The sequence below is a fragment of the Streptomyces sp. NPDC050535 genome (assembly GCF_044457665.1).
GTDB lineage: Bacteria > Actinomycetota > Actinomycetes > Streptomycetales > Streptomycetaceae > Streptomyces.
The window spans coordinates 1-83,791 of record NZ_JBITHE010000028.1 but is presented as its reverse complement, the minus strand read 5'-3'; the positions used below and the strand labels follow the sequence as shown (position 1 = coordinate 83,791).

The following is an 83,791-nucleotide window of genomic DNA, read 5'->3' as shown; positions in this document are numbered from 1 at the left end:
AAGCGCTCACTCGTCTCCAAGATGCCCGGCGACTGGTGGCAGCAACGCGCCACCCTGCGCGCCTACCTCGCCTTCATGTGGGCCCACCCCGGCAAACAACTCCTCTTCATGGGCCAGGAGTTCGCCCAGGGCGATGAATGGAACGAAGCCCATGGACCCGACTGGTGGCTCCTCGACCCCGCCTACGGCGCCGAGTCCGACCACCGCGGTGTCCAGGACCTCGTCCGCGACCTGAACACCGTCTACCGCGACGAGGCCGCGCTCTGGGAACGCGACACCGACCCGTCCGGCTTCTCCTGGATCACCGGCGACTCCGCCGACGACAACGTCTTCGCCTTCCTGCGCCACGCCGCGGACGGCACGCCCCTCCTCGCCGTCACCCACTTCTCCCCCGCCGTCCGCCACGACTACCGCATCGGCGTCCCCGAGGACATCCCCGCCTGGCAGGAGGTCCTCAACACCGACACCCTCCGCTACGGCGGGAGCGACGTCACCAACCCCGACCCCCTCAAGCCCGAACCCCACCCCGTCCACGGACACCCGGCAGGCATCCGCCTCACCCTCCCCCCACTGGCCACCATCTGGCTCCGCCCCGCCTAGGACATGCCCCTACACCCAGGGCGGCGGACCCTCGGGAATGAGCTGGTGGACGTCGAGGAGGACCGCGGACCGGACGCCCAGGGCCGGTCCGCCCATGCCGGCCGCCCAGGTCAGGAACGGCCGCGGTTCGAAGGCACCGGCGCCGAGGCCCTTGGTGTATTCGGCGTGTGCCTCGAGCGAGGCGATCCCTCGCTCGAGGGGGTCGCCGGTGACGTCCACGGCATGGGTGGGCTGCTGGGGGCCGGCGAAGCACACCATCCGAATCCCGTTCCAGGGTTCGAGCCCCTCGTCGGCCAGTTCCGGGAAGATCCAGCGGTTTCCCGCGTCCCGTGCCGCGTCCAGGGTGGCGAGGCCCACCGCGCGGTGGTCCGCCTGGTTCGTGAGACCGCCGATCATGCGCACGGTGAACGCGCCCGACACCACGATCTCGGGCCGGAGGCGGCGCATCGCCCGCACGATGTCACGGCGCAGCGCGAGCCCGTACTCGACGACGCCGTCGCGGTGATCGAGGAACTCGACGGTGTCGACGCCGACTTGACGGGCCCCGGCCCGCTCCTCGGCCTCCCGCAGGGGCGCCGCCCGGTCCGGGTGAATGGCGTCGATGCCGGCTTCGCCGCGGGTCGCCAGCAGGTATGTGACGTCCTTGCCCTGCGCGGTCCAGCGGGCGACGGCGCACGCGGTGCCGTACTCGATGTCGTCCGGGTGGGCGGCCACGGCCAGACATCGCTGCCAGTCCTCCGGGAGCGCGGGAAGTGCGGGGCCGTCCGCAGCGCCTGGTTTGTCCTGTGTGGGATTCATGCACCGAATGATGGCGTGGGACACACCGTCGCGGACAGAGGCGCGAGCAGGCAGGTCCCGCACGCCGGTGCGCGCCGGGCCGGACGCCACCCGGTCGGCCCCCGGGGAGTGTCCTCACGGACTCCGCCGTCGCTTTCGCGCCAGTGGCCACCCCCCTGGTCCAAGCCGTCCGCGTCGTGATGAAGTTGGTCCGCTCACACCGCAAAGGAGATCTCTCGTGACCGGCGCCTCTCTTCCCTGGACCCATTCACCAGTCAAGGTCGGGCTCGTCGGCGCCGGGCCCTGGGCGCGCGGCGTGCACGCGCGCGTGCTTGCCGCCGGGCCCGAGACCGAGCTGACCGCGGTGTGGGCGCGCCGGGCGGAGGCGGCCCACGAGACAGCCGCACCCTACGGAGCCGAGGTCGCCGCGAGCTTCGAGGAACTGCTCGACACCTGCGAGGCGGTCGCCTTCGCGGTTCCGCCCTTCGTGCAGGCGGAGCTCGCCTGCCGTGCCGCGGCGGCGGGCAAGGCGCTGCTCCTGGAGAAGCCGCTCGCGATGGACCTGCCTTCGGCGCAGCGCCTCGTGGATGCCGTCGACTCGGCAGGCGTCGTCTCCCAGGTCGTCCTGACGAGCCGTTACAACCCGTCCACCCGGCGGTTCCTGGCGGCGGCGCAGAGCGTCGACGCGGTGGGAGCACGGGCATGCATGGTGACCGGCGCCTTCCTGGGCGGCGAGTTCGCGACACCTTGGCGCCTCGAACACGGGGCCCTGCTGGACCTCGGACCGCACGTTCTGGACCTGCTGGACGCGGCCATGGGGCCCATTGTGCGGGTGCGCGGCACCGGAGACCCACGGCGTTGGATCGAGCTCACCTGCGAACACGCGAGCGGAGCGGTGAGCCAGGCCTCACTTTCGGGGTCGGTCAACGTCGAGGAGGGCATCACCCGGATCGAGCTTTTCGGGCCGCATCCCGCGCTCGTGTACGACGGCGCAGACATCGACCACGAAGAGAGCCTGCCCGTGCTGCGCCGGGAGTTCGCCACCGCCGTACGCACCGGAAAGTCCGGTGAGCTCGACGTCCACCGCGGGCTGCACCTCCAGACCCTGATGGCCCAGGCTCTGGAGGCATAGGGCGGAGCACCCGGGCTCACGGGGCGACGCCGTTCAGGCGAATGAGCGGGCGGGGGCGAGTGGGCGCCCAGCCGCCTGTCGACAACACACCTGTGAGACTGCCCCGGATCGCTCCCATGCTCGCCACGCCAGGTGTCCTGCCCGCCGCCGCGCAGGACGCACGGTGGGCCTACGAGACCAAGCACGACGGCCAGCGTGCCGTGATCTATCTGCCCGGGGACGGCAGCCTCGTACTGCGTGCGCGGTCCGGGGAGGACATCACGGCCGCGTACCCGGAATTCGGTGCGCTGGGGGGCGTCCTCGGCGCGACCCCAGCGGTCCTGGACGGTGAGGTACTGGTCCTGGACCAGCAGGGGCGCGGTGACTTCCAGCTCCTCCAGTCCCGTATGGGGCTGGCCAGGTCGCCCGCCAAGGCCGTTCAGCGCGCCGCTCAGACGCCCGCGCACCTTGTCCTGTTCGACGTCATGCGTCTGCGGGAGGACATGACCTCACTCCCCTATGTGCGGCGGCGGCTGGAGTTGGAAGGGCTCGCCCTCGGCGGACCGTTCTGGTCGACGCCGGCCGCGCTCGTCGGCCACGGGGAGCTGGCGTTGCGGGCGACACGGGAGAGCGGCCTGGAGGGGCTGGTGTGCAAGCGGCTGGACTCCTTGTACGAGCCCGGCGTGCGCTCACGCGCCTGGATCAAGATCCGCAACGTACGGGCCGTGGATGTCGTCGTCGGCGGCTGGGTCCCCGGCAGGGGGCGGCTGTCGGGGCTGCCCGGCGCCGTCCTCGTGGGCATGCGGGACGCCGGGCGGCTGCGCTACGCCGGGAGCGTGGGGACCGGCTGGAGCGAGACCGAGCGGTCGGAGCTCGCCCAGCTCCTGCGGGCCGCCGAGACGGACACCTGCCCCTTCGACCGCGTACCCCCGGTGGCCGGAGCGCACTGGGTGGCGCCTCGACTCGTCGGCGAGGTGCGCTACAGCACTTTCACGAAAGCCGGCTTGCTGCGCCAGCCGTCCTGGCTCCGTCTGCGCACCGACCTGGCTCCCGAGGACTCGTCGGCCGATTTTCCCTAGAGGCGGCACTCAGGGGTCAGGTCTGAGCCGAACCGTCCGAGCCGGTGCCCCCGCTGTCGCGACCGGAGCCGCTGCCCCAGCGCTGTCGGCTCTGGTCATCGGCGGGCCTGCTCCCCGAGGAGTGCATCTGGGTCGGCTTCAGCCGCTCGCTCTCGTCCGCGGCGTGCGGTACCTCGTCGGGTTCCCGCCTCTCCCGCATTTCGTGAGTCGGACCGGAGGCGGGAAGGGTGGGCTGTTCGTCCGGGGTGGGGCGCGGCGGCTCGTCGCCTCGCACTTTGATGCCCAGCCGGACGGCCCAGATCAGGCCGGCGACGATGATGAGGCCGCCGATGAAAGCAGCGCCCGCCTTCAGCGCCCCGCTCGCTGCAATTACTTCATAGCTCGCCGTGTTCATTTTGCTCGGGTACCCCCAAAGGCAGGGAAAAACCCGCTGAGTACTCCGTTCGGCGACGGCTGATTTCTTATATTCCGCCGAACGCTCTTATTCGCCCAATCCGCTGTCTTTACCAGGGCCGGTGCGCGACCGCTCCGAACATCGTCACCGACATGTGCAGCGCCGCCTGCTCGGCGGCCTCCGTGATGTCCGCGTACAGAAGGTCGCGCTGTTTTTCGGTGATGAGTTCGCGGCTTACGGCGGAATCGCCCAGCATGCGGATCAGCGGCCAGGCCACGGAGGTGTGGTCCTGGAGAAGCGCCTGTGATCCGCGGTCGTCGATCACCAGCCCGGCCGCCGTCAGCCTGCCGACCAGCTTGCGCCCGGAGTAGGGGTCGGCCGCCGCGTCCAGCGCGCCCGAGGTGAGCGCCGCGATGGTGTCGGGGTCGCCGGGGTGCAGGATCGTGGTCGCCCAGTCGGTGTCGAGGAGAGCGACGCGGCCGCCGGGGCGCAGTACCCGCGCGATCTCGGCGACCGCCTTCTCGGGCTCCAGGAGGTGCTGGAGGACCCGCTCGCACCACACGATGTCGACCGAGGAGTCGGGCAGGTGCAGGGTGAGCGCGTCGCCGTCCACGAAACGGGCCTGGCTGCCGGCCTCGACCGCGCGCTGCTCGGCCACCATGCGGATCCCGGCGTTCGGCTCGATGCCCAGGACCTCACCGTGCGGGGCGACGGCGGCCGCCAGTGCCTGGGTCTGCGAGCCGGTGCCCGAGCCGATGTCGATCGCCCGCTCGCCGGGGCGCGCGTCGAGCGCGGTGTGCGCCCAGGCGCGCAACCGCCCCACGCCGTCGTTGGTGTCCTGGGCGTCCAGGGCCGCCACCAGCCGGGCAACGCTCTCGGCGGTGATGTTCCGCGCGTGAAAATCCGAGGTAGGTCGTGTGTCCCCCATGGCGGTCACTCTATGACCAACTCGGGGGGCTCCGCCGTCAGATCGTGTAACGCCTCAGAGCCGGTGTCGCGGTGGCCAGGACGAGCGTGGCGGCGATCACCAGCAGCCCGCCGCCGACGACCGCGGCGCGGGCCCCGAAGACCGAGCCGGCGGTTCCGTGCAGGACGTCGGCGAGACGGGGGCCGCCCGCGACGACGACCGTGAACACGCCCTGCATACGGCCGCGCATCTCGTCCGTCGCGGCGGAGAGCAGGATCGCGCCGCGGAAGACCATGGAGACCATGTCGGCGACCCCGGCCGCGGCGAGGAAGACCACCGCCACCCACAGGCTGGTGCTCAGCCCGAACCCGGTGATGGCCGCACCCCAGGCCACCACCGCGGCGATCACCATCAGGCCGTGCCTGCGAATCCGGGAGAACGTGCCCGACGACAGGCCGCCGAGCACCGCGCCGATGGGGATCGCCGCGAAGAGCAGACCGAGCGCGAGCCCTTCGCCGTAGGGCGCGTACGTCTGTGCCGCGAGTTGCGGGAACAGGGCGCGGGGCATGCCGAAGACCATGGCGATGATGTCGGCGAGGAAGGACAGCAGCAGCACCTTGTGCCCCGCGATGTAGCGGAATCCGGCGGCGACCTCGCGCCATCCGGCTCGCCTGGACGCCGTCGCCGACAGCGGCGGCAGCGCGGGAAGCCGTACGACCGCCCACACGGTGACGCACAGCGCGACGGCGTCGAGCAGATAGAGCTCGGCCAGGCCGATGACGGGGATGAGCGCGCCGGCCAGCAGCGGTCCGGCGACCAGACCCGTCTGCATGACGGTGGAGCCGAGCGCGTTGGCCGCGGGCAGTTCGTCCTTGGGGACCAGCCGGGCGATGGAGGCCTGGCGGGCCGGGGAGTTCAGGCCGAAGAACGCCTGCTGGAGGGCGAGCAGCACCATCAGGACGAGGACCGAGCCGAGTCCGGTGGCGGCCTGTATCCAGAAGAGGACCGACGTGACGGCCATGCCGGTGTTGGTGACGAGGAGCAGCTTGCGCCGGTCCACGCTGTCGGCGATCGCACCGCCCCACAGGGCGAAGACCACCAGGGGCAGCAGACCGGCGATGCTCGCGTAGCCCACCCATGCCGAGGAGCCGGTGATGTCGTAGATCTGCTTGGGCACGGCGACCGCGGTGAGCTGGCTGCCGACGGCCGTGACGATGGTCGAGGACCACAGGCGGCGGAACGCCGGGCGCCGCAGCGGCCGGGTGTCCATCGCCCAGCGGCGCCATCCGCGTCTGTCCGCCGGCACCGGTCCCGGTGTCCCGTCGTCCGCCGCGGAATCGCTGTCCGTATCGTGCTTGCTCGTGTCCACGCTCGTCCTGGTTGCTCGCTACATCTTTTTCCTTGCAGGGATCACTATGGCCGAGCGCGAGGCGCGGGTGTCGGTGGGGTTCGTCCTCGGCCGCCCGCGCCGGGACGTGACGGTCAGGCTTCCGCGATCAGCATCGTGCCCATGGCGATCATCGTGATGGCGACCAGGCCGTCCAGTACCCGCCAGGACGACGGCCGGGCCAGGAAGCGGCTGAGCAGCCGGGCCCCGAACCCCAGCGCGGCGAACCAGCACAGGCTCGCCACGACCGCCCCCAGTCCGAAGGTCCAGCGCGCCGGCCCTCGATCCGCGGCGAGGGAGCCGAGCAGGAACACGGTGTCGAGGTAGACGTGCGGGTTGAGCCAGGTCAGCGCCAGGCAGGTGAGCAGCACGCGGCGCCGCGAGTCCGCCGGCCGGGCCGCCGCCGCCAGGGCGGAGGGGCGCAGGACCCGTCGCGCGGCGAGGAAGCCGTAACCGAGCAGGAACACCCCGCCGATCAGACCGACCGCGGTGAGCGCCGGGGGCCAGGCCACGACCACCGCGCCGACCCCGCCGACACCCAGGGCGATGAGCGCCGCGTCGGACAGCGCGCAGATACCCACCACGGCGAGTACGGCGTCGCGGCGGATGCCCTGGCGCAGGACGAAGGCGTTCTGCGCGCCGATGGCGACGATGAGGGAGAGGCCGGCGCCGAATCCGGCCGCCGCGGTGGTCAGGGCGTCTGTCATGGGACAAACGCTAGAAAGCCCGCCGCCAAGAGTACAGCTAAAGATTCTTACGTATCATTAGCACCCGTGATGACAGAACTCCCCTTCGACCAGGTGCGCACGCTCCTCGCGGTCGTCGACGAGGGCACCTTCGACGCGGCGGCCGGCACGCTCCATGTGACGCCGTCGGCGGTCAGCCAGCGCGTCAAGGCGTTGGAGCATCGCACCGGCCGGGTGCTGCTGACACGGACGAAGCCGGTGCGTCCGACCGAGTCCGGGGAGGTCGTGGTGCGCTTCGCGCGCCAGCTGGCCCGGCTGGAGCGCGACACGCATGCCGAGCTGGGCATGACCGGCTCCGGCGGGCCGACCCGGCTGTCGATCGCGGTGAACGCGGACTCGCTGGCGACCTGGTTCCTGCCTGCGCTCACCCGCGTGCCGCGGGAGCTGGGGATCTGCTTCGAGCTGCGCCGGGAGGACGAGGATCACACGGCCGCGCTGCTGCGCGAAGGGGTGGTGATGGCGGCGGTGACGTCGTCGCCCGACCCGGTGCCGGGCTGTTCCGTCCGCGCCCTCGGCCGCATGCGGTACCTGCCGACGGCGAACCCCGAGTTCGCCGAGCGATGGTTCGGCGCTGGGACGGTCGCGGCCCTGCGCGACCTGATCGCCGACGCCCCGGTGGTGGTCTTCGACCGGAACGACGACCTCCAGGACGACTTCGTCCGCGGCCTGCGGGGCGGGTCCGACGCGAGCGCGCTGCGGAACCACGTGCCCACCTCGGAGGGGTTCGTCGCTGCCGTCGCCGCCGGAGTGGGCTGGGGCATGGTGCCCGAGGTGCAGGCCGAACCACTGCTGCGCGCCGGGGAGTTGGTCAACCTCGCGCCGGACCGGGGCGTCGACGTTCCGCTGTTCTGGCAGCAGTGGAAACTCGACTTCCCCGCGCTCGCCGCGGTGGCGACGACGGTGGCGGACGTCGCCGCCGAGACGCTCACGCCCGGAACTCTCCGCGCCGGACCCGATTTCTGAATCACTCGCCGACGAGCGGCTCCTGAATTCGTCTGTAGCCGGTATCTTCGCGCTGGGCACAACAGACCTCGGCCGCCGGAAGCGACCGGCGCGACCCGTGCTCCGGTGGGCGTCGAGGTGCGGTCAGGGGCCTGTCGGGCGCATTCTTGCTGTGATACCTCCCTGACGGCGGGCGGACGAGGGCAGACCGATGAATGGGAGCGCCGAGCGTGAGGTCCAGGCGCTGGATAGCCTGCCCGCCCTGCTGAGCGGGGCCGTGGCGGACGCGGTGCGGGCGGCCCGCGGCTTCGCGGGAGGCGTCTATCTGCGTTCGAGCACGCCCGGCCTGCTGCGGATGGCCGTGCTCGCGGGCCTCCCGGGTCAGCTGTTCCGCCCCTGGTGGCGGATGCATGTGGACCGGCCGTTCCCCGTCGCCGACGTCCATCGGCTCGGCGAGGAGGTCCTGCTCGCCGATGCCACGGAGACGATGCGCCGCTACCCGCAGCTCGCGGCCGGGCTGCCCTTCCCGTTCGGTTCCCTGTACGTCCCTGTAGTGGGCGCCTCGACGTCCTTCGGGGTCCTGACGGTCCTGCGCCCGTCGGCCTCGGACGCCACCGAGGTGCTGCCGGACCGCGACCGGATGACGGCGGTGGCCGAGGAGCTGGGTGCCGCGCTGGCGGCGCTGGACAAGGACGGGCCCGGGGTCGTCGTGTGGGACGACGAGCCGCTGTGTGTGCAGGCGCCCGCCGACGGTCCTGCCGCACGGTGCATCGGAGGGTTCACCTGGGACTCCCCCGTCGGCACGGTCACCGTGGACGACGCGCTGTGGGAGCTTCTCGGCACCACGCCCGGCGGCTTCGCCGGCACACCGGAGGCACTGGCCGACAGGTTGTCGCACGAGGATCCGCGGCTGTTGCTGACCGCGCTGCGGGAAACGGCCGCCGGCCGGCCGCCCTCGCAGCCACTGCCGGTGCGCACCCGGGACGGCGGGCTGCGTCTGCTGGCACTGTGGACGTCGAGTGCGGTACCCGGACGTCCGTACCGGGTGAGCGGCGTGCTCGTCGACCCGGGCCCGGGACCGTCCGCGGACCGGGCGGCGGACCTCCTCCCGGAAGGGGTGTTCGCGCTCGACCGGCTCGGACTGATCACCTACGCCAACCCGCGCGCCGCCGAACTGCTCGGCCGGCCCCGGACGGAGTTGCTGGGGCGGCCGCTGTGGGAGGCGGTTCCCTGGCTGGACCGGCCGTCGTACCTGGACCATGTGCGCGGCGCCCTGCTGTCGCCGGATCCGGTGCACTTCCAGGTCAGACGCCCGCACGGGAACGACCCCGGGCAGACACCGGGGCGGCACGGCGGTGAGTGGCTCACGCTGTCGGTCTACGCGGGACCGGGCAGTCTGACGTGCAAACTGATGCCGATGGGCCGGGTGGCGGACGCCGCGGAGGCGGACCCGTTCGAGGCGACGGACACGGCGGCCGAGGTCGACGAGTCGGCGGACGGCACCCCCACGACGGCGGCGCTGTACCGGCCCATCGTCCTGGCCATCGCGCTCACCGAGGCGGTGACCGCACGCCAGGTGTCCGAAGTGGTGATGCGCGAGCTGCTGCCCGCGTTCGGCGGACGCCGGCTCGCCATCTATCTGCTCCAGGACCGGCGCCTCTACCTGGCCTGGGAGACGGGCTTCCCCGAGGGCTTCCTCGCCCCCTTCGACGGCGTCGCCCTCGACGCCCGGCTGCCCGGTGTCGAGACGCTCACCAGTGGCCGCCCGCTCTTCTACGAGTCGATGCAGCAGCTCGCCGCGGCCTATCCCGGCATCGCGCTGGACGCCGACGAGGGAGCCCGGGCCTTCCTCCCGCTGATCGCCTCGGGGCGACCGGTCGGCTCCTGCATCCTCGGCTTCGACCGCTCCCGCACCTTCAGCACCGAGGAACGTACGGTACTGACGGCGCTCGCCGGACTGATCGCCCAGGCCCTGGAGCGGGCCCGGCGCTACGACAACGAGGCCGCCCTGGCACGCGGACTCCAGGAAGCCCTGCTGCCGCACCGCCTCTCCGCACACCCCCTGGTGACCACGGCCGGGCGCTACCTGCCCGGCACCCTGGGCATGGACGTGGGCGGCGACTGGTACGACGTCGTGGAGGCGGGCGACGGACTGGCCCTGGTCATCGGCGACGTCCAGGGGCACGGCGTCCAGGCCGCCGCCACCATGGGCCAACTACGCAGTGCGGTAAGGGCGTTCGCGCTCAGCGACCGGTCCCCGGACGAGGTGATGAGCGGCACCAACCGACTGCTCATCGACCTCGACCCGGGCCAGTTCGCGAGCTGCTGCTATGTCCGCCTGGACCCGGTCACGGGTGTCGCGCGGGCCGCCCGGGCGGGACATCCGCAACCCCTGCTGCGCCACCCCGACGGCCGTACGGAGGTCCTGGACCTGCCCGGCGGGGTGGTGCTCGGCGTGGACCCGCAGGCCCAGTACCCGGTGACCGATCTGCTGCTGGAACCCAGCGCCGTGCTGGCCCTGTACACGGACGGCCTGGTCGAACGGCCCGGCACCGACATAGACGAAGGTGTCGAAAGTCTCCGGGCGACCCTGGCCCGGGCGTCCGTGCGGCGCGGCCGGGCGGGTGGGCCCTCCGTGTCCGCCGCGGCCGACCTGCTCACCGCGGAGGCCCGGCAGGCCACCGAGCGACCCGACGACATCGCCCTCCTGCTCACCACACTCCGGGCCGCGGGCGAGGGTGACAGGTAGACCGGGCCGCTCCCGTCAGTGCGCCGCGTCGAGCCGAGCCCGCTGATCCGCCGACAGCCCCAGGTCCACGGCTGCCAGGTTCTCCTCCAGCTGCGCCACGGTGGACGCCCCGGCCAGCGGGATCACCGGCAGCGGCCCGCCGATCTGCCAGGCCAGCACCACTTGGTTCACACTCGCTCCGGTCTCCTTCGCCACCTCCTGGAGCGCGGCGAGCCTGGCCGGCGTTCCCGGGTGGTCGTAGTCCGGCGGCAGCGGCTTGTCCTGTCGTACGTAGCCGCCGGCCAGCAGCGGCGAGTAGGCGACCAGGGTGAGGGCGGGTTCGGCCCGCAGGTAGCTGAACAGTTCGCCGCCCGCCCCGCCGAGGCTGCCCTCGGGGAAGAGCGCGTCGGGGATGTCGGTGCGGGGTCGCAGGTGGCTGTGCTGGTACTGGAGGACCTCGTACCCGGGGAGTCCCGCCGCCGCGGCGAGGGACCGGGCCCGTTCCACCCGCCAGAGGGCGTGGTTGCTTACCCCGAGCAGGCCGACGCTCCCCTCCGCTACGAGCTCGCCGAACCCCTCCACGGTCTCCCGCGGGTCGACCTTCCGGTCCTCGATGTGGGCGTACAGCAGATCGAGCTTGTCGACGCCGAGGCGTTCCCGGCTCTGCTCGGAGGCCTCGCGGATGACCTTCGCGGAGAGGCCCTCCGGGTTGTCGGTGTATCCGGTGCCGGGGGTCAGGGGGCGGGCGCCGAGCTTGGTGGCGATGACGATCTCGTCGCCGACGCCGCGGCTGCGGCGCCACCGGCCGAGCAGCGACTCGCTGTGCCCGCCCTGGCTGCCGTCGGTCCAGAACGCGTAGTTGTCGGACGTGTCGATGAAGTTGCCGCCCGCCTCGACATAGCGGTCCAGGACGGCGAAGGAGTTCTTCTCGTCCGTCCGCGAGCCGAACAGCATGGCGCCGAGCGCGAGCACGCTCACCTCGCGGCGGGTCTTCGGGTCGGTTCCGATCGTGCGGTACTTCATGGGTCGCCTCCCGTTCGGATCCGGAAGTCTCCGGGTCCGAACGGGAGTCTGGATGTTGAAGAGCACTTCAAGTCAAGGACGTCGGTGCCCCGGGCCGGGGCCGAGGGCACGACGTCTCACCGTGCGGAGCCCTTGAAAGGGCCCTCCAGGGCCGCCCACTGCAACAGCATGATGGTCTTCGCGTCGGCGATCTCGCCGGTGCGGATCATCTCCAGGGCCCGCCGGAAGGGCAGTTCGACGATCTCGATGTCCTCGCCCTCCTCGTCCAGCCCGCCGCCCTCGTGCGTACGGGTCGAGGGGCCGTAGGAGGCGGCGTAGAAACTGACCCGCTCGGTGACCGAGCCCGGGCTCATATAGACGTCGAAGACGTGGTGGACCTCGCCGACGGTGTGCCCGGTCTCCTCGACGACCTCGCGCCGTACGGCGACCTCGGGGTGCTCGTCGTCCTCGTCGAGCAGTCCGCCCGGGGTCTCGACCAGCATCCCGTCGGGGTGGCCGTTGACGTACACGGGGTAGCGGAACTGCCTGGTCAGCAGCACGGTTTCGCGCTCGGTGTCGTACAGCAGGAGAGTGGCTCCGTTGCCGCGGTCGTGCGTCTCGCGCTCCTGGGTGCTCCAGGTTCCGTCGGCGTGCTGGAAGTCGAAGGTCGTGGTGCGCGCCACGTACCAGTGGCTGGACAGGAGTGTCACGTCCCGGATCTTGATCCGGGGATTTCCGGTCAGGTCGCGGCCTGCTCGGTCGAGTCCGGTGCGGCCCCGGCGGTCGGGAGTGTCGATGCCGGCGGTCATCGGACGCGGTCCGGGCAGGAGCGGGAAAGGTTGTTCACGCCCACTGTCTACCATTACGACCTCAACACCGGACCCACAGCCGGGGATCCCCCGTCTAGGCTCACGGCATGGAACAGACGGAGATCATCCTGCGAGCCATCGGCGTCCTCACCGAGACCAACGCCATGGTCCGCAGGATTGCCCAATCCGATGACAACGCCGCTGACGACGCCGAGGTCGAGTCGACCGAGACCCAGCTCGGCGCGCTCGTGACGGAAGTCTTCCCCAGGGTCGAAGTGCCCTCCGACGCCGGACCGGCCGAGGCCGGTCAGGCCGTCGCGGACGCCTACCTGCCCGCCACCATCTCGCTGGTGGGCGCCTTCGCGTTCCTCTTCTCCGAACTCGCCGACGTCCACGACTCCGGACGCACCGACGTCAAGACCGCCGACCTGCTCCAGGATCTCGCCCTGCGCATGTCCAGGGCCGACAACGCGTAGGAGTCATTCGCCGGTGGTCAACCGGACCGTGTTCGACAGCTCGCCGTAGCTGAAGGCGCGGACTCGGTAGGACGCCCGCTTCTCCGTGGGCAGGGTGATCAGTCCCGTCGAGTTGATGTCGGGATCGAGGACCACGAGGGGCTCGTACCCGGGATTTCCCCGCATACGGGCCTCGAGCAGGAAGCCCGCTTCGTTGGAGGCGTGGTCCGTCCAGGTGAAGAGAATGCCGTTCGCATGCTTGACCACGGCCTTGAATCCGGTGGGCGCGCCGGCACCGGAGCTGTCGAGGGGGCGGCCCGGGACGACCCGTCCCGGGTCCTTGCGGGCGGGGAGCCAGTCATGGTCGGCGTCCTCGTCCGCTTTCGTCATCTCGCCTTCCGGCAGGGAGACGGTGAGCGGGGCCGAGGCAGGGCCGTCGAAGGCGCGCAGGCGGTAGAAGAAGGTCGTGCCCGGCATGAGATCGGGGTGCCGGTAGGTCCGCACGCCGGGCGGCAGGTACTGGAGAACGGTCCAGGGGCCCGACCGCTCGGTGGCGAACTCCAGCGCGTGGCCGGACGGTTCCGGGTTGTCCTCCTGCCAGTCGAGGTCGATGTCCGTGGGAGTGGTGAGGGAAGCGCGCAGTCCGGGCTCGTCGCCTGCCCGCTGCGGCACGGAGCAGGCCGACAGTGCCAGCAGGAGCACCGCCGGCACTGCGACCTGTACGGGTATCCGCATGCGGGGCCCGCTACTTGCGCCAGAACTTGATGTTGCTCCATACGACGGTCGCCGGTCCCGCGCCGCTGCTGGTGCGGTAGGCGCCGAACTTGTCGTAGAAGCTTCCGGAGGGGCTGGCATAGGTGTGCTTGAGCGAGCCGTTGATGTAGGTGCGGTGCGAAGTGCCCACCTGGTGGACCGTGTTGACACGGACGGTCGCTCCGACGGTGCCCGCGTTGGAGAGCGTGGTGCCTCCGTGGACCGCGTAGAGCCTGCCGCCGCGCTCGACCGCGAGCATGAAGTACGGGCCGGCCGCCGACTCGTTGAACGTCTGCTTGAGGCTGATCCTGGTGCCGCTGAGACCGGCGACCCTGAAGTAGCCCTCGAACTGCCGGGTTCCGCCGGTGTACGTGGCGTACCGTCGCTCGGCCCGCTGGTCCCCGCTCGCGGTGGAGCAGGTGAGCGTGAACGTCAGGCCGTCGACCTGACCGCACCCCCGCTCCTGGACCGTGTAGGTGGGCGAGACCGATGTCCAGCCGCCGGGTTCCACTTCCGCGAAGGCTCCGGGCGCGGCCAGCAGCGACGAGGCGCACACCGCGCCGGCCACACCGAGTGTTCGAAGACGTGTGAGCATCCGGGCTCCTTGAGTGGGGGGTGCCGACGTTCACGTAGGTGAACATCGGTCCTGTCTTTGAACGGTTGACCAGGAAAGTAGGACTAGACCAACCATTCGTCAAGGGGCCCGGTCGGGGCGATCCGGATTACCGCTTCTGCTCGACGCGCACCCAGTCGATCTCGGCCCGCACTCCCCCGGCCGCGACCTTGTCCACGCTCGACTGCGGCAGACCCCAGTAGGGCGTGGTGACCTGGTTCCAGCCCGCCGGGTAGGCGCCACCGAGGGCGAGGTTGAGGATGACGTACTGGTTGTGGTCGAAGACCCACTGGCCACGGGTCGATTCCAGCTTGTTGCGTGTCGTCTCCTGGACGAGCACGTCGTCGACGTAGAAGCGCATGCCCGTCGGCGTCCACTCCACCGCGTAGTTGTGCCACTGGTCGGCGCGGCCCCCGTTGGGATAGGTCTGGCGGGCGCCGATGTTGCCGTCGGCCGAGTAGCCCGGTCCGTGCAGAGCGGTGCTGGTCCAGTCCGCGTAGCCGATGTTCTCCAGGATGTCGGTCTCCCCGGACGCGGGCCACGAAACGTTCGGGTCGTCGACGTTGCTGCCGAGCAGCCAGAAGGCGGGCCAGAAGCCGTCGCCGACCGGCAGCTTGATGCGGGCGCTGACCTTGCCGTAGGTGAAGTCGAACTTGGTGTTGGTGTCGATGCGGCCGGAGGTGAAGTCGAAGGTTCCGGCCGGTGTCGGGGTGCAGTCGTTGCAGTACCTGGACTTCAGCAGGAGGCTGCCGTTCTGGGTGGCGATGTTGTCGGTGGAGTCGACGTAGGCCTGGGACTCCCCGTTGACCGGGCCCATCTCGTAACCGGTGCGCACGACCCGCCACTTGGAGCGGTCCAGGCTCGCCGCCGTGAAGTCGTCGAAGAACGTCGTCCGGTAGGTGCCCGGCTGCTCCCCGGGCAGGGCGGGGTAGGCGGCCGAGGCGCTGCCTCCGGTGCCCCAGACCTGGAACTCGTACAGGGAGTAGCCGAACTGGGCGGTCGCGGGAGCCGGGTTGTAGAAGGAGCGGCGCTCCTTGCCGAGCATCCGCACGTAGCGTCCGGTCGCGGGCGTCGGCAGCGTGACCGTGTCGCGGCGGCCCACCGCGTCCGCCGGGGACTTGACGTCGGCGCGGCGGGCGGCGACCTCGGCGGCGGACGGCTGGTGGACGGTGCGCCAGTTCACGTTGTCGTCGGAGACCTGGAGCTGGTAGTCGACCGCGTAGGCCGCCTCCCAGTACAGGTCGACGCTGCTGATGGTCGAGGTGGCGCCCAGGTCGACGGAGACCCAGCGGTTGGCGTTCCAGTCGCTGGACCAGCGGGTCTGGTCGGCCTTGAGGTCGGCGGGCCAGCCGCCGTCGGTGACGAAGGCGGGTGAGTTGCCCGCGTGCTGGTAGAGGTTGGAGTAGGCGGGGTGGTTGAGGGCGAGGTTCGTACGCGTCGTGGAGGCCGGGGCGGGGACGCCGCCGTAGACCTTGAAGGCGAACAGCGAGTACCCGTAGGGCGTGGCGCGTTCGACGCCGCGCAGCCGCACGTAGCGGCCGGTGGCCTCCTGCGGGTAGGTGTGCGCCGTGACCGATCCTCCGGTGCCGGCGGTCTCCGTGTAGAAGGGCGTCCAGTCGGTGCCGTTCTTGGACACCTCCAGGACGTATCTCCTGCCGTAGGCCGCCTCCCAGTCCAGGACGACGCGGTCGATACGGAGGGTGGCGCCGAGGTCGACGCGGATCCACGCGTCGTCCGCGAACGGGCTGGACCAGCGGGTGCCCGCGTTGCCGTCGAAGGCGAGGCCCGGGGCGGTGCCGGCGTTCTCGCTTCCCGAGGCGGTGACCGAGGCGGGGTTCAGCGTGTAGGCGGCAGCGGCCTGGTCGGCGTCCCAGGCCGCGACGGCCGCGACGGATTCGGCCGCCGGGCCGGCGAAGGCCTGGCCGGCTGCCAGCAGGGACAGTGCGGACAGCGTGGCCAGTGCGGTCATGAACGTGCGGGGGGTACTGGATGGCATGCGGCTCTCCTAAGGGAGTTGGGGGTGCCAGTGCTCCGTGCGGGCGTGCGGTGGTGCGTGAGGCCGACGTCCTGTGGTGCCGGGGAACTCGGACGCGGACGTGCTCGGGTGCTGCCGGTGGTTCGCCCGGCAGTGCGTGGGTTGCTCGGCGGGGTTCTAGGCCGCCGGCGCCGACCGGCGCGTGATCATTTCCGTGGGAAGGACGACGGGAGTGGTCGAGATCTCCTCGCCGGCCAGGCGGGTGAGGAGCAGGCGTGCGGCCGTCTCCCCCATCTCCCGCATGGGCTGACGGACCGTGCTGAGCGAGGGCTCGGTGTGCGGAGCCATCGGGATGTCGTCGAAGCCGATCACGGCGACGTCCTTCGGCACGCGGAACCCGGCGTCCCGCAGGGCTCCCATGACGCCCACCGCCGCGAGGTCGTTGTGCGCGAAGACCGCGTCGAACTCCCGCCCCTCGGCGATCAGTCGGCGTACGACCCGACGTCCGTCGGTCTCGGTGAAGTCGCCCTCGACGACCAGGTCGACCCCGACGCCGTGCTCGGCGCAGGCGGCGCGGAACCCCGCGAGGCGGTCGCGGACGCAGCCGAACCGCGCGGGGCCGGTGAGCACCAGCGGCTTGCGTCGGCCGGCCGCCAGGAGGTGGCGGGCCGCCGACGCCCCGCCCTCGAAGTTGGTGGCCGTGACCGACGGGAACTCGGGGTGGTGCCCACGGTCGTCGATGAGGACGACCGGCAGGCCCTCGCGGTGCAGCGCCGTCAGCATGTCGAGGGTGTTCTCCGGCTCCACCACGAGCAGCCCGTCGAAAGCGCGTGCCGACACCTGACTGGTGAAACGGGTGACGGACTCGGTACCCCGGTTGCAGGTGAACAGCAGCAGGCCGAAGTCGGCGGCTTCCACGGTGTCGACCACACCCTGGAGTACCTCGCCCATCCACGGCCAGGTCAGCGAGGGCACCAGCATCCCGACGGTCCTGCTGCTGCCCCGGGCCAGGCCGACCGCGCCCGAACTGGGCACGTAGTTCATGCGGTTGATGACCTCGCGGACCCGGGCGGCCGTAGACGCGTCGACCTCGCCCCGGGTGTTCAGCACCCGGGAGACGGTCGTCTTGCTCACGCCGGCCGCTTGGGCCACATCCGCGATGGTCACAGCCATGACTGCCTCCCGGAACACGGGGATCGCGCCTTCGCGCCCAGTGCCGACACCGGTACCGGAACCGGTTCCGGCACTGGGCGGCGAGTCAACCGGACTGTCATGTTGCCGTCAATACTTCACGCCAAAACTACTTCGGATCGACCCGGGCGCCGCCGTTGCCTACGGGACTTGAACGGGAAAGAGGCCGTGGTGGGGCCATACCTGACACGATCATCGTGCGTTCCGCCTCACGCGCTGTGCCGTCCGCGCGAGCGCAAGTGCGTCGGCCTGGCGTGGAGTTGTGCACCGGTACCGCCTTCACCAAGGCCGCGTGCACCGAGCCCGCCCGCACCGGGCACCTGGTCACCCAGGCGCCCGGCCTCTATGTCGCGACACTCAGGCGTGCGGGACCACCGCCACCGGGCACGGCGCGTGGTGCATCACCGCGTGGGCCACCGAACCGATCCGTGAGCCCACCGCCGAGGGCTCGGCGCGGCGCTGGACGACCATCAGCTGGGCCCGCGCGGCCAGCGAGAGCAAGACTTGTCCGGCGCTGCCCATCTCGACGTACTCGGTGACGGGCACGTCGGGGAACCGTTCACGCCACGGGTCGACCGCTTCGGCGAGAGCCTTCTTCTCCAACGGCTCCAGGCCCCCGGCCTCGTCGAGCAGCTTCAGCGAGCCGGGGCTGTAGGCGAACACCGGCGGCAGGCTCCACGCACGGACGACGCGCACGGAGGCGCCACGGGCGGCGGCCGTCTCGAACGCGAACCGGAGGCCGGCGGCGCTGTCGTCCGGAGCGCCCCGCTGGCCCACGACGATCTCGCGGCCGGCCGCCTCTGACTCGGCACGGTCGTCGGCACGCACCAGCACGACCGGACTGGCGGCCTCGGCGATCACCTGCTGGCCCACCGAACCGAGCAGGAAGCCCACGATCGCTCCGTGTCCGCGCGAACCGAGGACCAGCGTCTCGGCCTCCGCCGCCGCGGCGACCAGCGAGTCGACGGGGCCGCCGTCCAGGACCTCGGCCGAGACCGACAGGTCCGCGTGCTGTTCGGTGGCCGTCCGCGCGGCCGCCCGCGCCAGGGCCTCTGCCCAGCTCGCCTGTTCCGCGGGATCCGGGCCACCGACCGCCTCGTGCGACGGGCCGTTCCAGGCGTACACCACCCGCAGGGGCAGTCCGCGCCGGACGGCTTCCCAGGCCGCCCACTCCACCGCGGCCCGGCTCTCGTCCGATCCGTCCACGCCCACGGTGATCGGGTGCGTCATACGTCCGCCTCTCTGTCGCCGGCTCACAGGCCCCACCGGCCTCTCCGTTATCACTGGACTCCGGAGCGGCATCCTCCGACGTAGGAGCCGGTCCACTCCTCCCCGCACCTTAACGGCCCGGCGATTCGCCGCCGTAGAGCGCTCTCTACGCATGGCGTGCAGGTCGGCGGGGTGCGCGTGAGCCGCCGGGTCGCGCCTGGGGCGGAGCCCGTCGTCCGCGCACCTTTTGAAGGCGATCTCCGCGCGGCGCGAGAGGCCGTGATGCCCCAAACAGGCATGAAATGCCGAACAATACCGCCCAGTTGACGGTTCATTAAGCAACAACATCCGGGACTCCGGTCACAACTCTTGACGCCTGGTTCACACGGATGAAGCATGCATCGGCAAGAGAGCGCTCCCCGCACCTTCCATCGTTCACTTCCTGAACCAGGAGAGTTGCCCCCCATGCCCTCTGCCTTCACAGATTCCTCGGACTCCGGTCAGTCCCCCGCTCGCAGGTCCGTTCTCGGAGCGATGGCCGCGGCCGCTGCCGCGCCCGCGCTGCTCGGCCTGTCCGCCTCGACGGCGGGCGCCGCACCCGCCAAGCCGCTGGCCCTGCCGGGCGGCGGTGACCTCGGCCCGAACGTCATCGTCTTCGACCCCTCGACCCCGGGTATCCAGGCCAAGCTGGACGAGGTCTTCAGAGCTCAGGAGTCGGCCCAGTTCGGCACGGGCCGCTACCAGTTCCTCTTCAAGCCGGGTACCTACAACGGGCTCAACGCCCAACTCGGCTTCTACACCTCGATCTCGGGCCTCGGCCTGTCCCCGGACGACACGACGATCAACGGCGACATCACCGTCGACGCGGGCTGGTTCGCGGGCAACGCCACCCAGAACTTCTGGCGTTCGGCCGAGAATCTCGCGGTCGTCCCCGTCAACGGCACCAACCGGTGGGCCGTCGCCCAGGCCGCCCCCTTCCGCCGGATGCACGTCAGGGGCGGTCTCAACCTCTCCCCCAACGGGTACGGCTGGGCCAGCGGCGGCTACATCGCCGACAGCCGGATCGACGGCACGGTCGGACCGTACTCGCAGCAGCAGTGGTACACCCGCGACAGCTTTGTGGGCGGCTGGCTCAACGCGGTCTGGAACATGGTGTTCTCGGGCGTGGAGGGCGCCCCCGCGCAGACCTTCCCGAACCCGCCGTACACCACGCTCGCCACCACGCCGATCTCCCGCGAGAAGCCTTTCCTGTACCTCAACGGCAGCGAGTACCGCGTCTTCCTGCCGGAGAAGCGCGTCAACGCGCGCGGTACCACCTGGGGCAACGGCACCCCGAGGGGTACGTCACTGCCCCTGACCCAGTTCTACGTGGCCAGGCCCGGGGTCACCGCCGCCACCCTCAACGAAGCACTCACCCAGGGCCTCCATCTCATCCTGACGCCGGGGATCTACCACCTCGACCGGCCGATCCAGGTCAATCGCGCCAACACCGTGGTGCTCGGCCTCGGTTACGCCACCCTGATCCCGGACAACGGCGTCACCGCGCTCAAGGTCGCCGACGTCGACGGAGTGCGCCTCGCGGGCTTCCTCATCGACGCGGGCCCCGTCAACTCGGCCACCCTGCTGGAGGTCGGGCCCACCGGGGCCTCGGCGAACCACTCCGTCAACCCGACCACCGTGCAGGACGTCTTCGTCCGGATCGGCGGCGCGGGCGCCGGCAAGGCCACCACCAGCATCGTGATCAACAGCCGCAACACGATCATCGACCACACCTGGGTCTGGCGCGCCGACCACGGTGCCGGAGTCGGCTGGGAGACCAACCGGGCCGACTACGGCGTCCGCGTCAACGGCAACGACGTACTGGCGACCGGGCTGTTCGTCGAGCACTTCAACAAGTACGACGTCCAGTGGTACGGCCAGGGCGGCCGCACGATCTTCTTCCAGAACGAGAAGGCGTACGACGCGCCGAACCAGGCCGCCATCCAGAACGGCTCCATCAAGGGGTTCGCGGCCTACAAGGTCGCCGACTCCGTGACCACGCACGAGGGTTGGGGCCTGGGCAGCTACTGCTATTACAACGTGAATCCGTCGATCCTCCAGCACCACGGATTCGCGGCGCCGAACACAGCGGGCGTGAAGTTCCACAACCTGCTCGTCGTCTCGCTGGGCGGCCAGGGGCAGTACGAGCGTGTCATCAACGACACCGGTTCGCCGACCTCGGGAACCACCACCGTGCCGTCCACGGTGGTCTCCTACCCCTGACCGCGCCGTCCGCGGAGCCTGGCCTCACCTCAGCACGAGGTCAGGCTCCCGATGTCGACCGCGTCGGCCATCGCCGCCATCCCCTTGTCATTGGGGTGCAGGTGATCGCCGTTGTCGAAGAACGGGGAGATCCTCTCGTGGTCGTAGGGGCTGCGCAGGATCCTGTCGAAGTCGGTGACGGCGTCCAACTCGCCGCTCTCCCTGACGAACTGGTTGACCTCAAGTCGTACCGACTCCGCCGCCGCGTCCCATTCGGACCAGCCCTTGAAGGGGGCGATGGTGGAGCCGACGACGCACTTGCCCGCCGCGTGGGCCTGATCGATGATCTTCCGATAGCCGTCGATCATGTCCTGGGCCGTGACGCCCGAATGGGCCTTGATGTCGTTGACCCCCTCGAACAGGAAGACCGTGCGCACGCCGGGCTGGGAGAGCACATCGCGTTGCAGCCGGTTCAGCGCGCTCTGCCCGGCGCCGTCCGCCAGCACCTTGTTGCCTGAGATCCCCTCGTTGGCGACACCCTTGACCGGGGTGTTCGCCACTTGGAGCCGACGGGAGAGGTAGTCGGGCCAGCGCCGGTTCAGGTCGGTGCTGGACTGCCATCCGTCGGTGATGGAGTCGCCGAGGGCCACCAGCGCGCCGATGGACGTGGAGGTCTCCACGTCGACGGCGTCCAGCCAGTACCAGGACCCCATCGGGTCGGTCCAAGCGGCCGCGCCCTCCTCGGCGGCGTGGTTGCCCGCGGTGGCGTAGTTGGTCCGCATGGCCATGCCGTGGCCGGTCGTCGGTCCCTTCGCACCCGTCACGTACAGGCTGATGACCAGATTCGCCTGGGCGGCCAGCTTCCCGGGCAGCGGATCGCTGAGCACGGTCTCCCCGGCCGGGACAGTGACTGACCCCGAGCCGCCGAAGGACAGTTTCCGGTTGGAGCCGCGGACCAGCTCCGCACCCTGCCTCTGGAGCCCCGCGTACGCGGTCTCGAAGGTCACCGGGTTATCGCCGAACGCGTTGGACAGCCGTATGCGCATGTTCGAGCCGCCGACGCTGGTGCGCACGATCAGCCGGTAGCTGCGGTCGGCGGGCCCTTCGCCCTGCCGGTCGGCGCTCGCGCCCCAGGTGACCACGGGGTGCTTGCCCTTCGCGGCGGCCGGAGTCGCCGTCGACGCCCGCGGCGGAGACAGCCGCTCCGCCGCGGATGAGGAGGTCAGGGGGCCACAGACCGCCACGACCAGCGCGAAGGCGGCGCCCGCCAGCAGGCGCCGGCGGAAGGCGGCCCTCATCCCAGGTTCCGCAGCGTGACGGACTCACCGGACTTGAGGCTGATCCTCCGTGAGGCGCCACCCGCGACGACGGTCGTGGCACGGCCGCCGACGCTCCTCAGCTTCAGCCGCGTGACCTTGCCGTTCTTCCAGCTGAGGTCGGCCACGAAGCCGCCGCGGACACCCACGCCGGACACGGAGCCGGATGCCGCCCAGGCCGCGGGCAGCGCGGGCAGCAGCTCGATGTGTCCCGGGCGCGAGTAGAGCAGCATCTCGATGACCGCGGCGGCGGTACCGAAATTGGCCTCGATCTGGAAGATGCCCCGGCCCTTCTCGACCTCGTAGATGTCGAAGAGGTTCATCGAACTGCCGTTGCCGCCGTCCACCGACGGCTTCAGGTTGGTGACGATCAGCTGGTACGCCTTGTCCGCGTTCTTCAGCCGCGCCCAGCACAGGCTGCGCCAGGCGTTCGCCCAGCCGAAGCTGTTCATGCCGCGCGCGGTGAGCAGGGCGGTGGCGCCGTCGAGGATGTCCTTCGGCGTGGAGTCGTCGGGGCGGATCCGGTCGCCGGGGAACAGGTTGATGAGCGGGGAAAGGTGCCGGTGGGTGGTCTCGCCGAGGTTGTCGGGCGACATCCACTCCTCCAGCCAGCCGGTCGTGGGGCTGACCACGGGCAGGTAGAGGCGCTCGCGCAGACCGTCGATGGTCTTCCGGTAGGCGGCGTCCTTCCCGAGCGACTTGGAAGCGGTGTGGAAGTTTCCGAAGAGGCCCCACACCAGTTCCTGGGCGTAGGTGAGGCCCTTGGCGTCCTGCGGGCCGTGCTCGGGCGACCAGTCGCTGTCGTCGATCAGAACTTCGCGCTCGGCCCCGGAGGCGTCGGTGACGGTCGTGGTGACGAGGCGGGCCTCCCAGAACTCCACGGCTCCCTTGATCAGGGGGTAGATCTTCTCGAGGTGGGCGCGGTCCTGGGTGTACTCGTAGTGCTCGAACAGACTCTGGCACAGCCAGGCGTTGCCGGCCGGGTGCCACCACCAGCCGCTTCCGCCATAGGGGTTGGTGGAGAAGGCCACGCTCCAGCCGGCGACCTTGCCGCTGGAGTTGCGGAACCTGTTGGCCGAGTCGTTGAACAGCCGCTGCGTGACGTCGGTCCAGTCGGGCAACTGCGTGACGCAGTAGTCCGTGTAGGCGTCGAAACAGTCGGAGAGGCCCGCCCGGTCGGCCATCCAGTAGTTCATCTGGATGTTGATGTCGGTGTGGTAGTCGCCCATCCAGTCCGGGTCGTTGCCGTCCAGCCACGGGCCCTGGAGACCCATCGGCAGGCTGCCGCGCGATCCGGAGATCATCAGGTAGCGGCTGAACTGGAGGTAGGCGGCCTCGAGTTCCGGGTCGGGAACGTCGTCCCGGTAGCGTGCCTGCACCCGCTCCCAGGTGTCCAAGTCACGCTGCGCGTCGGACGAGGCGCCGAGGTTGATGTCCAGTTGCCCGAACAGGGGACGGAAGTCGGCGACATGCGTGTGCAGCAGCGTGCTCGCCGAGTGACGGGCCGCGTTCAGCGCCTTGGTCCTGGCCAGGCGCTGCGGGTCCACGGATGGGTCGCGGTACTTCGCGGCGGCGTCGGGCGCGTAGTTGGTGCCGCCGCTGAACACGACGGTGAGGTCCCTGCAGCCGCTGAAGGAGATCGACGTACCGTCCACGCGGACCCGGCCGGTTCCGCTGTAGGCGGTGATGGCGGCGCCGTACTTCAGGCCGTTGGCGAACGCGGCGCCGAACGACGCGTACCGTCCCGCACTGTTGGCGGTGGTGGTCTCGCCGTGGGTACCGGCGAGGGACACCGTGCCGGTGTAGGAGCCGCCGCCCTGCTGGTCGAAGTGCAGGACGATGGCGTCGTCGGGACGGCTGGCGAAGATCTGGCGGCGGTAGGTGACGCCGGAGATCTCGTACGACGTGCTGATCAGGCCCTGGGCCAGGTCGAGCGTACGACGGTAGTCGTTGACGTTGCCCAGGTCGTGGTCGGGGATCGCGACGGTGAGCTTGGCCAGCAGGGTCAGGGAGCCGAAGTCGTCGCGGCCGTAAGGGAGTTGGCCGTCACTCTCCGGCTTGTCGTTGAGACCGCCGGTCCACAGAGTGGCGTCGCTGATCATCAGCAGTTCGGCGGCCGGGTCGTTGCTCGCGAGCGCGCCGAGGCGCCCGTTCCCGACCGGCAGCCCCTGCTCGATCATCGAGTCGGGGGAGCCGGGGGCCTGCCACCACAGCTGGTTCTTCACGGCGGCGGTCCCGGACAGCATGGGCGACTCGGTGGGACGCAGGGGTGCCGCCGAGGCGGTGAAGGCGGGCAGGCCGCCCAGTGCGGTGCCCGCGCCGGCAGCGGCGGCGATGGCGAGGAAGCCCCTACGGCTGGGCTGGTTGTCGCGAGGTTCGGTGTGCTGGATGTCCACGGTTGTGCACTCCATATCCGGGGGAACGGCTCGTGCGGGAACGGCTGTGGAGAAAGGACGGCTACGGAACGGCTCGTGTGCCTGTGGGAGAGAACGGACCGTAGGCGCGGGGCCGGTTCCCGCGGGGCCCGGGTCGTCTCACCGGGCCCCGCGGGAAGCAGATCAGCGGGGCTGCGTTATTCAGAGGGACTTCGGTACGACGATCCTGTCGATGTCCGGCGCGTATCCGCTGCCGCTGTCGAAGGTGATGGTGTTCGCGCCCGCCTTCAGCGCCAGTTGGACACTCACGGTCTCGGCCGTGCTCCAGTCGCCCGTGGAGGGGAACTTCTGGCCGCTGCCGTTACCGGTGTTGGAGAAGACGTTCACCGAGCGGGCGTCGCCGCTGACGTAGGCGACCTTGACGGTGTAGATCCCGTCCTTCTGCACGGTGACGTTGTTGAACCGCACCTTGCCGCCGCTGTAGAGGTTGCCGACCTTTTTCCCGCCGGAGCAGGCGTCGCATCCGGCGACGGAGGCGTTGCCCGACAGGGTGTTGGCAGCGTCCTCCGCCTCGTAGCTCGTGGTCGCCAGAGTGCCGCCGGCGGGCTTGACGGTGAACAGCCGCGAGCCGTGCGCGGGCAGCGTCGCGGTGATCTTGTTCTTGTGGGTGCCGAGGTTCGACTTGTTCCACAGGTCGCGTACGGAGGCGTTGCCGGTGAACCCGAAGGACGCCCAGTTGGCGGTGACGGAGGCCGGCGAGTCACCGAGGTTGAACAGGGCGACGGTGTGGCTTCCGTCGGCGTTCCTGGTGCCCCATACCTGCTGGTCGTTGACCGAGGTGACCGGCCGTGCGACGGGCGAGGCGCTCTGGTCGACCGCGATGACTTCCTTGTTGGTCAGCAGGGAGACGCCGTAGCTGTCCAGCTTGGTGAGGTCGTCGCCGGTGTAGAGGGGCGACTTGCTGATGGCCCACAGGGTCATGTAGCTCTGCCGCTCGGCCTTGGTGAGGCCGTCCATCTCGCCGTTGCCGACGTCGAGGGCGTCGAGGTCGTTCCAGCCGCCGGGGCCCGCCTTGTTGCTCCACGCGGGGGCGTCGTCCCATCGGTCGTCGACCGAGTTCTCCCAGGTGACCAGGGTGTTGCAGTAGCACTCGATGTCGGTGTCGATGCGCCAGCCGTTGGAGTACTTCTTCCAGTCGGCGGCGTGGTTGATGTCGAGCGACCAGGAGAGCTCGAGGTGGATCGGGCGGCCGGCGGTGGCGATGGCCTTCTGCCAGGCCGCGATGTCGGCGACGTTGTCGTAGTTGTCACCGGACTTGAAGGAGCCGGGGCCCACGCCGTCCACTTTGAGGAAGTCGTAGCCCCAGTCGGCGAACTGCCGCGCCTGGGAGTCGATGTACTTCTGCGCGCAGGGGTCAGAGAAGTCGATCTTGTACGCGCTGTCCCAGCCGTTGGTGGTGCGCAGGTCGCCGTAGACGATGTCGGCCGTGGTGCAGCCCTCGGCGTTCCAGATCGGCGTCTTGCCGTCGTTGTACGCGCCCTTCTCCAGACCGACCGGCAGGTAGATGCCGGCCTTGAGGCCCAGGGAGTGGATGCGGTCGGCGACCGACTTCATGCCGCTGGGGAAGCGGACCGGGTCGGACTTCTGCCGCCCGTACTGGTCGAACCCGGACTTCCAATCCTTGTCCATCCACCAGCCGGCGTCGATGTTGACGTACTCGTAGCCGTACGCCTTCAGCTTCGAGGAGAGGGCCTTCGCCTGCTTGAGGACGTTCGCCTCGGTGAGATAGCTGTAGTCGCCGTCCGGGTTGAGGCCCGGGTACTTGGACGACTGCATGCTCCAACTCGACCAGCCCATGTAGGGCTTGGCGGCCAGGGCGGTGCTGGTGGCGGCCGGGGTCGCGGAGGGTGTGTCCGCCCGGGCCGCCGGGACTGCCGTCGCGACACCCGCGGTGAGGGCGACGACGAGCGCGGCTCTTGTGGCGCGGCGGCCGGAGCGCGAGAGGGCTCCGGGCATGGCGGAGTACGAGGATGACCGCATGGGTCGGACCTCCAGGTAAGGGGATGGTGTCAGCGGGACGGTTGGGACACGGGGCGGCTCAAGCCCCTGCGTTCCGGCGGTTCAGCCCTTGCCGGAGCCGATGGTGAGTCCGCTGATGAACTGGCGCTGGAGCGCGAAGTACACCAGCAGCGTGGGGATCGCGGTCATCAGCGCACCGGCCGCGATCAGGTTGGGGTTGGTGAAGTACGCGCCCTGGAGGTTGGCCAGGGCGGAGGTGATGGGGCGCTTGTCGCCGGTCTCGATGAGGGCGAGCGGCCAGAAGAAGTCGTTGTAGATCCAGATCGACTCGAGCGTCGCGAGGGCCGCGAAGGCCGGCCGGCACAGCGGCAGGATGATCTGGAAGAACTGCCGCCAGACGGGGGCGCCGTCCACGAGCGCCGCCTCGGAGATCTCCTTCGGGATCGTCTTCATGTAGTTGCTGAGCACGAAGGTGCAGAACCCGCACTGGTAGGCGATGTGGATGAAGACGATGCCCCAGACCGAGTTGTAGAGGAGCAGCGAGTCGGTCATCCAGTAGGGCAGCGGGATCAGCAGATACAGCTTGTAGAGCGGGGTGATGAGGACCTGGGCCGGCAGCAGGTTGCCCGCGGTGAACAGCATCAGCAGGACGATGTTCCAGCGGAAGTCGAAGCGGGAGACGAAGAAGGCGACCGCCGCCGAGAACAGCAGGGTGCCGAGCACCGCCGGAACGGTGATGAGGACCGAGTTCCAGAAGAAGTGCGGCATCCCGGACTGTTCCCAGGCGTCCGTGAAGTTGCCCAGGCTCAGGCTGTGCGGCCAGGAGAGATAGCCGTTCTTCGCGGTGTCCGAGTACGGGCGCAGCGAGGTGTAGACCGCCCACAGGAGCGGGACGAGCCAGAGCACGGCGATGGTGCCGAGCATCAGGTGGCGGCCGGTCTGGCGGCGGGGTTCGGAGGGGCCGTCGCCCGGGTGCGGTTCGCGTCGGGGCGACGGTCGGGAGGCCGGACGCCGCACGGTCGTGGTCACTGGTCCTCCTTGCGGATGGTCTGGACGAGGAAGGTCCCGATGGCCGCCAGGGAGACCAGGAGCAGGATGACGGCGAGGGCGGACCCGTAACCGATGTGGCTGGACTCGCCGATGATGTTGTCGGTGATGAGGAGGGAGAGCAGTTCCATGCCGGGCTTGCTGCCGACGCCGCCGCCGAGGACGTACACGATGTCGAAGGCCCGCAGGGACTCCATGACCGTGACGACCAGGATGATGATGTTGACCGGCTTGAGGGCCGGGAAGACCACCCGCAGGAAGGTCTGGCGGCCGTTGGCGCCGTCGAGCGCGGCGGCCTCCTTGAGCGCCGGGTCGAAGCCCTTCAGACCGGCCAGGTAGAGGATCATGATGTAGCCGGTGTGCCGCCAGGCCGAGGCGACCAGAACGGCCCACAGGTTGAGGTCGGGGTTGCCGAGCCAGTCGATGTGCTCGCCGGATCCGACGGAGGTCAGGATGCCGTTGAGGAGCCCCGTGTCGGGGTTGTAGATGATCTCCCAGATGAAGCCGACGACGGCGAGCGAGAGCACCATCGGCAGGAAGATCGCGGTCTGGTAGATCCTGGTGAAGCGGATCTTCCGGTCCAGTTGGTAGGCCAGGAAGATGCCGAACGGTGTGGGCAGCAGGGCTGTGAACAGCAGCCAGATCACGTTGTGCCGCACCGCGGGCCAGAACGGCGGGTAGTTGGTGAGGATCTCCTGGTAGTTCTCCAGGCCGATCCAGTGGATGTCGGCCGGTTCGATGCCGTCCCAGGTGGTGAAGGACAGCGCCAGCGAGGCCAGTGCGGGCAGCCAGACGAAGAAGAGGAGAGCGGCGAGGGGGATGCCGATGATGACGGTCAGGAAGATCCGGTCACCGCGCCCCAGACTGCGGGCACGCTTGCGGACGGTGCGGGGTGAGGGGAGGGACGACACGGTGCTGGAGGCCTTTCCGGTCCTGGTCAGGCCGTGAAGTAGCGCGAGCGCTGCGACTCGATCTTCTTCAGGGTCGCGGCGCCGTCGTCGGGGTGGCTGAGCCACTCGGTCAGGCCGGGCAGTACGACGGTGGAGATGAAGCCGGGGTCGCTGTCGCGGTCCGCGAACTGGCTGATGTTCTTGGCGGAGCCGATGAGGTCGGCGGACTTCTTCTGCAGGTCGTTGTACGAGCTGGTGGACGTCTTCTCGTTGACGCCGAGGTTGCTCGGGTCGACGCCTCCGTACAGCTCCTCGGCCTGCGCGCCGCCGAGGAACTCCAGGAGCTTCGTGGCGCCGTCCTCGTTCTTCGGGCTGCGGCTGAGCATGAACCCGTCGGTGGGGGCCTCGACGGCGTCCTGTCCGTAGGCGGAGTCGATCTCGGGGAAGGGGAAGAAGTCGAGGTCGCCGCGGACCGCCTCGTCGGTGATCTGCTGGCCGAGGAAGAGGCCGGTCACCGACATGCCGGACTTCTTGTCCAGCAGGGACTGCGCGGCGTCCTGCCAGGAACGGCCGCCGCCGCTCGCCTGGTAGAAGGGGGTCAGCTCACGCCAGGTGTCGAGAACGGCGACGGCGCGCTTGTCGGTCCAGGCGGTCTCACCGCGCAGCAGCAACATGTGGAAGTCGTAGCCGTTGGCCCGGAGGTCGATGTAGTCGAAGGCGCCGAGGATGCTCCAGGTGTCGCCGCCGCCGTACCCGGAGGTGACCGGGGAGAGGCCGTCCGCCTTCATCTTCTTGGCGAGCGCGACGAACTCGCTCCACTTCTGCGGGACTTCGTAGCCGCGCTCCTCGAACACGCTCTTGCGGTAGAAGACCGCCCATGGGTAGTTGTAGAGCGGCACGAAGTAGTACTTGCCGTCCTCGCCCTTCGAGAGCTGCTTGGCGGCGTCGCTGAAGCCGCCGCCTATCTTGTCCCACACGTCGTCGATCGGGGTGGCCAGGTTCTTCTTGGCGAAGTACTGCATGCGGTAGCCGGCGAACCAGGTGAAGACGTCGTCCGGGGTGCCCTGGAGATACGTGGTGATGCTCTTCTGGAAGGTGTCGTGGTCGACGGTGTTCGTCTTGACCTTCAGCCCGCTGTCCTTGGTGAAGCCGTCGGTGACGGTGGCGTAGGCCTTCTTCGGGGTGGCGTCGGCGCCGTTGGACCCGAAGGTGACCGTCTTCGGGTCGGCTCCCGGTCCCCCACCGCACGCGGTCAGAACGGGCGCGGCCAGGGCGGCGGCCCCGAGCCCCATCAGACCGCCGGTCACTCTGCGGCGGCTGGGTCCGCGCGCAGCCAAGGGATTGCGGCTCTGCTGCGTCATCGTTGCTCCTCGTGCGTATCAGTGCGTGTCAGTGCATGCCCGTACGTATCAGTGCGAATCCGCGTGCGGCAGTGCGTGTCACCGCTGGTGGGTCTCGGTGCCGGCGCGCGGGACGGCCGTCACGTGTCGGCTCGGATGAAGGACTGGATCGCGGTGGCCGCGGCCCCGCGCGCCCACTCCTCGAAGGGCAGCGGACGGGTCTGTACGTCGCACCGCGCGGCCGATCCGAAGGCGGCCGCCGCGAAGGCGTCGCGGATCTGTTCGGCGAACAGGTCGTACGCCGCCAGCCCTTCGCCGGAGATGATCACCCGCTCGGGGCCGAGCAGGTTGGCCACGGTCGCGATGCCGCGGCCGATCGCCTCTCCGGCCCGCGCGTAGACCTCCCGCGCGCCGGGGTTCCCGTCGTGGGCCAGGTCCAGGGCCTGAGCGGCGTCGGCGACCTGGACGCCGGTCACCTCCCGCACTTGGGCGACGATCGCGGAGTCCGAGGCGATCGCCTCCACACAGCCCCGGTTGCCGCAGTGGCAGAGCGGGCCGGCCGGGTCGATGGCCACGTGCCCGATCTCCCCGGCCACGCCGTGGGCCCCGGACACGACCTGTCCGTGCACCACGAGACCGCAGCCGATACCGGCTCCGACGGTCACCAGCGCGAAGTCGGACAGGCCGACCCCGGCGCCGAACCACTGCTCGGCGACGGTCAGGGCCCGGACGTCGTTGTCGACGGTGACCGGCAGCCCGGTCGTCATCCGGGCCAGATCGGCGAGCGGGACATCGCGCCAGTCCAGGAAGGGTGAGTAGCGCACCACTCCCGCCGCTCGGTCCACATCACCGGAGACCGCGATCCCGAGGCCCTGTACCTGGACCCCGAAGCCGTCTGCCTCCGTCAGCAGTTCCTGCACCAGCCCCGCGACGGAGGCGAGCACCGCCCTGGGATCGCGGGCGGTGAGCGGCACGTGCCGGGCGATCCGGATGCGGCAGCACAGGTCCGTGAGCACGGCGATGAGTTCGTCGCCCGTCACCTTGATCCCGATGAACAGCGCCCTGCCTCCGTCGACGAGTACCGGGTTGGCCGGCCTGCCGAGGGAGGACTGCCGCGCGTCCTCGTCCACCTGCTCCTGGAGGTAGCCGGCCTCGATCAGGGGCCGGACGGCCTTGGTGACCGCCGCCGCGGACAACTGGGTCCGCCCCGCTATCTCCGACCGCGTGAGCGGGCCGTGGGACAGCACGGTGGTGAAGATCTGGGAGACGGCCGGCGTGTGACCCGGGAACGCCTCTGTTCGACTGGTCGAGCGCATGGCCGGAACCTAAGTCCCTTATTTTCTGCTGTCAATAAAAGAAGCAGGATTATCTTGTGAGCCGTCTTTGACAGACCCGTCACCTACAAAAGACAGATCTGGACAAGGTGTTGACACATGATCGAAGGTCAAGGTTGGCTTTCGACCATCTCGTGGCACCACTGGAACGTGAGGACCCCTGTCGATGATCTCCTTCGCCCCGGACACCGGGGTCTGGCTGCTGGCCACACCGAACACGTCGTACGCGCTGAGAGCCGACGAGACCGGGGCCCCCTGCCATCTCGCCTGGGGTCCACGGCTGACACTCGCGGAGGCCGGGGCGCTCGTCGCGCCGCGGGCTCCGGAGACCAGCAGTTTCGAGGGCGTGCCTCCGGTCGGTGAGGAGCTTCCCGTCGACGGCGGGACTCGCTACGGACCGCCCTCGCTCCAGGTCCGGTTCGCGGACGGATCGCGCGCCTTCGAGTGGCGGTCGACCGGCCATCGGGTCACCGACGACGAGCTGGCACTGGCCTTCCGCGACCGCCACTACCCGCTGCATGTGACGCTGCACTACCGCGTGCGGGCCGACACGGACGTGATCGAACGCTGGACCGTCGTCCGCAACGCCGGTAGCGAGCCCGTCACCCTGCCGCGCACCGACTCGGCCGCCTGGACGCTGCCCCCGCTGCGCGACTACCGGCTCAGCCACGTCACCGGCCAGTGGTCCGCCGAGAGCCAGTTGCGCCGCGACCAACTGCCCTACGGCGAAACGGTGTTGACCAGTCGTCGCGGGATCACCAGCCACCACGCCAACCCCTGGCTGATGCTCGACGCGGGCGAGGCCACCGAGGAGCACGGCCGGGTGTGGAGCGCCGCCCTCGCCTGGAGCGGGAGCTGGCGGATCACCGCGCAGCGCACCCCCGACGGCCGGGCCGGATTCACCGGAGGCGTCGGCCACGACGGTACGAGTGTGCCGCTCGCGCCGGGCGAGGAGTTCACCACTCCCCCGTTCGCCGGCCTGTTCACCGACGGCGGCTTCGGCGCTGCCAGCCGAGCCTGGCACGCGTACACCCTGGCCCATGTGCTGCCGCGGGCGGACGAGATCGCGCCGCTGCTCTACAACTCCTGGGAGGCGACGGGCTTCGACGTCGACGAGGTCAGCCAGAAGGCGCTCGCCGAGCGGGCGGCGGAGCTCGGGGTCGAGCTGTACGTCGTCGACGACGGCTGGTTCGGGGCGCGCCGCAGCGACCGCGCGGGCCTCGGCGACTGGACGCCCTCACCCGACCGCTTCCCCGACGGGCTTTCCCCGCTGGTCGACAAGGTGCACCGGCTGGGAATGAGCTTCGGCCTGTGGGTGGAGCCGGAGATGGTCAACCCGGACAGCGATCTCTACCGCGAACACCCGGACTGGGTCCTGCACTTCCCCGACCGGCCCCGCTCCGAGCTGCGCAACCAGCTGGTCCTCAACTTCGCCCGCCGCGATGTCGCGGACTGGGCGTACGGCTGGCTGACCCGGCTGGTGGGCGATCACGGCATCGACTTCCTCAAGTGGGACATGAACCGGGCGTTCAGCGAGGCCGGCTGGCCCGGACAGCCCGACGGCGCCGACCGCCTCGGACCGCAGTACGTGCGCAATCTGTACGGCGTCATCGACCGCCTCCGCGCGGACCACCCGGAGCTGCGGATCGAGGCGTGCAGCGGTGGCGGCGGCCGGGTCGACCTGGGCATCCTCGCCCGTACGGACCAGGCGTGGGCGTCGGACAACACCGACGCGGCGGACCGGATGGGCATCCAGCACGGCTACGGCCAGGTCTATCCCGCGCGCACGATGGGCTCGTGGGTGACGGACGTGCCGAACCAGCTCACCGGCCGCACGGTTCCGCTGCGCTTCCGTTTCCATGTGGCGATGGCCGGAGCCCTGGGCATCGGGGGCGATCTCACCCGCTGGTCCGAGGAGGAACTCCGGGAGGGCGCGGCCCTGGTGGCCGAGTACAAGCAGGTGCGCCATCTCGTGCAGCACGGCAGGCTCGACCGTCCGGCGCCGCCGGCCGAGGACGCCGTGTCGGTGGTGCAGTACACCGCGGCGGACGCCTCGGAGACCCTGCTTCTCGCGTACCGGCGGGTCTCCCGGCACGGCGCCCCGCAACTGCCGGTCCGGCTGCGCGGCCTGACCCCCGGGGCCCGCTACCGCGACGCCCGCACGGGTGCCGTGCACCACGCCGCCGTGCTCGGCGAGTACGGGCTGCACATCCCGCTGCCGCCGGGCGACTGGTCCAGCGCCGCGCTGCACCTGGTACGGGAGCCGGAGGCCTGACGCCCGTCAACGACCCTGGACGCGCTCGGAGTCGAGCGCGTCCACAGCGCCCTGCGGGCTCCCGATCGTGGTGTGGTCCACCGCGACGGAGTTGACCGGCCTGTCACGCTCCCGCTCGCGCGCGGGCGCTGCAGTACGTCGTCGCGCCCGTCGGCCTTGGACGTGGCCGGCGCTTGCGGGAGGGGCAGCCGCCCGAGCGGGTCACGGGTGCCCGAGGAGGACTAGTGAGCCGGGCGCCGCCTCAGTACCGCTGGGCCTTCGCGAGCCGAGGGGTCAGCTTGGGCTTCAAGGGCTTCGTGCTGATGGCGACCGGCTCGGCCCGCTCGCCGGGGTCGAGGTCCTCCGCCCCCACGAACCGGGTCTCCACGACCTTGCCGTCGGAGTCCTCGAAGTCGACCTGCACGGCGTACGAGGCCTGTTGGCCGGTCTTGTTGGTGATGGCGACGAGCACGGCGAGCAGACCGCCGGTCTGGGCCGTGGGCAGGCCGGTGACGGCGACGTCGGACGTCGCGTTGCCGCTGCCCTTCACGTCCTTCAGCTCCTCCTTGGCCGCCGCGGCGGCCCGAGCCGTACCGGCGTCGACCGAGGCCTTGAACCCGGAGGCCGCGGCGGACACGGAGGAGGCAGCGGCCGACGCGGAGGCGCGGGCCGAGTCGACGGCCGAGGCGGCCTCCGAGGCCAGGGCGGACGGCGCGGTCCCCGTGAAGGAGGACTCGTTCGGCGCGGTGGGGCGCGGGCTGGCGGACGCACCGCTGTCGCTGTCGCTGTCGCTGCCCGTGCCGCACGAGACGAGTGCGGCACTGCACGCGAGCGTGGCCAGGAGGGCGCCGGCGATCCTGCGTGACCGGCTCGACCGGCCGGTGCCGGAGGGAATGGGTCTGGTCATGGGGCTCGTCCTCTTCCTGCCGTACGGGACCCCTTCATGCTCCGCGCCGACGCCGGGCGGCGCGAACGGCGTGAGCCCATCGGAGTACCCCCGCCTCTTCGGCCCTCGGCGGAACGGCCGAGTTGGACCAGACCAATTTTGCGCGAAGCGTTGACATGTACGCATCCCGGCGCAATCGTGAGAGCGCTCTCACGATGACCGGAGGAGCCCCTTCCGAAGGAGGAAGAGCGTGTTCAGAAGACTCAGGTGGCGGTCCTTGGCGGTGGCCACGGCCACCCTCGCCGCGGCCCTGTTGACGTTCGGGGCCCCGTCCGGGGCCGAGGCCGCCGTCCCGGCGACCATCCCGCTGAAGTTCACGAACAACTCGGGCCGCAGCGGCCCGGTCTACATCTACAACCTCGGAACGCTGCTGACGACCGGACAGCAGGGCTGGGCCGACGCGAACGGCACCTTCCACGCCTGGCCGGCCGGTGGCAATCCGCCGACCCCCGCACCGGACGCCTCGATCGCCGGACCCGCCAGCGGTCAGTCGGTGACGATCCGGCTCCCCAAGTTCTCCGGCCGGGTCTACTTCTCCTACGGGCAGAAGCTCGACTTCCGGGTGACGACCGGCGGCCTGGTGCAGCCGGCCGTGCAGAACCCGAGCGACCCCAATCGCAACATCCTCTTCAACTGGTCCGAGTACACGCTCAACGACGCCGGCCTGTGGCTCAACAGCACCCAGGTGGACATGTTCTCGGCCCCCTACGCCGTCGGAGTCCAGCTCGCCGACGGGACGGTGAAGACCACCGGCCACCTCAAGTCGGGCGGGTACAACGCGGTCATCAACGGACTGCGCGGTCAGTCCGGCGGCTGGGCGAACCTGCTCCAGACGCGGTCGGACGGCACGGTCCTGCGAGCGCTCGCCCCCGGCCACGCCGTCGGGTCGGGCGTACTGTCCGCCACCGTCATGGACGACTACATCAACCGCGTGTGGGCGAGATACAGTTCCGCGACACTGACGGTGACACCCTTCGTCGACCAGCCCGGCACCAAGTACTTCGGCCGGGTCTCGGGGAACGTCATGAACTTCACCAACAGCGCCGGAGCGGTCGTCACCAGCTTCCAGAAGCCGGACGCCGACAGCGTCTTCGGCTGCCACAAACTCCTCGACGCCCCCAACGACCTGGTGCGCGGCCCGATTTCCCGCACCCTGTGCGCGGGCTACAACCGCTCCACCCTGCTGGTCAACGCCAACCAGCCGGACACCAGCTCGGCGAACTTCTACAAGGACGCGGTGACCAACCACTACGCCCGCCTGATCCACTCGCAGATGGCGGACGGCAAGGCGTACGCGTTCGCCTTCGACGACGTCGGTGCCCACGAGTCGCTGGTGCACGACGGCAATCCGCAGCAGGCCTACATCACGCTGGATCCGCTCAGCTGACAGGGCTTCACTTCCGGGGGGGGGGGGGGGGGGGGGGGCGCCCCCCCCCCCCCCCCCCCCCCCCCCCCCCCCCCCCCCCCCCCCCCCCACACCCACCCCCCCCCCCCCCCCCCCCCCCCCCACCACCCCCCCCCCCCCCCCCCCCCCGCCCGCCCGCGCCCCCCCCCCCCCCCCCCCCCCCCCCCCCCCCCCCAAGCCCCGGGACCTGCACCGCGAAGCCCTTCACGGCTGCCGGGTCCCCTTCTCACACCGCTCCGCCTCCGCGACTTTGTCCGCCACCTACGCCACGTCCAGTCCCTCACCCTGCCTCCGGACCACACCCCGGGCCCAGATCCTCCGCACTCCACATCATGAGTTCCCCTCCCGCGCCGCCACTCCAGACCTAAATGACCTGCCAAGTGGCCGTGCCGGAAGGGCCGGCCGAAGAGGGATCTCCATGCGGCTGGGCAGGTTGGTCACTCATCGTCGGGGTGGTCTGCTTCCTCGATCAGCCGGGCTGCGAGATTGTCGGCCCATTCCACGGCCCAGGCCCGCAGAGCGGTGATCGCGTCGTCGTCGAAGCCGTAGGCAGCGAAGGCGTCGTCGTCGGTCCACTCGGCGCCCGCAAGACTCGCCTGAAGATCCTCTCGCTCGAAGCGCCTACGGGCGTGCCGGCGGCCGAATTCCTCGAGGTCGGTGGTGGTCCAGCGCCGTGAGGCCGCGAACACGTCGATCAGGTCCCGGGGCGCGCCGCGGTCGGCCAGCGCGCGGACCTTCGTGCCGATCACGTCCTCTTCGGCGAGGACCGGCCCGTACGCGGTATGGGCGATCGGCCCCCAGAAGATCTCCTTGAGGATGTCGACCTCGCACTCCTGCCCGGTCACCGGATCGGACACGGTGAAGCGGGCGGACAGTGGTGCGGTCTCCAGCGACCGCACCCGCCAGCCCCGCTCCACCAGCCCGTCACGGATCGCCGCCGCGATCTCAGCCATGGGCGCCGGATTCTCCGTCGCGACATCCAGATCCTGACTGGGCCGACTCACCAGCCGGTGCGCCTTGACGGCGTAGCCGCCGGTGAGGACCAGGGGATAGGGGGAGCCGAGCGCGATCACGTCGGCCAGCAGCCGCGCATGCAGCTGAGGCATGTCCTTCACGCGGCCGACCGGCCCCGGGCAGCCAGCGCGGGAAAGGCGTCCTCCCACACGGTGCGCACGGTGCGCCCTACCAGAGAGCGCAGCGTCGGCCACAGCTGCAGCAGAAGATCCTGGTTGAGGTAGCGGGGCAGGTCCTCGCGCAGGCCTTCGTGGAGAACCGTGCGGTAGAGCCCCATGCGCTGGCGCGGTTGGTCGAGGTCGTAGGAGGTCATGCCCGACCACGCCACGTGTATTGGCAGCTCGACCACTCCCTGGGCCGGCCCCTGCAAATCCTCCAGAACTGCGGGAAGGCGTCGCCGGAACTTCTCCCGGTAGAGCGCAAGATCCTCTGCCAGGTCCGACCCGGACAAAGGGGACTGTCGACTGGCTGCCATGCCCTTATTATGGCGGGCCCGCGTCGCGTCACCGGAGCAGAGCTTAGGGGGACGAGGCAGCGGATCAAGTTTCGTTCGCTCCTCGGAGTCGCCGTACGGGATGTCATCAACAGCACGCTCGCAAGTTGCCCTGCTCCACTCGCAAATGGTCGTTGTGACCGAGCGCCAGAGTGGGCGGCGCTCGCTAACCGGTGGGTCCATTCCCACTGGACATATGTTGCTCAGCAGGGCCTGACGCCCGTTCCGGTCGGGCCGGGTACCGCGGTCAGGACACTGGAATTCTGGGCTCGGCGAGCAGGCCACGGACCCCGCATGAGTTTGTCGCGGACCGGGCGACGACATCGATGCCCTGGCAGCGGGGTCGTCGAGCACGCCAACCTGATGGCGCCCGGATCGACGACCGCCTCACTCACGGACGGCAGCAGGCCGAGATCGTCCCGCTGGCCACTCCCACCCACGAACTGGACGGCAGCGCAGCGTGGCCGACGGCCGGCGACTGGGAGAGAATCACCACCGACCTGTTGCAACTCGTCCGCCAGGGGGAGTGCGATGCCCTCAGCCTCGGTTTGCCCGAGATTCCACGTGCCCTCATCTGCACCGACCCCGCAGCCAGGTGAGCGCCTTTGACGCCACGGCCGACAAGTTCACGTCTACGGACCCGCGGAGCATGCCACTGTCCTGGCCGAGGTCGCCACTTTCCTTCGGCCCGTCCGGTGACGTTATTGGCAGCTCTCAGAGTCCGATCGCGCCACCGGGCGGATCACGCCGTGCCTCCGACATAGGTGTTCAACAGCAGGTCGTCGTCGAGCGACGACACCACCGCAAGTACTAGGCCGTGTTGCGAAAGTGGATCAAGGGGCTCGTTCGGTGTCTGGTACGGGTCGTGTGATGCTGGCGCAATGACTGATCAACGCGAGGTTGTCATCGTCCGCTGGCCAGGTCAGGGCCCTTCCGTGGATCGGTTGGCCGAGTTGCTGGCGGCCTACCATCTGCGGACGGAGGCAGAGAAGGGCGAGGCCGTTGTCGATGTGGACGGGTTGCCGGACCGCTACCGGGCAGAAATCTTGGACCCGCGGGCCGCGTTCGCCGACGATGTCGTGCTGATGGCTCTGAGCGGCGACACAGCCGTGGGCTGCCTGGTGGTGACCGCCCCCGTCGGCGGCCGGTCAGAGGTCAAGAGGCTCTGGACAGACCCGGCATTCCGGAGCCGGGGCATCGCGTCCGCCCTGGTCGGCGCCGCGCTTGCGCATTCCGCGGAAAGCGGCGTCAGCATGGTACGGCTGTCGGTATGGAAGTGGCGGGCAGATGCCATCGCCCTGTACGAACGGCTCGGTTTCACCGTCGCCGAGTCGTGGGAGGAACGGGATCAGCTGGTGTGCATGGAGCGTGCCGTGTGAGGGGTCACAGCCACTCGTTGATGGCTGCGACCAGCACGGTTGCCTCGTATCGGACGGCGAGCTTGTCGTATCTCGTAGCCACAGCCCGGTGACGCTTGAGGCGATTGATGCCGCACTCCACCGCGTGGCGCTCTTTGTAGTCGGCCTTGTCGAACTTCGGCGGCCGACCGCCGCGCGAGCCGCGCTTCTTACGGTTGCGGACCTGGTCGGCCTTCTCCGGAATCGTGCAGCGGATGCCACGCTGGCGCAGGTAGGCGCGGTTCACGCGTGGCCCGTACGCCTTGTCAGCGCGGACCTTGTCCGGCCGGGTGCGCGGCCGGCCCAGGCCGAGGCGAGGCACCCGGATGGCCTCCAGAACCGGCTGGAACTGCGGGCTGTCGTGCCGCTGGCCCGCCGTGACCAGCAGCGACAACGGCTTCTGTCCCTGCTCAACCGCCAAATGCAGCTTCGTGGTCAGCCCGCCGCGCGAGCGCCCCAGGCCATGGTCGTCGGGCTCGGTCTCGACGCCACCAGGAGGCTCCTTCTGCGCGGCCCCTTTTTACGGGCCCCGGCAGCATGCTGGTGGGCCCGCGCGATCGTGGAGTCCACGCTGACCTCCCAGGTGATCAGGCCCTTCGCGTCGGCCGCGGCCTGCAGCTGTACAAAGATCTGCTTCCAGGTGCCGTCCCGCTGCCAGCGCCGGAACAGGTCGTAGGCCCGGTCCCACGGCCCGTACCGCTCCGGCACGTCGCGCCACGGCGCACCGGCCCTGGTCCGCCACCGTATGCCGTCGATCAGCTGCCGCCGCGTCCACGTCTGCGGACGGCCTGGCTTCTTGCCCGTCGGCAACAACGGCTCCAGCCGGGCCCACTGGCCGTTCGTCAGATCTCCACGCCGCACGAAACGTGATCATCCACGGCCTTGATCCATTTTCGCAACACGGCCTAGAACCATTGCTCAGCCAGGAGCTCTCCCATCGAGTTCTGCAGCTGTTCCACTTTGCTTCTCACGCGATCCCAGAGGGGCAGCTGCGGTGGTGTGGGGGCGTATCCGGCTAGCAGGTAGGGGCGTATGTCGGGTGGCGGATGCGCCGGTGTGACTCTGCGCGCCATCGTCTCGTGGGGGTGAAGGTGCCGTGGGGCCGGAACCGTAGCGCGGGGTCTGGTGTCATTGTCTTCACTTCGAGGGGCATATGCAGGGGGTGGAAAGTCTGTCATGAACGTGAAGGCTGCAATGAGGCGGTATTCATGGCCCGGCGCAGTTGGGCTCCTTTCCGGTAGTTCCTTGGCCGTTGGTAACGCGGCCACCGGTATTGGCGGCGGGTGGGGCGCGGCCATGATTTCAGGCGGGGCGGTGATGTCTGCTGTCGCGGCGTTTGCCACGCTAAAGGTCCAGGGGGATAGTGAACAGTCCCGGAAAGAGCGGGAGCGTGCCGCAGTCCTGGAGGCAGCTATCGGCCCTGTCGCTGAATACATGGGACGCCTGTCAGTCAGCCCGAGTGAGCATCGTGAGCTGCTGGGATCCATCAATGACCGACTGGTCGAGACCGCGTCGGAACTTGCTCATCCGCGGTCGCGTACAAGCTTTTACGCACTGCGCGGGACGGAGCTGGTGCGTCGTGCCTCGTCGGACGCAAACGGTCATACGGCGCAGACGCTGAGCAGTGGCGAAGAGAAGGGCGATTTCCTGCTGAGCCTTGCCCGGGGCAGTAGGGACCGATATATCGATGACCTGGCCAAGGACCCGGACGCCTACCGGATTTCTCTGGCCGATGGCTATCGGACGGCCCGTATTCTGCGCGCGCGGGCCGGTGAAATAACCCAAGGTCTGCTCATTGTGGAAGCACCGAGCTGTGGCGACCTGCCGGACGCGGATCTTCCGGTCCTGCTTGCGATCGCACACCTGCTCGGTGTGTGTCAGGTGATTCACCCACACGATGACGCCGCCGCGGACGGCGCATTCCTCCCACGCCCTGCGCCGTCGGGTGATTCTTCGTCAAGTGCAACAGGGGCGCAGGGTGGGTAGTAATCTCTACAAGAGGTTAACCCTTGACAGCGCATGAAAAATGGGGGCGGGTATGGCTGACCGGCAAAGTGTGATCGCGGAACTCGGGCCTCGCTGGATGGCGGGGAGTGAATCAAGCGAATCGTATTTCACCAAAGTTCGCCATGCTGCCGTGTCCCAGCCGCCGAATCGCTTGCGGCGATCCATCGAATTCTTGGCCAACGTTTTTACCGAACGTAAGAATTCCAAGAGTTGAGAACCACGTCGGACTGTTCGGACGCGGGCGGCCAGTCTCGAATCTTTCTCTGAGAGCCTCCGTCTTCCCGGCACGGCTCGACGGCCGGGGCTGCAGGCAGACCTGAGCGCAGCTGCGGTGGGTTCACCCGCTTTACGGGGATTGCGCTCGGCTGACGTGACACGGCACGGGGGGAGCGCTCGTGACGCTGACAAGATCCGGGGTCGGCGAACAGTTACCAGAGGTCAGCCAGCCTCGGAGGAACAAATCGGCACGACTGCCTGATCGCGGCTGTCCTTGGAGTGCACTGCAGAACAGTTCGAGCCTTGTCGAGGAGATGAGAGCCGGCAGCCCTGACGGTGACACTGGACTGGCACCTGGCGCTCGTCGTCGGGTGCCGACAGCCGAGAACCTCACATGCCGTTCGAGGAGTCCTACTAGTGCCGCATCAAGCAACGTTGTCCTCGTCGTGACGTGTTGCCTGGTTGCTGTACCGGGCGGCGTCGGGCGGCCAGAATGTTCGCGTGGCTGAACGGGTGCAGGTCCGGGAAATCGAGGACGACGAGGGCAGGCGGCTGCTGCGGATCGTCCGCAGAGGCACCGGCTCGGTGGTGACCTGGCGGCTGGCCCAGATGGTGCTGTTATCCGCGCAACGGGAGCCGGTGGCGAAGATTGTGGAGGTGACATTCACCAGCCCGGACCGGGTCCGAGACGTGATCCACAACTTCAACGCCGACGGCTTCGGCTCGCTCTATCCGAAGTACAGGGGTGGCCGGCCAAGGACCTTCACCCTTCCGGAACGCCGGGAGATCAAGCCTGAAGTCGTCTTCTGCATGGACGAGTTCGGCCCGCTCAACCTCCAGCCCCACCCGGGCCGGCAGTGGGCCGAACGTGGTGGCAGGCACAAGGATCCCGAGCGCGAACCCAGGCCCAGGCGACGTGCGGCCTACACCCGCCCGCACGGGGTCCGCCACCTGTTCGCCGCCTACGACCTGGGCAAGGACCAGCTCTATGGGCACGTCAAGAAGACCAAGAACAGGTCGAAGTTCCTGGAGTTCTGCCGTTATCTGCGCTCACTGCACCTGCTTTAGAAGCGCATCGCAATCATCTGCGACAACTACTCCCCGCACCTGACTACAAAACGGTGCCAGCGGGGCGGGACATGGGCGGCGACCAACAACGTGGAGATCGCCTACACCCCGACCAACAGCTCCTGGCGCAACCCCATCGAGGCTCAGTTCACCGCCCTGCGCTACTTCACCCTCGACGGCACCGACCACGCCAGCCACAAAGAGCAGGGCAGCATGATCCGCCGCTACATCATCTGGCGGAACGAGCACGCCACTGACCAACGCCTCCTCGCCCTCGTGAGCAAGGCAAACGCCGCCTGACCCACGCCCTCGGACGGCCTCACCACAGGTGCAGGAAGGTGCGGACGTCGTCATAGCCGTCGAGAGCCCGACCATCCACATCCGACGGGTCCGCCTCGGCACGCGCCGAGAGCGACTGCGCAAGCGCGAGAGCCTCATCGCTGAGACGTCCGAAGCGTCGAGCGGTGTGTCCGAGGCACAGGCCCGCCAGCCCGAGCAAGGGGCTACCCGACGCAGCCCGGGTTCCGACCTCCATGCACCAGCGCTCGACGAAGTCCCGATCATCGTCGTTCAACGCGCTCCCGACCAGAACGCTCGCCGCCTCGCCCTCTGCCGAGCGGTCCCGCAGGGCCTTCTCCAACGCCTCGACCACCACCTCGTGAGACAGCGCGGGAGGGTTCTCAAAGCTCAGATGAGAGTGCATCCGGCGAGACTACGTGCCCTGCTCGATCCTCATGGGAGCGGCAAAACCGAGGCGAACGTTGCCTGATGCGGCACTAAAGCGTGTTGCAGAACGTGGTGTCCGGGCAGGTCAGAGCCGCCTTTGTCGCAGGTCTGCTCATGCGGCGAGGGCGAGGTTGTGCATGTGGGCGACGGCTTGGACGGCGTGGTGGAGGCCGGTGCCGCGCTGTCGGCAGTCGCGGAGAATCTTGTAGTGCTTCATGCGGGCGAAGGCGTGCTCGACGCGGGCCCGGACTTTGCGGTGCTCGGCGTTGTCCTCTTCCTCACCCGGTAACAGGGCCCGCCCGGGGCGTTTGCGGTGCGGGACGACGAGGCCGGTGTTGATGTAGGCGCCGTCGGCGAGGACAGTCACGCCTGCACTGACGTCGGCCAGTCCGGAATCCCGCCATGCTTTCGCGTCCGCGGTGTTGCCAGGGACCGGCCGGGCCGCAGCGACCACGAGTTTTGTGTCGGCGTCGATGATGACCTGCACATTTGCCGAGAACCGGTAGTTGCGTGAAGAGGCGCTGACCTTCCGGTGGCGGACCGGGATCAGCGTGCCGTCCACGATCCATAGCCGCTCGACCGCGTCGGTCGGCCGGGCGACCGGCTCGATCGCCAGGAGCGGCCGCAGCCGCTGGATGACCCGGCACACGGTTGCCGGCGAGATGCCGAAGAGCGGAGCGAGCTGCCGCATAGTGAGGTTCGTGCGGTAGTACACGGCTACCAGGAGGACCCGGTCCGCCAGCGGTAGGCACCATGGCCGGCCACCGCCAGGACCGTTCCCGCCCCGCTCCCGCACGACCTTCAGCAGCCGTTCGAACTGCCGCATCCGCAAACCCGTGAACGTCTCCACCCACAACAGCTCAGCCCTCAACACCCCACGCATACAGGAGAAATGCCCGCCTCGCAGGCTTCTGCAACACGCTTTAGACGGGTCAGCGGCTGCGACGAAGGCGGAGTGCGCGGCCCGGGCGAGGTCGCCGCGGGCACGAACTGGTTCCACTGCTGCTTCGTGAACGGATACGACTGGGTTCATGGTCCCCAACGTCATCGGCGTGTCCCAGTACGCCGACGGGGGCCGGATGACGACCAAGTCCTGCACGTCGGCCGGCGCCTACGTGCACCGCATGAGCGACCTGTGCGGCCCGTGCCGCCAGCGGCCGGGCGACCGGACCGGTGGCACGCCTGCCCCTGCACCGCCGGCCACCGGCCCTTCCTCGGCCGGCACCGCGAACGACTCGGCCACAACCACCACACCCCCCGGGCCGGTCCGGCAGCCGGACCGGCTCCCCGACCTCGCCGAGATGCACCGGCGGGAACGCGCCCGCCATGACACACCGCCATGACGCCCCGCCGTGGGGCCGGTGGAGTGACCGCCGTCCGGGACGGCCGCGTAACGGGCAGAGATCAGCGCATCCGACCAAGGGCACTCGGCAGAAGCATGGGTGTGCGTCTGACCGAGAGTGAGAAGAGGTTTGCATGCTGGGACTGCGGCCCACTGTGGCCGATCCGGTCGGGCCGATCGGGCCGGCCGACGGGCTGTCCACCGCCCGCGACGTCGTCGGCGCCGTCGAGGCCGAACTCGGGCGTGTTCTCGACGAAGGGCTGCGCCGGGCCCGTGGCACCGACCCGGTGTTCGCCCACGATGTCGCCGAACGTGTCACCACGTTCGTCCGCCGGGGCGGGAAGAGGCTGCGCACGGCGTTCGCGTGGTGCGGCTGGCGGGCCGCCGGCGGATCGGGCGACCCCACAGCCGTCCTGCGCCTCGGTGCGGCCCTCGAACTCGTCCAGGCCTGCGCCCTCATCCACGACGACGTGATGGACGGATCGGCACTGCGTCGCGGCGCTCCGGCGGTCCACGTGGACTTCGCCCGTACGCACCGGACCGCCCGCATGAAGGGCTCGCCCGAGGCGTTCGCGACCTCCGCCGCGATACTCGCCGGCGACCTGGCACTGGCCTGGGCGGACGACATGCTGACCGAGACGGCCCTCGGCTCACCGCACGGCCTCCGGCTGCACCGCGAGTGGCAGGCCATGCGCGGCGAAATGGTCGCCGGACAGTACCGGGACATCCACGCGCAGGCCACCGGAGCGTCCGGACTCGACGAGGCACTGACCATCGCCACCCTCAAGAGCGCCCTCTACACGGTCGAGCGGCCACTGGCTCTCGGCGCGTCCCTGGCCGGCGCCGACGCGCCCGCCCTGGACGCGCTGCGCTCCGCGGGCCGGTGCGCCGGACTGGCCTTCCAGCTCAGCGACGACCTCCTCGGCGCCTTCGGCGACCCGGCTCTCACCGGCAAACCGGCCGACGAGGACCTGCGGACACGCAAACTCACCTACCTGCTCGCCGCCGGTCTCGAGCTCGCCGAGGCCGCCGGTGACGAGGAATCCGCCGACGCGCTCGCCCCGGGTGCGCCCTCCCCGCCGGACGACGCCGTGGAGCGGATGCGGACGGCGCTGGAGCGGACAGGGGCGCGGACCGTCGTGGAGTCGAAGATCGCGGAGCTGGGGGCAGCGGGTCTGCGCCACTTCGACCGGACCGGCGCGCAGCCGTGCGTACGGCGGGAGTTCGCCGCACTGGTCGAACGGGCGACAGCCGTGCCCCCCAAACGCACCGAGGAGGCCGCGTGAGGACCGTAGCGGGGCGCACGGATCATGTCGTCGTGGTGGGAGCGGGACTGTCCGGTCTCGCCTGCGCCCTGCATCTCCTGGGCGCCGGCCGCCGGGTGACGGTCCTCGAACGGGACACCGGTCCGGGCGGCCGGGCCGGCCGCGCACGCCTCGGCGGCTACGAGGTGGACACCGGTCCCACGGTCCTGACCATGCCCCACCTGGCCGACGAGGCCTTCGCCGCGGTCGGCGACAGCCTCGACCGGCACGTCGAACTGACGGCCCTCCACCCCGCCTACCGGGCCTGCTTCGCGGACGGGACCTCCCTCGACGTGCACACCGACGGCGAGGCGATGGAGGCGGAGGTACGGCGATTCGCCGGACCGGCGGAAGCCGCGGGCTACCGTGAGCTGCGCAGCTGGCTCGAGCGGCTGTACCGGGCCCAGATGGGGCGCTTCATCGATACGAACTTCGACTCGCCCCTCCAGCTCCTGCACCCCGACCTGGCCCGGCTGGCGGCCCTCGGCGGCTTCGGGCGCCTGGACCGGCGCATCGCCCGGTTCCTGGCCGACCCCCGTCTGCGCCGGGTCTTCACCTTCCAGGCCCTGTACGCCGGAGTCGCCCCGGCAAGGGCACTGGCGGCCTACGCGGTGATCGCCTACATGGACACCGTGGCCGGCGTCTGGTTCCCCAAGGGCGGCATGCACGCGCTTCCCCGCGGGATGGCGAACGCGGCGGCCGAAGCGGGGGCCGAGTTCCGCTGGTCGGCCGAGGCGACCTCGCTGGAGCGCTCGGGCGGCCGGGTCCGCGCCGTACGGCTGGCGTCGGGCGAGCGGATCGCCTGCGACGCGGTGGTGCTGTCCTGCGAACTGCCCGCCGCGCACCGCCTCCTCGGACGCGCGCCCAGGCGCCCGGTGGGACTGCGCCACTCACCGTCCGCCGTGGTCCTGCACGCGGGTACCGACCGCACCTGGCCCGGACTCGCCCACCACACCCTCTCGTTCGGCGGGGCCTGGGAACAGACCTTCGACGAACTGACCCGCACGGGGCGGCTGATGAGCGACCCTTCACTGCTGATCACCCGGCCGACGACACACGATCCCGCGCTGGCACCGCCGGGCAGGCACCTCCACTACGTGCTGGCCCCCTGCCCGAACACCACCGTCGGCCCCTCCGCCGCCGCATGGCGTGACCTGGGGCCGCGCTACCGCGACAGCCTGGTCGCCGAGCTGGAGCGCCGGGGCCTGGACGGATTCGCGGACAGCGTCCAGGAGGAGATGCTGGTGACACCGCTGGACTGGACCGCCCAGGGGCACGCGGCCGGCAGCCCCTTCTCCGTGTCCCACACCTTCGCCCAGACCGGCCCGTTCCGCCCACGCAACCTGGTGCGCGGCCTCGACAACGTCGTACTGGCCGGCTGCGGCACCACCCCCGGCGTCGGAGTTCCGACCGTACTCATCAGCGGCAAACTCGCCGCCGCGCGCATCACCGGAACCCTCCCACGCCGTTCTGCCCGCACCCGCCCGCCACTGCCCGGCGCACGTGTCGCCGCCACCTCGACCACGGAAGGCGCCCATGACCCGTCGTGAACTGGACGCCGCCGGGATCACCGATCCCGCCCTGCGCACCGCCTACACCCAATGCCGACGCCTCAACGCCCGCCACGGCAGGACCTACTTCCTCGCCACCCGGCTGCTCCCGGTGGAACACCGGTCCGCCGTGCACGCCCTCTACGGCTTCGCACGCTGGGCGGACGACATCATGGACGACCTCGACCGGCACCCCACGGCCGAGGAGCGCGACCGGCTGCTGCTCCGCCTGGAAAACGATCTCGCCCACGGCCTGCGTACCGGAGAAGGGGACGCGCCCGTGGTCCGGGCCGTGGCCGACACCGCGGACCGGTACGGCATCGAGCCCGCCCTGTTCGCGGACTTCCTGGCGTCGATGCGCAGCGACCTGCACGTCACGGACTACCCCACCTACGCCGACCTGCGCTCCTACATGCACGGCTCGGCCGCGGTCATCGGCCTGCAGATGCTGCCCGTACTCGGCACGGTCACACCCCGCGAGGAGGCGGCGCCGCACGCCGCGGCCCTCGGAGTGGCGTTCCAGCTCACCAACTTCCTGCGGGACGTCGGCGAGGACCTGGACCGCGGCCGCGTCTACCTGCCCGCGGACCTGCTCGCCGAGCACGGCGTGGACCGGCCGCTGCTGGAGTGGAGCAGGCGAACCGGACGGGGAGATCCGCGGATCCGCGCGGCGCTCGTCGCCGCCGAGGCCATGACGAGAGAGGTGTACCGGGCCGCGGAGCCGGGCATCGCCATGCTCGACCCGCGGACACGCCCCTGCATCCGGACCGCGTTCACTCTGTACCGCGGGATTCTCGACGCGATCGCGGACCAGGGCCACACGGTGCTCCACCGGCGTGCGGTGGTGTCCCGCGGGAGACGCGCGGCCACCGCCGCCGGCGCAGTCGTACAGATCGCGGGCACGCGGTGGCGCGCCCGCTCCGCGCGTGCGGCGCCGCGGGCGAGTGGCGCGCCGATCCCGACGAAAGGACCCGTGCCGTGAGGGACCGAGCGGACCGCGCCGGCTGGACACCGCCGTTGCGGCGGCGCCGCCGGTGGGACTGGGCGACACAGACACCGACCTGGCGGGAGGCCCGCCCGGCGCTGATCGCGGGCGCGCTGAAACGGGCCTCGGCACGTCCGTCCGGCAACTGGTTCGTCGTCGGTGCCTCCCGCGACGTCCGCGCCGGCAGCCGCCCGTACGGCAGGACGGTCGGCGGTGTCGAGGTGGTGCTGTGGCGCTCGGACACCGGCCGGCTGCACGCCGGGCCGGGCGCCTGCCCGCACCTGGGCGCACCCCTGCGCGACAGCCGGGTGGTGTGCGGCACGCTGGTGTGCCACTGGCACGGACTGGCCCTGGACGGCGGGTCGTTCGCCGGCTGGGACCCCTACCCCGCCCACGACGACGGGGTGTTGCTGTGGGTACGGCTGGACGCGGTCGGCGGCGAGGAGCCGTCCGAGCTGCCCGTCGTGCCGGTTCGGCCGGCGACGGGCAGCGGGGTGGACGCCGTGTTCACGGCGGTCGGACGGTGCGAACCGCAGGACGTGGTCGCCAACCGGCTCGACCCCTGGCACGGCTCGTGGTTCCACCCGTACTCCTTCGTCGACCTGACAGTGGCCCGGCCGCCGAAGGACGACGACGACGACGCCTTCGTCGTCGACGTCTCCTTCCGCGTGACCGGCCCTCTGGTGGTGCCCGTGCGGGCGGAGTTCACCGCACCCGGGCCCCGTACGGTCGTCATGCGCATCACCGAGGGTGAGGGGTCCACCTCCGTCGTGGAGACCCACGCCACGCCGCTCACCCGCGAGGGGGACGGCCGGCCGCGGACCGCTGTGATCGAGGCCGTGGTCGCCGCCTCGGACCGGCGCGGCTTCGCCCTCGCGCGGGCCGCCGCGCCCGTGCTGCGACCCCTGATGCGCCGCACGGCCGGCCGGCTGTGGCGCGACGACCTGGCGTACGCGGAGCGGCGCTGGACGCTGCGCAGCACAGGACGCTTCCCGGAGTGAACCCCGCGCGCCGGGGCGCACCGGCCGTGGAACGGCCTGGGATACGGGTATTCAGCGTCTCCCGGCCGCGCCCAGCGCACGCAGCACGGGTGAACGGCCGGCCCGGGGAACCGTCCACAGCACCTGTCCCCGTACGCCCCAGCCGGCGAGCAGAGCTCCCGCTGCCAGGAACCCGGTGGTGGCGGCGCGCTCCATCAGCGCCACCGGCAGGTCGCAGCGGATCGCGTCACCGGCCAGCGTCACCCGGGGGTCCGGGGTCCGCACGGGGGGCCGCCTGGCGTACGAGCCGACCGGGAAGAACGGGCAGTCCGAGCGCCACTCGTGCCGGGCGTCCACGATCTGGGCCCGCCGTGTCTCCGGGTAGACCCGGCGCAGGCTGTCGATGAGCCCGTTCTGCACGGCCTCCGGTCCGCTGCCCTCGGCCACGGCGTAGGCGTGCAGTTCCACCACGGAGCCGCCGGTCCGGGCGGACCAGCGGGCGGCCTCACCCTCGTAGCGTTCCAGGACACTGATGTTGTCGAGGCCGTCGTAGCCGCTGGTGCCGAGGAACCCGGGCCGGTCGGCGCGCACCGGCCGGTCCAGCCAGAGCCGCGAGACGAGGAAGGACGGCGCGGTGACCAGAGCGGCGACATCGTCGCGCCAGGCGGGGGTGCCAAGACCGGACGACGCGGCGACGACCGCGCGCAGTGCGCCGGGGTCCAGTGCGAGCACGGCGGCCTCGTGCCGGCCCGCGCCGCTGTCGGTCCCCACCTCCACTCCTCCGTCGTCGCACGGGTGGACGCCGTGCACGGGCGTGCCGGTGCGGACGTCCACTCCAAGGCTCCGGAGGTAGTCGCCGAGGGGCTCCCACAGGGCCTGGGGGAAGGGCTCGTCCGGCACGTCGAAGAGCAGGCCCTCCGAGGATCCGAGGAAGTAGATGTGGAACATCAGCAGCAGTTCCGCGGCGGACAGTTCGCGCGGGTCGGCGAAGAAGCTGCGTGAGAACACCTCGAAGGCCAGATGGTGCGCGGCCTCCGGAAAGCGGACGCCCTCCAGGAAGGCCGTCGCACTGATGTTGTCGAAGCGTTCGTAGACCTCGGGTACGCGTACGTCGAGGAGCGGCAGCGCGGCCCGGGCGTCCATCGTCGCGAGGTCACGCCAGCCGAAGGTGGGGCTCAGGGCGACGAAGCCCATCGCGCTGAACGGCGGTGTCCGCGGAACGCGGGCGAAGCTGTCGGTCAGCCCGCCGCTGTGCTGTAGCGGGTAGTCGGGGAGCGGCCGGAGACGATCGAGGCCGGGATCGGTCCGCCGCAACAGGCCGCGCAGGTTGTAGTACTGGCGGAAGAAGGCGTGGAATCCGCGGCTCATGGTCGCCTCGGAACCGTCGGCGAGGCGGGTACGCCAACCCGCGAGCCGGCCGCCGAGTGATTCCCCCTGCTCGTAGAGGGTGACGCGGGCGCCGCGTTCGGCCAGCAGGGTGGCCGCGGCGAGGCCGGCGATCCCTCCCCCCACCACGGCGACGCTCGGTGCGTCCGCACGGTCGAAGCGGTCCCGGCCGGGCGCGGGCATCACGATCTCCGCCTTGCGGTCGCGGCCCCGGCGGGCCGCTCGCTGAGGGGCGCTCACCGGGCGGACCGCCCTGCCCCGGCGGACCCGTTGCGGGCCAGGAAGGTGTGCAGGATGCCGGTCTGCCATCCGGCGACGGGAGCCGTGCGCACGCCCGTGAATCCGGCGCGGGTCAGACGGGCGGTGAAGCCGGGGACGGTGTCGAAGCCGAGGACGCTCCGCCACAGGTGGTGGTAGAGCTCACGGTCCCCGCCGAGGGTCCCCGCCGGGATGATCATCCCCCGGCACACGGCCGTCCACAGGAGCCGGTGGACGGCCGAGCCGCTGAGGCTGTACTCGTGGACGGCGAGCCGGCCGCCCGGCCGGAGCAGGGACCGGACGGCTCCCAGGACGTCGTCCGGGTCGGTGACGTTGCGGAACAGGTAGGCGGCGAACACCGCATCGTAGGGTCCCTCTTCGGCGGTGGCGACCTCCTCGGCGGTCAGGTGCTGGAAGCGCACCTGTCGCGGCCACGGTTTGGCCAGTGCGCGCCGCAGCATTCCCGACGAGGCGTCGACGGCCGTGATCCGGGCGCGGGGCGCGGCCCGCAGCAGGGCCCGGGTGGAGGCCCCCGTGCCGCAACCGAGATCGAGGATGTGCAGACCGGCCCCGGCACGGGGCAGCCGGAGCCGTCGGGCCGAACGCAGCAGGTCCGTGCGGTAGCCGGGGTTGAGGGCGGTGAGCCGGTCGTAGGAGTGCGACGCGTGATCGAAGGCGCGTGCCAGGTCGTGGTCGCGCAGCAGTGTCATCGGGGGCTCTCTCCCATGCGTGGGGCGGGGTGGGGGCGTCGGGGCAGGAAGGGGAGTTCGGCGGCGGTCCTGAGCATCGGACCGGTGGGGGTGCGCAGGCCGATGCCCCACTCCTCGCGGGGTGAGGTGTCGCCGTCGAGGAAGCGCAGCAGGCGCTCCGCCGGAACACTTCGGAACAGGCCGGTGAAGAAGCCGGGACCGTCGATCCGGCCGGTGTCCAGTGCCCGCAGCAGCACCGCGTCCATGGCCCGCGCCCGCCGCCCGTGCGGGGCGGGCACGTTCACGCGGCCCTCGCGCAGGGCGCCGGCGATGGCCCGGCTCTGCCGCTGGACGGCGGAGAAGGTGTAGCCGGTCGCCGGGCGGGTGGCGCCGCCCGCCGTCCCGATACGGAAGACGCCGGGCCCGGTCCGGCGGGCGAAACGCGCGTCGGTCATGGGGATGACGCCCTGTTCCGCCGATTCGACGGTGAACGCCCCGAGGCCGAGAACGTCGCGACTGTAGTGGGCCAGCGCCGCCTCGTACTCCGCCGTGGTCAGCAGGGCCCGGGAGAACTCGGTGTACTCGACGAGCGCCCGGTCGGGGGCCAGGGGCAGCACGTAGCCGAAGGCCAGTCCGTGGCGCGGCTGCGGCACCCGGAAATCCATCAGGTCGGCGATCGCGGGATCGAACCGGTCCGCGTCCGTGCGGACGAACCAGCCGCGGAAGTGCTGCATCAGCTGTGTCCGGGCCGGTGGCAGCGAGCGCAGCGGGCGGGAGTCGAACACCTGGCGGGCGCGGAGCGTCAGCGGCCGGCCGTCGAGGGTCGTGCAGTGGACCTCCGCGCCGTCGGCCGTGCCACGCACCGTGTCCGCGGTCGCGCGCAGGACGTGGAAGCCGGGCGCACGGTCCAGCCGGGAGTGCACCAGCCGCTCGAAATCCGTGGACCGCAGCATGCGGTAGCGCAGCGGTGAGGGGTCCACGGTGATCGCACGACCGTCGCCGTCGTGAACGCGCAGCCGGGACCAGGAAGCGGTGACCGCTTCGTCGAAGTCGCCGGTGTCCCGCTCCCAGTAACACCAGGTCCGCTCGGGCGGCAGCAGCGGACCGTCCGGCGCCGCCACCAGGGTCACGGTGGGAGAACCCGCCGCCGTCAGCCGGTAGGCGAGGCTGAGCCCGGACGCGCCGCCACCGACGATGACCACGTCGGACGTTGCGCCGGACACGCCGGAACGCCGGCTCACCCGGCACGCCGTTCGACGACGGGCGTCCCGTCGGGTGCCGTGCGCAGCAGTTCGGCGTCCGCCGCCATCGCGTCGGCGACGGCTGCGACGATCCGGCGCGGATCGCTTCCCGCCGGCAGCGGCGGGGCCGTGCCCGCGACGGACCGGCCGGCGAAGCCGGTCTCCAGGTGGCCGGGCCGGATGTCCAGGACCCGGATGCCCGCGGTCCGTGCCTCGCGGCGCACGGCACCGAGCCAGGCGCTCAGCGCCGCCTTGGAGGCGCTGTAGTCGGCCATCCCCGCCTGGGGCCGCTCCGCGACGACACCGGTGAAGGCCGCGATCACCGAACCGGGAGGCATGATGCCCAGCCCGGCGCGGAAGAACGCGGCGGGCGCGAGGTGGTTGACCGCCATCAGATGCTCCGCCACCTCGTCCTCGACCACATCCGCCGCTCCGAAGGCCACCGACCCGAAGGCCGTCACGACGGCATCCAGTCCGCCCAGCGCCGCGGCGGCGTCGTGCACCGCGCGGGCACACGACTGCGGTGCGTACGCGTCGAACAGGACGGTCGGAGCGCCCGGATACGGCCGGGCGGCCCGGGCCAGGCGATCCGGGTCACGGCCGGCGAGGGCCGTGTGCGCCCCGCGGCCGGCCAGTTCGGCGGTGAGGGCACCGCCGAGGACGCCGGTGGCGCCGGCGACCAGCACGCGCGCGCCGTTGATGTCCACGTCTCACTCCCGATCGCAGGGGCGGCCCGACGGCTCCGCCCTCCGTACCCTCTGTTCCGCCGGCCGGCCCCCGGTGGATGCGCCGGACGCGGAACCTTCGCAAACGTCGTGGCATGAGGTCCCGGTGCTGCGGGCGGCCCCGGCCGCGGTCAACCGCGCGCCAGGTCGCTCAGTACCTCCCGCGCGGCCCGCGTGCCCGACGCCAGAGCACCCTGCACGGACCCGGTCGCCCGATGGTCCCCGCAGACATACCTGCCGGGGGCGTGCCGCGTGGTCCGGCTCAGCGGCCAGGGCGGCTCCATCGCGGGCAGCGCCCCCTCGACGGTGTAGACGGCCACCCGCCGCCAGCCGCCGGTCCCGGTGCCGTACAGCTCGGCCAGCCGCCGCAGCACGGCCTCCTCCCTACCGGGCCGGTCGGCGCCGAGTACGGAGGAGGAGATCAGCGCGTGGCCGGGCGGGGCGTAGCTGGGCGCGACCTCCGTGAGGACACAGGTGTTGAGCACGGTGCCGGTGCTGTCCACCACCAGGGTCGGCTCGGCCAGCGGTGGGCTTTCGGCGGCGTGGTAGTACGTCGTGACCGTACGGCCGTCCGCAACGGCCAGGCCCGGCAGCAGCCGGCCCGCCGAGGCGGCGTCCGTGGCGACCACGACGGACGGAGCCGGCAGCTCACGGCCGTCCGCCAGCAGTACGCCCGACGCGGTGACGGCGTCGACCGGCGTCTCCAGCCGCAGGACGCCGTCGGGCAGCCCGTCGGCCAACTGGGCGGGTACGGCGCCGATGCCGTCGTAGGGCAGGCAGAGCGTTCCTCTGACCATGCTCCGCCAGACCAGATGGAAGAAGCGGGCGGAGGTCGCGAGTCGGTCCTCCAGGAACACTCCGGACAGGAACGGACGCAGAATCTCGGTGACCGCCCCCGCCGACAGCCCGGCGCGGGACAGGGCGTCGGCCGTGGAGCGGTCCGGCCCTCGTTTGAGGGCCCCGGCGGGCAGGAGCGCGTCCCGTGCGGTGAGTGCCGCCATCGCGGCCAGATCACGGGCAGGCAGCACCCGCCCGGGCAACAGTTCCCCCGCCGCCTTCGGCTGCCGGGTCGGATCGGCCAGGCGGACGGGACCGGTCGAGGTGTGGGCGATGAGGCCCGGAGTGAACGGCTTCAGCCGCAGACTCCGCAGATCCAGACGCCGCTTCACCTGCGGATAGGAGGTGTTGAACACCTGGAATCCGCGGTCCAGCACAAACCCGTCGACCCGGTCCGTGCGCATCCGGCCGCCCACGCCGTCCGACGCCTCCAGCAGCACCACCCGCCGTCCCGCGCGGCACAGATCCAGGGCGCAGGCCAGGCCGGCCAGCCCCGCCCCGACGACGACGGTCTCCGGACTCCCGCGGTGCTGACTGGTCATGTCCCTCTTCCTCCCACACCGACACCCCTACGCCGAGGACCGGGATCCCGCCCTCCGGCGCGCCCGTCGGCCGTTCCCTCAGAGCCGGCCGAGCCGCGACACGGAACACGTCGTTCACCGCGCGTCCTTCGTGCGGCGACAGGACCGGGTTCCCCTGCCACCGCCACCCGAACACGTCACGTCCGGCGAGGCCAGCCGCCACTGCGGCCAGGTACCCGATGGACGCACCACATCACCTGAGCACGACGGACTCCAGCGCGGTGACCGCCTGGGCAAGACCGAGCGGATACGGCGAACCCGGCACGGTCTGCCCGGCCCAGCCGGGCCCCAGCGTCATGACGACCGGCTTCCTGCGTGCGCCCCGCACACCCCATTCGATCGCGGCCACGTACTGGGCCAGCGGCCTGCTCGCGGTGGTACGCGACTGCGCCCACAGCCCCACCGCGACCGGCCCCGTCCTGCGCACCGCGGCCACCAGCGACTCGACGGGCAGCGCAGCGCCGAACATGCGTACGGGGAGACGTCGTTCGGCCAGCGCGGCGGCCAACACCTCCAGAGGCAGCGTGTGGTTCTCCGCGGGCACACAGGCGAGCACCGTGGTCGCGCCGGGCCGGCCGGCGGCAACGGGCGGGGTATGGCGCCGCAGCACCCCGGACACATGCCAGGAAAGGAAATGCTCGACCTCGACGTACCGCTCACCCGAGCTCTCCCACTTGCGGCCGACCGCCTGCAGAGTCGGCACGATCACCTCCGACCACGCCACGACCAGGCCGTGGTCGTCGATCGCGGCTCCCAGCAACTCGTCGAGAGCGGAGGCGTCAAGGCGCAGAGCGGCACGGGCGATCCCCTTGCACTCCTGACGTACGTCGCCCAGACGCAGGCCGGAACCTGCCCCGCCCCGGATCGCCGGCAGCGGGGACGCGGTGGAGCCCATCGGGGACAGGGACGCCTCCGGATCCACCTCGTCGAGCGCCAGGCGGGCGGCCTCGGCGGGCGCGAGCCCGGTCGCCGTCAACGCGCACATCCGCTCCAGCCGTGCCACGTCCACGGCGGTCCAGCGCCGATGCCGGCCACCGGTATGCGCGGCGGGGCCCAGACCGTAACGGCTGTCCCACGAACGGACCGTGGTGGGCGCCACCCCCAGACGCCTCGCCACCTCACCGGTGGTCAGGCCGCCTCCACGCGACACACCTCTGGGATCAACGTCGTCTCCGCCCGGGTCCACCCGCCCACTGTACGACGCACAACCGACGCATGTTGTCCGGCGTCGGCTCAGCTCACAAGAGTGGCACCCGAACGCCCGGCCAGGACGGCGCACTTGCGTGCCGGACCGGTTCGCCCCACGCCCTTCCGGCCCCGCGCTCGACGTACGGCAGGAGGACCAACCCCATGACCACGGACACGCGATCCACCGGTTCCCGGTCCCCGGACGCCGCGGAGGAAGAGCCCTACGAGGACGAACTCGCCCAAGGCCTCCGCGCATCGGACGAGGTCGCGTTCGCAGCCGTCTACCGGCGCTGGGGCTCCCTCGTCCACACCATGGCCACACGCTCTCTCGGCGACGCCCATGAGGCCGAGGACGTGACTCAGCAGGTGTTCCTCGGCGCCTGGCGCGGCCGGGACGGCTACCGTCCCGAGCGGGGACCACTCGGCGCCTGGCTGGTCGGCATCACCCGCCGGAAGATCATCGACGCGCTGGCAGCCAGAACAAGGCGTCTCACACTGATCGACTCGATGACAGCCGACGCCGACGCACAGCGCCACGAGGCAGGCGCACCGGACGACATCCTGGACCGGGTGCTCCTGGCCGATGCCCTCTCCCGGCTGCCGCGCCCGCAGCGCGAGGTGCTGTGCATGGCGTTCTACGAGGACCTGACCCAGACCCAGATCGCCCACCGCACCGACCTGCCCCTCGGCACCGTGAAGAGCCACACCCGGCGCGGACTGCATCGGCTGCGTGAAGGGATCGAACAAGGCCGGACCGGCGGGAACACCGCGTAGGCTCACCGAAATTCCGCCCGCCACACGCATCCGTCACGCCGTCCGCACACGAAACGGCTACGACGCTCCGCAACCGGCGCGACCGGCACGGACACAGGAACGGGAGGGCATCGGTGCCACACGTCGAACCCGCACGCCTGGCGGAACTGGCCCTCGGAAACAACACCTCGGACATCGAACCCAGCACCCTGCGGCACATCGCCGCATGCGACTGCTGCCGGCAGGAACTGAGCCGGATGACACGCGTCGTGATCGCCGCACGCAGTGTGGAAGAGGCAGACCTCCCGACCGCCCCTCCCGACCGGGTCTGGCAACACCTCGCCCAGAACCTGTCCGAACCGCAAGAGAAGACGGACGCGCCACCCTGGGCGAAACCGGCTCCCGTCCCCTCCGCGCCCTCGGCCGGGAGCCGGCTTCGCCCCCACAACTCCGCCGACACCCGCATCCGGACGATCCGCCTCACGCTCGGGCTGCTCTCCGGGATCATCGTCCTCTGGTGGTGGAGCCGTTCAACCAGAACGGCGGCACGACCCGAGACGTCCTGACCACGACCGGCCGTTACAGCCGCCGGGGCCGCTGCCGTCCAGGACGAACAGCGGAGTCAGAAACCGACGCTGTCGGGGATCTTGAAGAGTACGAGTTCAGGGACCCAGATGGCGGCCGGGCCCCGCTTGCCCGGCGTTGAGCCGTTTCGCCAAGCCAACACCCTGACATCTGTCAGGAACGCGACGTCCCAGGCACGGCCTACCGTTCGAGGCGCCGACTCGGAGGGCCTCTTGGCCGCTACGGCAGCCCGGGCAGGAACGACATGATCGCTCCGGCCGGGTGACAGCAGTGGAATGTGACGACATGACGAAGGTCCCGGCAGACGAGCATGACGGCAATCGGCCGATCTGCGGGCGCTCCCGGCCCTTCGACCAAGGAGAAGACATGCGCAGTATCCGCCGGATCTTCAGCGTGGGAACGGCCGCGCTCGTGCTCGGGGCAGGGCTTGTGGCCGGTTCTTCCGGTGCGGCTCAAGCGGCGGCGTCGGACTGCACGGGAGGTGCGAAGGGTTTCACCGACATCCCGGACAGTCTCAGCGGTCGCGCTGTGGCGGGGGCGGGGGCAGTGACGGTCGACTTTCCCGCCAACGTGCCGTACGCCGTCGCCTCGTACGCGATGCAGACCGGCAACGTCGGCGGCAGAGAGATGGGCTGGGGCGTCCTGAGCACCAGCTCCAGCCTGTGGGGCGCCGGCGCCGTAGGCAGGGTCTGGATGGATGTCACCAACGACGGCACGAACTCGTGGATCCAGTGCGGCCCGTTCGACGCGAGGGGCGGCGCAAGGATCACGACCGCGGCCTACCCGACCAGCAGCTCGGCAAGCCGGGCCTTCCGTGTCTGCGCACAGGTGGTCACCCCTTCCCCCATCGGCGCCATCAACTGCACCCCCTGGTGGTAGCCCCCGACTCTTGCGAACAGGACCTGTCCGCAAGCCTGCTTGGCCGCCGCTTCCTTCTGTTCTGGCGCGGCTCGACGGCGTGGTTCAACCTGAGACAGTGCCTGGTTGCCGCAGGGCTGGGTGTCGCCTGGCTGGTACAGCGCCTCGACGAAGCTGAAGCCGTCGGGATCCCGGATCCACTCCACGGCGCCCTCATCTTCGGCCTGAATCCCGACACCGCTTAGCGCTACGTCGACGCCTTCTACGGCCGTGCTGATTTTTCCGCCCCTGAGTAGAGGCCGCACCGAGGTGAGAAACTGCGTCACATCCTCCTTCCGCTGGCCAGCGCGCCACGAGGCTCGACGGTGCTCCGCCGCCACCCTCACCTACGAGCAGGTCGCGTAGAACGCATGCCCCTCCGGCCCGGGCCGGGCGCGAGGCAGCACGTCCTGCCATCAGAGGGCCGGGAATCCGGGCCCCGCACGGCCGGTACTCCGTCGGCGGCATGATGCCGCCGGGTCTGCGGCGGTTGCGTGGGAGGGTTGCCGTGCGCGGCACACGTACGGGCACGGCATCGAGGCCGTCTCCGCTTCCTGTCGCGGGGGTGAGGACGGCGAAGGGCTGGCGGCCGGATCCAGTCCGGCCGCCAGCCCTTCGCCTGTGTGCCTAGCGCGGCAGCACCAGCGGGTCCGTCAGGTTCCCGCGGCTGACGTATCCCGCCAGCATGCGGCGCTCACCGGGGCGCTGCCCATGTTGCCGCCGAGGGACACGCGGCCGGCCTCTACGTCCGTACAGCAGCGCTCGCCAGCCCGCGCCCTTGAAGGGCACGCTCGCTCTCTTCTGCCCGCAGTTGGACAGCGTCACCCGCTGCGCCAGGACTCCAGCCGCTGCGCGACGGTGCGTAGGTCGGCTTCCTGAGCGCGGACCGCCTGGGCGAGCTCGTACAGATCATCGTCCTTGGCCTGGAGCGGTTGGCCGGAGAGGTGCATGTACTGGCTGGTGCAGGCCCATCCGATGACGAGGTTGTAATCGGTGAAGGGGCGCAGCAGCAGTGCGGTGTGCAGGAAGGTCGCGGCCCGGGAGGCGGGTTCCTCGTAGTACAGGACGCCGCGCTCGCGCTCGAATGTGTGCCGGTCGGCCATGAACCCCAGCGCGCCCCAGTCCGCGATGGGCACGTTCAGCGGGGAGATCGCCGACTGGATCTGCAGGACCCAGCCGACATCGACGCGGATGATCGAGCTCACCGCTGTCCCACAGGGAAGCGAGCCTCGATGCCAGGCAGTACCCGGGTCGCTTCCGCAACGGCACCTTCTACGAAGGCGAGTCGGTCAGCCTCTTCCACCGTCACATCATGCACGTGCTGCTTCAGACTCCGGCCCGTCAGAGCCGCCCGATCACGCAGCCGCGCCATCTCTTCTTCGCTGAATTCCACATTGAGTGCAGGCATAGACTCAAGGTACCTCGTCAGGTACCAAATGAGGTACCCGTTGCCCCCACCCCCGCCTCGTACCGCGCGGACGCCAGCCGGGCCGAGACGACGCCGCGACCAGAAGGGCAGAGGGGCGACCGACCGCTCCCCAAGATCTGTGACAGAGCCCCGCTGACACCTCACAGCCAAGTGCGTCGTGTTGTCGTTACGGGTATGTCGGTTCGTCTGCGTGGAGGGCTCCTGCCCACGCAAGACCTTCGCTGAGAAAACCGCTCCGTGCTGCCGGCATCCGCAACGGTGCCACCCGCCTGGCGGTGGAACTCGCCGCATGGGGCGTCCCTCTGGCGCCGCCAGAGCGCCACGGCGAAGCCGCCGTTGGTGAGCAAGAAGTATGTGCGGAGAATGCTGCAGCAGATGGAGAGTGGGGAGCCGGTACGGCTCACCGTCGGCATGATGACGATGAAGGGGCTCGCCTGACTCGCTTTCGTCGCCGAGGAGTTCGGGTACGCGTACGCGGACCTGAAGGTGACCGGCGACAACAAGCTCATGCTGAGCGTGGTCCCCGACCCCAGCACTCGGGCCCGGGAGCGCGCCGCGCAGAACTGGGCGCGCTACCCGGACGCGACCGACGGGGTATCGCTGCCGCCTGTCGTGCACGAGACGGTCGAACTTCTCAGGGCCCGCACGGTGTTCGACCTCGGCCGTCAGTTCACCGACAAGCAGCGGGTGGCGATCGCGAGGTTCGTCATCACCATGAGCGTCGCGGTCGGTGGCCACAGGTTCGCGGACGGTACCGCTGACGTCGTCATCGCCGTGAGCGTGTGGGCCGGGCTCATGGCCCTGCTGCCCGTCGGGGTCCTCGTCAGTCGGCATTACGACGCCCAGGCTGCCGCCCAGTTGGAGGCTGCCGGGTTCACGGCAGTGACCGACCCGAGCGGGCGGCTGCGGTACGTGCCGCCAGGCAGGCAGCATCCCGGACACGGCAATCCGTTCGTTGGAGGGGCGTAAGAGCCTACGGCAACCACTCTGGCCTCGGGCCCGGATCTGTCCACTGCCGCGCTGTACAGAGCTTCCTAGCTCAGCCCCCCGGCAGAGCTGACTGGCCTGCTGTAGGACCTCGCGTTCAAAAGCATCCTCTGACGTGCAGCGGCGTCACGAGACGGGGATCGAAGTGCTGGGACGCAGACACGGCCCCGGTCAGAAGCGGCCCATTGAACCGGAGCTAGGCGGCCTTCGGCCACCGCTCGGAAGAGGAACGCGGCCGGGACGACTGTCCCCGCGCGCGGCGCAACGGCTGCTCTGTATGAAGCCACCGCAGGTATATCTGCTGGGCCTGGTCGTCGTAGTCCGTTCCGGGGTGCTCCCTGCGGGGGAACATCTCCTCGAGGCGGGTCTTGGACTTGGGCTTCAGGAAGGCTTTGTGCCAGGCGCCGAACCAGGGATCCAGTTTCTCCACCTTGATGTCGCAGGCTTCGAGGAAGGCGAAGTACTGCATGAGGTCGGTCGGCAGAGCCCGGCCGTTGATGATGCTGTGGATGGTGCTCCGCGGGAGCCGTCCCGTCCCGGCCCTGGCCTCCATCGTGCGCAGGGTGGGGCGTGCGGCATACCGGTAGGCGTCCCGCAGAGCCCCCGAGAGGTCGGCGGCATCGCGGACGAACTCGGGCCGGGGCCTCACACTCGAGCGCTTGGCGGCGCGTGCCGCCCTCTTTTTGCTGGCGTCGGCCAGGAACCACAACTCGTCCGCGCTGGAGGGTTCGACACCGCACACGGTGAGGAAGTCCTGGACGAGGGAGAGATGGGGAGGGGTGTCTCCGGCGGTGGCCCGTTTGTACGCTGCCGGCGACCAGTTCCCGCGCACAGCCATCTGCGCGTAGGTGAGGCCACTGCGTTCGCGGACCTCGCGCAGATACACGGCGAGGTCCCATACCGCGCCCAGACAGAGGAAGCGCGGCAGCAGTTCCCGCTGCGGGCGCCCACGGCGCGCCATGATTACTGCACCTCGCTTCCGTCGCCCGGGCCCGCCCACTGCCGCGCCCTGTTCTTCAGCTGGGCAACGCCTTCCGCGCGCGCGTTCCTCATGCTGCCGGTGAACAGCACGCCGCCCGCGACGGTGCCGACACCGCCCAGCAGCCACAGGATCTGGGGGACGGTCATGGGGGAGAGGAGGATGAGAAGGACGGCAGCGGCGAGGAACGCCACGATGACCACGGCTTCCGCCATGCCGAAGCGCGGGGGAGGGGAGTATGGGGACGAGGGCAGTGCCTCGGAGGTGCGGCTCAAGAGGGTCTCCTGGTCCGCCCGGCGGCGCCAGATGGTCACCGCCGGGCTGCTACTGGCTCCAACTAGCCGATCTCGCGAGGCGATTGGCGTCACCTCAAGCGCGACATCGGGTCCGAAATCACCAGGATCCCAGCCTCGTCACCCTCCGTACATGTCTCCTCATATTGGTTCAGAAACCGTCTGAGTAGCCCGCCTGGTTCCGTAAGCCTCTGCACGCCTCTTGCCAGTGCGTTTGCCGCGCACTGCGAAATTGGCTCCAGTTCTGTCCCCCGTAGCGGGCTTGAGAAAGTGCTGGTGAGCGCCGAAAGTTGTCCCATCTTGATGTGCGGGACTCGACCGGTTGGTGGTCGAGGCCCTACCCGGTATCGGGCCCTGAACTGCTACTGGCTCCAACCACGGCATTCCCAGGGGGCACACTGCTGGCCACGTTGGCGCGTGAACCAGCGCCGAAGCCGATGCGCCGCCATCGCGGGCGTCGGCTTCCGCCGTACCCGGGCCCCAGCCTCGCCGCGCACCGGACTCCACCCAAGCGTCTATGCCACTCGGGCCGCCCCGGATGCGGATATCGGCGTTTTTCAGCCGCCCCCTGTTGTGGTGGCTGGTTTGGGTGCATGGTGTGGGTGCGGGTACCGAGCCACCCCCGGGTGAGGTTTCCCCACTTGGCCGGGTCCTGCCGTCGCTGACGGCGGGACCCGCCGCGCCTCCCGGCTCTCCACGGGAGGCATGCGGCTGCCCGCACCCCGCCCGCCCCCCATCCCGCACGGCTGCTCCGAGCGCGCCCGGCCACCCGCCCCGGGAAGCCGGGCTGCCGCGGACGGGGCTGACAGCGCGACCTCGATACTCCACTCCGCCTCTTGCGATCATCGTAAGAATTTACGACAATCGGAAAATGGATCTCGTCAATGAACTCGCCGCTCTGCTCTGCCCGTTGCCCGAGCCGGGGAGCGTGACCCCGGAGGACTGCTTCCCCGACGCCTTCGAGGAGGCCGAACGGGAGCGCTCGCAGTACGCCGACAATCTGGAGGCCGCCGCCTTCGCAACCGAAGGCGATCCCCTGATCCTGGCCCTGGAACAGGCTCAGGCGCAGAAGGAAGAGGCCGACCGCCGCATCCGCCTGATCCTCGCCTACGCCCGGGAGTTCCAGCCAGGGCGCCGCTACCCCCTGCGGGAACTCGGCCAGGCCTCCGGCTATACGACCTCGGGCACGTACACCGCCTACGGCACTGCGGAGATCGACCTGGTGCAGAGCCGGATCCACCGCTCCCCCCGGCGTCCCGCCCCTGGCAAGACGCCGGCGTGAGCAACACCGGGACCGCCCCCGGCCGGCCACGCGCAGTAGCCCGTGGGGCGGCGGCGCGCCGTCTGCCGAAGTTCCTTCTCCGGCGACGCAGAGACCACGTTCCAGCCCGGTCCTGTACCGAGCACTGAACAGGAACGCCGGAGATAACCGCCCGGTGCTCACCCGCGGGCTTGTTCAGAGCGCCCGAGCTCGCCTGTCACCTGAGTGTGGACAGCCCGGCCCGCGTCTCCAGGGCTATCGGCGCCGCCGAACCGGCGCCCCTGACGCCGGTCATCACCGAGCACGGCAGCTTCAAGACCCGCGGACTGCGAGGGGCGGGGGTGCGGTCGCGGTGCCCCCGCGGGAGGGCGGCACCTGGTCACCGGCGGCCAGCCACCCGACGAGGATCTGGCGCCGCAGATCGTTCCCCCACCAGCAAGGGATGCGCCCGAGCAGTGCCCGACTGTCGGTAGCGTGAGGACCGTGATGGTGGGAACGGAGGAGACCCGGCTGGTGGTGCTGCGCGGCAACAGCGCGTCGGGCAAGTCGTCGGTCGCGGCCGGTCTGCGAGAACGGTTCGGGCGTGGTCTGGCGCTGGTGGGCCAGGACAATCTCCGCCGGATCGTGCTGCGCGAGCGCGACCGGCCCGGCGCGGCGAACATCGGCCTGATCGACGTGACAGCCCGCTACGCCCTGGACGCCGGGTTCCACGTCGTGATCGAAGGCATCCTCTACGCCGACCACTACGGCGACATGCTCGCCAGACTGCGCGCCGATCACCGCGGCCCGAGCCACGGCTACTACCTGGACGTGCCGTTCGCCGAGACTCTCGCCCGGCACGCCACCAAGCCGATCGCCGATGACGTCAACGAGACACAACTACGTGAGTGGTACCGGCCCTTCGATCTGCTGCCCGGCGGCGGTGAGAGGGTCATCGGCGCCTGCAGCGCCCTGACCGAGACCATCGAGCACATCTTCCTCGACACGGGCCTGGCCCGTCTGCCTGCAGTGGATCGGTGACCGGCACTACGTTCCGGCTGCGACGCACCGTTGATGAGGGGTGCCCGGCGGCAGCATCGGCTTCGAGGTGATGGGTGCCGCCGGGCACCATCAGCCTGGCACAGCGCACTGACACCGCCGAGAGCACGATGATGGCGACCGCAGACAACCTCGCACTCCCGAGTCCCGGTCGATGCCGCCCACGCGCGACGGCCGGATGGGGGCGCAGAGCGCTGGACGGTGAGTACGTGGCTTCAGATTTTCCAGGAGCGCAGCGTTTCGGCGACGGTGTACACGCTCACGCGGGTGTCGCGGACCTTGCGGACGAGGTCGGACAGGGCTCCGTAGGGCGGATCGACCCCTTCGCCGGACTGGTCCATGTACTGGGCGGCGACGAAAGCAGCGAAAAGACCATTGCGGTGCGGTAGTGGCTCGAGACGCACGATCGAGTGCAAGAGCGCAGCCGCGCGCCAGGCCACATCGGGGTCGGCGGATTCCAGTGTCGGCATCCGGGTCTTGTGCCGTGCGACGGCCGCCACCAGTGCGGAGTAGTCGGTGACTGCGACTTCTCGTTTTGATGTCACCGAGGGTTCTCATCGAGGTGTCATGTATCTCTGCTGGTCAGGGCATGGAAGTGGCGACGTCGAGTGAGAAGCCTTGGTGACATCATGTGAGAATTCCCAGCGCGCTGAAATGAGAAGTCCATAGGAGTTGGCTATCTGACCTGCTGTTTTGTGATTCGTCCTTGAGCGAGTGCCGTGCGTGGTGGCCGCGAAACCTGATCATCGAGGGCCGTCGCAAGGGCGAATAAAACCGAACTCTGTGATTGGGTTTTACAGGTCACTTTCTGTCGACCGGTCGACATCGCTGTACTGCCGAGGGTCGGGACCGAGCGGCAGTACGCGAGACATGGAATGTCCGGCGATTGAGAGCCCCAGTGTGCGTGGGGAAGACCGGTGCTGACAACACCGCGCTGTCAGCGCGCAGGAGGCACCCCGTGTGCACGGGGAAGGCAGGTAGAGGCAGCGCTCGGTGGGGATGCGCGAGGAGACACCCCCGTGCGCACGGGGAAGACCGGCGTATCGACGGAGCTGCGGCCGCCTGATGGGAGACACCCCCGTGCGCACGGGGAAGACGGGCCGCCCATCTACGACCGGCACTCTCTGACGGAGACACCCCCGTGCGCACGGGGAAGACGATCCCATGAGGTCCCCATAGACCACGTCACCGGAGACACCCCCGTGCGCACGGGGAAGACAGATGCTGGGCAAACAGCTGGGCAATGACGTCGGAGACACCCCCGTGCGCACGGGGAAGACCCTTACTCACCTGCAGCTTTGAAGATCATTAGAGTCTTTTTTGTTTACTTTACATGATCTGGCTCTGCTGAGAGCCGCTGCCTGGCGGCGCTCGTTTTTTTGGTGCTTCGGGCCTGAATCGCCTGACTGGCAGGTGGATTTGAGCACGCCATTCGAGCGGTGTTCATTCCTATTTGCGGGGCTTCTTCCGTCGGGCGCGGGTTGAGCGGCGGGGTTGCTGGCGTGCTCTGGTCGGCGGTTTGTGGGGGACAGAGGATGAGGGCTGGAGGCGGACGGATACGAGTCCTGCGGCCAGGAGGCCGTTGTCGCTGGTGTTGTGGATGTGGCGGCCCAGTTCGACGGGTTCACCTGCATGGGGAGGAATGTCCGTGGGCGGTCAGGCGTGCTCGCCTCCGAATCGACAGACCCCTACGTGGGAGGGTGGCCGCGGAATCCGGACCGCAGACCGCATCCTCCGCTGCCGGGGACGCCCGTACTGAGAGGTGATCCGCATGCGGCAGGATTGGTGTCAACATCCCGGCATTCAGGGCGGGTTGGCGCGTGGGAGGAGCAGTTGGTGGGAGTGCGGGAGGATGCCCGGTCTGGTGGGATCGATCTGACGCCTTGGGGCAAGTTCGACCGCGGACTGAGGGCGGTGTATCCGCTGCTGTTCCATCTGCTGGATGTCGCGGCGCTCGCGGGTGTGGTCTGGGATCGGTATCTGACGCGCGGCCAGCGCCGGCTGATCGCCGCCGGACTGGGGCTCTCTCTTGCCGAGGCGCGCTGCCTGGTGATGTTCATTGCCGGCCTGCATGACCTGGGCAAGCTGTCCGCGTTCCAGGAGCAGGAGGCGCATCCCTGGGCCCGGGTCAGCGACACCCTGCGCGCGGACACCCATAACTGGCGGCGCATGCCGCACGAGCGGGCATCCATGCACAGTGCTCTGCACCTGCTGGCTGAGGCAGGCTATCCGACGGACACTTCCGACAGCGCCGGGGTGCTGGTCGCGCAGATCCTGGGTGGCCACCACGGCCGGTTCCTGCAGGTCGACATCGATGGCGCGGCCAAGGCATCCCGGGTCAACCTCACGCTGGGCGGGCCGGCCTGGCAGGATCTGCGCCGCCGCTACTTCGCTCTGCTGCGCCATCTGACCGGAGCCGTCGCGGTGCCGGCGGACGTGTCGGTGCCGGCGGCCGTGCTGATCACCGGAGTCGGTGTTATTGCGGACCGGCTGGCCAGCCAGCGCCACTGCTGGCTGCCCAAGGCCCAGGCGCCTGCCTTCGGCGCCGCCGAGCACTACGCACAGGCCGTCCGGGACGCCCCCGCCTTGTTCGAGCAGTCCGGTCTGCCCCGTATCACCCTGCCGTATGCCCCCTTCAGGCGCGCGCACGGCGGCCTGGAGGCCCCGAACGCTCTGCAATCCTCGGTGATGGAGCAACTCGCCCTGGCAGTGGGGGAGAAGGGCCCCGGGATCGTGGTGGTCACCGATGCCACCGGCGGCGGCAAGAGCGTCACTGCCCTGGAAGCCGCACGGATCTTCAACGCATCCGGTGACACGGCGGGCATTCTGTGGCTGCTGCCGACCACGGCCACCACCGACGCCGCCTACGACGTCCTCGAGGCTTACGTGGCCGCCCACAGGCCCGAGCATGCCCCGGTCTCCGTGGTCCACAGTCACAGCTACCTCAACACCGCCTACACCGACCACCGCCTTGCCGCTCACGAGCCGTCGACCAGCGACGCCTTCTGGCCCGACGAAGGCGACGACGGCCTGCCGACGGGGGAGCGGCCGGAGGAGAGGGTGACGGTGCCCGACGGCTGGCTGCGCGGTTGGGACAGAGCCCTGCTGGCCCAGTTCACCGTCGCCACCCACGACCAGGCCCTCATGGCCGTGCTGCCCGTCCGTTTCAGCGCGCTGCGCATGCTGGCCCTGTCCGGACGGACCGTCATTGTCGACGAAGTCCATGCCTTGCCCCCGTTCATGGGGCTGATGCTGGGACGGCTGCTGCACTGGCTAGGCGCCTTGGGCTGCCCTGTGGTGCTGCTGTCGGCGACCCTGCCCAGGCACACGAGCAGCGAACTCATCCGGAGCTACCTCGACGGCGCCGGCCACCCGTACCCCGCAACAGCCCATCTGGACTGCCATCCCCCGTATCCCGGCTGGCTCTACGCCGCGGCCTCAGACGCCTCCCTCACCCGCATCGCCCCTGCCGCGGCCGCCGCCCACGCAGACCGGCACCGCCGCCACGCCGAGATCCGCCTTCACCCGGTGCGCCACCCGTCCTGCACCGACCCCGAAGACGCTCCAGTCCGGGAGACCCGCCTGCAGCGCATTGCCCAAGAGATCGCACCTGTCGCCGAATCCGGCGGCTGCGCGGCCGTCTACTGCGCCACTGTGGCCGACGCCCAGGCCACTCACGAACACCTGTCCGCCGCCCTGGACTGGCCGGACGGCGGACCCGACGGCCAACTGCTCCTGCTGCACGCCCGCTTCCCCGGCCACGAGGGCGAAGCCCTCACCCGCCACGTCCGCACCGCCCTCTCCCGCAGCGGCCGGCGCCCGAAACGTCTGGTGATCGTCACCACCAGCCTGCTGGACATGAGCCTCGACATCGACGTCGACGTCATGGTCAGCGACCTGGCCGCCGTGCACACCCTCCTGCAACGCCTGGGCCGCCTATGGCGCTTCGACCACATCGTGCGGCCCGCCTGGATACGCCGTCATGGCCGCCCCCGCCTGAGTGTCCTTCAGCCCACCGACCACCAAGGCCGCACCCTCCTGCCGCCCGCCTGGCGCGTCCTGGACTCCCCGTTCCTGCCCCTCGCCACCGCCGACCGCCTCGCACACCGGCACGACGGGCCGCTCACCCTGCCCGACGACGTGCAGCACCTCGTGCAGAGCGTGCACGGCGACGCCGAAGACCTCGCCGCCACCCACCCCGCCCTGCACCGCAATCACACCCTCCACCGGGCCCGCCAGCGCACCGAAGAACACCACAGCGCGCTGCACCTCGTGCCCACCTGGCACGACACACTCTCGCTGTCCGACCTGCACCGCCAGAACCTGCACGCCAGCCAGGCCGCCACCCGGCTGGGCGTCATGCCCCGCCGCCTCCTGCCCGTCTACCGGACCTCCAGCGGCCGCCTCACCCTGGACGCGGCCGGCACCCAGCCGCTGCCCCAGCAACGCAAACCGACCACCGCGCAGACCCGCACGATCCTCCAGCACACCCTGCCGGTGCCCGCCGCCTGGGTCGCCGATCGCAGCCGGCGCACCCAGGTCCCCGCCTCCTGGCGTACGCACGCGCTCCTCGCCGACCTCGTCCTGCTGCCGCAGGACGCCCAAGACCCCGCACAGCCGGTGCGTTTCGGGCACCACAGCCTGCGCCTCGACGCCACCTTGGGGCTGGTCCACACCCAGGCCTGAGCCGCCGCCCTTTCCTGAGCCCTCCAACGCGCTGGGGCTGCTGACCGCGAACTGCGCCGGGCTGTGCGAGGACCGGGAGAGCGCCGCCCGCCCCGGCGTTGACCGCTGCGCGGTTTCTGCCTGCCACGCCGACAGCCGCCCGGGCAGGCCCGGACACCCTGGAAACAGCGGCGCATTGCACCCCCGTGCCCCTGAGGCGGTACAGGCGCGCCGTCGGGCGGCAGCGAAAAAATGGGGGATGCCGGGCGGAGCCGTGAATAGAACCACCCCGGTTCCGAGAAATGACTCTTGGTCAAAAAAAGTAAACCGACCGGTAATTGCGAAGTTAACCATGTGGTTCGGGAGCTGCCGCGCTGTGGCTAATATAGAACCGCGAAGTCGGACTACTGTTCGAGTCCGGTGCCTCGCGCCTGCTGTGCTGCGGACACCGCACCCCTGGTGACCGCGTGCGGCACCCTGCTGCCCGTCGGCGTTGGCCTGACCTGGCCCACGACCGCGCGGCGCGCCTCCATTTCCTGGTCCTCCGCATACATCTGCGGCATCGCGACCTGGGCGGGCCCTGAATTGGCAGGCAGTCCCCTTTCCAGAAAACGCCTCATACTTCACACCCGGCAATGGAGCCCGTGTGCCTGCCCCGCATTACGCGACCGACCGAGAGCCCTGCATTCCCGTCCTGTTCCTGAACGAGCGTCAGGAATACCTGGGATGGCGGGATGTGCTGCTGCACGCCCACCTCATCCAGGACCTGGCGCTGCCCCTGCCGCCGGCGGCATCCGCCGCCCTGCGTCTGCTCGTTGCGATGGCTGCACGGGTGAGTGGCCTGGACGCGCAGGCAGATGGACGCATGACCGCACGGCAATGGGCACAACGCCGCCGTGACCTGCTCAAGAACCCCGAGGGATTCGACCCGGGCACCGTCCACGACTACTTCGACCGCTACATCTGGGACCTGTTCCACCCGCAGCGGCCGTTCCTGCAGGACCCGCGGCTGGCCGCACAGTGCGAAAAACGGGCCGGCATCAACAAGCTGGTCTTCGGCCGCCCCGAGGGCAACAACCTTTCCTGGCTCAGCCCGCACACCGACACCCACCCCCAGCCCGTGCCCAGCGACCAGGCCCTGTGGCACCTGCTCATCCACCACTACTACGGCGCGGCCGGCCAATGCTCCGTGCGCACCGTGAGCGGCCGCTCCCTCGGACGGGCCAAGGCCGGACCGCTGCGCTCCACGCTCTCCTTCCACCCCCTGGGCCGCACCCTGTACGAAACGCTCCTGGCCGGCATGCCCAAGCCGTCCCGGCCGTGGCCGGACGCAGAGGACCGCTGCCCATGGGAGGAGCCACTCCCCGCCCCGGACCCGGACGACAGCCCGGACCCGGACGACGGCCCGGACCCCGATGCCGCACCGCCACCGGTGTCCTCCCCGGGCCGACTTCTGACCGGCCGCTCCCGGCACGCCGCCCTCCTCATCCCCTCCGCCGACGGCCGGCAGGTGACCGACGCCTACCTGACCTGGGCCACCCAGAAAAAGCTCCCCGCCCTCGACCCGTACCTCATCCACCACGTCCATCCCGACCAGCACGTCACCAAGCGCCACAAGCCGCGTCCTGCCGATGCCGACCGGGCGCTGTGGCGAGACCTGGACGCCCTGCTGCTGGCGGGCGATGAGGACGACCGCAAAGGAAAGACAGGCAAAGGCGGCAAGAACTACACCGTCCAGCGTCCCGACGCCTTCACCACCCTCAACGACCTGCCCCCGGACCTGCGGGCCGACCTGCGGGTGAGGGTCTACGGCTTCGACCAGGACGACAAGACCGTCAACCGCACCTGGTACACGGCCCTGACCCCGCCGATCTGGCTCTGGACGCAGGAGCACGACCCGGCCGCGGCCGAGCGCATCGCCGAATGCCGCAAGGCCGCCGAGGAGATCGGCGAGCACCTCGACACCGCCTCCAAAGCCGCCTGGAGCCACGTCACTTCCCCGGTCGGCGACAGAACCGGGCGGCCGCCGAAGCGCCTGCCGCCGTGGACCCGCAGCGCCCGCACTCTGTACTGGCCCCGCGCCGAGAACACCTTCTGGGCCCTTCTCGACGACTCCACCCACCCTCCACACGCGGCGTTCGCCGCCGACGCCATCCACGCGCTCCGCACCGCTACCCGCCCGGCCATCGCTCAGCACTTCCGCGCCGCCGAAGCCATCGCCCTAGCCGTAGACCAACTGCGCCGCCACCGTCACTGACCCCCGGCTTCGACCCGCCGCCACCCACCAAGGCCACCGCACCCATGCCCTTCACCACCGCGCAACGCCGCGCCCACTACGACGACTTCGTCCATCAGGTCATCACCCTGTGCGCGGTCAACAGCATCCGCGCCGACCTCAGATCAGGACTCGGACGCCCGGTGGCCGAGTGCTCCCGGATGCCCGAGCACCTCACACGGCACATCGCCGGCTTCGGAGCACGCCGCGCCCACTACACCGTGGCCGGCCTCATCGCCCGCGACCGCGACCTACCGCACGAAAGCAGCCCCTACCAGCCAGAGCTGGTCACCCCCGGCACCGACCACACCGCCCGCCCTGCACCCGCACCGGACCTCAACGACGCCGCACCCGCGCCGGGCCCGGCCCCCGCACCACCGCCCGGCACTACCGCCCGGCCCTGGCGCAGCCGCCCCGACCTCGGCACCCACCTCGCCATCGCCGTGGCCCGGTACGGCTTCAAGGAAGCCACCATGACCAACCGCATCAAAACCCTCACCCAACTCGACACCGAGTTGCTGCACCCCCGGCTGTGGTCGCTCACCAGCCACCTCCACAGCCGCGGCATCGCCCGCATCGACTTCGCTGTCCTCCTCGAAGACCTGGCCTGGTGGGACCACGACCAGCTGGAGACGGCCGCCCGCTGGCGCGAGAACTACTTCCTCACCCTGCACACCCTGTCCGCCAAGGAGCACTGACATGGCCGCCCACGCACCCGCCCGCTACGTCGACTTCCACGCGCTGCACCCCCTGCCCGCCTCCCTGGTGAACCGTGGAGAGGACGACCTGCCCAAAACACTGCAACTGGGCGGCGCAGTACGCGCCATGGTGTCCTCACAGTCCTGGAAGCGAGCCATCCGCATGCGGATCGAGGACGACCTCGACGAGCACGCCGCACGCACCCGGATGCTGCCCCTGCGCGTCGCCGACGCCCTCCGCGACGCCAACTGGCCAGAAGACCTGGCGGCCTTCGCCGGCACCCAGATCGTGCGCTCGGCCACCCGGGAAGGACTGAAGACCGAGGAAGGCCGAGGCATCACCTCGGTCACCCTCTACCTGCCGCGCTCCGTCCTCGACGACCTCACCGACCTGTGCACGGAACACCGCCAGCAGCTGGAAGAAGCCCTCGCCAAGGAGCTGGCGGACAAGGCACAGGAGACGGAAGCCGACGCCAAGGGCACCGCCCGCAGGAAAGCAAAAAAGGAGAAGACGGAGGCTGTCCTGCCCACGCGCACCGTCGCCACTCTCATCCGCCGGCGCACCGCCACCATCAACCTCTTCGGCCGCATGCTCGCCGAGGTACCCGGCGCCCAGGTCGACGGAGCCGTGCAGATGGCGCACGCCTTCTCCGTCCACCAAAGCAGCCAGCAGCCCGACTACTTCACCGCCGTCGAGGACTGGTCACTGCCCCACGAGAGCGGCAGCGCACACCTGCAGACCAGCTTCTTCACCACCGGCCTGCTCTACCGCTACGCCACCGTCAACCTCACCGAACTGACCCGCAACCTGGGCGGCGACCACGACCAGGCCCTGCACCTGCTGGAGCTGTTCGCCGAAGCCTTCATCGACACCATGCCCGGCGCGAAGAAGACGGCCACAGCCCCGCACACCTACCCCTGCCTGGTGCACTACGCAGTACGCGACCGCCGCCCCGTCTCCCTCGCCGCCGCCTTCGAACAGCCCGTCAAAAGCGCCCCCGGCGGCGGCTACATCACGCCCGCCATCAAGACCCTGTCCCACCACGCCGGCGCCCTGAACCGGCTGCTGGGCACCCGCCGCCTGGTCGGCTCCGGCTATGCCACAGCACACGACGCACCCCTCGACCACCTCGGCACCGTGCACGCCGGCTTCGACGACCTCACCGTCGTCCTCACCCAGACCGCCGCCCAACCCTCCCCGGCCCGGGTGGCCGCATGAACGGCTTCCTGCTGCGCCTGGCCGCCCCGCTGATGTCCTTCGGAGAACACGCCGCCTTCCAGTACCGCGACACCCACCCCTTTCCCACCCGCTCCGCCCTCATCGGCCTGTTCGCCGCCGCCGACGGACGCCCGCGAGAAGAAGCCCTCACCCCCGCTCCGGACACCCACAAGATCCCCCACACGGACCTGGAATTCACCGTCCGCATCGACCGGCCCGGCCTGCGCCACACCGACTACCACACCGTCGGCGGCGGCCGTCCCCACAAACAAGGCCTGCGCACCAGCGCCGGCGGCTACCGCTCTCAGACCAAGTCCACCCTCATCAGCAGGCGTGTCTACCTCGCCGACGCCGTCTTCACCCTCGCCGTCCAAGGCCCCGACCCGCTCCTGGAACACCTCATCCAACGGCTCGAACAGCCGGCCTTCGGCCCCTACCTGGGCCGGCGCGCCTGCATCCCCGACGAACCCCTCGTCCTGCGCGGCCCGCACCCCGACCCCGTCGGCGAACTCCGCCACCACATTCCGCTCAGCCTGGCCGCCCCACCGCATCCCGGACAGGCCACCGTCCCGGTGGACTTCATCTGGGAACGACAGCCCGACCACGTGCCCGCCGCCCCCTCCCACCGTGAAGTCGCCGACGTACCCATCGACTTCACCCCCACCCGGCGCTTCCACGCCACCCGCCACATCTGGCGCACCACCGAACCCCTGCAGGCCGCCCTGTACACCCCACCGCCCGCTCTCACCGCGCTGACCGCCTACATCGACCAGGACACCCCCCTGTGACCAGCACACCCGAGACGCTCACCACCACGGCGACACTGACCCGGATCCGCCTCAACCGCCGCAGCAGAGCCGTCCGCCGCGACCTGACCGACACCGCCCACCTGCACAAGACCGTGATGCTCCTGGCCCCCGACGGCCTCGGCGAAAACCCCCGGCACAAAGCCGGTCTGCTCTTCCGCCTGGAAGACACCACCGACGACACCCCGCCCACCCTGCTCATCCAGTCCCACCAGCCGCCCGACCTCACCCGCCTGCCCCAGGACTACGGCAGCGCTGAAACCCGCGCCCTGCACCCCATGTTCCAGTCTCTGACCCCCGGCCGGCCGGTGCGCTACCGCATCACCGCCAATGCCAGCGCCACCCGCCGAGTCCTCGACGACCGCCACCCCGTCAACCACAAACACGGACAGAAAACCGTCGCCCTTTACGGCGACGACGCCCTCGCCTGGTGGCAGCGCCGCGCCCACCAGGCCGGCCTGACCGTGACCACCACCGACACCACCCCCGCCCGCTTCCGCCGCCCCTACAAGCACCCGCACCCCTCTGCCGAGCCCGGCGGAGCCGGCCGCGCTCCCGGCCCCCTGCACGTGCTGACTCGCTTCGACGGCCTGGCCACCGTCACCGACCCCGACCAGCTGCGCCACGCGCTGCTCACCGGCATCGGGCGCGGCAAACCCTACGGCGCCGGCCTGCTGTCCCTCGCCCCCGCCTGACCCACCCCGCCTCAGCACCCCGCCAGAAGGACGCGCCTTTCGTGCCCGCCACGCCCTCGCCCGACGGCCCCTACGACACCACCGCCCTACGCGCCGCCGCAGTCCGCCGCCTGCTGCGTCTGCGGGACACCGAGCGCCTGACCCACCGCGAGGTGCGCACCGTCGCCGACGCCTTCACCGTCCACTGGCGCACCGTGCGCCGCTGGATGGACAACGCCGACACCCACAACGGCACCTACACCCCTGAGGGCCGCCCCCGCTTCACCCTCACCCCCGCCATGCACGACGCACTGGCCCGCTGGCACGGCAACGTGAGCGGCGCCCACCGCGAACTCACCAACGACGGCCTGCTCGGCACCCCGCCCAAGCCCTCGCTGGCCACCTTCCACCGTGCAGTCCGCCGCGAACTCAGCCCCGGCCAGCTCGCCGCGCTGGAAGGAGGAGAAACCGCACGCCGCAGCCACGACGTCCACCGCCTGCGCCCGCACGGCAACCGCAACGACGTCTGGGAGACCGACCACGTCGAAGCCAGCGTCTGGGTCAACATCGACGGCCAGCGCAGAAAACCATGGATCACCTGGTTCATCGACCACGCCACCACCGTCATCTGCGGCCTGGCCATCACCCCGCACACCCCCAGCCGGGACGCCATCCTCGCCGCCGCCCGCGACGCCATCCTGTGCGGAGACCACCACCGGCCCCACGGCGGCATCCCCCGCAAGATCCGGGTCGACCGCGGCCGCGACTTCCTCAGCAAGGGCGTCGACGAGGCAGTCAAGAAGTTCGGCACCGAACTGATCGTCCTGCCGCCCTACAGCCCTCACCTCAAAGGCACCGTCGAATCACTCAACGCCGCCGTCAAGCACACGCTCTTCAAAGGCCTGCCCGGCTACGCCCACACTCCCCAAAGCCGCCGCGACAAACGAGGGCGCCCCCTGTGGAGTCTCGAAGGCCTCCTCGACTACGAAACCTTCGTCACGCTCGTCCTCAACTGGGTGCACTGGTGGAACAACGACCACACCATCGCCCGCCTTAAACGGCGCACACCCGCCCAGGCCTGGGCAGCCGACCCGACCCCCATCGAAACCCTCGACCCCGCCGACCTGCACGCCTACACCCTGGAACACGCCGCCGCCCCCCTGAAAATCACCAGCAAAGGCGTCCGCTGGAAAGACGCCTACTACATCGGCGACTGGATGCACGGTCACGGCAGCGCAGGCGAAACGGTCCGCCTGCGCCACGAACCCCACCACTACCACCGCGTAGAGCTCTACGACGCCGACACCCTCACCTACCGCGGACCCGCCTACCGCAGCGATGAGATGACCCCTCAGGAAGCCCGGCAACTGGAAAAGGCCCAGCGCCGCGAAGCTGATCACTACGCAGCAAAAGCCACAAAAGCGCGCAAGAGTGCCAACACCCGCTACGCCGCCACCTCCACCCCCGGCCCGCCCCAGCGGCTCAACCGCCCGACCGCAGGACAAGCAGCCGCCGAACTGCGCCGACTGGAGACCCGAGACCGGGACGCCAGCACCGAAGCCCGCCCCGACCTCCTGCACCGCCCCCAGCCCACCTCCACCCGCTGGACCCAACCTCTGGACACCCCCCAACCGACCAGCTCCACCCCCTCCGAGCCCCCGGAACAGGCATGACCACCACCGCCGGCCCCAACCCCCCGGAATCCGAACCCAACTACCACTACCTGGGCCTGCAGGGCGCCCGCACGATCCTGACCCGAGCCAGCGAAGAGACCTACGCCAACCTCCTCACCACCCTGAAAGCCGACGGCGGCAACGGCGCCATCATGTGCGTCCACGGCGGCGTCGGCCTCGGCAAGACCTTCTCCGTCAACCTCCACCTCGACGAACTCGCCCCCCACACCACCCTCCGCATCAAACTCAGTTCCTCAAAGATCCAGGCCCTGCGCACTGCCCTCTACAGAAGGCTCGGCCTGCCGGGCGAGGCTCCCTCCGGCAGCACCCGCTGCGAATCCATGATCAAGGAAGCACTGACCGAGGTCCCCCGCGTCCTTGTCGTCGACGAAGCACAGTGGCTCGACACCCGCGCCTTCGAATTCATCCGCGAACTGTGGGACGACGAAGACACCCGCCTGGCCGTCGTCCTCATCGGCGCTGAGAACTGCTACCAGAAGATCAAGAACCGGCCCGCGCTGGACTCACGCATCCTCGTCTGGCAACGATACAAACCCCTCACCCCGGCCGAAGTCCTCACCGTCATCCCCCAGTACCACCCCCGATGGTCGGGCGTCCCCGCTGACGACCTGCTGTGGATCGACGACCTCGCCTGCCACGGTAACTTCCGCCAATGGGCCAAGATCACCTACCTGCTCAACGAAGCCGACGGCAACCAGCCTCCCGCCGGCAGGGGTGCACCCACCCCGCCAGAGGAGCCAGGCACCAGCCCCGCACTCCCGCCCCCAGCCGCCCCCGCCTTCAGCCGCGATCTTGTACGCGCCGTCCTCAGCAGGATCGACCCCACCCAACGGCACACCGACTGAGACCCGGGGGCCAGAGCCGTGCCAGAGGACCTCTGCCCGATCAGACGGGCGGTCGGGGGAGGGCGAACTGAGGGAGCGCTGCTGCCAGGCAGGTGAGAGGCATGCAGGCGCGTCCGGCTGAGCTGCCCGATGCCGCGAGACAGCTCCCAGCACCCCTTGGCCGACGGAGCAAGGATGAGGACGCGTCCTCCACCATGCGTCCCGGCGGATCCCCGATGCGGGCAAGCCGTCGGACACGGACAAAGAGCCTGGCCTGCTGCCTCACCCATCCCGGACCGTGCTCGTTTCGCCTCCTCATCCGGGGGCATCCGGCCGTCATGGACACCACAGGGGACATCGGTGAAGAAGTGATCGACACTCAAGGCGATGAGCATCACGTCGTCCTCAGTGCTGACGCCAATGGTGACGGGAAGCCCGACGTGTGGATGATCGACACCACCGGTGACGGCAAGGCCGATCTCTACCAGTTCGACACCACTGGTGACGGCCGGGTTGACGTCACCATCGCCGAACAGGATGAAGAGCCCGGGATCGACCGCCTAGTGGTCGAAGGGGACGGCGGCCACCCGCAAGAAGCGTGACTCTCCAGAAGCTCTCCTTGGTTGCCGTGCCATGCCACAGAGTTAGGGCTTGCACGGCACCAAGGAGAGCCCGTAGGGGGCCGTCGAAGGAACACTGTTCAATTGAGGGACGGGAGACGGCGGACTGTTATCGGAAGCGGCTGCCTCATCACACTGGTGGGAGTAGTCGGCCTCTTCTCCTGACCCTCACCCCCAGTCGGCCCCGGGGACGGAACATCCTCCCGGACAAGGTGAGTGCTCAACCCGTGGAGGACTACCTCCTGCTGGCATGGCCCGCGCCCCAAACCGACACGGACGTCCTGCGCACCAGCGCCCCCATCGACCGCGCCCTCGCCCACGCGCAGGACATGCCTGGCGAACCACGCTCAGAGTCGGAGCCGACGGTGACTGGGTCTTGGTCGGCGGAGCGGAAGATCACCGAGTTGAGGATACGTACATGCGTTGGTCGCTCTCGGCCGCGCGTTGCCCGATGCATGCCAGGATCCGTACGGGCGGCCTAGGTGCGCGAGTTCACCGGTGAGCCGCAGGTACAGAGTGCGGATCACCCCCCGCTTCATGTCCGATGTGCTTCTCTGCGCCTTCTTCGCATGGGCGACGGTCGAGAGATGCCCGATGATGCGCTGGCAGTGGGCGCGGGCACACTGACGGCATGAGCGTTTGTTCGTCTACCGAAGCCCATGCGTCCCACATCTCCTCTGTTGGGTGGAGTCGATGGGCGGGCCTTTGATCGTCATCCCCGTCTCTGCGGTGGATGCGTGGCGGGGGTGTACGGAGACCGGGGTCATGGCGGGAGACGCCCACCGCTCCAGATGACTACGACCGGGCTTGCGCGGTGGACGATCTGGCCGGTGTGATCACCGTCGGCGAGAACGGTGCGCAGGCATTGGTGCTGGCGGACGAGCCGGCCAGCAGCTGTCATCTACCTGAGCATCGGGCCTTCCTGCGGTGGCTTGCCGCCGACTCCGAGGCCGAGCGGAAGGCGGTGGCCAGGTCTGTCCTCGCAGCCCCCGTCACCGAGTGGGAGGAGTGCGGTACGTGGTCGTCGGACGGTCCAGCCACACTCATGGACTCGGCCGATGCAGGCTCCGAGCTGGGCATCGAGTATCCCGGTGGCGGGTTGCCCGGCCAGGCATCGGGTTCGCTGCCTGCCGGCCGCTGGAGGGTCCGAGCCACCCATAACCAAGGCGGGCGAAGAGAACTGGGTCGGCCTGGTCCAGTTCCTGCCCATCGAATCGTGAAGAGTCAGTTGCTTCGGCTGAATGCGGTCACGTGCTGCGCGCAAGGTTGTGCAGATGGGCGATGCCGACCACCGCGTGGTGGACACCTTCGTTTTTCAACCGGCAGTCGCGGAGGATCTTCCAGGTCTTCATCCGCGTGAAGGCATGCTCGATGCGGGCGTGGAGTGCGGTCCCGTGCAACGTGCGAAGGAGACACGGGACCGCCACCGCGGCCGGTCTGAGCCGGGCATGGGGGACCGTACGGCATCCACCCGCAGATGCACGCCCGGCACTCCGCGCGGGCTGCCGCCGGACCGTACGTCGCGGTCCCACTCCACAGCCACAACTGTCCCCTGACGGGCCGGATGACGCTGCGGGGCGTTGGTCCCACCCGGCACTGACAACCACCGGGCAGGTGGTGACGGCCAGGCCGTATTGGTCCGGTTTCGGCAGCGTTCTGCATGAACATGCCTGCATGGCAGACTGCCGAGACGGTGAGTGACGGGGGCAGTCGGTGAGCAAGAAGTATGTGCGGAGAATGCTGCGGCAGATGGAGAGCGGGGAGCCGGTACAGCTCACCATCGCCATGATGACGATGAAGGGTCTCGCCCGACTCGCTTTCCTTGCCGAGGAGTTCGGGTACGCGTACGCGGACGTGCAGATGACCGGCGACAACAAGGTCGTGCTGAGCGTGGTGCCCGACTCCAGTCCGCAGGCCCGGGAGCGTGCCGCGAAGAACCGGCAGCGATACCCGGACGCGTACGACGGCCTCTCGCTGCCGCCCGTCGTGCCCGATGCGGTCGAACTCCTCAGGGCCCGCATGGTGTTCGACCTCGACCGTCAGTCCACCGAGAAGCAGCGGTTGACGATCGCGGGGCTGGCCATCACCGCGGTCGTCTGGGTCAACGGCTACAGGTTCGCGGACAGTACCGTCGGCGTCGTCATCGCCGTGAGCGTGTGGGCCGGCCTCATGGCCCTGCTGCCCGCCGGGATCGCTGTCCGCCGGCACTACGACGCCAGGTCCGCCGCCCAGCTGGATGCCGCGGGCTTCACGATGGTGACCGACGGGAGCGGGCGGCTGCGGTACATGCCGCCGGGCGGGCCGCTTCCCGGGCACGGCAGTCCGTTCGCTGGAGGAGCGTAGATGCCATCTCGCATCGGGCGAACGCGCCGACCTCCAAAATCGGTGCTGCGCACGGCGGACGTGATCGCCGCCGACGGCTGGGAGGTCGACCTGCCGCTGTGGGCGGACGCCGCCAAGTGCGGCCCCTGCCACCCGGGCAGCGACTCGCACTGACCCGCCCTAGTGGGCCCTGTGGCACACCCTCGGGTGAGATTTCGGCTTAACCTGCCCGCCAGCCGGTGGCGCCCGCCAGGATGGGCCCGGTGACCCGCACCGCAGACCTCTGGCATCACTACGGCCGCACCCGGCACGCCACCGACCGTGCCGTGTCCGGCGGCTTCCACTGGAACTGGGGCCAGGACAGCGGGCCCGGAGCGGAACTCCTCGGCGACGTCACAGGCCAGTGCGTAGGAGATCTCGGCGCCGTCGACTTCACCGAGCCGCGCGAACTGCTGCCCGCCGCGGCAACAGCGCTGCGCCCAGGTGGGCGACTGGTGTTCTCCACCCTCGCCCATCACCTCGGCGGCGCGCCCGCGCACCCCGACATTCAGCACACCGAGATCGGTGCGAAGACGCCGAACAGCGTGGCAGCCCTCATGCACCGCTGGGTACTCCAGGAACATGCGTGGACCAAACTCCTCGACGAGGCCGGGTTCACCCGAATCAGTACCCAGGTGCTGCCCGGCGGACCCGGGCCGCGCGCCGCCGACACACTCCTGGTGACGGCGTTCCGCACAGGTGATCAGCGGTATCCATCTGCGTGACAAGAGTAACGAAAGCCCGATTTCCAGAAATAGTGCCGTGTGGTCGACTGACTCCAGAATCTCCCGTTGCAGGGCAAGCGCTCTGCAACGGCCCACTCCTGGACTTACTGCTTGCTCACGGTGAATGCGGGCACAGGTGCGAGCGGGAGGTGTACCCGTGACCCGATCACCAGGAATGCAAGATCCGTCAGCCTGGACCCAGCCAGGGGCCCGCTGGGTCTCCTGGATGTGCTGGCCGATGCTGTGCTTGAGCATTGGCTTGACGGCATGGCGAATGGCCGAAGGCGCCACAGGCCAAGCCATTTACCCGGCTTGCATGGTCGTCGTCTTCGGCGGCCTGTTGATCCTCAACCGAGCAAACCGGAGGCGGGCAAGGCAGCCGTAACCCCAGCTGATGTCGTGCCGCACGCATGGCCCTGGTCCACGGTGGATGCCTGTTCCCTCAGGCGGTGGCCGGATCCTTCTGCTCTGCCGGGGTGTCGGCCGCAGGGATCTTGGACGTGGTGTAGAAGACGGAGTTGCCCTGCTTGGAGCGTTGCACCGATCCCTTGGCGACGAGTCCTTCCACCGTGACGCGCACGACCTTGGACTTGATGTCACGGTCGGGATGGGCCTGGGCGAGCGCGGTGGTGATCTCCGCGGCGGAGCGAGGTTCGGACTGCTGACCGAGTTGGCTGCGAATGAGCTCCACGAGGGTGGGCTGCTTCGTTGCGGCTGCGGCGGCGGGTGCCTTCGTGCCGTTCTTGGCTGCCGTTCCCGTCGGCTTCGCGGTAGCGGCCTTCCCCGGCTTGGCCTTCCTGGCTGAAGCCTGTCGCGGTACCGGGGTTCCAGCTGTGGCGTTCTCTTCGGGTTCCGTGCTGATTGTTGTCAGGTTTTCCACGCCCAGTGTCCGCTGCAGGTTTGCCAGCAACACCTGGTTGCTCTGCAGGGAGGCCAACTGCTCCTGAAGTGCGGCTACTTCGGTGCCGATACGTTCCTGCTCCTTGGTATTGCGTTCGAGATCTGCAGCAACCTGTGCGGCGTACTGTGCTTTGAGTTCCGTGGCCGTGGTTTCGATGTCGGGCATGACGGCGTCCTCTCGAAGGGGTGTTGTGTGCTGTTGGAGCCGGATCGTACTCGCTTCATTCAAGCCATGATCTGCACATGCTGTGCTCGGGCGGGTATGCGAGGCCCGCTCCCGGGCTGCATCAAGGGCAGTATCGGCCCCGTGCGAGGGGCTGGATGGCCCGCGTCGTGCACGGGTTGGGCGGGTCATGCAATTCACCCGGCTGGGAATCACCCGCTCGAGAACTGGCGGCTGGGCAGGCGCGTGCTGATCCGGCAGCGGCGGCCTGTTGCCCGCGGCGGGGGAGTTCCTGGGGGCGGATCGTGTCCGCTGACCGTGGCGGGGCTGTGCCTCGTTGGACGGATGGGGGTGCCGTGCGGCCCCCTCTTGAGGTGTTTCTTCAGCACAGGGGGACCGCACGGCACGGTGCGGCGTCGAGTGGCGCCTTGGCTTCTCATGGTGGGGTATCAGGGCTTGGGTGTGGGCAGAAGTGACCTTTCCCCACTCCCTGCGGTCACGACGCCCTCGCCTACGCCCGCTCCTGTGCCCAGCCCGCACCGTCACTTGATGAAAGTGCCCCGGACAGACAGCTGGTCCAACTCATTCCCTCGCAGATGACGGCACTGCGCCGGTTCGTACACCTCGCCGACCAGCTCCGGACACTGCCCGCTGACGGGCTGACCGAGGCAGTCCGGACGGCTTCGTGTGATCACAGGACCAAGCGATGGCGGCTGTATCTGACGCAGCAGCAGATCGAGTCGGTCGCCTACGGGCTCTGGCTGCACCGGATGGCCGGCTCCGCGGCGGAAGCCAACCGCTTCGGCCGCGAGTACGGCGTCGTTCACCACCCGCCCCCCAGGACGTCCTGCAGGCACTGCCGGCCATCCCGGACGCGATCTGACTTACCGCCCTGGCGGGTGAACAACGGCCGCGCGCCGGGCGGGTTGCTCAACGCCTCCGATACGAAGATCACGAACTGTCGAATCTTCGAAAGGCCCGCCTTGCCCCGGAACCTCCGGCCCGCTGCCGTCACACTCTCCGTACTGGCCGCGCTACTCATCCCCACCGCCACCGCGCAGGCCGCACCGGGCGCTAAAGGCGCTCCGGGGGACACCGTGACCCTCCCGGTCCGCGACGCCCTGAAGGCACTCACGATCCACGACGAGAGCCGCACCGGCTACGAGCGCAGCAAGTTCCGCCACTGGACCGACGCGGACCGCGACCGATGCAGCACCCGGCAAGAAGTCCTCCTCGAAGAAGCAGTCACCGCACCGGCCCAAGGTGTGAACTGCGCACTGACCGGCGGGTCCTGGTACTCCCCGTACGACGACAAGTACTTCACCGACGCCCGCGCCCTCGACATCGACCACCTCGTCCCGCTCGCCGAAGCCTGGGACTCCGGAGCCTCAACCTGGAGCGCCGCCGAACGGCAGGAGTACGCCAACGACCTGAGCGACAGCAGGGCGTTGATCGCCGTCTCCGCGGCCAGCAACCGCAGCAAAGCCGACCAGGACCCTGCGACCTGGCGGCCGCCCGCCGGAGGCTACCTCTGCCAGTACGTCACCGACTGGGTGGCGGACAAGACCAGGTGGCAACTCTCCATCGACCCCAGCGAGGAAGCCGCGCTCTCCGAGACCCTCAACCGCTGCCCCGCCGGACCCATCACGGTCACCCGCGCCCGGTGACGACCGCTGCTCAGGCCGAGATCGGACGGGGGAACGGCTAGTGCGCACGGCTGGATGACACATGTGCGGTCAGACGGGGCCTAGCTTCCGTCTGATCACCGTTCCGAACGAGGAGAAGAGCCCGCCGGCGCGTGAGCTGACGGGCTCTTACACAAGATCGAGCTAGCGGTGAGTGCCCGTTACGGTTGGCCCGGCGTGCCACCGCAGCAGGCGACGGTTTCGGTGTGGCCGGCGTTGGCGAGTGGTGCGACGGCGAGTACGGCCGTCAGTGCCACGAGCAGGCCGATTACGGTTTTGCGCATCACATCTCCTTGTAGAGAAGGGGAAACTTGATCCAGCCCGTGTGCTGGTGCAGGACACGGTGGAGGAAGCCGGCGACCGACTCCCCACCACGCACCTTCGGGACGGCCGCGGCGGACCCGGCACCCGGCCGCCGGGCATCACCC

74 protein-coding genes, 5 pseudogenes and 1 CRISPR repeat array are annotated in these 83,791 nt (G+C 70.0%); of the genes and pseudogenes, 40 read left to right on the top strand and 39 right to left on the bottom strand.

The features are described from left to right. Positions 1-600, top strand: a 600-nt coding sequence (locus ACIBLC_RS37320; RefSeq protein ID WP_399215891.1) for an alpha amylase C-terminal domain-containing protein, incomplete at its 5' end; no start/stop codon positions are given. A gap of 9 nt (positions 601-609) precedes the next feature. On the opposite strand, the gene ACIBLC_RS37315 is transcribed toward ACIBLC_RS37320, so the two are convergent. Beyond that, positions 610-1,398, bottom strand: coding sequence for a PIG-L deacetylase family protein (locus ACIBLC_RS37315; protein ID WP_399215890.1), 789 nt, complete (start codon positions 1,396-1,398; stop codon positions 610-612). Positions 1,399-1,615: 217 nt separating this feature from the next. On the opposite strand from ACIBLC_RS37315, the gene ACIBLC_RS37310 reads away from it, so the two are divergent. Together ACIBLC_RS37310 and ACIBLC_RS37305 are read left to right on the top strand one after the other, a co-directional pair. Continuing rightward, positions 1,616-2,509 carry a Gfo/Idh/MocA family protein gene (locus tag ACIBLC_RS37310; protein WP_399215889.1) on the top strand — a complete coding sequence of 298 codons (894 nt, stop codon included), beginning with the start codon at positions 1,616-1,618 and terminating at the stop codon, positions 2,507-2,509. A gap of 116 nt (positions 2,510-2,625) precedes the next feature. Further along, on the top strand, positions 2,626-3,567 hold the full coding sequence (locus ACIBLC_RS37305; RefSeq protein ID WP_399215888.1) for an ATP-dependent DNA ligase: 942 nt from the start codon (positions 2,626-2,628) through the stop codon (positions 3,565-3,567). 16 nt (positions 3,568-3,583) lie between these two features. On the opposite strand, the gene ACIBLC_RS37300 is transcribed toward ACIBLC_RS37305, so the two are convergent. The 4 genes from ACIBLC_RS37300 to ACIBLC_RS37285 form a co-directional block, all read right to left on the bottom strand. Continuing rightward, on the bottom strand, positions 3,584-3,961 hold the full coding sequence (locus tag ACIBLC_RS37300) for a DUF6479 family protein (RefSeq protein WP_399215887.1): 378 nt from the start codon (positions 3,959-3,961) through the stop codon (positions 3,584-3,586). A 109-nt stretch (positions 3,962-4,070) separates the two neighbouring features. Continuing rightward, a complete protein-coding gene (locus tag ACIBLC_RS37295; RefSeq protein ID WP_399215886.1) occupies positions 4,071-4,889 on the bottom strand; it encodes a methyltransferase domain-containing protein in 819 nt (272 codons plus the stop codon). Positions 4,890-4,926: 37 nt separating this feature from the next. Next, complete coding sequence (locus tag ACIBLC_RS37290; protein WP_399215885.1) at positions 4,927-6,237, bottom strand: MFS transporter; 1,311 nt, start codon at positions 6,235-6,237, stop codon at positions 4,927-4,929. Between the two features lie 113 nt (positions 6,238-6,350). Further along, positions 6,351-6,962, bottom strand: coding sequence for a LysE/ArgO family amino acid transporter (locus ACIBLC_RS37285; protein WP_399215884.1), 612 nt, complete (start codon positions 6,960-6,962; stop codon positions 6,351-6,353). A gap of 69 nt (positions 6,963-7,031) precedes the next feature. On the opposite strand from ACIBLC_RS37285, the gene ACIBLC_RS37280 reads away from it, so the two are divergent. Further along, complete coding sequence (locus ACIBLC_RS37280; protein WP_399215897.1) at positions 7,032-7,964, top strand: LysR family transcriptional regulator ArgP; 933 nt, start codon at positions 7,032-7,034, stop codon at positions 7,962-7,964. 190 nt (positions 7,965-8,154) lie between these two features. Continuing rightward, positions 8,155-10,692, top strand: a complete 2,538-nt coding sequence (locus ACIBLC_RS37275) for a SpoIIE family protein phosphatase (RefSeq protein ID WP_399215883.1) — start codon at positions 8,155-8,157, stop codon at positions 10,690-10,692. Positions 10,693-10,707: 15 nt separating this feature from the next. On the opposite strand, the gene ACIBLC_RS37270 is transcribed toward ACIBLC_RS37275, so the two are convergent. Together ACIBLC_RS37270 and ACIBLC_RS37265 are read right to left on the bottom strand one after the other, a co-directional pair. After that, positions 10,708-11,694, bottom strand: a complete 987-nt coding sequence (locus ACIBLC_RS37270) for an aldo/keto reductase (RefSeq protein ID WP_399215882.1) — start codon at positions 11,692-11,694, stop codon at positions 10,708-10,710. Between the two features lie 116 nt (positions 11,695-11,810). Then, positions 11,811-12,482 carry an NUDIX domain-containing protein gene (locus ACIBLC_RS37265; protein ID WP_399215881.1) on the bottom strand — a complete coding sequence of 224 codons (672 nt, stop codon included), beginning with the start codon at positions 12,480-12,482 and terminating at the stop codon, positions 11,811-11,813. Positions 12,483-12,589: 107 nt separating this feature from the next. Here ACIBLC_RS37265 and ACIBLC_RS37260 point away from each other — a divergent pair, with 107 nt between their 5' ends. Next, positions 12,590-12,958, top strand: a complete 369-nt coding sequence (locus ACIBLC_RS37260) for a hypothetical protein (protein WP_399215880.1) — start codon at positions 12,590-12,592, stop codon at positions 12,956-12,958. A 3-nt stretch (positions 12,959-12,961) separates the two neighbouring features. Here ACIBLC_RS37260 and ACIBLC_RS37255 read toward each other — a convergent pair whose 3' ends face one another. From ACIBLC_RS37255 to ACIBLC_RS37235, 5 genes are all read right to left on the bottom strand, one after another. Then, positions 12,962-13,672, bottom strand: coding sequence for a fibronectin type III domain-containing protein (locus ACIBLC_RS37255; protein ID WP_399215879.1), 711 nt, complete (start codon positions 13,670-13,672; stop codon positions 12,962-12,964). Between the two features lie 10 nt (positions 13,673-13,682). Then, positions 13,683-14,285, bottom strand: coding sequence for a hypothetical protein (locus tag ACIBLC_RS37250; protein WP_399215877.1), 603 nt, complete (start codon positions 14,283-14,285; stop codon positions 13,683-13,685). Between the two features lie 127 nt (positions 14,286-14,412). Further along, positions 14,413-16,299, bottom strand: coding sequence for a discoidin domain-containing protein (locus tag ACIBLC_RS37245; RefSeq protein WP_399215876.1), 1,887 nt, complete (start codon positions 16,297-16,299; stop codon positions 14,413-14,415). A 156-nt stretch (positions 16,300-16,455) separates the two neighbouring features. Continuing rightward, the gene (locus ACIBLC_RS37240) at positions 16,456-17,451 is read right to left on the bottom strand and encodes a LacI family DNA-binding transcriptional regulator (RefSeq protein WP_399215875.1); all 996 of its coding nucleotides are present in this window, start codon (positions 17,449-17,451) and stop codon (positions 16,456-16,458) included. 375 nt (positions 17,452-17,826) lie between these two features. Next, complete coding sequence (locus ACIBLC_RS37235; RefSeq protein ID WP_399215874.1) at positions 17,827-18,699, bottom strand: universal stress protein; 873 nt, start codon at positions 18,697-18,699, stop codon at positions 17,827-17,829. 444 nt (positions 18,700-19,143) lie between these two features. Here ACIBLC_RS37235 and ACIBLC_RS37230 point away from each other — a divergent pair, with 444 nt between their 5' ends. Next, positions 19,144-20,940 carry a coagulation factor 5/8 type domain-containing protein gene (locus tag ACIBLC_RS37230; RefSeq protein ID WP_399215873.1) on the top strand — a complete coding sequence of 599 codons (1,797 nt, stop codon included), beginning with the start codon at positions 19,144-19,146 and terminating at the stop codon, positions 20,938-20,940. A 29-nt stretch (positions 20,941-20,969) separates the two neighbouring features. On the opposite strand, the gene ACIBLC_RS37225 is transcribed toward ACIBLC_RS37230, so the two are convergent. The 7 genes from ACIBLC_RS37225 to ACIBLC_RS37195 form a co-directional block, all read right to left on the bottom strand. Then, a complete protein-coding gene (locus ACIBLC_RS37225) occupies positions 20,970-22,217 on the bottom strand; it encodes an SGNH/GDSL hydrolase family protein (RefSeq protein ID WP_399215872.1) in 1,248 nt (415 codons plus the stop codon). Next, positions 22,214-24,646: a glycosyl hydrolase family 95 catalytic domain-containing protein gene (locus ACIBLC_RS37220; RefSeq protein ID WP_399215871.1), complete on the bottom strand. Its 2,433-nt coding sequence runs from the start codon at positions 24,644-24,646 to the stop codon at positions 22,214-22,216. The genes ACIBLC_RS37225 and ACIBLC_RS37220 overlap by 4 nt, the downstream gene beginning before the upstream one ends. A 165-nt stretch (positions 24,647-24,811) precedes the next feature. Continuing rightward, positions 24,812-26,650: an alpha-galactosidase D gene (locus tag ACIBLC_RS37215; RefSeq protein WP_399215870.1), complete on the bottom strand. Its 1,839-nt coding sequence runs from the start codon at positions 26,648-26,650 to the stop codon at positions 24,812-24,814. Between the two features lie 81 nt (positions 26,651-26,731). Continuing rightward, complete coding sequence (locus ACIBLC_RS37210) at positions 26,732-27,553, bottom strand: carbohydrate ABC transporter permease (RefSeq protein ID WP_399215896.1); 822 nt, start codon at positions 27,551-27,553, stop codon at positions 26,732-26,734. 101 nt (positions 27,554-27,654) lie between these two features. Further along, positions 27,655-28,587 (bottom strand): carbohydrate ABC transporter permease, encoded by a 933-nt coding sequence (locus ACIBLC_RS37205; protein ID WP_399215868.1) that lies wholly within the window; start codon positions 28,585-28,587, stop codon positions 27,655-27,657. A 26-nt stretch (positions 28,588-28,613) separates the two neighbouring features. Then, complete coding sequence (locus ACIBLC_RS37200) at positions 28,614-29,927, bottom strand: ABC transporter substrate-binding protein (protein ID WP_399215867.1); 1,314 nt, start codon at positions 29,925-29,927, stop codon at positions 28,614-28,616. 119 nt (positions 29,928-30,046) lie between these two features. Then, complete coding sequence (locus ACIBLC_RS37195; RefSeq protein WP_399215865.1) at positions 30,047-31,222, bottom strand: ROK family protein; 1,176 nt, start codon at positions 31,220-31,222, stop codon at positions 30,047-30,049. Between the two features lie 184 nt (positions 31,223-31,406). Between ACIBLC_RS37195 and ACIBLC_RS37190 the strand changes: the two genes are divergently transcribed. Continuing rightward, entirely contained in the window at positions 31,407-33,515 is a 2,109-nt protein-coding gene (locus ACIBLC_RS37190; RefSeq protein WP_399215864.1) for an alpha-galactosidase, read from the top strand. Between the two features lie 241 nt (positions 33,516-33,756). Here the strand turns inward: ACIBLC_RS37190 and ACIBLC_RS37185 are convergent, their stop codons facing one another. Continuing rightward, a complete protein-coding gene (locus tag ACIBLC_RS37185; RefSeq protein WP_399215863.1) occupies positions 33,757-34,401 on the bottom strand; it encodes a hypothetical protein in 645 nt (214 codons plus the stop codon). Between the two features lie 229 nt (positions 34,402-34,630). Between ACIBLC_RS37185 and ACIBLC_RS37180 the strand changes: the two genes are divergently transcribed. Beyond that, a complete protein-coding gene (locus tag ACIBLC_RS37180) occupies positions 34,631-35,827 on the top strand; it encodes a glycoside hydrolase family 64 protein (RefSeq protein WP_399215862.1) in 1,197 nt (398 codons plus the stop codon). Between the two features lie 455 nt (positions 35,828-36,282). On the opposite strand, the gene ACIBLC_RS37175 is transcribed toward ACIBLC_RS37180, so the two are convergent. Together ACIBLC_RS37175 and ACIBLC_RS37170 are read right to left on the bottom strand one after the other, a co-directional pair. Beyond that, positions 36,283-36,951, bottom strand: a complete 669-nt coding sequence (locus ACIBLC_RS37175) for a nucleotidyl transferase AbiEii/AbiGii toxin family protein (protein WP_399215861.1) — start codon at positions 36,949-36,951, stop codon at positions 36,283-36,285. A gap of 5 nt (positions 36,952-36,956) precedes the next feature. Continuing rightward, complete coding sequence (locus ACIBLC_RS37170) at positions 36,957-37,334, bottom strand: hypothetical protein (protein WP_399215860.1); 378 nt, start codon at positions 37,332-37,334, stop codon at positions 36,957-36,959. Between the two features lie 899 nt (positions 37,335-38,233). Here ACIBLC_RS37170 and ACIBLC_RS37165 point away from each other — a divergent pair. Beyond that, positions 38,234-38,731, top strand: coding sequence for a GNAT family N-acetyltransferase (locus tag ACIBLC_RS37165; RefSeq protein ID WP_399215859.1), 498 nt, complete (start codon positions 38,234-38,236; stop codon positions 38,729-38,731). Between the two features lie 4 nt (positions 38,732-38,735). On the opposite strand, the gene ACIBLC_RS37160 is transcribed toward ACIBLC_RS37165, so the two are convergent. Further along, positions 38,736-39,610, bottom strand: a protein-coding gene (locus tag ACIBLC_RS37160) for an IS5 family transposase (protein ID WP_399215858.1) whose coding sequence is annotated in 2 segments (ribosomal slippage) — positions 38,736-39,218 and positions 39,221-39,610 — 873 coding nt in all. Because the reading frame shifts where the segments join, the coding sequence is not laid out codon by codon here. 384 nt (positions 39,611-39,994) lie between these two features. On the opposite strand from ACIBLC_RS37160, the gene ACIBLC_RS37155 reads away from it, so the two are divergent. Both ACIBLC_RS37155 and ACIBLC_RS37150 read left to right on the top strand, forming a co-directional pair. Next, positions 39,995-40,735: a hypothetical protein gene (locus ACIBLC_RS37155; protein ID WP_399215857.1), complete on the top strand. Its 741-nt coding sequence runs from the start codon at positions 39,995-39,997 to the stop codon at positions 40,733-40,735. A 738-nt stretch (positions 40,736-41,473) separates the two neighbouring features. Further along, a pseudogene (locus ACIBLC_RS37150) lies at positions 41,474-42,340 on the top strand (transposase). A 19-nt stretch (positions 42,341-42,359) separates the two neighbouring features. Here the strand turns inward: ACIBLC_RS37150 and ACIBLC_RS37145 are convergent. After that, the gene (locus tag ACIBLC_RS37145; protein ID WP_399215856.1) at positions 42,360-42,743 is read right to left on the bottom strand and encodes a hypothetical protein; all 384 of its coding nucleotides are present in this window, start codon (positions 42,741-42,743) and stop codon (positions 42,360-42,362) included. Between the two features lie 135 nt (positions 42,744-42,878). After that, positions 42,879-43,649, bottom strand: coding sequence for a transposase family protein (locus ACIBLC_RS37140; protein WP_399215855.1), 771 nt, complete (start codon positions 43,647-43,649; stop codon positions 42,879-42,881). Between the two features lie 93 nt (positions 43,650-43,742). Between ACIBLC_RS37140 and ACIBLC_RS37135 the strand changes: the two are divergent. The 5 genes and pseudogenes from ACIBLC_RS37135 to ACIBLC_RS37115 all read left to right on the top strand — a co-directional run. Continuing rightward, positions 43,743-44,109 (top strand): annotated as a pseudogene (locus tag ACIBLC_RS37135) (cryptochrome/photolyase family protein); the annotation flags it as partial. Between the two features lie 133 nt (positions 44,110-44,242). Next, the gene (locus ACIBLC_RS37130; RefSeq protein ID WP_399215854.1) at positions 44,243-45,394 is read left to right on the top strand and encodes a polyprenyl synthetase family protein; all 1,152 of its coding nucleotides are present in this window, start codon (positions 44,243-44,245) and stop codon (positions 45,392-45,394) included. Next, positions 45,391-46,962: a phytoene desaturase family protein gene (crtI, locus tag ACIBLC_RS37125; protein ID WP_399215853.1), complete on the top strand. Its 1,572-nt coding sequence runs from the start codon at positions 45,391-45,393 to the stop codon at positions 46,960-46,962. The genes ACIBLC_RS37130 and crtI overlap by 4 nt, the downstream gene beginning before the upstream one ends. Continuing rightward, positions 46,949-47,944, top strand: a complete 996-nt coding sequence (locus ACIBLC_RS37120; protein ID WP_399215852.1) for a phytoene/squalene synthase family protein — start codon at positions 46,949-46,951, stop codon at positions 47,942-47,944. Before crtI ends, ACIBLC_RS37120 begins: the two co-directional genes overlap by 14 nt. Then, entirely contained in the window at positions 47,941-48,948 is a 1,008-nt protein-coding gene (locus ACIBLC_RS37115; RefSeq protein ID WP_399215851.1) for a DUF5914 domain-containing protein, read from the top strand. The genes ACIBLC_RS37120 and ACIBLC_RS37115 overlap by 4 nt, the downstream gene beginning before the upstream one ends. Positions 48,949-48,999: 51 nt before the next feature. On the opposite strand, the gene ACIBLC_RS37110 is transcribed toward ACIBLC_RS37115, so the two are convergent. From ACIBLC_RS37110 to ACIBLC_RS37085, 6 genes are all read right to left on the bottom strand, one after another. After that, the gene (locus ACIBLC_RS37110; protein WP_399215895.1) at positions 49,000-50,496 is read right to left on the bottom strand and encodes an FAD-dependent oxidoreductase; all 1,497 of its coding nucleotides are present in this window, start codon (positions 50,494-50,496) and stop codon (positions 49,000-49,002) included. Positions 50,497-50,549: 53 nt separating this feature from the next. Then, a complete protein-coding gene (locus ACIBLC_RS37105) occupies positions 50,550-51,281 on the bottom strand; it encodes a methyltransferase domain-containing protein (RefSeq protein WP_399215850.1) in 732 nt (243 codons plus the stop codon). Then, positions 51,278-52,483 (bottom strand): lycopene cyclase family protein, encoded by a 1,206-nt coding sequence (locus ACIBLC_RS37100; RefSeq protein WP_399215849.1) that lies wholly within the window; start codon positions 52,481-52,483, stop codon positions 51,278-51,280. The genes ACIBLC_RS37105 and ACIBLC_RS37100 overlap by 4 nt, the downstream gene beginning before the upstream one ends. A gap of 14 nt (positions 52,484-52,497) precedes the next feature. Then, the gene (locus ACIBLC_RS37095) at positions 52,498-53,208 is read right to left on the bottom strand and encodes an SDR family NAD(P)-dependent oxidoreductase (RefSeq protein ID WP_399215848.1); all 711 of its coding nucleotides are present in this window, start codon (positions 53,206-53,208) and stop codon (positions 52,498-52,500) included. A 149-nt stretch (positions 53,209-53,357) separates the two neighbouring features. Further along, positions 53,358-54,605, bottom strand: a complete 1,248-nt coding sequence (locus ACIBLC_RS37090) for an NAD(P)/FAD-dependent oxidoreductase (RefSeq protein ID WP_399215847.1) — start codon at positions 54,603-54,605, stop codon at positions 53,358-53,360. 232 nt (positions 54,606-54,837) lie between these two features. Further along, positions 54,838-55,830: a MerR family transcriptional regulator gene (locus ACIBLC_RS37085; RefSeq protein ID WP_399215846.1), complete on the bottom strand. Its 993-nt coding sequence runs from the start codon at positions 55,828-55,830 to the stop codon at positions 54,838-54,840. Between the two features lie 164 nt (positions 55,831-55,994). Between ACIBLC_RS37085 and ACIBLC_RS37080 the strand changes: the two genes are divergently transcribed. The 4 genes from ACIBLC_RS37080 (at position 55,995) to ACIBLC_RS37065 (ending at position 58,273) form a co-directional block, all read left to right on the top strand. Next, the gene (locus ACIBLC_RS37080; RefSeq protein WP_399215845.1) at positions 55,995-56,606 is read left to right on the top strand and encodes a sigma-70 family RNA polymerase sigma factor; all 612 of its coding nucleotides are present in this window, start codon (positions 55,995-55,997) and stop codon (positions 56,604-56,606) included. A 113-nt stretch (positions 56,607-56,719) separates the two neighbouring features. Further along, complete coding sequence (locus ACIBLC_RS37075; protein WP_399215844.1) at positions 56,720-57,151, top strand: hypothetical protein; 432 nt, start codon at positions 56,720-56,722, stop codon at positions 57,149-57,151. Positions 57,152-57,536: 385 nt separating this feature from the next. Continuing rightward, on the top strand, positions 57,537-58,049 hold the full coding sequence (locus ACIBLC_RS37070; protein WP_399215843.1) for a hypothetical protein: 513 nt from the start codon (positions 57,537-57,539) through the stop codon (positions 58,047-58,049). Beyond that, on the top strand, positions 58,043-58,273 hold the full coding sequence (locus tag ACIBLC_RS37065) for a hypothetical protein (RefSeq protein ID WP_399215842.1): 231 nt from the start codon (positions 58,043-58,045) through the stop codon (positions 58,271-58,273). Before ACIBLC_RS37070 ends, ACIBLC_RS37065 begins: the two co-directional genes overlap by 7 nt. Before the next feature lie 615 nt (positions 58,274-58,888). Here ACIBLC_RS37065 and ACIBLC_RS37060 read toward each other — a convergent pair. Together ACIBLC_RS37060 and ACIBLC_RS37055 are read right to left on the bottom strand one after the other, a co-directional pair. Beyond that, on the bottom strand, positions 58,889-59,272 hold the full coding sequence (locus tag ACIBLC_RS37060) for a hypothetical protein (RefSeq protein ID WP_399215841.1): 384 nt from the start codon (positions 59,270-59,272) through the stop codon (positions 58,889-58,891). Next, a complete protein-coding gene (locus ACIBLC_RS37055; RefSeq protein WP_399215840.1) occupies positions 59,269-59,475 on the bottom strand; it encodes a hypothetical protein in 207 nt (68 codons plus the stop codon). The genes ACIBLC_RS37060 and ACIBLC_RS37055 overlap by 4 nt, the downstream gene beginning before the upstream one ends. Positions 59,476-59,982: 507 nt before the next feature. On the opposite strand from ACIBLC_RS37055, the gene ACIBLC_RS37050 reads away from it, so the two are divergent. Beyond that, on the top strand, positions 59,983-60,465 hold the full coding sequence (locus ACIBLC_RS37050) for a hypothetical protein (protein WP_399215839.1): 483 nt from the start codon (positions 59,983-59,985) through the stop codon (positions 60,463-60,465). A 214-nt stretch (positions 60,466-60,679) separates the two neighbouring features. Here ACIBLC_RS37050 and ACIBLC_RS37045 read toward each other — a convergent pair whose 3' ends face one another. Both ACIBLC_RS37045 and ACIBLC_RS37040 read right to left on the bottom strand, forming a co-directional pair. Next, positions 60,680-61,444: a helix-turn-helix domain-containing protein gene (locus ACIBLC_RS37045; protein WP_399215838.1), complete on the bottom strand. Its 765-nt coding sequence runs from the start codon at positions 61,442-61,444 to the stop codon at positions 60,680-60,682. Positions 61,445-61,446: 2 nt separating this feature from the next. Then, positions 61,447-61,737: a hypothetical protein gene (locus tag ACIBLC_RS37040; RefSeq protein WP_399215837.1), complete on the bottom strand. Its 291-nt coding sequence runs from the start codon at positions 61,735-61,737 to the stop codon at positions 61,447-61,449. An 889-nt stretch (positions 61,738-62,626) separates the two neighbouring features. Between ACIBLC_RS37040 and ACIBLC_RS37035 the strand changes: the two genes are divergently transcribed. Together ACIBLC_RS37035 and ACIBLC_RS37030 are read left to right on the top strand one after the other, a co-directional pair. Further along, the gene (locus tag ACIBLC_RS37035) at positions 62,627-63,037 is read left to right on the top strand and encodes a hypothetical protein (RefSeq protein ID WP_399215836.1); all 411 of its coding nucleotides are present in this window, start codon (positions 62,627-62,629) and stop codon (positions 63,035-63,037) included. 465 nt (positions 63,038-63,502) lie between these two features. Further along, positions 63,503-64,036: an AAA family ATPase gene (locus ACIBLC_RS37030; RefSeq protein ID WP_399215894.1), complete on the top strand. Its 534-nt coding sequence runs from the start codon at positions 63,503-63,505 to the stop codon at positions 64,034-64,036. A 233-nt stretch (positions 64,037-64,269) separates the two neighbouring features. Here ACIBLC_RS37030 and ACIBLC_RS37025 read toward each other — a convergent pair whose 3' ends face one another. After that, positions 64,270-64,599, bottom strand: coding sequence for a toxin Doc (locus ACIBLC_RS37025; RefSeq protein ID WP_399215835.1), 330 nt, complete (start codon positions 64,597-64,599; stop codon positions 64,270-64,272). Between the two features lie 342 nt (positions 64,600-64,941). Continuing rightward, a CRISPR array of direct repeats spans positions 64,942-65,334; the repeat unit is 29 nt; unit sequence GGAGACACCCCCGTGCGCACGGGGAAGAC. A gap of 556 nt (positions 65,335-65,890) precedes the next feature. Here ACIBLC_RS37025 and ACIBLC_RS37020 point away from each other — a divergent pair. The 11 genes and pseudogenes from ACIBLC_RS37020 to ACIBLC_RS36970 form a co-directional block, all read left to right on the top strand. After that, positions 65,891-68,740: a CRISPR-associated endonuclease Cas3'' gene (locus tag ACIBLC_RS37020; protein WP_399215834.1), complete on the top strand. Its 2,850-nt coding sequence runs from the start codon at positions 65,891-65,893 to the stop codon at positions 68,738-68,740. A 625-nt stretch (positions 68,741-69,365) separates the two neighbouring features. Continuing rightward, positions 69,366-70,976 carry a type I-E CRISPR-associated protein Cse1/CasA gene (casA, locus tag ACIBLC_RS37015; RefSeq protein WP_399215833.1) on the top strand — a complete coding sequence of 537 codons (1,611 nt, stop codon included), beginning with the start codon at positions 69,366-69,368 and terminating at the stop codon, positions 70,974-70,976. Between the two features lie 44 nt (positions 70,977-71,020). Beyond that, positions 71,021-71,692 carry a type I-E CRISPR-associated protein Cse2/CasB gene (locus ACIBLC_RS37010; protein WP_399215832.1) on the top strand — a complete coding sequence of 224 codons (672 nt, stop codon included), beginning with the start codon at positions 71,021-71,023 and terminating at the stop codon, positions 71,690-71,692. Position 71,693: 1 nt separating this feature from the next. Beyond that, positions 71,694-72,911 (top strand): type I-E CRISPR-associated protein Cas7/Cse4/CasC, encoded by a 1,218-nt coding sequence (gene cas7e, locus ACIBLC_RS37005; RefSeq protein WP_399215831.1) that lies wholly within the window; start codon positions 71,694-71,696, stop codon positions 72,909-72,911. Next, entirely contained in the window at positions 72,908-73,699 is a 792-nt protein-coding gene (cas5e, locus tag ACIBLC_RS37000; protein WP_399215830.1) for a type I-E CRISPR-associated protein Cas5/CasD, read from the top strand. The genes cas7e and cas5e overlap by 4 nt, the downstream gene beginning before the upstream one ends. Next, complete coding sequence (cas6e, locus tag ACIBLC_RS36995; RefSeq protein ID WP_399215829.1) at positions 73,696-74,412, top strand: type I-E CRISPR-associated protein Cas6/Cse3/CasE; 717 nt, start codon at positions 73,696-73,698, stop codon at positions 74,410-74,412. The genes cas5e and cas6e overlap by 4 nt, the downstream gene beginning before the upstream one ends. Before the next feature lie 41 nt (positions 74,413-74,453). Further along, positions 74,454-76,064, top strand: coding sequence for a Mu transposase C-terminal domain-containing protein (locus ACIBLC_RS36990; RefSeq protein ID WP_399215828.1), 1,611 nt, complete (start codon positions 74,454-74,456; stop codon positions 76,062-76,064). Beyond that, positions 76,061-76,930 carry an AAA family ATPase gene (locus tag ACIBLC_RS36985; RefSeq protein WP_399215826.1) on the top strand — a complete coding sequence of 290 codons (870 nt, stop codon included), beginning with the start codon at positions 76,061-76,063 and terminating at the stop codon, positions 76,928-76,930. The genes ACIBLC_RS36990 and ACIBLC_RS36985 overlap by 4 nt, the downstream gene beginning before the upstream one ends. 317 nt (positions 76,931-77,247) lie before the next feature. Beyond that, positions 77,248-77,511, top strand: coding sequence for a hypothetical protein (locus tag ACIBLC_RS36980; RefSeq protein WP_399215825.1), 264 nt, complete (start codon positions 77,248-77,250; stop codon positions 77,509-77,511). Between the two features lie 711 nt (positions 77,512-78,222). Next, the gene (locus tag ACIBLC_RS36975; RefSeq protein WP_399215824.1) at positions 78,223-78,324 is read left to right on the top strand and encodes a hypothetical protein; all 102 of its coding nucleotides are present in this window, start codon (positions 78,223-78,225) and stop codon (positions 78,322-78,324) included. Between the two features lie 19 nt (positions 78,325-78,343). Then, positions 78,344-78,637 (top strand): annotated as a pseudogene (locus ACIBLC_RS36970) (Imm21 family immunity protein); the annotation flags it as partial. 139 nt (positions 78,638-78,776) lie between these two features. Here ACIBLC_RS36970 and ACIBLC_RS36965 read toward each other — a convergent pair. Further along, positions 78,777-78,914: pseudogene (locus tag ACIBLC_RS36965) on the bottom strand (IS5/IS1182 family transposase); the annotation flags it as partial. Positions 78,915-79,242: 328 nt separating this feature from the next. Between ACIBLC_RS36965 and ACIBLC_RS36960 the strand changes: the two are divergent. The 3 genes from ACIBLC_RS36960 (at position 79,243) to ACIBLC_RS36950 (ending at position 80,615) form a co-directional block, all read left to right on the top strand. After that, positions 79,243-79,872 (top strand): hypothetical protein, encoded by a 630-nt coding sequence (locus tag ACIBLC_RS36960; protein WP_399215823.1) that lies wholly within the window; start codon positions 79,243-79,245, stop codon positions 79,870-79,872. Beyond that, positions 79,873-80,025, top strand: a complete 153-nt coding sequence (locus ACIBLC_RS36955; RefSeq protein WP_399215822.1) for a hypothetical protein — start codon at positions 79,873-79,875, stop codon at positions 80,023-80,025. Between the two features lie 80 nt (positions 80,026-80,105). Next, positions 80,106-80,615, top strand: coding sequence for a hypothetical protein (locus ACIBLC_RS36950; protein WP_399215893.1), 510 nt, complete (start codon positions 80,106-80,108; stop codon positions 80,613-80,615). A gap of 442 nt (positions 80,616-81,057) precedes the next feature. Here the strand turns inward: ACIBLC_RS36950 and ACIBLC_RS36945 are convergent, their stop codons facing one another. Beyond that, positions 81,058-81,681 (bottom strand): hypothetical protein, encoded by a 624-nt coding sequence (locus ACIBLC_RS36945; protein WP_399215821.1) that lies wholly within the window; start codon positions 81,679-81,681, stop codon positions 81,058-81,060. Positions 81,682-82,274: 593 nt separating this feature from the next. Here ACIBLC_RS36945 and ACIBLC_RS36940 point away from each other — a divergent pair. Both ACIBLC_RS36940 and ACIBLC_RS36935 read left to right on the top strand, forming a co-directional pair. After that, positions 82,275-82,502, top strand: a pseudogene (locus ACIBLC_RS36940) (DUF6417 family protein); the annotation flags it as partial. A gap of 159 nt (positions 82,503-82,661) precedes the next feature. Then, entirely contained in the window at positions 82,662-83,345 is a 684-nt protein-coding gene (locus ACIBLC_RS36935; protein ID WP_399215892.1) for an HNH endonuclease family protein, read from the top strand. 179 nt (positions 83,346-83,524) lie between these two features. Here ACIBLC_RS36935 and ACIBLC_RS36930 read toward each other — a convergent pair whose 3' ends face one another. Further along, positions 83,525-83,647: a hypothetical protein gene (locus ACIBLC_RS36930; protein WP_399215820.1), complete on the bottom strand. Its 123-nt coding sequence runs from the start codon at positions 83,645-83,647 to the stop codon at positions 83,525-83,527. Positions 83,648-83,791 lie beyond the last annotated feature (144 nt).

Excerpts from the sequence above, each read along its gene's own strand:
- ACIBLC_RS37315 (WP_399215890.1), bottom strand. The coding sequence starts at position 1,398 with ATGAATCCCACACAGGACAAACCAGGCGCTGCGGACGGCCCCGCACTT.
- ACIBLC_RS37305 (WP_399215888.1), top strand. The coding sequence starts at position 2,626 with ATGCTCGCCACGCCAGGTGTCCTGCCCGCCGCCGCGCAGGACGCACGG.
- ACIBLC_RS37300 (WP_399215887.1), bottom strand. The coding sequence starts at position 3,961 with ATGAACACGGCGAGCTATGAAGTAATTGCAGCGAGCGGGGCGCTGAAG.
- ACIBLC_RS37295 (WP_399215886.1), bottom strand. The coding sequence starts at position 4,889 with ATGGGGGACACACGACCTACCTCGGATTTTCACGCGCGGAACATCACC.
- ACIBLC_RS37285 (WP_399215884.1), bottom strand. The coding sequence starts at position 6,962 with ATGACAGACGCCCTGACCACCGCGGCGGCCGGATTCGGCGCCGGCCTC.
- ACIBLC_RS37280 (WP_399215897.1), top strand. The coding sequence starts at position 7,032 with ATGACAGAACTCCCCTTCGACCAGGTGCGCACGCTCCTCGCGGTCGTC.
- ACIBLC_RS37275 (WP_399215883.1), top strand. The coding sequence starts at position 8,155 with ATGAATGGGAGCGCCGAGCGTGAGGTCCAGGCGCTGGATAGCCTGCCC.
- ACIBLC_RS37270 (WP_399215882.1), bottom strand. The coding sequence starts at position 11,694 with ATGAAGTACCGCACGATCGGAACCGACCCGAAGACCCGCCGCGAGGTG.
- ACIBLC_RS37265 (WP_399215881.1), bottom strand. The coding sequence starts at position 12,482 with ATGACCGCCGGCATCGACACTCCCGACCGCCGGGGCCGCACCGGACTC.
- ACIBLC_RS37260 (WP_399215880.1), top strand. The coding sequence starts at position 12,590 with ATGGAACAGACGGAGATCATCCTGCGAGCCATCGGCGTCCTCACCGAG.
- ACIBLC_RS37255 (WP_399215879.1), bottom strand. The coding sequence starts at position 13,672 with ATGCGGATACCCGTACAGGTCGCAGTGCCGGCGGTGCTCCTGCTGGCA.
- ACIBLC_RS37250 (WP_399215877.1), bottom strand. The coding sequence starts at position 14,285 with ATGCTCACACGTCTTCGAACACTCGGTGTGGCCGGCGCGGTGTGCGCC.
- ACIBLC_RS37245 (WP_399215876.1), bottom strand. The coding sequence starts at position 16,299 with ATGCCATCCAGTACCCCCCGCACGTTCATGACCGCACTGGCCACGCTG.
- ACIBLC_RS37240 (WP_399215875.1), bottom strand. The coding sequence starts at position 17,451 with ATGGCTGTGACCATCGCGGATGTGGCCCAAGCGGCCGGCGTGAGCAAG.
- ACIBLC_RS37235 (WP_399215874.1), bottom strand. The coding sequence starts at position 18,699 with ATGACGCACCCGATCACCGTGGGCGTGGACGGATCGGACGAGAGCCGG.
- ACIBLC_RS37230 (WP_399215873.1), top strand. The coding sequence starts at position 19,144 with ATGCCCTCTGCCTTCACAGATTCCTCGGACTCCGGTCAGTCCCCCGCT.
- ACIBLC_RS37225 (WP_399215872.1), bottom strand. The coding sequence starts at position 22,217 with ATGAGGGCCGCCTTCCGCCGGCGCCTGCTGGCGGGCGCCGCCTTCGCG.
- ACIBLC_RS37220 (WP_399215871.1), bottom strand. The coding sequence starts at position 24,646 with ATGGAGTGCACAACCGTGGACATCCAGCACACCGAACCTCGCGACAAC.
- ACIBLC_RS37215 (WP_399215870.1), bottom strand. The coding sequence starts at position 26,650 with ATGCGGTCATCCTCGTACTCCGCCATGCCCGGAGCCCTCTCGCGCTCC.
- ACIBLC_RS37210 (WP_399215896.1), bottom strand. The coding sequence starts at position 27,553 with ATGCTCGGCACCATCGCCGTGCTCTGGCTCGTCCCGCTCCTGTGGGCG.
- ACIBLC_RS37200 (WP_399215867.1), bottom strand. The coding sequence starts at position 29,927 with ATGACGCAGCAGAGCCGCAATCCCTTGGCTGCGCGCGGACCCAGCCGC.
- ACIBLC_RS37195 (WP_399215865.1), bottom strand. The coding sequence starts at position 31,222 with ATGCGCTCGACCAGTCGAACAGAGGCGTTCCCGGGTCACACGCCGGCC.
- ACIBLC_RS37190 (WP_399215864.1), top strand. The coding sequence starts at position 31,407 with ATGATCTCCTTCGCCCCGGACACCGGGGTCTGGCTGCTGGCCACACCG.
- ACIBLC_RS37185 (WP_399215863.1), bottom strand. The coding sequence starts at position 34,401 with ATGACCAGACCCATTCCCTCCGGCACCGGCCGGTCGAGCCGGTCACGC.
- ACIBLC_RS37175 (WP_399215861.1), bottom strand. The coding sequence starts at position 36,951 with ATGCCTCAGCTGCATGCGCGGCTGCTGGCCGACGTGATCGCGCTCGGC.
- ACIBLC_RS37170 (WP_399215860.1), bottom strand. The coding sequence starts at position 37,334 with ATGGCAGCCAGTCGACAGTCCCCTTTGTCCGGGTCGGACCTGGCAGAG.
- ACIBLC_RS37165 (WP_399215859.1), top strand. The coding sequence starts at position 38,234 with ATGACTGATCAACGCGAGGTTGTCATCGTCCGCTGGCCAGGTCAGGGC.
- ACIBLC_RS37145 (WP_399215856.1), bottom strand. The coding sequence starts at position 42,743 with ATGCACTCTCATCTGAGCTTTGAGAACCCTCCCGCGCTGTCTCACGAG.
- ACIBLC_RS37140 (WP_399215855.1), bottom strand. The coding sequence starts at position 43,649 with ATGCGTGGGGTGTTGAGGGCTGAGCTGTTGTGGGTGGAGACGTTCACG.
- ACIBLC_RS37130 (WP_399215854.1), top strand. The coding sequence starts at position 44,243 with ATGCTGGGACTGCGGCCCACTGTGGCCGATCCGGTCGGGCCGATCGGG.
- ACIBLC_RS37120 (WP_399215852.1), top strand. The coding sequence starts at position 46,949 with ATGACCCGTCGTGAACTGGACGCCGCCGGGATCACCGATCCCGCCCTG.
- ACIBLC_RS37110 (WP_399215895.1), bottom strand. The coding sequence starts at position 50,496 with ATGCCCGCGCCCGGCCGGGACCGCTTCGACCGTGCGGACGCACCGAGC.
- ACIBLC_RS37105 (WP_399215850.1), bottom strand. The coding sequence starts at position 51,281 with ATGACACTGCTGCGCGACCACGACCTGGCACGCGCCTTCGATCACGCG.
- ACIBLC_RS37090 (WP_399215847.1), bottom strand. The coding sequence starts at position 54,605 with ATGACCAGTCAGCACCGCGGGAGTCCGGAGACCGTCGTCGTCGGGGCG.
- ACIBLC_RS37080 (WP_399215845.1), top strand. The coding sequence starts at position 55,995 with ATGACCACGGACACGCGATCCACCGGTTCCCGGTCCCCGGACGCCGCG.
- ACIBLC_RS37070 (WP_399215843.1), top strand. The coding sequence starts at position 57,537 with ATGCGCAGTATCCGCCGGATCTTCAGCGTGGGAACGGCCGCGCTCGTG.
- ACIBLC_RS37055 (WP_399215840.1), bottom strand. The coding sequence starts at position 59,475 with ATGCCTGCACTCAATGTGGAATTCAGCGAAGAAGAGATGGCGCGGCTG.
- ACIBLC_RS37045 (WP_399215838.1), bottom strand. The coding sequence starts at position 61,444 with ATGGCGCGCCGTGGGCGCCCGCAGCGGGAACTGCTGCCGCGCTTCCTC.
- ACIBLC_RS37035 (WP_399215836.1), top strand. The coding sequence starts at position 62,627 with ATGGATCTCGTCAATGAACTCGCCGCTCTGCTCTGCCCGTTGCCCGAG.
- ACIBLC_RS37030 (WP_399215894.1), top strand. The coding sequence starts at position 63,503 with ATGGTGGGAACGGAGGAGACCCGGCTGGTGGTGCTGCGCGGCAACAGC.
- ACIBLC_RS37010 (WP_399215832.1), top strand. The coding sequence starts at position 71,021 with ATGCCCTTCACCACCGCGCAACGCCGCGCCCACTACGACGACTTCGTC.
- cas7e (WP_399215831.1), top strand. The coding sequence starts at position 71,694 with ATGGCCGCCCACGCACCCGCCCGCTACGTCGACTTCCACGCGCTGCAC.
- cas5e (WP_399215830.1), top strand. The coding sequence starts at position 72,908 with ATGAACGGCTTCCTGCTGCGCCTGGCCGCCCCGCTGATGTCCTTCGGA.
- ACIBLC_RS36985 (WP_399215826.1), top strand. The coding sequence starts at position 76,061 with ATGACCACCACCGCCGGCCCCAACCCCCCGGAATCCGAACCCAACTAC.
- ACIBLC_RS36980 (WP_399215825.1), top strand. The coding sequence starts at position 77,248 with ATGGACACCACAGGGGACATCGGTGAAGAAGTGATCGACACTCAAGGC.
- ACIBLC_RS36975 (WP_399215824.1), top strand. The coding sequence starts at position 78,223 with ATGGGCGGGCCTTTGATCGTCATCCCCGTCTCTGCGGTGGATGCGTGG.
- ACIBLC_RS36955 (WP_399215822.1), top strand. The coding sequence starts at position 79,873 with ATGCCATCTCGCATCGGGCGAACGCGCCGACCTCCAAAATCGGTGCTG.
- ACIBLC_RS36950 (WP_399215893.1), top strand. The coding sequence starts at position 80,106 with ATGGGCCCGGTGACCCGCACCGCAGACCTCTGGCATCACTACGGCCGC.
- ACIBLC_RS36945 (WP_399215821.1), bottom strand. The coding sequence starts at position 81,681 with ATGCCCGACATCGAAACCACGGCCACGGAACTCAAAGCACAGTACGCC.
- ACIBLC_RS36930 (WP_399215820.1), bottom strand. The coding sequence starts at position 83,647 with ATGCGCAAAACCGTAATCGGCCTGCTCGTGGCACTGACGGCCGTACTC.